Annotated in this window: 128 protein-coding genes, 1 tRNA gene, 1 other RNA gene, 1 pseudogene and 1 riboswitch (2 of these 132 only partly in view); of the genes and pseudogenes, 90 read left to right on the top strand and 41 right to left on the bottom strand. The window is 60.5% G+C overall.

The window, feature by feature from the left end:
* Together NIM86_RS12150 and NIM86_RS12145 are read right to left on the bottom strand one after the other, a co-directional pair.
* Positions 1–259: the 5' portion of a phage holin family protein gene (locus NIM86_RS12150; RefSeq protein WP_253382484.1), read on the bottom strand. 203 nt of this gene lie to the left of the window's left edge; 259 of the gene's 462 nt are visible here — the first part of the coding sequence; the start codon lies at positions 257–259; the stop codon falls past the left edge of the window.
* Between the two features lie 2 nt (positions 260–261).
* A complete protein-coding gene (locus NIM86_RS12145; RefSeq protein WP_253382482.1) occupies positions 262–975 on the bottom strand; it encodes a hypothetical protein in 714 nt (237 codons plus the stop codon).
* A 272-nt stretch (positions 976–1247) separates the two neighbouring features.
* Here NIM86_RS12145 and NIM86_RS12140 point away from each other — a divergent pair, with 272 nt between their 5' ends.
* The 3 genes from NIM86_RS12140 to NIM86_RS12130 all read left to right on the top strand — a co-directional run bounded on the left by NIM86_RS12140 (position 1248) and on the right by NIM86_RS12130 (position 3419).
* A complete protein-coding gene (locus tag NIM86_RS12140) occupies positions 1248–2039 on the top strand; it encodes an SDR family NAD(P)-dependent oxidoreductase (RefSeq protein WP_253382480.1) in 792 nt (263 codons plus the stop codon).
* A 242-nt stretch (positions 2040–2281) separates the two neighbouring features.
* Positions 2282–2647 (top strand): VOC family protein, encoded by a 366-nt coding sequence (locus NIM86_RS12135; protein WP_253382478.1) that lies wholly within the window; start codon positions 2282–2284, stop codon positions 2645–2647.
* Between the two features lie 40 nt (positions 2648–2687).
* Complete coding sequence (locus tag NIM86_RS12130) at positions 2688–3419, top strand: YafY family protein (RefSeq protein ID WP_253382476.1); 732 nt, start codon at positions 2688–2690, stop codon at positions 3417–3419.
* A gap of 2 nt (positions 3420–3421) precedes the next feature.
* Here NIM86_RS12130 and NIM86_RS12125 read toward each other — a convergent pair whose 3' ends face one another.
* Positions 3422–4141 (bottom strand): DUF1013 domain-containing protein, encoded by a 720-nt coding sequence (locus NIM86_RS12125; RefSeq protein WP_253382474.1) that lies wholly within the window; start codon positions 4139–4141, stop codon positions 3422–3424.
* Positions 4142–4403: 262 nt separating this feature from the next.
* Here NIM86_RS12125 and ykgO point away from each other — a divergent pair, with 262 nt between their 5' ends.
* The 3 genes from ykgO to NIM86_RS12110 all read left to right on the top strand — a co-directional run bounded on the left by ykgO (position 4404) and on the right by NIM86_RS12110 (position 6427).
* Entirely contained in the window at positions 4404–4529 is a 126-nt protein-coding gene (gene ykgO, locus NIM86_RS12120) for a type B 50S ribosomal protein L36 (RefSeq protein ID WP_012709334.1), read from the top strand.
* Between the two features lie 107 nt (positions 4530–4636).
* Positions 4637–5302, top strand: a complete 666-nt coding sequence (locus NIM86_RS12115; protein WP_253382473.1) for a tetratricopeptide repeat protein — start codon at positions 4637–4639, stop codon at positions 5300–5302.
* A gap of 18 nt (positions 5303–5320) precedes the next feature.
* Positions 5321–6427, top strand: a complete 1107-nt coding sequence (locus tag NIM86_RS12110) for an alpha/beta fold hydrolase (RefSeq protein ID WP_253382471.1) — start codon at positions 5321–5323, stop codon at positions 6425–6427.
* 8 nt (positions 6428–6435) lie between these two features.
* Here NIM86_RS12110 and NIM86_RS12105 read toward each other — a convergent pair whose 3' ends face one another.
* From NIM86_RS12105 to NIM86_RS12090, 4 genes and pseudogenes are all read right to left on the bottom strand, one after another.
* Positions 6436–7062: a LysE family translocator gene (locus tag NIM86_RS12105; RefSeq protein WP_253382469.1), complete on the bottom strand. Its 627-nt coding sequence runs from the start codon at positions 7060–7062 to the stop codon at positions 6436–6438.
* A 62-nt stretch (positions 7063–7124) separates the two neighbouring features.
* Entirely contained in the window at positions 7125–8576 is a 1452-nt protein-coding gene (gene pyk, locus NIM86_RS12100; RefSeq protein WP_253382467.1) for a pyruvate kinase, read from the bottom strand.
* Positions 8577–8981: 405 nt separating this feature from the next.
* A pseudogene (locus tag NIM86_RS12095) lies at positions 8982–9374 on the bottom strand (DUF1036 domain-containing protein); the annotation flags it as partial.
* A 173-nt stretch (positions 9375–9547) separates the two neighbouring features.
* Positions 9548–10363 carry a hypothetical protein gene (locus NIM86_RS12090; protein WP_253382465.1) on the bottom strand — a complete coding sequence of 272 codons (816 nt, stop codon included), beginning with the start codon at positions 10361–10363 and terminating at the stop codon, positions 9548–9550.
* 167 nt (positions 10364–10530) lie between these two features.
* On the opposite strand from NIM86_RS12090, the gene NIM86_RS12085 reads away from it, so the two are divergent.
* Both NIM86_RS12085 and NIM86_RS12080 read left to right on the top strand, forming a co-directional pair.
* Complete coding sequence (locus NIM86_RS12085; protein ID WP_253382463.1) at positions 10531–10845, top strand: DUF1244 domain-containing protein; 315 nt, start codon at positions 10531–10533, stop codon at positions 10843–10845.
* A 128-nt stretch (positions 10846–10973) separates the two neighbouring features.
* On the top strand, positions 10974–11237 hold the full coding sequence (locus NIM86_RS12080) for a DUF2312 domain-containing protein (protein WP_253382461.1): 264 nt from the start codon (positions 10974–10976) through the stop codon (positions 11235–11237).
* Between the two features lie 507 nt (positions 11238–11744).
* Here NIM86_RS12080 and NIM86_RS12075 read toward each other — a convergent pair.
* Together NIM86_RS12075 and NIM86_RS12070 are read right to left on the bottom strand one after the other, a co-directional pair.
* Positions 11745–11927 carry a hypothetical protein gene (locus NIM86_RS12075; RefSeq protein WP_253382460.1) on the bottom strand — a complete coding sequence of 61 codons (183 nt, stop codon included), beginning with the start codon at positions 11925–11927 and terminating at the stop codon, positions 11745–11747.
* A 93-nt stretch (positions 11928–12020) separates the two neighbouring features.
* Positions 12021–13217, bottom strand: coding sequence for a VWA domain-containing protein (locus tag NIM86_RS12070; RefSeq protein ID WP_253382458.1), 1197 nt, complete (start codon positions 13215–13217; stop codon positions 12021–12023).
* A gap of 127 nt (positions 13218–13344) precedes the next feature.
* Between NIM86_RS12070 and NIM86_RS12065 the strand changes: the two genes are divergently transcribed.
* Entirely contained in the window at positions 13345–14286 is a 942-nt protein-coding gene (locus NIM86_RS12065) for a sensor domain-containing diguanylate cyclase (protein WP_253382456.1), read from the top strand.
* 15 nt (positions 14287–14301) lie between these two features.
* On the opposite strand, the gene metA is transcribed toward NIM86_RS12065, so the two are convergent.
* Together metA and NIM86_RS12055 are read right to left on the bottom strand one after the other, a co-directional pair.
* Positions 14302–15246 (bottom strand): homoserine O-succinyltransferase, encoded by a 945-nt coding sequence (metA, locus tag NIM86_RS12060; RefSeq protein WP_253382454.1) that lies wholly within the window; start codon positions 15244–15246, stop codon positions 14302–14304.
* Positions 15247–15314: 68 nt separating this feature from the next.
* Positions 15315–15393: riboswitch (SAM riboswitch) on the bottom strand.
* 88 nt (positions 15394–15481) lie between these two features.
* The gene (locus NIM86_RS12055) at positions 15482–16324 is read right to left on the bottom strand and encodes a MoxR family ATPase (RefSeq protein WP_253382452.1); all 843 of its coding nucleotides are present in this window, start codon (positions 16322–16324) and stop codon (positions 15482–15484) included.
* Between the two features lie 145 nt (positions 16325–16469).
* On the opposite strand from NIM86_RS12055, the gene ssrS reads away from it, so the two are divergent.
* The 4 genes from ssrS (at position 16470) to NIM86_RS12035 (ending at position 18947) form a co-directional block, all read left to right on the top strand.
* A non-coding RNA gene (ssrS, locus tag NIM86_RS12050) (6S RNA) lies at positions 16470–16626 on the top strand.
* A gap of 57 nt (positions 16627–16683) precedes the next feature.
* Entirely contained in the window at positions 16684–17262 is a 579-nt protein-coding gene (locus tag NIM86_RS12045) for a 5-formyltetrahydrofolate cyclo-ligase (RefSeq protein ID WP_253382450.1), read from the top strand.
* A gap of 8 nt (positions 17263–17270) precedes the next feature.
* Positions 17271–18092, top strand: coding sequence for a YmdB family metallophosphoesterase (locus NIM86_RS12040; RefSeq protein ID WP_253382448.1), 822 nt, complete (start codon positions 17271–17273; stop codon positions 18090–18092).
* Positions 18093–18164: 72 nt separating this feature from the next.
* Positions 18165–18947, top strand: a complete 783-nt coding sequence (locus tag NIM86_RS12035) for a TerC family protein (protein ID WP_253382446.1) — start codon at positions 18165–18167, stop codon at positions 18945–18947.
* 29 nt (positions 18948–18976) lie between these two features.
* On the opposite strand, the gene NIM86_RS12030 is transcribed toward NIM86_RS12035, so the two are convergent.
* Positions 18977–19846, bottom strand: a complete 870-nt coding sequence (locus NIM86_RS12030; protein ID WP_371872891.1) for an MBL fold metallo-hydrolase — start codon at positions 19844–19846, stop codon at positions 18977–18979.
* A 99-nt stretch (positions 19847–19945) separates the two neighbouring features.
* Positions 19946–20458, bottom strand: a complete 513-nt coding sequence (locus NIM86_RS12025; RefSeq protein WP_253382443.1) for a GFA family protein — start codon at positions 20456–20458, stop codon at positions 19946–19948.
* 150 nt (positions 20459–20608) lie between these two features.
* On the opposite strand from NIM86_RS12025, the gene NIM86_RS12020 reads away from it, so the two are divergent.
* Together NIM86_RS12020 and NIM86_RS12015 are read left to right on the top strand one after the other, a co-directional pair.
* Complete coding sequence (locus tag NIM86_RS12020) at positions 20609–21355, top strand: YebC/PmpR family DNA-binding transcriptional regulator (protein ID WP_253382441.1); 747 nt, start codon at positions 20609–20611, stop codon at positions 21353–21355.
* A gap of 58 nt (positions 21356–21413) precedes the next feature.
* A complete protein-coding gene (locus NIM86_RS12015) occupies positions 21414–21758 on the top strand; it encodes a SelT/SelW/SelH family protein (RefSeq protein ID WP_253382439.1) in 345 nt (114 codons plus the stop codon).
* A gap of 13 nt (positions 21759–21771) precedes the next feature.
* On the opposite strand, the gene NIM86_RS12010 is transcribed toward NIM86_RS12015, so the two are convergent.
* Positions 21772–22203, bottom strand: a complete 432-nt coding sequence (locus NIM86_RS12010) for a cupin domain-containing protein (RefSeq protein ID WP_253382437.1) — start codon at positions 22201–22203, stop codon at positions 21772–21774.
* 156 nt (positions 22204–22359) lie between these two features.
* Between NIM86_RS12010 and NIM86_RS12005 the strand changes: the two genes are divergently transcribed.
* Positions 22360–23088 carry a hypothetical protein gene (locus tag NIM86_RS12005; RefSeq protein WP_253382436.1) on the top strand — a complete coding sequence of 243 codons (729 nt, stop codon included), beginning with the start codon at positions 22360–22362 and terminating at the stop codon, positions 23086–23088.
* A gap of 107 nt (positions 23089–23195) precedes the next feature.
* Here NIM86_RS12005 and rpmE read toward each other — a convergent pair whose 3' ends face one another.
* Positions 23196–23417, bottom strand: coding sequence for a 50S ribosomal protein L31 (gene rpmE / locus NIM86_RS12000; protein ID WP_253382640.1), 222 nt, complete (start codon positions 23415–23417; stop codon positions 23196–23198).
* Between the two features lie 200 nt (positions 23418–23617).
* Between rpmE and NIM86_RS11995 the strand changes: the two genes are divergently transcribed.
* The gene (locus tag NIM86_RS11995) at positions 23618–25420 is read left to right on the top strand and encodes an ABC transporter transmembrane domain-containing protein (RefSeq protein ID WP_253382434.1); all 1803 of its coding nucleotides are present in this window, start codon (positions 23618–23620) and stop codon (positions 25418–25420) included.
* 7 nt (positions 25421–25427) lie between these two features.
* Here NIM86_RS11995 and NIM86_RS11990 read toward each other — a convergent pair whose 3' ends face one another.
* The 6 genes from NIM86_RS11990 to NIM86_RS11965 all read right to left on the bottom strand — a co-directional run bounded on the left by NIM86_RS11990 (position 25428) and on the right by NIM86_RS11965 (position 30824).
* Entirely contained in the window at positions 25428–26453 is a 1026-nt protein-coding gene (locus tag NIM86_RS11990; protein WP_253382432.1) for a peptidoglycan -binding protein, read from the bottom strand.
* A gap of 4 nt (positions 26454–26457) precedes the next feature.
* Positions 26458–27471, bottom strand: a complete 1014-nt coding sequence (locus NIM86_RS11985) for a MotA/TolQ/ExbB proton channel family protein (RefSeq protein WP_253382430.1) — start codon at positions 27469–27471, stop codon at positions 26458–26460.
* 110 nt (positions 27472–27581) lie between these two features.
* Entirely contained in the window at positions 27582–28373 is a 792-nt protein-coding gene (locus NIM86_RS11980; RefSeq protein ID WP_253382427.1) for an inositol monophosphatase family protein, read from the bottom strand.
* An 87-nt stretch (positions 28374–28460) separates the two neighbouring features.
* The gene (gene efp / locus NIM86_RS11975; RefSeq protein WP_253382425.1) at positions 28461–29024 is read right to left on the bottom strand and encodes an elongation factor P; all 564 of its coding nucleotides are present in this window, start codon (positions 29022–29024) and stop codon (positions 28461–28463) included.
* 94 nt (positions 29025–29118) lie between these two features.
* Positions 29119–30159 carry a tetratricopeptide repeat protein gene (locus NIM86_RS11970; RefSeq protein WP_253382423.1) on the bottom strand — a complete coding sequence of 347 codons (1041 nt, stop codon included), beginning with the start codon at positions 30157–30159 and terminating at the stop codon, positions 29119–29121.
* On the bottom strand, positions 30156–30824 hold the full coding sequence (locus NIM86_RS11965) for a thiamine phosphate synthase (protein ID WP_253382421.1): 669 nt from the start codon (positions 30822–30824) through the stop codon (positions 30156–30158). Before NIM86_RS11965 ends, NIM86_RS11970 begins: the two co-directional genes overlap by 4 nt.
* A 206-nt stretch (positions 30825–31030) precedes the next feature.
* Here NIM86_RS11965 and NIM86_RS11960 point away from each other — a divergent pair, with 206 nt between their 5' ends.
* The 9 genes from NIM86_RS11960 (at position 31031) to NIM86_RS11920 (ending at position 38093) form a co-directional block, all read left to right on the top strand.
* Positions 31031–32662 (top strand): acyl-CoA synthetase, encoded by a 1632-nt coding sequence (locus NIM86_RS11960; protein ID WP_253382419.1) that lies wholly within the window; start codon positions 31031–31033, stop codon positions 32660–32662.
* Between the two features lie 375 nt (positions 32663–33037).
* Positions 33038–33559: a DUF1465 family protein gene (locus NIM86_RS11955; RefSeq protein WP_253382638.1), complete on the top strand. Its 522-nt coding sequence runs from the start codon at positions 33038–33040 to the stop codon at positions 33557–33559.
* A 151-nt stretch (positions 33560–33710) separates the two neighbouring features.
* Positions 33711–34247, top strand: a complete 537-nt coding sequence (ruvC, locus tag NIM86_RS11950) for a crossover junction endodeoxyribonuclease RuvC (protein ID WP_253382417.1) — start codon at positions 33711–33713, stop codon at positions 34245–34247.
* Positions 34248–34317: 70 nt separating this feature from the next.
* Entirely contained in the window at positions 34318–34566 is a 249-nt protein-coding gene (locus NIM86_RS11945) for an AbrB/MazE/SpoVT family DNA-binding domain-containing protein (RefSeq protein WP_253382415.1), read from the top strand.
* On the top strand, positions 34550–34984 hold the full coding sequence (locus tag NIM86_RS11940; RefSeq protein ID WP_253382413.1) for a type II toxin-antitoxin system VapC family toxin: 435 nt from the start codon (positions 34550–34552) through the stop codon (positions 34982–34984). Before NIM86_RS11945 ends, NIM86_RS11940 begins: the two co-directional genes overlap by 17 nt.
* Positions 34981–35595 carry a Holliday junction branch migration protein RuvA gene (gene ruvA / locus NIM86_RS11935; protein ID WP_253382411.1) on the top strand — a complete coding sequence of 205 codons (615 nt, stop codon included), beginning with the start codon at positions 34981–34983 and terminating at the stop codon, positions 35593–35595. Before NIM86_RS11940 ends, ruvA begins: the two co-directional genes overlap by 4 nt.
* Complete coding sequence (locus tag NIM86_RS11930) at positions 35592–36041, top strand: hypothetical protein (RefSeq protein WP_253382409.1); 450 nt, start codon at positions 35592–35594, stop codon at positions 36039–36041. The genes ruvA and NIM86_RS11930 overlap by 4 nt, the downstream gene beginning before the upstream one ends.
* 90 nt (positions 36042–36131) lie before the next feature.
* The gene (ruvB, locus tag NIM86_RS11925; protein ID WP_253382407.1) at positions 36132–37169 is read left to right on the top strand and encodes a Holliday junction branch migration DNA helicase RuvB; all 1038 of its coding nucleotides are present in this window, start codon (positions 36132–36134) and stop codon (positions 37167–37169) included.
* Positions 37170–38093, top strand: coding sequence for a metallophosphoesterase (locus tag NIM86_RS11920; RefSeq protein WP_253382405.1), 924 nt, complete (start codon positions 37170–37172; stop codon positions 38091–38093). It abuts the gene before it with no gap.
* Between the two features lie 4 nt (positions 38094–38097).
* Here NIM86_RS11920 and NIM86_RS11915 read toward each other — a convergent pair whose 3' ends face one another.
* The gene (locus NIM86_RS11915) at positions 38098–39360 is read right to left on the bottom strand and encodes a glycoside hydrolase family 5 protein (protein WP_253382403.1); all 1263 of its coding nucleotides are present in this window, start codon (positions 39358–39360) and stop codon (positions 38098–38100) included.
* A 64-nt stretch (positions 39361–39424) separates the two neighbouring features.
* Between NIM86_RS11915 and ybgC the strand changes: the two genes are divergently transcribed.
* The 15 genes from ybgC to serA all read left to right on the top strand — a co-directional run bounded on the left by ybgC (position 39425) and on the right by serA (position 56170).
* Complete coding sequence (gene ybgC, locus NIM86_RS11910; protein WP_253382401.1) at positions 39425–39952, top strand: tol-pal system-associated acyl-CoA thioesterase; 528 nt, start codon at positions 39425–39427, stop codon at positions 39950–39952.
* Positions 39953–40121: 169 nt separating this feature from the next.
* Positions 40122–40853, top strand: coding sequence for a protein TolQ (gene tolQ, locus NIM86_RS11905; protein ID WP_253382399.1), 732 nt, complete (start codon positions 40122–40124; stop codon positions 40851–40853).
* Between the two features lie 13 nt (positions 40854–40866).
* Entirely contained in the window at positions 40867–41319 is a 453-nt protein-coding gene (gene tolR, locus NIM86_RS11900) for a protein TolR (RefSeq protein ID WP_371872887.1), read from the top strand.
* A gap of 9 nt (positions 41320–41328) precedes the next feature.
* Entirely contained in the window at positions 41329–42384 is a 1056-nt protein-coding gene (tolA, locus tag NIM86_RS11895; protein WP_253382395.1) for a cell envelope integrity protein TolA, read from the top strand.
* Positions 42385–42409: 25 nt separating this feature from the next.
* Positions 42410–43720, top strand: a complete 1311-nt coding sequence (gene tolB / locus NIM86_RS11890) for a Tol-Pal system beta propeller repeat protein TolB (RefSeq protein WP_253382393.1) — start codon at positions 42410–42412, stop codon at positions 43718–43720.
* Between the two features lie 186 nt (positions 43721–43906).
* Positions 43907–44404 (top strand): peptidoglycan-associated lipoprotein Pal, encoded by a 498-nt coding sequence (pal, locus tag NIM86_RS11885; RefSeq protein ID WP_253382391.1) that lies wholly within the window; start codon positions 43907–43909, stop codon positions 44402–44404.
* Between the two features lie 172 nt (positions 44405–44576).
* Positions 44577–45572, top strand: a complete 996-nt coding sequence (ybgF, locus tag NIM86_RS11880; protein ID WP_253382389.1) for a tol-pal system protein YbgF — start codon at positions 44577–44579, stop codon at positions 45570–45572.
* Complete coding sequence (gene tilS / locus NIM86_RS11875; protein WP_253382387.1) at positions 45566–46750, top strand: tRNA lysidine(34) synthetase TilS; 1185 nt, start codon at positions 45566–45568, stop codon at positions 46748–46750. Before ybgF ends, tilS begins: the two co-directional genes overlap by 7 nt.
* Before the next feature lie 96 nt (positions 46751–46846).
* On the top strand, positions 46847–48769 hold the full coding sequence (ftsH, locus tag NIM86_RS11870) for an ATP-dependent zinc metalloprotease FtsH (RefSeq protein ID WP_253382385.1): 1923 nt from the start codon (positions 46847–46849) through the stop codon (positions 48767–48769).
* A gap of 155 nt (positions 48770–48924) precedes the next feature.
* Entirely contained in the window at positions 48925–49548 is a 624-nt protein-coding gene (locus NIM86_RS11865; protein ID WP_253382383.1) for a LysE family translocator, read from the top strand.
* Positions 49549–49767: 219 nt separating this feature from the next.
* Positions 49768–51111 (top strand): phosphoglucosamine mutase, encoded by a 1344-nt coding sequence (gene glmM / locus NIM86_RS11860; RefSeq protein ID WP_253382380.1) that lies wholly within the window; start codon positions 49768–49770, stop codon positions 51109–51111.
* A 141-nt stretch (positions 51112–51252) separates the two neighbouring features.
* A complete protein-coding gene (locus NIM86_RS11855) occupies positions 51253–52191 on the top strand; it encodes an outer membrane protein (protein ID WP_253382378.1) in 939 nt (312 codons plus the stop codon).
* Between the two features lie 172 nt (positions 52192–52363).
* Positions 52364–53164, top strand: coding sequence for an outer membrane protein (locus NIM86_RS11850; protein ID WP_253382376.1), 801 nt, complete (start codon positions 52364–52366; stop codon positions 53162–53164).
* 146 nt (positions 53165–53310) lie between these two features.
* Positions 53311–54477, top strand: a complete 1167-nt coding sequence (locus tag NIM86_RS11845; protein WP_253382374.1) for a phosphoserine transaminase — start codon at positions 53311–53313, stop codon at positions 54475–54477.
* A gap of 94 nt (positions 54478–54571) precedes the next feature.
* Complete coding sequence (gene serA, locus NIM86_RS11840; RefSeq protein WP_253382372.1) at positions 54572–56170, top strand: phosphoglycerate dehydrogenase; 1599 nt, start codon at positions 54572–54574, stop codon at positions 56168–56170.
* A gap of 55 nt (positions 56171–56225) precedes the next feature.
* Here serA and NIM86_RS11835 read toward each other — a convergent pair whose 3' ends face one another.
* A complete protein-coding gene (locus NIM86_RS11835; RefSeq protein ID WP_253382370.1) occupies positions 56226–57149 on the bottom strand; it encodes a DMT family transporter in 924 nt (307 codons plus the stop codon).
* A gap of 212 nt (positions 57150–57361) precedes the next feature.
* Here NIM86_RS11835 and NIM86_RS11830 point away from each other — a divergent pair, with 212 nt between their 5' ends.
* The gene (locus NIM86_RS11830; protein WP_253382368.1) at positions 57362–58654 is read left to right on the top strand and encodes an adenylosuccinate synthase; all 1293 of its coding nucleotides are present in this window, start codon (positions 57362–57364) and stop codon (positions 58652–58654) included.
* Positions 58655–58781: 127 nt separating this feature from the next.
* A complete protein-coding gene (locus NIM86_RS11825; RefSeq protein ID WP_253382365.1) occupies positions 58782–60500 on the top strand; it encodes a hypothetical protein in 1719 nt (572 codons plus the stop codon).
* Positions 60501–60597: 97 nt separating this feature from the next.
* Here the strand turns inward: NIM86_RS11825 and rpoH are convergent, their stop codons facing one another.
* Positions 60598–61506: an RNA polymerase sigma factor RpoH gene (gene rpoH, locus NIM86_RS11820; protein WP_253382363.1), complete on the bottom strand. Its 909-nt coding sequence runs from the start codon at positions 61504–61506 to the stop codon at positions 60598–60600.
* Positions 61507–61672: 166 nt separating this feature from the next.
* Positions 61673–62692, bottom strand: a complete 1020-nt coding sequence (locus NIM86_RS11815; protein WP_253382361.1) for an RluA family pseudouridine synthase — start codon at positions 62690–62692, stop codon at positions 61673–61675.
* A 57-nt stretch (positions 62693–62749) separates the two neighbouring features.
* Between NIM86_RS11815 and NIM86_RS11810 the strand changes: the two genes are divergently transcribed.
* Together NIM86_RS11810 and NIM86_RS11805 are read left to right on the top strand one after the other, a co-directional pair.
* On the top strand, positions 62750–63151 hold the full coding sequence (locus tag NIM86_RS11810; RefSeq protein ID WP_253382359.1) for a hypothetical protein: 402 nt from the start codon (positions 62750–62752) through the stop codon (positions 63149–63151).
* Between the two features lie 55 nt (positions 63152–63206).
* Positions 63207–63281: transfer RNA gene (locus NIM86_RS11805), tRNA-Glu, on the top strand.
* A gap of 43 nt (positions 63282–63324) precedes the next feature.
* Here the strand turns inward: NIM86_RS11805 and xerC are convergent.
* Genes xerC through NIM86_RS11745 form a run of 12 tightly spaced genes read right to left on the bottom strand, consistent with a single transcriptional unit; the run spans position 63325 to position 69893 of the window.
* Positions 63325–64419 carry a tyrosine recombinase XerC gene (xerC, locus tag NIM86_RS11800; protein WP_253382357.1) on the bottom strand — a complete coding sequence of 365 codons (1095 nt, stop codon included), beginning with the start codon at positions 64417–64419 and terminating at the stop codon, positions 63325–63327.
* 7 nt (positions 64420–64426) lie between these two features.
* Positions 64427–64675, bottom strand: a complete 249-nt coding sequence (locus tag NIM86_RS11795) for an AlpA family transcriptional regulator (RefSeq protein WP_253382355.1) — start codon at positions 64673–64675, stop codon at positions 64427–64429.
* On the bottom strand, positions 64672–65235 hold the full coding sequence (locus tag NIM86_RS11790; protein ID WP_253382354.1) for a hypothetical protein: 564 nt from the start codon (positions 65233–65235) through the stop codon (positions 64672–64674). Before NIM86_RS11790 ends, NIM86_RS11795 begins: the two co-directional genes overlap by 4 nt.
* Positions 65232–65435, bottom strand: a complete 204-nt coding sequence (locus NIM86_RS11785) for a hypothetical protein (protein ID WP_253382352.1) — start codon at positions 65433–65435, stop codon at positions 65232–65234. Before NIM86_RS11785 ends, NIM86_RS11790 begins: the two co-directional genes overlap by 4 nt.
* 1 nt (position 65436) lies before the next feature.
* Positions 65437–66033, bottom strand: a complete 597-nt coding sequence (locus tag NIM86_RS11780; RefSeq protein ID WP_253382350.1) for a hypothetical protein — start codon at positions 66031–66033, stop codon at positions 65437–65439.
* 31 nt (positions 66034–66064) lie between these two features.
* Positions 66065–66235 carry a hypothetical protein gene (locus NIM86_RS11775; protein ID WP_253382348.1) on the bottom strand — a complete coding sequence of 57 codons (171 nt, stop codon included), beginning with the start codon at positions 66233–66235 and terminating at the stop codon, positions 66065–66067.
* Positions 66236–66237: 2 nt separating this feature from the next.
* Entirely contained in the window at positions 66238–67377 is a 1140-nt protein-coding gene (dnaN, locus tag NIM86_RS11770) for a DNA polymerase III subunit beta (protein ID WP_253382346.1), read from the bottom strand.
* Between the two features lie 3 nt (positions 67378–67380).
* Positions 67381–68442 (bottom strand): DUF2303 family protein, encoded by a 1062-nt coding sequence (locus NIM86_RS11765; protein WP_253382344.1) that lies wholly within the window; start codon positions 68440–68442, stop codon positions 67381–67383.
* A gap of 24 nt (positions 68443–68466) precedes the next feature.
* On the bottom strand, positions 68467–68805 hold the full coding sequence (locus NIM86_RS11760) for a hypothetical protein (RefSeq protein WP_253382342.1): 339 nt from the start codon (positions 68803–68805) through the stop codon (positions 68467–68469).
* Positions 68806–68827: 22 nt separating this feature from the next.
* Positions 68828–69487 (bottom strand): hypothetical protein, encoded by a 660-nt coding sequence (locus NIM86_RS11755; RefSeq protein WP_253382340.1) that lies wholly within the window; start codon positions 69485–69487, stop codon positions 68828–68830.
* Positions 69484–69732 carry a hypothetical protein gene (locus NIM86_RS11750; protein WP_253382338.1) on the bottom strand — a complete coding sequence of 83 codons (249 nt, stop codon included), beginning with the start codon at positions 69730–69732 and terminating at the stop codon, positions 69484–69486. Before NIM86_RS11750 ends, NIM86_RS11755 begins: the two co-directional genes overlap by 4 nt.
* On the bottom strand, positions 69729–69893 hold the full coding sequence (locus NIM86_RS11745; protein ID WP_253382336.1) for a hypothetical protein: 165 nt from the start codon (positions 69891–69893) through the stop codon (positions 69729–69731). The genes NIM86_RS11750 and NIM86_RS11745 overlap by 4 nt, the downstream gene beginning before the upstream one ends.
* A 199-nt stretch (positions 69894–70092) precedes the next feature.
* On the opposite strand from NIM86_RS11745, the gene NIM86_RS11740 reads away from it, so the two are divergent.
* Positions 70093–70836 (top strand): hypothetical protein, encoded by a 744-nt coding sequence (locus tag NIM86_RS11740; protein WP_253382334.1) that lies wholly within the window; start codon positions 70093–70095, stop codon positions 70834–70836.
* Here the strand turns inward: NIM86_RS11740 and NIM86_RS11735 are convergent.
* Positions 70833–71501 (bottom strand): S24 family peptidase, encoded by a 669-nt coding sequence (locus tag NIM86_RS11735; RefSeq protein WP_253382332.1) that lies wholly within the window; start codon positions 71499–71501, stop codon positions 70833–70835. The genes NIM86_RS11740 and NIM86_RS11735 overlap by 4 nt on opposite strands.
* A gap of 102 nt (positions 71502–71603) precedes the next feature.
* On the opposite strand from NIM86_RS11735, the gene NIM86_RS11730 reads away from it, so the two are divergent.
* The 33 genes from NIM86_RS11730 (at position 71604) to NIM86_RS11570 (ending at position 94504) form a co-directional block, all read left to right on the top strand.
* Entirely contained in the window at positions 71604–71924 is a 321-nt protein-coding gene (locus tag NIM86_RS11730; RefSeq protein WP_253382330.1) for a helix-turn-helix transcriptional regulator, read from the top strand.
* Entirely contained in the window at positions 71921–72412 is a 492-nt protein-coding gene (locus NIM86_RS11725) for a hypothetical protein (protein WP_253382328.1), read from the top strand. The genes NIM86_RS11730 and NIM86_RS11725 overlap by 4 nt, the downstream gene beginning before the upstream one ends.
* Positions 72406–72624: a hypothetical protein gene (locus NIM86_RS11720; protein WP_253382326.1), complete on the top strand. Its 219-nt coding sequence runs from the start codon at positions 72406–72408 to the stop codon at positions 72622–72624. Before NIM86_RS11725 ends, NIM86_RS11720 begins: the two co-directional genes overlap by 7 nt.
* Positions 72621–73415, top strand: a complete 795-nt coding sequence (locus tag NIM86_RS11715) for a hypothetical protein (RefSeq protein WP_253382324.1) — start codon at positions 72621–72623, stop codon at positions 73413–73415. Before NIM86_RS11720 ends, NIM86_RS11715 begins: the two co-directional genes overlap by 4 nt.
* A complete protein-coding gene (locus NIM86_RS11710; RefSeq protein ID WP_253382322.1) occupies positions 73412–73606 on the top strand; it encodes a hypothetical protein in 195 nt (64 codons plus the stop codon). The genes NIM86_RS11715 and NIM86_RS11710 overlap by 4 nt, the downstream gene beginning before the upstream one ends.
* The gene (locus NIM86_RS11705; RefSeq protein WP_253382320.1) at positions 73603–74952 is read left to right on the top strand and encodes a site-specific DNA-methyltransferase; all 1350 of its coding nucleotides are present in this window, start codon (positions 73603–73605) and stop codon (positions 74950–74952) included. Before NIM86_RS11710 ends, NIM86_RS11705 begins: the two co-directional genes overlap by 4 nt.
* A complete protein-coding gene (locus NIM86_RS11700) occupies positions 74949–76319 on the top strand; it encodes a hypothetical protein (RefSeq protein ID WP_253382318.1) in 1371 nt (456 codons plus the stop codon). Before NIM86_RS11705 ends, NIM86_RS11700 begins: the two co-directional genes overlap by 4 nt.
* The gene (gene ssb / locus NIM86_RS11695; RefSeq protein ID WP_253382316.1) at positions 76319–76822 is read left to right on the top strand and encodes a single-stranded DNA-binding protein; all 504 of its coding nucleotides are present in this window, start codon (positions 76319–76321) and stop codon (positions 76820–76822) included. Before NIM86_RS11700 ends, ssb begins: the two co-directional genes overlap by 1 nt.
* Complete coding sequence (locus tag NIM86_RS11690; RefSeq protein ID WP_253382314.1) at positions 76822–78561, top strand: DNA cytosine methyltransferase; 1740 nt, start codon at positions 76822–76824, stop codon at positions 78559–78561. Before ssb ends, NIM86_RS11690 begins: the two co-directional genes overlap by 1 nt.
* A complete protein-coding gene (locus tag NIM86_RS11685; protein WP_253382312.1) occupies positions 78558–78815 on the top strand; it encodes a hypothetical protein in 258 nt (85 codons plus the stop codon). Before NIM86_RS11690 ends, NIM86_RS11685 begins: the two co-directional genes overlap by 4 nt.
* On the top strand, positions 78812–78949 hold the full coding sequence (locus NIM86_RS11680; RefSeq protein ID WP_253382310.1) for a hypothetical protein: 138 nt from the start codon (positions 78812–78814) through the stop codon (positions 78947–78949). The genes NIM86_RS11685 and NIM86_RS11680 overlap by 4 nt, the downstream gene beginning before the upstream one ends.
* The gene (locus tag NIM86_RS11675) at positions 78946–79296 is read left to right on the top strand and encodes a hypothetical protein (protein WP_253382308.1); all 351 of its coding nucleotides are present in this window, start codon (positions 78946–78948) and stop codon (positions 79294–79296) included. The genes NIM86_RS11680 and NIM86_RS11675 overlap by 4 nt, the downstream gene beginning before the upstream one ends.
* Entirely contained in the window at positions 79293–79517 is a 225-nt protein-coding gene (locus NIM86_RS11670) for a hypothetical protein (protein WP_253382306.1), read from the top strand. The genes NIM86_RS11675 and NIM86_RS11670 overlap by 4 nt, the downstream gene beginning before the upstream one ends.
* Positions 79514–81313 carry a phage/plasmid primase, P4 family gene (locus NIM86_RS11665; RefSeq protein ID WP_253382304.1) on the top strand — a complete coding sequence of 600 codons (1800 nt, stop codon included), beginning with the start codon at positions 79514–79516 and terminating at the stop codon, positions 81311–81313. Before NIM86_RS11670 ends, NIM86_RS11665 begins: the two co-directional genes overlap by 4 nt.
* Before the next feature lie 260 nt (positions 81314–81573).
* Positions 81574–81822, top strand: a complete 249-nt coding sequence (locus tag NIM86_RS11660) for a hypothetical protein (protein ID WP_253382302.1) — start codon at positions 81574–81576, stop codon at positions 81820–81822.
* Positions 81819–82559: a BRO family protein gene (locus NIM86_RS11655; RefSeq protein WP_253382301.1), complete on the top strand. Its 741-nt coding sequence runs from the start codon at positions 81819–81821 to the stop codon at positions 82557–82559. The genes NIM86_RS11660 and NIM86_RS11655 overlap by 4 nt, the downstream gene beginning before the upstream one ends.
* A complete protein-coding gene (locus NIM86_RS11650; protein WP_253382299.1) occupies positions 82556–82801 on the top strand; it encodes a hypothetical protein in 246 nt (81 codons plus the stop codon). Before NIM86_RS11655 ends, NIM86_RS11650 begins: the two co-directional genes overlap by 4 nt.
* Before the next feature lie 412 nt (positions 82802–83213).
* Positions 83214–84077, top strand: a complete 864-nt coding sequence (locus NIM86_RS11645) for a hypothetical protein (RefSeq protein WP_253382297.1) — start codon at positions 83214–83216, stop codon at positions 84075–84077.
* 125 nt (positions 84078–84202) lie between these two features.
* Positions 84203–84523, top strand: a complete 321-nt coding sequence (locus NIM86_RS11640; protein WP_253382295.1) for an HNH endonuclease signature motif containing protein — start codon at positions 84203–84205, stop codon at positions 84521–84523.
* Between the two features lie 74 nt (positions 84524–84597).
* Positions 84598–85068, top strand: a complete 471-nt coding sequence (locus NIM86_RS11635) for a helix-turn-helix domain-containing protein (RefSeq protein ID WP_253382293.1) — start codon at positions 84598–84600, stop codon at positions 85066–85068.
* The gene (locus NIM86_RS11630) at positions 85068–86825 is read left to right on the top strand and encodes a terminase large subunit (RefSeq protein ID WP_253382292.1); all 1758 of its coding nucleotides are present in this window, start codon (positions 85068–85070) and stop codon (positions 86823–86825) included. The genes NIM86_RS11635 and NIM86_RS11630 overlap by 1 nt, the downstream gene beginning before the upstream one ends.
* Entirely contained in the window at positions 86822–88039 is a 1218-nt protein-coding gene (locus NIM86_RS11625) for a phage portal protein (RefSeq protein ID WP_253382290.1), read from the top strand. Before NIM86_RS11630 ends, NIM86_RS11625 begins: the two co-directional genes overlap by 4 nt.
* On the top strand, positions 88036–88932 hold the full coding sequence (locus NIM86_RS11620) for a head maturation protease, ClpP-related (protein WP_253382288.1): 897 nt from the start codon (positions 88036–88038) through the stop codon (positions 88930–88932). Before NIM86_RS11625 ends, NIM86_RS11620 begins: the two co-directional genes overlap by 4 nt.
* 12 nt (positions 88933–88944) lie before the next feature.
* Positions 88945–90321, top strand: a complete 1377-nt coding sequence (locus NIM86_RS11615) for a phage major capsid protein (RefSeq protein WP_253382286.1) — start codon at positions 88945–88947, stop codon at positions 90319–90321.
* Between the two features lie 76 nt (positions 90322–90397).
* Positions 90398–90658, top strand: a complete 261-nt coding sequence (locus tag NIM86_RS11610) for a hypothetical protein (RefSeq protein WP_253382284.1) — start codon at positions 90398–90400, stop codon at positions 90656–90658.
* A 3-nt stretch (positions 90659–90661) separates the two neighbouring features.
* Positions 90662–91303: a hypothetical protein gene (locus tag NIM86_RS11605; RefSeq protein WP_253382282.1), complete on the top strand. Its 642-nt coding sequence runs from the start codon at positions 90662–90664 to the stop codon at positions 91301–91303.
* On the top strand, positions 91300–91641 hold the full coding sequence (locus NIM86_RS11600) for a hypothetical protein (protein WP_253382281.1): 342 nt from the start codon (positions 91300–91302) through the stop codon (positions 91639–91641). Before NIM86_RS11605 ends, NIM86_RS11600 begins: the two co-directional genes overlap by 4 nt.
* Positions 91641–92234 carry a hypothetical protein gene (locus NIM86_RS11595; RefSeq protein ID WP_253382279.1) on the top strand — a complete coding sequence of 198 codons (594 nt, stop codon included), beginning with the start codon at positions 91641–91643 and terminating at the stop codon, positions 92232–92234. The genes NIM86_RS11600 and NIM86_RS11595 overlap by 1 nt, the downstream gene beginning before the upstream one ends.
* Positions 92234–92644, top strand: coding sequence for a phage tail terminator-like protein (locus tag NIM86_RS11590; protein WP_253382277.1), 411 nt, complete (start codon positions 92234–92236; stop codon positions 92642–92644). Before NIM86_RS11595 ends, NIM86_RS11590 begins: the two co-directional genes overlap by 1 nt.
* A gap of 27 nt (positions 92645–92671) precedes the next feature.
* Positions 92672–93601 carry a phage tail tube protein gene (locus NIM86_RS11585; protein WP_253382275.1) on the top strand — a complete coding sequence of 310 codons (930 nt, stop codon included), beginning with the start codon at positions 92672–92674 and terminating at the stop codon, positions 93599–93601.
* Entirely contained in the window at positions 93601–93771 is a 171-nt protein-coding gene (locus NIM86_RS11580) for a hypothetical protein (RefSeq protein WP_253382273.1), read from the top strand. Before NIM86_RS11585 ends, NIM86_RS11580 begins: the two co-directional genes overlap by 1 nt.
* Positions 93768–94178 carry a hypothetical protein gene (locus NIM86_RS11575; RefSeq protein WP_253382272.1) on the top strand — a complete coding sequence of 137 codons (411 nt, stop codon included), beginning with the start codon at positions 93768–93770 and terminating at the stop codon, positions 94176–94178. The genes NIM86_RS11580 and NIM86_RS11575 overlap by 4 nt, the downstream gene beginning before the upstream one ends.
* 50 nt (positions 94179–94228) lie before the next feature.
* On the top strand, positions 94229–94504 hold the full coding sequence (locus NIM86_RS11570) for a hypothetical protein (protein WP_253382270.1): 276 nt from the start codon (positions 94229–94231) through the stop codon (positions 94502–94504).
* Here NIM86_RS11570 and NIM86_RS11565 read toward each other — a convergent pair.
* Complete coding sequence (locus tag NIM86_RS11565; protein ID WP_253382268.1) at positions 94501–94782, bottom strand: hypothetical protein; 282 nt, start codon at positions 94780–94782, stop codon at positions 94501–94503. The genes NIM86_RS11570 and NIM86_RS11565 overlap by 4 nt on opposite strands.
* A 58-nt stretch (positions 94783–94840) precedes the next feature.
* Here NIM86_RS11565 and NIM86_RS11560 point away from each other — a divergent pair, with 58 nt between their 5' ends.
* The 10 genes from NIM86_RS11560 (at position 94841) to NIM86_RS11515 (ending at position 106723) form a co-directional block, all read left to right on the top strand.
* Positions 94841–98008, top strand: coding sequence for a phage tail length tape measure family protein (locus tag NIM86_RS11560; protein WP_253382266.1), 3168 nt, complete (start codon positions 94841–94843; stop codon positions 98006–98008).
* Positions 98008–98436 carry a hypothetical protein gene (locus NIM86_RS11555; RefSeq protein ID WP_253382264.1) on the top strand — a complete coding sequence of 143 codons (429 nt, stop codon included), beginning with the start codon at positions 98008–98010 and terminating at the stop codon, positions 98434–98436. The genes NIM86_RS11560 and NIM86_RS11555 overlap by 1 nt, the downstream gene beginning before the upstream one ends.
* Positions 98433–98948, top strand: a complete 516-nt coding sequence (locus NIM86_RS11550; protein ID WP_253382262.1) for a hypothetical protein — start codon at positions 98433–98435, stop codon at positions 98946–98948. The genes NIM86_RS11555 and NIM86_RS11550 overlap by 4 nt, the downstream gene beginning before the upstream one ends.
* Positions 98949–99347, top strand: a complete 399-nt coding sequence (locus NIM86_RS11545) for an NlpC/P60 family protein (RefSeq protein ID WP_253382261.1) — start codon at positions 98949–98951, stop codon at positions 99345–99347.
* Positions 99344–102223 (top strand): hypothetical protein, encoded by a 2880-nt coding sequence (locus NIM86_RS11540; RefSeq protein ID WP_253382259.1) that lies wholly within the window; start codon positions 99344–99346, stop codon positions 102221–102223. Before NIM86_RS11545 ends, NIM86_RS11540 begins: the two co-directional genes overlap by 4 nt.
* A 15-nt stretch (positions 102224–102238) precedes the next feature.
* Complete coding sequence (locus tag NIM86_RS11535; protein ID WP_253382257.1) at positions 102239–103900, top strand: hypothetical protein; 1662 nt, start codon at positions 102239–102241, stop codon at positions 103898–103900.
* A 273-nt stretch (positions 103901–104173) separates the two neighbouring features.
* Complete coding sequence (locus NIM86_RS11530; protein WP_253382255.1) at positions 104174–105475, top strand: N-acetylmuramidase domain-containing protein; 1302 nt, start codon at positions 104174–104176, stop codon at positions 105473–105475.
* On the top strand, positions 105475–105756 hold the full coding sequence (locus tag NIM86_RS11525) for a hypothetical protein (RefSeq protein ID WP_253382252.1): 282 nt from the start codon (positions 105475–105477) through the stop codon (positions 105754–105756). Before NIM86_RS11530 ends, NIM86_RS11525 begins: the two co-directional genes overlap by 1 nt.
* Before the next feature lie 138 nt (positions 105757–105894).
* Positions 105895–106401, top strand: coding sequence for a hypothetical protein (locus tag NIM86_RS11520; protein ID WP_253382250.1), 507 nt, complete (start codon positions 105895–105897; stop codon positions 106399–106401).
* A complete protein-coding gene (locus tag NIM86_RS11515; protein ID WP_253382248.1) occupies positions 106382–106723 on the top strand; it encodes a hypothetical protein in 342 nt (113 codons plus the stop codon). Before NIM86_RS11520 ends, NIM86_RS11515 begins: the two co-directional genes overlap by 20 nt.
* Positions 106724–106743: 20 nt before the next feature.
* Here NIM86_RS11515 and NIM86_RS11510 read toward each other — a convergent pair whose 3' ends face one another.
* Positions 106744–107109 carry a hypothetical protein gene (locus NIM86_RS11510; RefSeq protein ID WP_253382246.1) on the bottom strand — a complete coding sequence of 122 codons (366 nt, stop codon included), beginning with the start codon at positions 107107–107109 and terminating at the stop codon, positions 106744–106746.
* A 668-nt stretch (positions 107110–107777) separates the two neighbouring features.
* Positions 107778–108143: a hypothetical protein gene (locus NIM86_RS11505; protein ID WP_253382244.1), complete on the bottom strand. Its 366-nt coding sequence runs from the start codon at positions 108141–108143 to the stop codon at positions 107778–107780.
* Between the two features lie 441 nt (positions 108144–108584).
* Between NIM86_RS11505 and NIM86_RS11500 the strand changes: the two genes are divergently transcribed.
* Positions 108585–108596 carry the 5' portion of a response regulator gene (locus NIM86_RS11500; RefSeq protein ID WP_253382242.1) on the top strand. Its footprint extends 4185 nt past the window's final position, so 12 of the gene's 4197 nt are visible here — the first part of the coding sequence; it begins with the start codon at positions 108585–108587; its stop codon lies off the right edge, out of view.

The raw sequence follows: 108596 nt of genomic DNA, 5'->3' as shown, positions 1-108596 counted from the left end.
CGCTGTCGAACAACACCGCCAGCAATTTGGTGATGGCCGCGACGAGCGCCTGGCTCAGGACGAAGAGAGCAACAAGAAGACACATGGCGCCGGCTGCGATCTCGCCGCCGCCAACCTGAACCTGAGTGACTTTGTCATTGATCTCCGAACGGATCAGCCTGCCTTCTGTCTGGAAGAGCGCGCGGACCTCGTCAACGAGTGTGCGAACCAGGTCGGGTAGCGAACGGGCATCGTTTGAATGGTCTGTTGGCTGACTCATAATTATTGTCCCTTCTTTGGCTGGCCAATCGGCCCGCTCGTTCCGCCACTGATCGTGCCGCCGGCGCTTGGCGTCCGGCTACTGGTCACCGTTGCCGAAGGGCTCGGTTTCGCAGCTGTCGTGGATGGTGAGGGAGACGGTGCAACCGGCGAGGAGGGCGACACTGGATCTGGTGTCGGTGTGACAGCCGCGGAGCCCGTGTAAGGTGCAGGCGGCGGGGGCGTCTCGCCATAATCACGAGGCGTATGTGCGGTCGATGACCGGGCAAAACGACCAAGCGCCACACCAGTCAGAGCAGCGCCGACGAGGAAGGCGGTCGGCTGGCTGCGTGCAAAGCCGGATACGCTGTTGACGATCTCGCCGACGGAGCGGCCGGAAATCGCGCCGCTCACGTCTTCCAGACCGCGGGCAGCTTCGCGCACGAGGCTGGCGGACATGGACTGGTCGCGTTCGCCAAGTTTGTCGGCTGCGGCGCGAACGGATGCGGCGAAATCTCCGACGGTCGAAGCCGCAGCATCCTTGCCGCGTTCTGCCTGGTGCAGGCCTTCCTGTTTTGCCTTCTCCGCCATATTCGACGCTTCCGCCTTCATGTCGGATGCGGCTCTTGAAGCTTGATGAGAGGCTGCGTCAGCTTCGCGCTGAGCTGCCTGTTTTACGCCAGCGGCATCGGCCTTCGCCTTATCGGCGGCCGCGCTGGATTTGGGATCATGGGGCATGAAAATTCCCTCAGGTGAGTCCGAGTAAAGAAAGGATGAAGATGACGACCACGACTAAGCCGACGAGATAGATAATACTGTTCATTGGATGCCTTATGCCTCCCATTTTTCAGAAACTTACCTGAAACAAAGCGCCGATAAGGGCGAAGGTTCCCCCTGCCGCTGCAAATTGATGCAGTTTAATCCGGTAGCCGACACAGCCGATTGCGTGGAGGCAATTGACGGATGGCGGAACAGGGCCATCCTTAGCCCTAAGCAGAGGGAAATTCGCCATGAGCATAGACGGCAGGACGGCCATCGTGACCGGAGGCGCCAGTGGGATCGGTCTCGCCGTCGCCAATGAACTCGTCAGAGAAGGCGCAAAAGTCGTCATCGCCGATATGGATCAGAATATGGGGGAGGCGGCGGAAGAGCGTTTGTCGGCGCATGGCTCCGTGCAGTTTATCCGTACCGATGTGTCGAAACGGCTCGATGTTCACAATCTCATGGCGCTGGCCGTGGACCATTTCGAAACGATCGATATTCTCGTCAACAATGCCGCGATTCTGGAGCGCTGCCCACTTCTCGATCTTCACGAAGATGCCTTCCGCCACGTCCTCGACATCAACGTAACGGGCTCATTTCTAACAATTCAGGCCGCGGCGCGGCTTATGGTGTCGCAGGCCGAAGATGGCCGCTCGCCGGGCATTATCGTCAACATCTCGTCACTGAATGGCAGGGTGGCGATGAATGGCCAACTTGCATACTGCGTGTCCAAAGGGGCGATGGACCAACTGACGCGAAGCGCCGCCGTGGAGCTTGCGCCTTGGGGTATTCGGGTGAATGGCGTCGCGCCCGGCACCATCGCGACCGATATGGTCGCCAATCTGACGGACAACCCCGGTATACGCGATCAGATTTTGAGCCGAACGCCTCTCGGCAGGCTGGGCGAACCCGACGAAGTGGCCGAACTGGTAAAGTTTCTGGTGTCCGGCCGTGCAGCTTACATGACGGGCGAAACAATTCTCGTCGACGGCGGAAGACGGGCGCTGAACGTTCCGCTTCCGCCTGCCGACAAGGAATGATCAGGCAACGCGGCGGCGTTCCGGCTTACGCTCGGACGTGCCGAGCACGCGTTTCATGATCCAGCCGATAATCAGCGTTTTGACAATCCGTTTGAACATCTCAAGTCTCCGTCGGTTGATGGTTCAAGAACGCGCGATTGTCCGAAAGGTTGAGGTGGATCACAGTGTTTTATTCCTGACATGAGGCTGTCAGTAGCGGTGTGACATGTTCGGTCATTGTCAACGCAGTGAAAGAAACGAACATGACGAAAGAAAATATTTGCGTCTGGTTTGAGCTGCCGGTCAGCGACCTCAGCGCCAGCCGGGCATTTTACGAAAAGGCCACCGGGCATTCCTTCAGGGAGGAGCAGGCGGACGGCAAGGCGATGCTGGTCTTCGAAGGAAAAGATAAAGCAGTGGTTGCCGGCCATCTCTATGAAGGGAAATCGGCGGCGAATGGCGAAGGTCCGACCATCCATCTGGCGGTGGATGGTACGGCGGAAGAGGCGACGCAGAGAGCCAAGGACGCTGGCGGCACAATCGTATCGCCGGTCATTGAAATTCCGGCCGGGCGCTTCGTTTATTGCAACGATCTGGATGGTAACTCGATCGGCCTCTTTACCTCTTGAAGAAATGCGCGATGGTCGGTGCTGATATCGGAGAACGGATATGCGACGCGCCGACCGTCTTTTCATGATCGTTCAGGCCCTTCGCCGCGGCCGCGTTCTCACGGCGAAGGCTCTGGCGACAGAACTGGAAGTCTCCGAGCGCACGATTTATCGTGATATTGCCGATTTGCAGGGCGCGGGCGTGCCCATCGATGGCGAGGCTGGCGTGGGTTATGTCATGCGGCCCGGTTTCGACCTGCCGCCGCTAATGTTCACCATCGAGGAAGTGTCAGCGCTCGCTGCGGGCGTTCGCATGATCATGGCGTTTGGCGGTGACGTGATGAGCAGCGCAGCGCGCGGAGCGCTCGACAAGATCGAGACGGTCCTTCCCGAAGATCGGGCGCGGGCGGCCGATGGGCTGCGTCTCTTCGTCCCGCCGTTCCTCATCGATCCGCCGCATCGCGCGCTGATCGACCGGATCAATGGCGCAGTGGAGCGCAATGAGGTCATCGAACTCGATTACGCAGACGAAGCCAAGGCTCGCACGAAACGGTGCGTCCGGCCCCTGGCGCTGGTATTCTGGGGAAAAGCATGGACGCTGATAGGCTGGTGCGAACTGCGCAATGACTTTCGCATGTTCCGTGTCGACCGGATCGACCGGCTCAGCGAAACCGGCCGTATCGAACGGCCGATTCCGGAACAATCGCTGGCCGAATATTATCGGCTTCTGGAGCAGGAGGCTTGCGCTCCATTATCGGCCGACATGGCCCGAGAAGCGCATAAATCGCACTAGGATTAGTTGTCCTGCTCGTCCGATTTGCTGCTTTTCAGCGAGGACAACTTGGCGAAGACCTTGTCGGCGTCGAGTTCCTCTTCGTCGCCCTCGTTCTCTGCTGCTTTTTGAGAACCGAAGACGGCTGTGTTTTCGGTCAGATTTTCAGTCGCGGAAGCCGGAAGAAGCGTGGTGTCGTTCGATTCCTCGACCACCGGCTTGTCCTTGGATGCCTTGGATACTTCGAAATCGAGATCGATCTGGGAGCACATGCCGAGCGTAACAGGGTCCATCGGCACCAGATTGGCCTGATTCCAGTGTTCGCGGTTACGAATTGTTTCGATCGTGCTCTTGGTCGTGCCGACGAGCCGGCAAATCTGCCCGTCCTTCAGTTCCGGATGATTCTTCACCATCCAGAGGATGGCATTCGGCCGGTCCTGGCGACGCGAGACGGGCGTATAGCGCGGCCCCTTGCGTTTGGCTTCAGGCACCCGGACCTTCGGATCGGACAGCTTCATGCGATGGTTCTTGTCGCCCTCGGCTTTCTCGATCTCCTCACGAGAGAGCTGGCCGTTGCTGACAGGATCGAGACCCTTGATGCCCTGCGCCGACTCGCCGTCCGCGATTGCCTTGACCTCGAGTGGGTGCAGCTTGCAGAAATGAGCGATCTGATCGAAGGACAGCGCCGTGTTGTCGACCAGCCAGACAGCCGTCGCTTTCGGCATAAGAAGCTGTTGAGCCATGAGAATAATCCTTCCTTCGCCCGCGTCCCGAAGCGCGGGCGGTGGTCGATGCCACCGGTGAATGGGAATGGCTCGCATATAACGCGGCGAGGCGTGCTATGCAACGCGACTTGCAACTGCATCCACGATCCTTGACAGAGACTGCTTTTACAGCCTATGGAGCCACATCTTTTTCGGCGTGCCCGCTGGGCGCGCCGTTTCCTTTGACGAGAGAGGCGCTGGCCAAGGCCGCTGCCTCGACAGACGAACCGGGATCGAACCCATGAAGATCAAGAATTCGCTGAAGAGCCTGAAAACCCGGCATCGCGAGAATCGTCTCGTGCGTCGCAAAGGCCGTGTCTACATCATCAACAAGTCCAATCCCCGCTTCAAGGCCCGTCAGGGCTGACGTTCGGGCGCTTGGCCGCCCTCCTTTTGCGGATGAGATTGTCGAAACCGCATGAGAGCCCTAATCTGGCTCTCATGCGGTTTTTGTTTTTCCTCGGACTGGTCCTTATGCCCGCTAGCGCAGCGGCCAGTGATACGTATGCCCGGACGGTGCAGTTCTACGAAGCGGAAGAACAGCGCGATCCATTCGGCGATGCTTTCGATGAGGGATCCGACTCAATCCCTCCGGATGCGGATACGGGTGCGGAGGACGATGATCTCCTACCGCCCCTTCTTTACGGCGAAGAGCGGCGGCAGAAGGAACTGAACGATCTGTTCGAGACATTGGCCAAAGCCCCTAACGCGGTTATCGGCAAGCGCGTCGCCAATGCGATCCAGATGAAATGGAATGAATCCGGCAGCGCCACGGTCGACCGACTTATGGAAGAAGCCCGAAAGGCAATGCGCGCCAATCGCAACGACGTCGCGTTCGACCTGATCGGCGAAAGCATTGTGCTCGCTCCCGATTATCCGGAAGCATGGAATCTGCGGGCGACGGTGCACTTCCTGCAAGGCAATATGGAAAAATCCATGGTCGATATTGAGAGGGTTCTCGCGCTGGAGCCGCGCCATTTCGGTGCGCTGACCGGCATGGCGGCCATACTGCAACAGGCCGGTCGGGACAGCGCCGCACTGGCGATCTACGAAAGGGCTCTCGAAATATTCCCCACTTTGGAAGCAGCAAAGAAACAGACCGAGCGGCTGCGAAAGTCCGTCGAAAACCAGACGCTTTAAGGTAGCCGGGCAGTCTTGATGGGTTTCTTCTTGTTGATCCTGACGGGATTCGTAGTTGGTTTGCCTCTTCTGCTCGCCGCGACCTCGCTCGCCGGATCGATGATGATCGAGCGGATGCATCCGCCCGCCGGCACGGTTGAGACACTCGATGGCATCGATCTGCATTATGTTTTCTGGCCCGGCGAAGGAGACGGCGCGGACAGGGCAACAGCTCTTTTCATTCATGGCGCGACCGGCAATTTGCTCGATCAGATGAGCGCGATGGAGTCCTTTCGCGGCCATTTTCCAATGATTTTCATCGACCGGCCGGGGCATGGGTATAGCGGACGTGGACACGGGCATGACCGCCCCGATGGGCAGGCGCGCGCCATTGCCGCACTGATTGCGCGAATCTCGCCGAACGGCGTCATCGTAGTCGGCCATTCCTTCGGTGGCGCCGTGGCGCTTAACCTCGCCATGTACCATCCAGAGCGTGTTCAAGGCCTCGTGCTGCTGTCTCCGGCGACCCATCCCTGGCCGGGTGCTGCAACCAGCTGGTATTATCGTCTTGCCGCACGGCCGCTGCTCGGCCGCCTGTTCGCGTGGACACTTGCGATGCCCGGCGGGCTGCTTCGGCTCCGCGGTGGTATTGCCTGCGTTTTCGCGCCGAACAGACCGCCGAAAAATTACGCGAAAAAAGCAGCTACGGTGCTGGCGTTTCGTCCGCGCCATTTTCGCGCCAATGCCATCGATGTCGAAGGGCTTTTCGACCATGTCACGGCAACGCGGGACCGATATCCGTCGGTCGGTTGTCCGACTGTGATCCTGACGGGCGACAGCGATACAGTCGTCTATGAGCATATCCACTCGGTAGGCTGTGCACATGACCTACCCAATGCCACGCTATCGGTCATTCGCAATTGCGGCCACAAGACCGATTACGTCGCGACGCACGCGGTTGTGGCCGCAATCGCGCATGTGAGCGGCCAGTCCGTCAAAGGAGTTGGACCCCTGGGCCGAGAGGTTGCGCGAATAGAGGCTGCGATTGCTGGCGACCGGCACGGCGCGGAATGCGTCTTGGAAAAACCGGGAGATGCTGGCGATCTTCTGGCTGCCGCCGAAGCTGCTCGCCCGACCCTCACATAGCCTCCTGATTAGGGTCTACGGGTGGCTATCGCCATCGCAGCCGAGCCGGCGAGCGCCACTGCGCCGAAACGGTTCAGACCCCGCTTGAAGGCCGGGCTGCGGACCGCTTCATGCGCCCATCCCGCCAACATGCCGTAAAGCGCGGCGTTGACGATGCCAAGCAGAACGAAGGTCAGCACAAGCACCACAGCCTGTGGCAGGAACGGCAGATTTTCCGAGATGAACAGCGGAACAAACGCCACAAAGAAAAGAATGCCCTTCGGGTTGAGGAGGGTGACAAAGAACGTTTCGGTAAAGAGACGGCGGGGCGATAACGCTTTTGGATGCGCCGCCGGACCAGAATTGGACGATCCCGACCGCCATAGACGAATCGATAGCACGATCAGCCAGGCCGCGCCCGCATAGCGAACGATCTCAAACAGCGTGGCGGATGCTGCCAGTAAAACACCGACGCCGGCAAGCGAAATGGATGCCGCGAGCAGATCACCCAGCGCGACGCCGGCGACAGCCGGGGCCAGCGTCATGCGCCCGTGAGAGGCCGCGCGCGCGACGATCAAGGTTATCGTCGGCCCCGGAATGATAAGAATGAGGCAACTCGCCGCAACGAATGCGAGATAGTTGGATAGGTCGATCATGACGCGTCCGGCCCTTCCTTGCGCTGTTCAGCGCAAAGCAAAGACCGGCGCGTCGTAATCTGTCAATCGTCCGATTCCGGCAGGTCGCGGTAGCGTTCACCGCCAATCCGGGCGACACGGAGCATATTGGTGCTGCCGCGTGTGCGCAGCGGCACACCCGCGACGATGATGATGCGATCGCCCGGCTTGGCGAATTCTTCAGCCTCGGCAATCCGGCTGGCGCGCAGCACCATATCGTCCAGATCGTTCGCATCTTCGGTGACGACGCAGTGGCAGCCCCAGACGAGAGAAAGCCGCCGAGCGGTCTCGATCCTCGGCGAAAGGCTGATAATCGGCACCAGTGGCCGTTCTCGCGCCGTGCGCATGCCTGTCGCGCCGGAGTCGGTGTAGGTCACGATGGATGCGACGTCGAGCGTTTCGGCCATCTGCCGCGCGGCCAGAGATACGGCATCTGCGGTGGTCTGTTTCGGTTCGGCGCGCTGACCGGTAATGATGCCGGCATAAGTCGGCTCGCGCTCGACCGTCTCGGCAATATCGTTCATCATCGTTACTGCTTCGACCGGGTAATCGCCGGCCGCGCTTTCCGCCGACAGCATGACGGCATCGGCCCCTTCGAAAACAGCATGAGCCACATCCGACACCTCAGCGCGCGTCGGCATCGGATCGGAGATCATGCTTTCAAGCATCTGCGTTGCGACGACCACCGGTTTGCCTGCGGCGCGGCAAAGGCGGGTCAGGCGTTTCTGGATGCCGGGCACCGACTGAATGGGCATTTCGACGCCAAGATCGCCGCGCGCCACCATAATCGCGTCGGACAGTTCGATAATCTCGTCAATGCGGTTGAGCGCCTGCGGTTTTTCGATCTTCGAGAGAATGTAAGCTTTGCCTTCCGACAATTCGCGGCATTCGATGAGGTCCTCCGGCCGCTGGACGAAAGACATGGCGATCCAGTCGACCTCGGCGGCAATAGCGGCTTTCAGATCGGCCCTGTCCTTATCGGTCAACGCGCCGACCGCCAGTTCCGTGTCGGGTAGCGAGACACCTTTTTTGTCGGAGATCAAAGTGCCGGCCACGACCTTGCAGGTGATCGACCTCTTGTCGCTTTTCTCGGCGATCAACTGCAGTTTGCCATCGTTGATCAGCAGGCGATGGCCGGCCTCCACGGCTTCCAGAATTTCCGGATGCGGCAGATAGACGCGGTTGGCGTCGCCGGGGGTCGGATCGTCGTCCAGCGTAAAGATCTGGCCCTCTTCCAGTTCAACCTTGCCTTCGGCAAAAGTGCCGACGCGCAGCTTTGGGCCCTGCAGGTCGGCCAGGATGCCTATGGGACGCCCGACGCTCCTCTCAACCGAACGAATCCTCTCGACCTGCCGGCGCATCATGTCATGGCTGGCATGGCTCATATTGATGCGGAAGACATCCGCACCTGCCTCGAAGAGTTGGAGGATGGTTTCTTCCGTGTTCGAAGATGGGCCAAGCGTGGCGAGAATCTTGACCTTGCGGCTGCGTCTCATATTCGGGATTTCCAATGCCTAAATCGGTTTATGGTGCTACCCTGCGTAAGACGAAGTTTGTAACACTGCAAGCGCGACAGGACGGAAAGATGCCGGCGTGTGTTACTGCGCGGCGCTATCGGGGCTGTCGGAGCTACCGACTCCGTCTGCTTCTTCCAGGTTATCCGTACCGGTCGAATCATCGACGGCTGGATCGGATGCATCGGTTGCAGAATCCGTGCTCTCGGAGCCGGTGTCACCGGCAGTGCCAGAATTTTCCTGATCGGGAGAAGAGCGTGCGTCGTCCGATGTTTGGTCGTCAACGGGCGAAGCGTTTGTCTCAGGCGATTCGGGTGTCTGGATCGGCGCTGCCGGGGTCGTTTCAACGCCGTCTTCGACAGCGCTCCCCGATTCCGTTTGCGGCGGCGTGGCGGCGGGAGCTTCTGGTTGCGGCTCGTCGGTTAACTGCACCATCCAGTTTATCTGCTCGCCGGTGTCGTGCTCCTGAAATCCTACGCGCTGATAGCCCCTTGCATAGCAGTCATTGATTCCGACGATTTTGAACTCGCGGTCGGCGACGCACATATTGATCGGACCGTCCCAACGGCCGCCGCGCTGCGCGTCTTCAGCGTAAAGATAATAAAATCGGGAGGTTAGCGGGCCGTCAATCAGCGTTTTGCAGTTGGCCGGTTCAATGTGATACCAGCCTTCCGTGATCCAGCCAGACGAGCCGCGCAGGCCGATGGAGACGCCAACCAGGCTCTGGGTGGCGTTGCAGACCCGGAAGTCCGCTTTGGCGGAGATCGTGCCGGCAAACATGGCGGCGAGCGCAAGGAAGAGAGCGGCGGAGACCGTACCTGCGATGCGCTTCAAACCAACCCCCAAGCCGCGAGCATCGCGGCTTTACGAACCAAACCCGGCTGTTTTTCCGCAATCGCCGCGCATCTGTCAACGCGGCTTATGCGCTTAAGACCCATGGTTCGCCTGTTCCATCAAATTTCCAGATCGCGGAGGCGCTCGACGATTTCCGCTCGGTGGTCCGGCTCGTAAATATTGCGAAGAACGAACCTTTCCACACTGACATCGAGACCGAGCCCGTCGATGATTCTTTCCTGTATCCCCCGCTGGCCGATCGCCGGCATATCGCAATCGAAGGCAGGAGTGGTGTCGAGCCTGTAGGGGAATGGTCCAGACAGGCCCTGATAGCCGTAGACCGGCATGCCTTCTATCGGTGCAAATCCGCTTGCCTCGATGTGGCCGAGTTCAGTCAGCCCGTAATGCGTGCCGAGCCCTTCGGTGTGGTTGAGACGGTCGAGCATATGGGGATCGAGGATGTTGACGTAGAACAGCGATGCCGCTCCCTCATGGCGCACGATCATGGTCGGGATCGAGCCATAAGGCGCCATCTGCCGGGTGTAGCAGGCGATATGATCGGAAACCCGTACACGCAGGCAGGGGATGACGATCGAACTCAAATGATCTTCATGGATCATGTATTTACGGGTCAGTTGCAGAGGCGCGGCGTTGGAGCCGGCGGCCAGCACGGCTGTCGCGCTTGAAAAATCGAAGGCCGACAGGGCCTCGATCGCCCGGCGCATTCGGGCGGGAGCGCCTTTTGCTTTCAGCCACTCTTCAGTTCGATCCGGCAGGGGCGCGGCGCCATAGTCGCCGAGATAGATGTAGCTTCGATCCGGATGAGAGAAGGGATAGGCAAGCGCGAAAGCGAGCCGGCGCATACGAATTTCGTGAGCTTCTTCTTGTGTGGCGACGTCGGCATCGATGGCGATATCAGCGAAGGGGATAGTCATTGCAATTCATTCCGGATGGGGTGGCGTCCAATCTTATCGGATGGCATCGCCTGATTGCCAAGGTGGCGCTCACCGTTCCTTGACGGCTGCCGGGGTCGTGGCGATATGGTCTGGCATGTGGGCAGCCCGGTCTTCAATGTTCCGCCTGCCGTCGCTTGGAGGCGCATATGGATCACGAACTTAACGAAGAGCAGCAGCGAAACCTGGAGGCTGCCGCATTTCGTCGCCTCGTCTCGCATTTGCAGCAGCGTACCGATGTGCAGAACATCGATATGATGAATCTGGCGGGTTTCTGCCGCAATTGCCTGTCGAACTGGTATCGCGAAGCGGCGGAGGAACGGAATATCGATCTTTCGAAGGAAGAAAGCCGCGAGCGCATTTACGGCATCCCTTATGATGAATGGAAAGAGAAACATCAGACTGAAGCGACCGCGGAGCAGCGTGACGCTTTCAGGACAAGCCATTCGCATGGGGCTGACTGACCGACCGAAGCTGTTTATCCCCGATCCTCGCATTTCGACCTATCCTGACGGACCTTTCCTGTTGACCGGGCCGTCCGTGCTCTGGCACGAGCGACGCGGGATCATTTCGTAGCGACGGAGAAACACTCTTGGCAGAACATAGCGATTCGCCGACCAGCGAAACCGTGGCCTCAGGCCAGCTCCGGGCCTTTATCGAGCGTATCGAGCGTCTTGAGGAAGAGAAAAAGACGATCGCAGACGATATCAAGGATGTTTTCGCCGAGGCCAAGGGTAGCGGATTCGACACGAAGGCCATGCGAACCATTATTCGCCTCCGCAAGCAGGAGGAGGCGGAACGGCAGGAGGCCGAGGCGATGATAGATCTTTATAAGGAAGCTCTCGGCATGCGCTGACTGCGGCGCGCATCCTGTTAATAAACAATATTTTTTAGGACAAACTAATGTCAATCTCCTGTCACGGTCGTGGCGTAGCAGGAGCGCGTTCTTGAGCCAACGAGGAGGCCCTTGTGAACGCTATTGATTTGACGTTTGACCATATTAACCGCGCAAGCGCCTGCACCCGTTGCATGATGGCCTGCGCTTATTGTCTTGACCAATCTATTGCAAAGCCGGGTATGGAGGCCTGTATACGCGCCTGCCGCGACTGCATGCTGATATGCGCCGACTGCGCGCGGGCGTGCGCCACCGATTCGCGAAGCGGTATTGCTCTTTGCGCATCCTGCGCCGCGATCTGCGAAGCCTGCATGGAAGAGTGCCGCCGGCACGATCTCGACCACTGCCGACAATGCGTCGAAGCCTGCGCCGAATGCATGGAGGAATGCCGGCGCATGGCTGCGTGATATTTGAGGCTGGACTGGAGCTGAAGCGATCCTGCCGGCTCCAGCTCAGATCGATCGACGCCTAGTCGTCCTGGCGACCGTCAGGCTCTTTGGCGACGCCTTTGAAGGGCTCGTCGTCCGCCTTTCTGTCCATGAATTCGCCGCTCGTCCGGTCGCGCTTGTTCCAGTGGCCGCCCGCATCCTTAATCTGCGTGCGGTCTTTGACCGTGCCGATGCGATGGCCTTCGCCCGTATTGGTTGCCATGACCGATCTCCTCGTTTCACCGCCGCGCCACGCGGCGGTTCTGAACGAAGATCTGGAGTCGGCTAACCCCGCGTCAAGGCGAATACTTCCCGCCTAGTGACGGCGAGACAGTTCCTTCGTCGCATCTTCCAGCCCCTTCAGGGTCAGCGGATACATCCGCCCCTCCATCAAATCGCGGATCATCGCGGTCGACTGCGTCCACTTCCACTGCGCCGGTTCGACCGGATTGATCCAGATGGCGTTCTTCCATTTGGCGGTGACGCGCTGCATCCAGAGCGCGCCGGGCTCGGCATTCCAGTGCTCCACGGACCCGCCCGGATAGGCGATCTCATAGGGGCTCATGGCAGCATCCCCGACAAATACGACCTTATAATCCGGCCCGTATTTATGAAGAACATCGTGGGTCGGGATCGTCCGGTCGTGACGGCGACGGTTCTCCTGCCAGACGCGCTCATAGAGGCAGTTATGAAAGTAGAAATATTCGAGCTGACGAAACTCCGATTTCGCTGCCGAAAAAAGCTCTTCCACCACCCGGACGTGATCGTCCATCGAACCGCCGGCATCGAAGAACATCAGTAGCTTGACCGCATTTCGTCTTTCGGGTCGGGTCTTCACATCGAGATAGCCGTGCTCGGCGGTCGAGCGAACGGTGCCGTCCAGGTCGAATTCCTCGTCGGCGCCCTCCCGGACCCAGCGGCGCAAACGTTTCAGCGCCACTTTGATGTTGCGCGTTCCGATTTCGACATCGCCATCGAGATCGCGAAATTCCCGCTTGTCCCAGACTTTAACCGCCTTTCGGTGGCGGCTCTCGTTCTGACCGATCCTGACGCCTTCCGGATTGTATCCATAAGCGCCGAAAGGCGATGTGCCGGCGGTGCCGATCCATTTGCTGCCGCCCTGATGGCGGCCCTTCTGCTCTTCGAGCCGCTGCTTCAGAGTTTCCATCAATTTGTCGAAACCGCCGAGGCGCTCGACAAGCTGCTTTTCTTCATCCGTCAGGTGTTTTTCGGCCAGACGGCGCAGCCATTCTTCTGGCAGGTCGACAGGAGAGGCATCATCGGCAGTTTGGCCGGAGACAGCCTCGACGCCCCGGAAATAATGGCCGAATACCCGGTCGAAACGATCGATATGGCGTTCATCCTTCACCAGAACGGCCCGCGCGAGATAATAGAAACCTTCGATGTCATAGGGAACCAAGTCGGCGTCCAAGCTTTCCAGCAAGGTCAGATATTCGCGTAGCGAAACCGGAATTGCAGCTGCCTTCAATTCGAGAAAAAACGGAATGAACATCTGATAGGGCGGTTCTTCATTTTATGGACGGGGGAAATTCCCGTCGTTTCAAATGGGTAAATTCAATTACGGGTAATCGAATCGTAAGAGTCGTGACCTAAGGTCAACGCCAGAGGGCAGTGACGATATGTTTGAACTTTTTGATTGTGACGAGCAAGGCTCGGCGACGGCGGACATCACGCGTGCGTCGCTGGTCGATACGGAAGATCGCCTCGGCATCATGCTCGATGCGATGCCGCTGGGCGTGCTCATCCATTCAAAGCATGCGATACTCTACGCCAATGCCGGAGCGTGCGATCTTCTCGGAGAAGAGCGCGGCAGCCTTATAGGAAAGCACTTCCTGGATTTTCAGGCGCCGGACACCGACTCGCTGGCTTTCGACGAAGCTTTCGCAACGCTTGGCCGAACGATCGAGCAGGAGACCGTGATCGTCCGCTCAAAGAATGGATGCGAACGGCTCATGCGGGTCATCACGGGCCGGTTGCCATGGAAGGGGCTGGCGGTTGTTCAGGTTCTTCTGCAGGACATCACCGACCAGAAGCGCGCGGAAAATTCGCTTCGCAAACTCTCCATTACCGACGAACTGACCGGGGCTTATAATCGCCGCCACGCCTTCTACGAAGCGGGTCTATATATGGAGCGAACGGACAGGGAAGCTTCACCCTTTTCCATCGCGCTTATCGATATCGACCACTTCAAGGGCGTGAACGATGACTACGGTCATGCGGTGGGCGACGAGGTGTTGAAAAGCTTCACCGGGCGTGGGCACCGTTTTCTGGCGACTTCCAACATGGATTCGGCAATTTTTGCGCGGATCGGCGGGGAGGAGTTTCTTATTCTGGCGCCCGGATGCGATGTCGACGCTGCGGCCAGGATCGCCGAAAACTTCCGCAGCAAACTGGCTGCCTCACCCATCAAGACGGCGAAAGGCCCTTTGCAGATCACAGCATCAATCGGTGTTGCCGAGCGCCGGCCTGATGACGATAGTTTCGATACAATTCTCAATCGCGCCGACGACGCCCTTTACGCCGCAAAATCGTCAGGGAGAAACAAGGTCGCCATATCGTAGCGTCTTGTCGATGCGTTAGGCGGCACGGTTTCTGTCGCGCCGCCCCTCGCCAATCTCCGTCAGATCGTATGCGGTCGTCTGATACATCTGATTGATCCAGTTATTAAACAGCAGGAAAGCGTGAGACCGCCAGCGGTTGATCGGCTTTCGTTCAGGATCGTCATTCGGAAAATAATTGGCGGGGATTTGTATGGATTTGCCCGCTGCCCGGTCACGGAAATACTCAGCCGCCAGCGTGCCGTGATCATATTCGATGTGATTGAAGATGTAGAGGCGGTTGGCGAAATCCTCCGCCAATAGGCAGAGACCCGTCTCGTCGCTCTCCATCAGTATTTTCAGGCCGCTTGCCGTGTCGATATCGTCGCGCCGCACCTCGGTCCAACGGGAGACCGAAATGGAAAAATCGTCGGAAAATCCCGCGAGGTAGGGTGACGAGGGTTGAAGATTGCGATGGCGGTAAACGCCGAAAGCTTTCTCCGCCAATTCATGTTTCGGGACGCCGTGAAAGTGCTGAACCGCGGCCATCGCTCCCCAGCAGATGAAAAAGGAAGAGTGGACGTTCGTTGTCGTCCAGTCGAGAATCTGCTCAAGCTCCGGCCAGTAAGTCACGTCCTCGAAGGGAAGCGTTTCAATCGGCGCTCCGGTGATGATGAAGCCGTCGAATTTGCGGTCTTTGACTTCCTCCCATGTCGAATAGAAGGAGATGAGATGGTCTTCGGCCGTGTTGCGCGCCTGATGACTGCCGACCCGCACGAGGCTCAGCTCGATCTGTAGCGGTGTAGAGCCGATCAGCCGGGCGATTTGCGTTTCCGTCTCGATCTTGTTGGGCATGAGATTGAGAAGGCCGATCTGTAGGGGGCGAATATCCTGTCGGACCGCAACGCTCTCGTCCATGATCTGTACGCCCTCTTTGACGAGGACTTCACGGGCGGGCAGCGCATCGGGGATTCGGATCGGCATGGCGTATACTCCAAAACAGGCCGGGCCGGTTGGATCGCCAACCCGCTATCCATCGATGACCGTTTTATGGAATATCCGTAACGGCCATTTTAGCGAGTTGTTTAACGTGGCTGCAAGCCGGCCGGCCAAATCACCACGGGCGAAAGAATAGGCACCCTTACCGACAGCGTCAATACTGGGCAGCGCAGGGCTGCGGCGTTTATGCGGCAGGCGTCCTAATCGCCGGTTGGATATGTCATCGCGCCTGTTGACGCGCCAGAAAGGCCATGCGCTCCAGAAGATGCACGTCCTGTTCGTTCTTCAGAAGCGCGCCGTGAAGCCGCGGCAAAGCGTTCTTGGCGTCGCCGCGCAAATCCTCGGGCGATATGTCGTCGGCGACGAGAAGCCGGATCCAGTCCAGCGCTTCCGACGTGGAAGGCTTCTTTTTCAAGCCGGGCGTCTCGCGCAGTTCGTAAAACTGGGTGAGGGCGGAAGCGACGAGGCGCTGTTTGATGCCGGGATAATGTACGTCCACGATCTTCGTTAGCGTATCGAGATCGGGAAAGCGGATGTAGTGGAAGAAGCACCGGCGCAAGAATGCGTCAGGCAACTCCTTCTCATTGTTGGACGTGATGATGACGATCGGGCGATGCTTGGCACGGACCGTCTCGTCCAGTTCGTAGACGTAGAACTCCATCCGATCGAGTTCCTGCAACAGATCGTTCGGGAATTCGATGTCGGCCTTGTCGATCTCGTCGATCAGAAGCACCACGCGCCGATCGGCGGTAAAGGCCTGCCAGAGCTTGCCCTTTTTGATGTAATTGCGAATGTCTTCGAAACGCGGATCGCCAAGCTGACTGTCGCGCAGGCGCGAAACGGCATCGTATTCGTAAAGGCCCTGTTGGGCGCGCGTGGTGGATTTGACGTTCCATTCGATCATGGGGACATTCAGCGCCTCGGCAACCTGCCGCGCCAGCTCCGTCTTGCCGGTGCCCGGCTCGCCCTTGACGAGAAGCGGGCGCTCCAGCGCGATGGCGGCATTGACGGCGACCATCAGATCCTTATCGGCGACGTAGCTTTCGGTTCCCTCGAAACGCATTGACTTGCATATCCTTTGCTGCAGTTCGGCGGCGCGGACATTAGGGGGCGCTAGCCTTTCTCACAAGGACGGAGCGTTGGCACCTGTCATTTGGCCCTTTCGGCAGGCTTTTCGTCGGATCGGTAGAGGCCTATATAGGGGGATGAGTGGACTGCGCTTCTCGGCAGGCCAACACATTTCCGGGGCCTTATTGATCTCATAGGGAGCTGTCCCTGACCAGGCCCGTGGGCTTGGATATACGGCGCCCACCTACATTGTAGGTTCCCGGGATCGATCGTGCCACCGGTCGCCGTGGTCCGCTCACTTTTTCTGAAACATGCTGCGTGTCGCCGAGCGTGCAGGGCAACTGGATCGGGCGTTTGAAGCAATCCGATAAATCGCAGCTGCGAGCCGAAGCTCTGGAAAAGCGCGACGGTCTCGATCCGGTATTCCGGATCGAATGCGCCAGCGCGATCGCCGCCCATGCCGGCGGGATCGACTTAAATCACGGCGAAATCGTTGCCGGTTACATGCCGATCCGTTCCGAGATCGACCCTCGACCGCTGATGCATGCACTCATGGCGCGCGGCGCGCGGCTTTGCCTGCCGGCGGTAATCGACCGGACGACCATCGTCTTTCGTGAAATGATCAAGGGAGAACCGCTCATCGAGACCGGTTTCGGAACGGTGGGGCCGGGGCCGGATGCTTCTGAACTGAAGCCGGATACCATACTTATGCCGTTGGCGGGTTTCGATGCCGCCGGCAATCGTCTGGGTTATGGCGCCGGCCATTACGATCGTGCGATCGCCCGTCTTCGCAAAGCGGGTCTGAGCCCGCGGCTGATCGGTCTGGCGTTCGCTGGGCAGGAGTGCGGCGCCATAGAGGCCGAAGGACACGACGTGCCGCTTGATCTGGTTGTAACGGAAAACGGCTTGCGCGGCTTCGATTCGCACGCTTAGAAGGGTTTATGCGTTTTCTCTTTCTTGGCGACATGGTGGGCCGAACGGGCCGGACGGCGGTCTTCGAACGGTTGCCGGGACTGATCTCCGACTATGCGCTCGATTTCGTCGTCGTGAATGGCGAGAACGCTGCGGGAGGATTCGGCGTCACCGAAGCAATCCTTCACGACACGCTGGCCGCCGGCGCCGATGTAATGACCACGGGCAATCATGTTTTCGATCAGCGTGAGGCGCTGAGTTTTGCGCCGCGCGAAGACCGGTTTCTGCGCCCTGCCAACTATCCCAAGGGAACAGCCGGGCGCGGCAGTGGCCTCTATGAAGCCAAGAATGGCGCGCGCGTTCTGGTTGCCAATCTGATGGGCCGGGTGTTCATGCACCCCGAACTGGACGATCCGTTTCATGCGACCGAGTCCATTCTCGCCGATGCTCCGCTTGGCGATGTCTGCGACGCCGCGATCTTCGATTTTCACGCCGAAGCGACGAGTGAGAAGGTCTGTTTCGGCCATTTTCTGGATGGCAAGGCTTCCGTCGTGGTCGGTACGCACACGCATTGCCCGACAGCCGATCATATGATCCTGCCGGGCGGCACGGCCTACCAAACCGATGCCGGGATGTGCGGCGATTACGATTCCTCGCTAGGCATGGACAAGGAAGAGCCGCTTAACCGCTTTCTTTCCAAAGTGCCAAAGAGACGGATGGAGGCTGCCAGCGGTCCGGCCACGGTCTGCGGGCTCTGTGTCGAAATTTCCGACCGGACGGGGCTTGCCGAGAAGGTCGCGCCGTTGCGACTTGGCCCGCTACTGGGTGAGGCGGTTCCGGATTTCTGGTGAGAAACGCTTGAGCCGGCAAGATGTTGGCTTAGATAGCGCATTTGCCGATCGCTCACGACCAATGGAAGCATTATGGACGCCATCATCGAATCCTTCGCCTATATCGGTACGCCGGAAGGGATTGCCGCGCTCGTTACGCTGGTCGTGCTGGAGATCGTTCTCGGCATTGACAATCTGATCTTCATCTCGATCCTGACCAACAAGCTGCCCGCCGATAAGCAGACCAATGCAAGGCGCATCGGCATCGGCGCAGCGCTCATTCTTCGGTTGGCCCTATTGGCGACGATCTCGTTCATCGTGCAATTGACCGAACCGCTTTTCACACTTTTCGGTCACGGCTTCTCATGGCGCGACCTCATTCTTATTGCGGGTGGTCTGTTCCTGGTCTGGAAAGCGACGAAGGAAATTCATCACACCGTCGATCCAGACGATCCGAAAGAGAATATGGGCAAGGTCGGAACGCTGACGGTCGGCAGCGCGATCGCCCAGATTCTGGTGCTCGACCTCGTTTTCTCCATCGACTCCATCATTACCGCCGTCGGCATGACGGATGTTCTGGCCATCATGTTCATTGCCGTGATCGTTGCGGTGGCTGTGATGCTGATCGCAGCCGATCCGCTGTCGCGCTTCATCGCGGCCAACCCGACGGTCGTCATGCTGGCTCTCGGCTTCCTGCTGATGATCGGCATGACGCTGATTGCCGACGGTTTCGGCTTTCATGTGCCGAAAGGCTACATTTACGCGGCGATGGGCTTCTCGGCGCTGGTCGAAGGCCTCAACATGCTGGCGCGGCGCAAGCGGATGAAGGACAAAGCGGCGAGCGAAGCGAATAGTCCGGGTGCTTCGATCCACTAAAGGCGACAGCTTCCGAAGGGCTTGTCTCGTCAGACGCCTTTGAGAACGATAATTGTCGGGGTTTTCGGCAGCGTTCTGATGGACACGTCGATGCTGTCTTCAGTTTCGAAACGCACGTCGAAATTGCCGCGCACGCGCGTCAAAAAGTCCTCGATGGGCGAGAAGCGGCGATGCATCGGCAAAACGATCCGCGCCTGCAGTCGTTCAACCAGTTCAGCCATGGCGCCTGTGGAAAGCGTCAAGCCACCGTCGACCGGCACCATCACGATGTCGAGGCGTCCGATTGCGGCGTGATGTGCATCGGTCAGCGGATGATGAAGATGGCCCAGGTGTCCGATGCACAGATCGGCCACCTCGAAAATGAAGATGGAATTGCCGGCGACTTCCATGCCGTCGCCCCGGCGAATGTCCGTCGGCACATTGCGGATGAGCGCATCGCCGGTTGCAAGCCAATGCCGGGCCGGCTCGCCGCTCCCATCCGACCAGCCGCGAAGAACGTGAGCGATTTCCGGATCCGGAACGGGCGTCCAATGTGTTATGTGCGCATGGTTCATCGTGACAATGTCAGGGAGAGGACGTGAGCCGAACGATCCGGAAAAATCGGTCGCGATCCGCAGCCCCTGCGGTGTTTCGATGACGAAGGTGGAATGGCCGGCATAGCGAATGCGCACTGTTGGCGGCTCATAGGTGATCCAATGGCGCTCGGCATCTACAATGTTGGTTATCGCACGCGCCAGCCGGACCGGAAGCGCCTCTTTCTGCAAATCCTGTGCGATGAGCATACAGCGGCTCGCCGCCTGGTTCTGCGCCGCGGGGTCCATCGGTTGGAGCGGTGAGGCCGCGCGGGCCGACCCTGACGTGAGACAAATGCTTGCGAACAGGACGAGAGCGGGTGGTATAAGGACTTTCAGCATCGTGCGTCCTTCCATGTGCCGATGGGCAAGACCACCATACCGCCGGGTAAGGCGCAACGCTCGGCGTTCAACCTTTCCGAATTGTCATCTTCGCTGTCCGTTCCCGGCGCTTTCGAGGTCCAGCATTCGAGCCCATCGCGCCTTCAGCTTTTCGTAGTCCGGCGGCTGACCCTCATAGACAAGATCGTCTTCCGGAAAACGCAGGCCGCGGATGGCGCTCGACATCCAGATATGGCCGGCGGGACGTAGCCATGACGTGTCGTCCAGTGTTCCGGCCTTAATCGTGATGCGTCCGTCCGGTTCGCTGTCGAGGCTGCCGTGAAACAGCCGGACACCACAGGATGGACAGAAAGCGCCGGATTTTTCGGCTCCGCTATCGGCGCGCCACCTCGCGATTGCGGGCTCGCCCTTGACAGTCAGGGCTGCGCGCCGGATCAAAAGAGATGCGCCGGCGATCGAAGAGGATTGGTGCTGGCAGTTGGTGCAATGGCACAGATAGAAGGTGAGGGGCGTTTCGCTGATAGCGTAGCGAATTTGCCCGCACTGGCAGCTCCCGTGGAGCGGGAGGGGCGGCAACGTCACGTGGTCATCGGTCATTTCGGTATCAATTCCATGGTTTCGTCTCCGAAGCAAATGCACTATAAGCGCGCCCGATCCAGAGATTTTCGCGGGACGACCACCGGCAGCCAGACGCGCCGAATGAATGTGGTGCTGAAACGTCCCCAGAGCAGAGACGGGAGACACGCGATGGCAGGTCATTCGCAATTCAAGAACATCATGCATCGCAAGGGCCGGCAGGATGCTGCGCGTTCCAAGATGTTTTCCAAGCTGGCGCGTGAAATTACCGTCGCCGCCAAGATGGGCACACCCGACCCCGATATGAATCCACGCCTTCGCCTGGCCGTGAACAACGCCAAGGCGCAGTCGATGCCGAAAGACAATATCCAGCGCGCGATCAACAAGGCGTCGGGTGGCGATAGCGAGAATTATGAAGAAGTGCGCTATGAGGGCTACGGCCCTGGCGGCGTCGCCTTCATCGTCGAAGCGCTGACCGACAATCGTAACCGGACGGCTTCTAATGTGCGCACCGCTTTCACCAAGAGCGGTGGCGCGATGGGCGAGACCGGATCGGTCGCTTTCATGTTCGAGCGTGTGGGCGAGATCGTATACAAGCCGGAAGCAGGCGATGCCGAGGCGGTGATGGAAGCCGCTATCGAAGCCGGCGCCGAAGATGTTCAGTCCGACGAGAATGGCCACACGATCTACTGCGCTTTCGAGGATATCGGCGATGTGTCCGGAGCGCTCGAGGGCAATCTCGGCGAGGCTGAGAGCGTCAAGGCTATCTGGAAGCCGCAAACGACCACGCCGGTGGACGAGGAAAAGGCCGAAAGCGTTCTCAAAATGGTCGATCGCCTCGATGAGGACGACGATGTGCAGAATGTCTACGCCAATTTCGAAGTGGACGACGAGACGCTGGCAAAGCTTTCCGCCTGATCGCTTACGGGCAGTTTATCGTGCCCGTAAATCCCTATCCGAACGAGGACACGGCATCATGATCGCGACACCCGACGCCCCTGTAGGACAGGACCTTGACGCATCGGCCGATAGGCAGGCCGGTCGCGGGCCGCGGATCGCAATCACCTATTGCACGCGATGTAACTGGCTGCTGCGCGCCGGTTGGCTCGGCAGCGAATTGTTGTCGACCTTCGCGACGGAAATCGGCGAAATCGCGCTGATCCCGGATGCGACCGGCGGCGTCTTTACCGTCGATGTCGATAATCGGCGCGTATGGGACCGTGCTGCCGAAGAGCGGTTCCCGGAAGCCAAGGAATTGAAGCAGCGTGTGCGGGATATCATCGATCCCGACCGCGATCTCGGTCACGCTGATCGCGACTGACGCCGTTTGGAGCTTACGCGACCGGTTCCCAACCGGGTTCGGCCAGTTCGAAGCCGGAAAAGTCGAAGCCTGGCGAAACCGTGCAACTTACGAGGACCCATCCGCCTAGTGGTCGGGCAGCCTGCCAGGCATTGGCGGGGACCAGGGCATGGGGCAGGTCGCCATCGAGCAATTCAGGGCCTAGCCGAAACGCTGCCGGCGTATCTTCGCCTTCGGCAAGGACACGCAGTTCCAGCGGCCCGCCCGCATGCCAGAGCCAAAGTTCAGCGGCATCCACTCTGTGCCAGTGGCTCTTCTGGTCCGATTCGAGCAGAAAGAGGATGGCGGTACCTACGGACCGTCCCTCCGCGCCATCTGGTCCGCGCCAGGTCTCGCGGTACCACCCACCTTCGGGATGAGGCAGCAATTGGAAGCGTTCGATAATGCGTTGGGCCTGTTCGCTCATGACGCTCGGTTGGCTATGAATAGAGTGATTTCCGACAGTTAGCACCAATTTGCCGCCGCTTCTAGCGAAGCTTTCCTGTGGCTGTCATAATTTCGGCTTGAAACTCTGCAATAGTCTTCAAAATCATCCTGATAATTCAACCCGAGTTCTTCAACAATGCTCACCTTAACCCGCCTGACTGTCTGCGCGGCATTGCTTTCCGCGCCACTTGCGACGCCCGCATTTGCGCTGGACGGGCTCGAGGAAAAGATGATCGACCGTCCGCCGGATAATTACATTGCGGTGCAGGAAGCGCAGCAGGACGAGCGCGAGCGGCTGGCTGCCGCCGGGTCGGAGCGCGGTAAGGAACTGATGCTGTCGTCCTTTACGGGAAAGACAACGTCGTCCAATGCCGTAGCGAAACATCTCAAAGCCGCCCAATCTGCTGACGAGCCGCAGGGGAGTGGCCCGACCGATCTTTTCTCGCGTCTGGAAGGCAAGTGGTCAGGTAAGGGCGATACCTATCTCGATCGTCTCGGCAAGGAACTTTCGGTCTCTTGCGATTTCTCGATCGATCGGAAGCAGACGGACGTCTCGCTTGAAGGTGAGTGCGGGGCGCTCTTTCTCAAACGCGCCATCGGCATTCAGCTCAATCCGAAAGACGGCGGTAAGATCGATGGTACTTATCTGGCCTTGAAGGAAGGGCCTACCCGTCTCGAAGGTCAATTGACTGCACCGGACACCATGTCGCTGACGATGCACTGGCCGAAAGTCGTGATGGGCGACCGCATTGCCACTATGAAACTCATCCGCACCGGTCCTGACAGCTTCCGCCAGATCGTTTCCGACAAGCAGAACGGCAAGGAACGTGTGACGAGCGATATCACGTTCGAGCGAAAAATCTGAACCAGCCAGCTATGCTGATGACAGGATAAACGAAACCCCCGCCGCGAACGTCGCGGCGGGGGTTTTTGCATTCCGATCCTGCCCAGTGGCAGAGAAGCAATCGGCAATCAGATGCCCAGATTGCCGAATCTGTTCTTGAAGCGTGATACGCGGCCGCCACGGTCGACGAGGTTCTGCTGACCGCCCGTCCAGGCCGGATGCGTGCGAGGATCGATGTCGAGATTCAACGTGTCACCTTCACTACCCCAGGTCGAACGGGTCTGATAGCTCGATCCGTCGGTGAGGTTCACGGTAATGGTGTGGTAATCGGGATGGATATCGGCCTTCATTGTCGCGCTCTTCATTCCTACGTTTCGACAGGATCGGAGCCGCCTCGACGATACTCCGGAACGGCCCTGCCATAAATTGTTCCGCTAAAGGCGGGCTGGCTATTGGTCGCCCTTGGCCCGCGCGTTTCGCGTGCCTATACAGGAGCCGGGATTTTGGGGCAAGGCCGTAGCGGCAGCTTGCGGCTCGAAAGGGAACGATCATGGCGCAGGCAACTTTAACGGAAGAAAAGCGCCGCCGTAATCTGGCGCCGCTGAAGGCGCTGCTGCCTTTTGTCAAGCGCTATCCCGGAAAGGTCGTCGGCGCGCTGATCTTTCTGTCGCTGGCTGCACTGACGACGCTCGCCATTCCCGTCGCTGTTCGACGCATGATCGATCACGGGTTCGACGACGCCAATAGTGGCCTGATCGGCGCCTATTTCGGCATGCTGATCGTGATGGCCGGGCTTTTGGCGGTCGCGTCGGCGGGCCGATACTATTTCGTTATCACTTTGGGCGAGCGGGTGGTTGCCGATCTGCGCGAGGCTGTTTTTTCCCACGTCACGCGGTTGTCTCCGGGATTTTTCGACCTCAATCAGAGCGGCGAGATCGTTTCGCGGCTGACAGCCGATACGACGCAGATCAAGAGCGCGGTCGGGGCAACCACATCCGTCGCCTTGCGGAACAGCCTTCTGGTGATCGGCGCGATCGCCATGATGGTGGTCACCAGCCCCAAACTCTCTGCGATGGTTCTGGCGGTCATACCGATCATCGTGCTTACCCTCGTCGGTTTCGGCCGCAGTGTGCGTAGGCGCAGCCGTGCGGCACAGGATACGCTCGCGGAGGCCACTGCCTTTGCGGCCGAGCAGATTGGCGCCATCCGGACGCTGCAGGCCTATAATGGGGAACCTGCCGTGCGCCGCTATTTCGCCGGCGCAGTGGAAACCGCATTCCAGGCAGCGCGCGCATCGATCAAGGCGAGAGCGCTTCTGACATTCGTAGCGATTTTCGTGATTTTCACGTCTATCGTTGCGGTGCTCTGGTTCGGTGCGCGCGATGTGATGAACGGGCAGATGAGTCCCGGCACGCTCAGCCAGTTTCTGCTCTACTCCGTGTTCGCTGCGGGCGCGCTCGGCTCTCTTTCAGAGGTGTGGGGAGAATTGTCGCAGGCCGCCGGGGCGGCGGAGCGGCTGGTCGAACTTCTGGACGAGACGCCCGGCATCGTCGCGCCGGAAAAGCCATCGAAGCTTCCCGCGACGATCGATGGCCGCATCGTTTTCGAAGACGTGTCCTTTTCTTATCCGGCGCGGCCCGACCTACCGGCGCTGCATAGTATGAACTTCACGGTTGAGCCGGGTGAAACCGTTGCCATTGTGGGTCCGAGCGGAGCCGGTAAAAGCACGATCTTCGGCCTGCTTCTGCGCTATTACGATCCGCAGTCGGGTCACGTGAAACTGGATGGCGTGCCAATCGAAACCGTTGAACCTTCCGATCTGCGCGGCGCTCTGGCCGTGGTGCCCCAAGACCCGACCATCTTCGCAGCCTCTGTCGCCGACAATATCCGCTTTGGACGGCCAGATGCGGACGATGCCGCTATCGCCGCCGCGGCGGAGGCCGCCAATGCGACGGACTTTATCGCTGCAATGCCGGAAGGTCTCGATACGCCGGTAGGCGAGCGCGGTGTGACCCTGTCCGGCGGTCAAAAGCAAAGGATCGCGATCGCGCGTGCGATTCTGCGTGATGCGCCGGTTCTCCTGCTGGACGAGGCGACCAGCGCTCTGGACGCGGAAAGCGAAAACGCTGTGCAGGCGGCCTTGGAAACCCTGATGGAAGGGCGGACCACCATCGTGATCGCCCATCGCCTCGCGACAATCCTGAAAGCAGACCGTATTCTGGTGATGGAAGACGGACGCGTGGTGGAAGAGGGCACCCACGGCACGCTTACCAAGCGCGACGGTCTCTATTCGCGACTGGCGGCCCTTCAGTTCGATACCGCGCAGACCCCGACTCGTGTCGTTGGAGTTTGATCCGCCGTCAGCGGGTGGTGAGCTTCAGTTCGATACGGCGGTTTCGACGCCGCGACTCGTCATCGTCGCCATCCGCCAGAGGCTGATTGTCGGCAAAGCCGGTTGCGGCAAGGCGATCGGCTGGGACACCCTGATCGACCAGGTATTTGACGACTGCAATGGCGCGCTGTGCAGAAAGCTCCCAATTGTCCCGGATGCGGCCGGTGCCGGAAAGAGGAACATTGTCGGTGTGCCCGTCGACACGAAGAATCCAGTCCAGCTCGTCCGGGATTTCCTGACGTAGTTCGTTCACCGCCTGCGCCAGCTTGTTCATCTCGTCCTGCCCGGCCGGGTTCAGGTCTTCGGAGCCGGATGAAAACAGCACTTCGGACTGAAAGACGAAACGGTCTCCAACAACGGAAATGCCCTCCCGGTTTTCCAGAATTTCGCGCAGTCGTCCGAAGAAGTCGGACCGGTAACGGTTCAGTTCCTGAACGCGGCGGGCGAGCGCCACGTTCAGCCGCTGGCCAAGATCGGCAATCCGCGTACTGGACTCGCGCTCCTTGGCTTCCGAAGCTTCCAGCGCATCCTCTAGCGCTGCGATCTGTCGGCGCAGAGCGAAAATCTGCTGGTTGAGGATTTCGACCTGGCTGAGCGCCCGCTCCGAGATGGCCTGTTGTTCGTTTAGATCGCTCGAGAGGTCATCGATTCTCACGGCCGCTTTCTCATCGTTGCCGGCGCCTTCGTTCAACAAGGCCTGCAAGCGGCTTCTATCGGACTCCGCACTCGCCAGGCTTGCGCGAAGAGCCGCCAGTTCCTGGTCACTGTCGGAACTCGATGCCCGTTCCAGCGCCAGAAGGCGGGTCAATTCGCTGATCTGGCTGTTGAGCCGAACCAGCACATCGTCCTGACCCCGGATCTGCTGTGTGAGGATGAATTGCGCCACGGCGTAGATCGACAGAAGAAACGTAAAGACAAGCAGGAGCGTGGCCATGGCGTCGACGAAACCGGGCCAGTAGTCGACACTGGAGCGCGCGCGCCGCCGTAGAGCCATGGGCTCAGCCGTCCTGCCGCTCGCGCTCTTCCAGCGCGGCGGTCAGCCGGTCGAGGGTCTGGCGCATTTTCTGTTGCTCCTGCGCCTGAGCGTTCATCCACTCACGCAGCATCTGCTGCTCGCCGCGCATGTTGCGCACGAGGCCGGAAATACCTTCGGCAAGCGAGCCCATCGCATTGGTCATGCGGGGACTGGCCCCGCCCTCCTGCAGGCCCTTCAGGCTTTCCGCCATGGCCCGCATCTCGTCGGAACTGGTGCTTTCCGGCACGAGGTCGGAATCGAGCGCGGTGACAGAGGAAAGCCAGTTCTCCAGTTCCGTGTAGAAACGCGTCTGGGCGCGACCCGCCTGCAATTCCATAAAGCCGAGAACGAGCGAACCGGCGAGACCGAAGAGTGAGGAAGAAAACGCGGTGCCCATGCCCGACAGGGGTTCCGATAGACCCGTCTTCAGCGAATCGAGAATATCCGGTCCAGCCGTCGCCGCCGGGTTGAGCGACTGGATCGTATCGCCGATGGAACCGATGGTGCGCAGCAGACCCCAGAAGGTGCCGAGTAGGCCGAGAAAGACGAGAAGGCCGACAAGATAGCGAATCACGTCGCGGCTTTCATCGAGCCGCGTGGCAATGGAATCGAGGATGGAGCGCATGGCCGCGGGGGTGAGCGCCGTGGCTGTCGAGCGCATCAATAGCGAGCGCATCGGCGCAAGAAGAACGGGGTCGCGCTTCGATTCCAGGCCTTCGCGGAAAGAGTTGACCCATCCGACCTCGCGGAAGAGTCGGACCACCTGTCCGAAAGCCAGAAGAATGCCGACGATCAGGACGCCGAGAATCAGGCCGTTCAGTCCCGGATTGGTCATGAAGGCGGAAATGATCTGTCTGGACAGGATGGCGACAAGGAAGCCGAACAGGATGAGGAAGATTACCATCGACAGCAGGAAGACCCGTGGCGATGAAAGCCGGCCGGGATCGTATGAGCGAGGCGGCCGTTCCGCCGTCAGATCATCTTCTGTCACCGCCATCGCGGTTTCCTCCTTCCGCCCGTGTGGCGTTCGCCTCGTCGAAGGCGAATCTTACACGCTTATATGGGCTTGCATAGCGGAAACAAAAATTCGGCCCGCCCGCGTCGGTCCTACAGGCCCTTGTTGACCGTCCGCTCAAGCTCACCAATCAGCCGTTCGTTTGCGGCCAGTATCGTGCCGGTGCCGAACATGTCGTCCCGCCCGTGAATATCGGAAACGAAGCCGCCCGCCTCGCGCACCAGCATCATGCCGGCGGCGATGTCCCATGGTTTGATATTCTGCTGAACGATTGCGTCGAAACGTCCGGACGCAACCCATGCAAGATCGAGCGCGGCTGAACCAAGCGAGCGGATGCCGCCGGAATTGGCCATGAGATTGCGCAATTGCCGGCCAGCATTGGCATGGTCGGGGCGGCCGAGATGGGGAATCGATAGCGAGACGAGGCCATCGGTCATCTGACGCCGGTTGGCGACCCGCAACCGACGGTCGTTGAAGAATGCCCCTTTGCCCTTTTCGGCAGTATAGAGCTCGTCCATAATCGGGTTATAGATAACGGCGGCAACGATCTGACCTTCACGCTCCAGCGCAATGGAAATGGCGAAGATCGGAATGGCGTGCAGGAAATTGGTCGTTCCGTCGACCGGATCGACGATCCAGCGGTGGGATGAATCCTTGCCTTCTACTTCACCGCGCTCTTCCATCAGAAAGCCGAAATCGGGACGCGCATGAGACAGTTCGTCGAAGATCGTCTTTTCGGCTTCGAGATCGGCTTTGGTGACGAAATCACCGGGTCCCTTGACCGAAACCTGGAGATTCTCGACCTCTCCAAAGTCCCTGGCGAGACGGCGGCCGGCCTTGGCGGCAGCGCCGACCATCACATTCATCAATGCTGAGCGGGCCATGATGTCCTTTCGAGGGTCTTCTTTAGCGGAAGTCGCGCCCTTCAGCGCGGCCTTTCACTGCCAGGGCAAACGCAATCGGCGAGGCGATCAGTTCGCCCGGCTCACATAAGTGATGTCGTTGGTGTCGACGATAATCTTTTCACCGGCCTCGATGAAAGGCGGGACCAGAATGCGAATACCGTTTTCGAGAACGGCAGGCTTGTAAGAGGAAGACTGCGTCTGGCCCTTAACCACCGGATCGGCCTCGGCAATCTCCAGAGTGACCTGATCGGGTAAGGAGATGCCAATGGGCTTTTCCTCGTAAAGCTCGACCGTTACCGTCATGCCGTCTTTCAGGAACGCCGCGCGGTCGCCGACGAATTCCTGCGATAGCTCGAGCTGGTCGTAGGTTTCGCTGTCCATAAAGACCAGCATGTCTTCCTGGGCATAAAGATAGGTGAAGTCCTTCTGCTCAAGGCGGACGCGCTCGACCGTTTCGGACGCGCGGAAACGCTCGTTCAGCTTGGTGCCGTCAATGGCGTTCTTCAGTTCGACCTGATTGAACGCACCGCCTTTGCCGGGCTTGACGTGATTGGTCTTCACCGCGACCCAGAGCCCGCCATTGTGCTCGATCACATTACCGGGGCGGATTTCGTTGCCATTGATCTTCATCGGGTAGCCATTTGTTGGAGAATTTCACGCTGTCGGGGCCGTCCAATGGCCCAAAACGTCCGCCGAAACAAGACCGGGCCGCTGGCGGGCCATGTCAGCGTCGATTGGCGCGCTCGAGAGCTTGCTGCTTCTGTTTGCCTGAAAGCCCGTCCATCAGATCGTCCAGCTCCGGATCGCGCAATCCGGCGCGCCGAGCGACGATGTACCAACTTGCCGCCTCGATCGTATCGGGGTCGGTGCCATAGCCGTAGATATACGCCTTGGCCAATTGACTTTGCGCGGCGACATTGCCGCTGCGCGCTGTCTGCCGCAGCAGACGGAAGCCCTGATCGAAATCGCGTTCGCCGCCCTTGCCGGAAAACAGCCATGTTGCGAGTTCCACCCGCGCGGCCGCCATGCCTCCCTTTGACGCCTTGGCGAGCCATTCGCGCGCTTCGGCCATATCACGGGTGACGCCGTCGATTTCACCGGATAGCCAGTTGGCATAGGCATATTGCGCGTCGGGGACGCCTTTCCTTGCAGCGGCCTGATACCACCGGGCCGCTTCGCTCACGTTCTTGGCATTATTGGTCCCGAGCAGGCGTTGCGCATAGTTGAACTGCGCATTGGCATTGCCGCCCTCGGCGGCCTGTTTCAAAAGCCTTTCGGCAAAGGCTTCGTTCTTTTCGACATATTCGCCATCGAGCAGCATCAGCGCATACTGGAACTGCGCGGCCGGAACGCCGGCCTCTGCTGCCCGGGCGTACCACTCGGCTGCTTTGTCGTGATCCGTCGGCACACCAAGTCCGCCAGCATAGATCTCGCCAAGCAGTGTCTGCGCGGCAGGATTGCCGCTTTCGGCCAGAGGCGTTGCGAGACGTATGGCGGTCAGAAACCGCCCGAGTTGAAAAGCGGTGAAAGCGACATCTTCCGGCTTTTCACCGAAACGACGCTCGTCGATCTCGTTTTTCAGATCGCCTTTCTGCTGTCCCGTGGGAAGCTTCGCGCCATCGGATTGGCTCTCGGTTGGCGGCAGCAGACGGCTGCCGGTTTCGCTGTCGGCATTGTCGAGCACTTCACCAGGCTGGTTCGTCTCGGCATGAGCGATTGACTGGGCGGCGACGATCAAAAGCAGTCCGACGAGTAGCCGTCTCATCCATTGTCCTCGTCGCTGAAGCGGGGCGCTCCGGCATCCAGCATCTCGTTAATTGCGGCGACTCGCTCTGCCGGGCTTTCCGGGCCGGAAAACACAGCCGATGACAAGGCGACGAAGTCGGATCTGGTTTCGGCTACGGCGAGAGCGCTTTCGGGAATCGAGCCGCCCATCGTGACACAGGGGATTGCAACCATCTGCGCCCACCATTCGGCCATCGCAAGATTGCGAGGATGCGGGTCCGGCTTGTTGTCATAGCCGATCCGCCCGAAGAACAGATAGTCCGGCTGCGCTTCTCCGAGTTCCAGTGCGTCATGTCGCGTTTTCGCACCGCCAGCGCCGAACATGAGCTTGCCGTCGAACCGCTCCATCGTTTCGGCCATTGTGGCGCGCGCATCTTCCAGATGCACGCCATCGGCGTTGCAGCGCCCGGCAATGCGGGTATCGTCGACAACCATCACGGCGATGTTCTGCTCGTGGGCGATGCCGATGACCTCTTCGGCGAGCGCCTGAAAGGCCTGCTCCTGCCGCTCGCCGGCAGAAAGAATGATCGACGCCACATCGCCGCCCGAAAGGGCCGAGCGTATCGCGGTCATCAATTGGCGGTCGTCCGTCATAGGGGGCGTCATCAGGACAAGGCGGCAGCGGTCGGATGGCGTATCGGTCATGATCTCCTCGGGCCGATCGGTTTGGCCTCTCTTGGACCGGGCTTCATGGCCTTATCAAGGCGATATCCCTTCGACGAAGAGAGAAGACGAGCTCTGGTCTCTCCTGTCGGCCCGCCAATTCTTGCCATTGCTCATGGACTTATACGATTGCGGTTGTCGTCTGCCGGCCTATTCTCATGACCGGTGAGGACCGGAGGAGGCAAACTATGACGGACATTTACAAAAACGGTCTCGATAAATGCGCGGCCAACTACCAGCCGATGAGTCCGCTCTCCTTTTTGAAGCGCGCGGCGGAGGTCTGGCCGGACCGCACCGCCATCATTCACGGTTCGCTACGGCGCGATTACAAAACGTTCTACGAACGATCCCGCAAGCTCGCCAGCGCCTTACAACAGCGCGGCATCGGCAAGGGCGACACGGTGACGGTGATGCTGTCCAACACGCCGCCCATGCTGGAGTGCCATATGGCCGTGCCGATGGCTGGGGCTGTGCTGCACAGCCTGAACACCCGGCTCGATGCGGCGATCATTGCGTTTCAGCTCGATCATGCCGAATCGAAGGTCGTGATTGTCGACCGCGAATTTTCGAACGTCATGAAAGATGCGCTGGGCCAGGCCAAGGTCACGCCGCTGGTCGTCGACTATGACGATCCCGACTACGGCGATGACGCGCCTTACCCCAAGGGCGAGCGGATCGGCACGTTGGACCACGAGGCGCTCGTAGACGAGGGCGATGCGGCCTTCAACTGGTCGTTGCCGAACGATGAATGGGACGCCATAGCTCTGAATTACACGTCCGGTACGACCGGCAACCCGAAAGGCGTGGTTTATCACCATCGCGGCGCAAGCCTGATGGCGTACAACAATACCGTCCATGCTGCGGTCGGTAACGGCTCGGTCTATCTTTGGACCTTGCCGATGTTTCACTGCAATGGCTGGTGTTTTCCGTGGACGCTGGCGCTGACAGGCTCGACCCATGTCTGCCTGCGCTGGGTCCGGGCCAAACCGATATACGACGCCATCGCCGATCATGGGGTGACGCATCTATGTGGCGCGCCGGTGGTGATGAGCCTTCTGATCGACGCGCCCGAAGCCGAACGGCGTGATTTTCCGCAGGACGTCACATTCAATACGGCCGCTGCGCCGCCGCCGGGCGCGGTGCTGGCCGCGATGGCCGATGCCGGTTTCAATGTGGTGCACCTTTACGGACTGACCGAGGTTTACGGACCTGCCGTCGTCAATGAGTGGAAGGCCGAGTGGGATGCGCTGGATCGCGAGAAGAGTGCGGCCAAGAAGGCGCGGCAAGGCGTTCGCTACGCCGGACTTGAAGATATGACTGTGCTCGACCCGGAAACCATGAAGCCTGTTTCAGCGGACGGGCAATCGATGGGGGAGGTCATGTTCCGCGGCAATATCGTCATGAAGGGATATTTGAAAAATCCCGAGGCGACGGCGGAAGCGTTTGCCGGCGGGTGGTTTCATTCCGGCGATCTCGGCGTGCTCCACGAAGACGGCTATGTTGAACTGAAAGATCGTTCCAAGGACATCATCATTTCCGGCGGGGAGAATATCTCCTCCATCGAAGTGGAGGACGTGCTCTATACGCATGCCGCGGTCTCGACCTGCGCGGTCGTGGCCCGGCCCGACGATAAATGGGGTGAAACGCCCATCGCCTATGTCGAATTGAAGCCGGGGCATGAGGTGGATTCGGACACATTGAGGACGCACTGCATGGAGCGGCTGGCACGTTTCAAGGTGCCAAAAGACTTCATCTTCGAGGAAATTCCAAAGACGTCGACGGGCAAGATCCAGAAATTCATGCTGCGGCGACGAGACTAAGAAGCGGTCTTCTCGAAAGGCGGGCGTCGCAATCCTTTCCAAGGCGAGAATCGAGAAGGTTGATAAATCGACTCTCGTTAGGTCTTTGTTAACCTTTTTGCGGCATGTTCTTCATATCCGGTTCACGCCGGTTTCATCCGGATGGTTCTTTCCTTCCGTTTGACGCTCCCTGTAAGATTTCTATGGCCGTTCCTTGCGAGCGGCCTTTTTTTTGGCTGTCCATAGCCCTGTCAGGGAACTCCCCGTTTTCCCTGGGCGTTAACTGTTCTTTAAGGCTATGCTTGCCGACGCCATCCTCATCGGTCAATTTTGCTCGACCGCATTGCGAAGGGACGGCATGGCGGGCTGATTGAGCGGCGGGACAAGGCGACATCGATGAACGACAGCAAACGACAGAGCGGCGAGACCGTACGGTTGGCCGAGAGGCGTATTTTCTCCGATTCTTTTCGTGAGCTCTATGCCACCGGCATGACGCTCGTTGAGGACGCCGCCGGCTATCTGGACGGCGAAGGCCGCGCTGCCGCCAAGCAACTGAGCCGCGTCTCCGCGACACTCTATGCGGCGGAATCCATGCGCCTGACGACTCGACTCATGCAGATTGCCTCGTGGCTACTGTTGCAGCGTGCCGCCAATGCCGGTGAAATGACGCGCGAGCAGGTGGCGGCCGAGAAAACGAAGGTCAATCTCGATGCCGCCACGTCCGACCGCAATGCGCCGGGCTGGGAAGGACTAAGCGAAGAGTTTCTCGACCTTGTCGACCGCTCGCTTTCGCTTCAGCGGCTTGTCCAGCGTGTCGATGCCGAGATTTATGGCGATGGCGCTGACGCGTCCGATCTCGACGCCGAAAACCCGGTCGGCGCGCAGATGGATTTGCTACGCACCGCGTTCGGTCGGTAGGAACGGTCAATTTCTGCGAGCGTAGTTTGCGAAACAACGTCAGAAAGCGCGGATAAACCAGGCTGTCGATCCGGCACTTGTGTCGGGGTTTGAACGATTTTCGTGAATTCTGTTTCTTTTTTGTTCACATTCTCTGGTGATGCTTCCCGCCATGAAGCACAGTCCCGCAATGGCGCAATCACCGATTCGCATTATCGGCATCGACCCCGGACTCCGGCGGATGGGCTGGGGTATTGTGGAAAGCCTTGGCTCGTCGCTGCGCTTCGTCGCGGCCGGCACGATCACATCCGATGGGAAAGCCGATCTGGCGAGCCGGCTCTGCCAGTTGCACGATGGGCTGGCTGATATCGTCCACAAATGGCAGCCGCACGAGGCGAGCGTCGAAATCACATTTGTGAACAAGGATGCGGGCGCCACGCTGAAGCTCGGTCAGGCGCGCGGGATCGCGATGTTGGTGCCGGCGCGTTCCGGGCTGCCGGTCGCCGAATATGCGCCCAACGCCGTGAAAAAAGCGGTGATTGGCGTCGGTCATGGCGACAAAAAGCAGATCCAGATGATGCTGCGGGTTCTCATGCCCAAGGCGCGCTATGACAGCGACGATGCCGCCGACGCATTGGCCATCGCGATCTGCCATGCCAACAATCGCGTGGGCGACGTGGCACGCCGGGCGCTGATGAGGGCGATATAGCGTTTGTTCTTGACTTGTTCGTATAGGTAAGATATTTTCAGAATAATTCTTACTCCGTCGGAGCGGTGCAGTGCGCGTGTCGGAAAAAGGTCAGATTACGTTACCAAAGGCATTGCGGGACGCCGCTGGAATTGCGCCCAATTCGGAGGTCCGGATCAGCTTTGAAGGTGGCCGTCTGATCGTCGAGCCGACCGATCAGGCAAACCGCGAAGCCATTGCACAGAGAATTCGTCGCTTTAACAAGGCGCTCGACGCCCTGACGGGAACGGGCGATCCCTCCATCTCTACAGATGACGTGATGGATGCGACTCGTGGATGAGCGGGCCGTTCTCGTCGATAGCAACATACTGATCGATATCTCGTCCGGCGACCCCATTTGGTATGATTGGTCGCGGGAAAATCTCAGTAAACTCGCCGGAGGGCGTCTCATACTCAACCCGATCGTTCTCAGTGAATTTTCGGTGCGGTTCGAGACCATGGAAGCAGTGGATGATGTGCTGGAGGCTCTTGAAATGAGTCGCGAAAACCTTCCCTGGGAAGCGGGCTTCATCGCGGGCAGGGCGTTTCATGTCTATCGCCGGGCAGGCGGAGCGAGAGAACGAACCCTCCCTGATCTTCTGATCGGTGCGCATGCCTATGTGATGGGGCACCGCCTGCTGACACGCGATGGGATGCGCTATCGGACCTATTTTCCCGATCTCGACTTGATCGCACCCGCTGAGCAACAATCCTCATGATCGGACGGCTGAAAGGCACGGTCGACGAGGTTGCCGACGATCACGTGATTTTGGATGTGCATGGCGTCGGCTATGTCGCCCATTGCGCGGCGCGCACGCTCTCTTCGCTCCATGAGGGCGAGGCGGCGGTACTGCAGATCGAAACCATCGTTCGTGAGGATATGATCCGGCTCTATGGCTTCTCCTCCGGGCTGGAACGCGAATGGTTCCGCCTTCTCATGACGGTTCAGGGTGTCGGCGCGAAAGTGGCGCTGGCGATCCTGTCCACGCTGGCCGCCGGCGACCTCGCCAATGCGGTCGCGCTGCAGGACAAGGCGATGGTGGCGCGCGCGCCGGGGGTCGGGCCGAAAGTGGCGCAGCGGATCGTCAGCGAATTGAAGAACCGTGCACCGGCGCTGGCCGGCGACATGGCGTCCACCATTGGCCTGTCGCAGGAACTGGGCGAGGGGGTCGCGCCGGCGCCGGTGGCCGACGCCGTTTCGGCGCTGACCAATCTCGGTTATGGCCGCGATCAGGCCGCTGCTGCGGTCGCCGCAGCATTGAAGGATGCTGGCGATGGCGCCGACAGCGCCAAGCTCATTCGCCTTGGCCTGAAGGAGCTGGCGGGGTGAGTATATCTCAGCGGCGGTCAATCATTGTTTTTCTATTCCTCTATTGTTTCTTAGCGCCGCTTTGTGCTGGTATAGCGTACGTGATTTTTACCTTGTTAAGTAGCTTAGGTTTGGTTGGAAATTTTTTTCATAAAGATGCATTCGGCTTCTTTATTGAGACGATATTCCTGTCCTATAAGATAGGATTTTTGCCGATTTTTTGTTCTGCACTGGTCAACTTTTTTTATTCTTTTTATAATTTTTCTCGGCTGACATTTTCTATTATTCATTTTGTATGTGTCAGTGCGGGCATAATTGCCTTTTATATTTTTATTTTGGACCCACAATACGGATTTTTAATCGCTATTTCTTCTTGGATACCGTTGGTATTTTCGGGAATTATTTTTATGATCCCATATCCTAAGTATTTATCGCCGTTTGACCGAGAGTGGCTTGCGGTCGGTTGACTACTGTAGACCCTATCATGCCAAGCGTATTTGCTTAGGACCGAGAAGATATGCGCCTCAAAATCGGATTACACGGCATAAGGACAGCTTATGAGCCAGCCTGACCGCCTAATCGATGCAGAGAAGCGAGGCGAGGACGCCGATGCGGCCCTGCGCCCGCAGGTGCTCGACGATTTCGTCGGCCAGGCGGCGGCGCGCGCCAATCTCAAGGTTTTCATCGAAGCGGCGAAGAGCCGCGGTGAGGCGCTGGACCATGTGCTGTTCGTCGGCCCACCCGGCCTCGGCAAAACGACCCTGGCGCAGATCATGGCGCGCGAACTCGGCGTCAATTTCCGCTCAACCTCCGGGCCGGTTATCGCAAAGGCCGGCGATCTGGCGGCACTGCTGACCAATCTGGAAGATCGCGACGTCCTCTTCATCGACGAAATCCATCGGCTCAGCCCAGCGGTAGAGGAGATTCTTTATCCGGCGATGGAGGATTTTCAGCTCGACCTCATCATCGGCGAAGGGCCGGCGGCGCGGAGTGTGAAAATCGATCTAGCGCGGTTCACGCTCGTCGCTGCGACGACACGGCTCGGTCTTCTGACGACGCCGCTGCGCGACCGGTTCGGCATTCCTGTTCGGCTCGATTTCTACACGGCAGACGAATTGGAGCAGATCGTCCGCCGTGGGGCACGGCTCATGAGTCTGCCGATGACGGACGATGGCGCAAAAGAGATCGCGACGCGCGCGCGAGGCACACCGCGCATTGCCGGACGGCTTTTGCGCCGGGTGCGCGATTTTGCCGAAGTGGCTAAAGCCGAAGCGGTCGATGCAGCCATCGCTGACGAAGCGCTTGGGCGCCTGGAGGTCGACAAACGCGGTCTCGACGCGCTCGACCGGCGCTATCTTTTTCTCATTGCGCGACACTTCGGTGGCGGGCCGGTTGGGATCGAGACGATCGCCGCGGCGCTTTCGGAACCGCGCGACGCCATTGAGGACATAATTGAGCCTTATCTGATCCAGCAGGGGTTCATTCAGCGAACCCCGCGCGGCCGGATCATGACGGCGGGCGCATGGAACCATGTTGGCCTGCCCGCTCCGAAAGACATAGCCGCCGCACAGCCGGGTCTGTTCGAGGACGAATGAATGCCAAGCCGTCGAGCGGCAATGAAAATCTTGGGCGGCGCAGCTCTGGCCGGTCTTGCAGCGACTTCCGCCGTTGCCGCCGAGACCTTCGTGCGCCTTCGGATAGCGCGTTACGCTTTGACGCCCGCTGGCTGGCCGAGCGATCTTCGCCTGCGCGCCGTTATCATGAGCGATCTCCACGCCAGTTTGCCATGGATGGGGCCGGCGCGTATCCGGCGGATCGTCAATGCGATGAACGCGCTTCAACCGGATATCCACCTGCTCCTTGGCGATTATCTCTCCGGTATGGAACTATCGTTCGGTCAGGTCGCGCCCGAAGATTGGGGCGCAGAACTGGCGCGGCTGAACGCGCCGCTGGGCGTTCATGCGGTGCTTGGCAACCATGACTGGGCTGACGATCCGATTGCCGAGCAAACGGAGGATGGTCCGTCGACGGCGCGCCAAGCGCTGCAGGATGCCGGGATTGCGGTCTACGAAAATGATGCGCGCCGGATCGAGACCGATAAAAGCGCATTCTGGCTGGCCGGTCTCGGCGATCAGATGGGACGATACCGCACGGTCGTAAACGGGAAAGCCCGATCTGTCTCCCGCGACGATCTTCCGGGTACGGTTGCGCAGATCGACGATGACGGCGCGCCCGCGCTGCTAATGGCGCATGAGCCGGATATTTTTCCCGATGTGCCGGATCGTATCGGCGTAACGCTTTCCGGCCATACTCATGGCGGGCAGATCGTGCCGTTTGGCTGGGCGCCTGTCGTGCCGCGTATCCGTAGGGATACCCATTACCGCTACGGACATTACCGTGAAGGCGAGCGTGATCTTATCGTCACGGGCGGCGTTGGCTGCTCGATCCTTCCGATCCGCATCGGCATGGCGCCGGAAATCGTCTTGCTGGAACTTGGCGGCGCTTCCGCAACGAGCTGATCGATCAGTCAGCTTCGCTTGACGGAAGGTTGCGGATCGCATCAAGGACGTTGGGTTCGGCCGGTTCGTCGCCAAAGGCGGTGACGATGCCGAACGCGCCGCCCCAGCCCCACATGGCCCAGCCGAAACCGTAGCGCTCGGCCAGTTCGATGGATCGGCGATAATAGGCGGTACGGTCAGCGGGGTCCGTCATGTCTGGCTTGTCGTATTCCTGACGGATCATGCCGAATTCGCCAAGAAAGATGCGCTCTGCCGAAATTCCGTTACGCGTGGCCCATTTTGAAACCGTCTCGAACGGCGTCGCCATTTCGATGGTGAGTTCGTCGCGCGTATCGATCTTGGCGAACTCCTCCTCGATATAGGACGCAATACCGTTGCGCCTGAGCAACGGAGCGTCGGTCCGAACGCGGCGAAGTGTTTCTTCGAGGCCGTGTTTCGCACGTTCCTCGTTCTGGCCGTAGGTCGGGAAGGGCAGGCCGGTGACATGCGGCGCGACGTCTCCCGCCCAGCCGGCTCCCTGATGGGTGAGCAGGAACGGCGCGTAGGAGTGAAAGGTGAAGAGCGTGTTATCGTCGAAGGGCGACGGATCGAGCGCGGCCAGGCCATCGGCATGACCCATGCAACCGCCCGTTGCGACGACAGTCAGATCGGAGGCTTCGGCGCGGATTGCTCGGTAAAGCGCTTCCATGCGGCTCTGCCAGTCCGGTGCGGCATCAATGGAGCATATGGTTGGCGGTTCATTGATCGGCTCGAAGGCGATCTCGCTACTATCGAAGCGTGACAGGCGGGCAGCGAAATCGCCGACAAGGTCGAGATAGCCGGCCCATCGGTCATTCTCTGTGAAGAGGCCATGAGGTGTCTCGCCATCCGGAATAAGGTGCAGATCGAAAATGACCTTGAAGCCTTGTCCAGTAAGCTTCTCCGCGCTCTCGATCACGGAAGCGCGAAGCTTTTCCTGCAATTGCGCCGTGCGTGGCGAGAGAAGCGGCCGCGGATCGACCGGCATCCGGATCGTATCGATGCCGGCGTCACGAACCGTCCGGAGCTGGTCGTCGGTCACATGCTGGCGCCATTCGGGGAAAGGGAGAATGACCGACGGATCGCTCCACTGCTCCTCGCCCGGCCAAAGAACCCAGATATCCATATTGAGGCCGCGACCAGGGCGGAAATCGGCTGAAAAAACCGATGCGGTCGTCATTATGAGCAGAATGGCCGCGACCGGTCCGATTTGTGTTGCGGTCTTGAGCCGTGGAAAATGACATGCCATTTGGGCGGTTCCGGTGGATAGGGCGACCAGACTTTGCCGCAGCCTGCGGATAAGGAAAAGCACGATGGCGCATCATGATGAATCGGCCGGTAAATTGTCGGATGCCGAGAAGGGTGTCCTTGTCGGATCGATAGAGAATGGCGTCCACCGCCTGCAGGCGCGGGTCTATTATGCCGATACCGACTTTTCCGGCGTCGTCTATCACGCCCGTTATCTGGAATTTCTGGAACGCGGCCGCTCCGATTTCTTACGGCTCCATGGCATTCACCACACCGAACTGCTGGATCGACCTGACGATGAAGCGCTGGTGTGGATCGTGCGGCGCATGGAGATCGACTTTCGCGCACCGGCCAAGATCGACGACATTCTGACGGTTCAGACTTCAGTCTTCGGGGTGTCGGGTGCGCGTGTCACCATGGAGCAGCGGATCGTTCGTGGAAGAGACGTTCTGATCGAAGCCAAAGTTCATGCGGCGATCATCGACAGGTCAGGCCGGCCCCGCAGGCTTCCGGCAGACTGGCGGGCTTCTTTTGAGGAGACGGCCGGTCAGACGAGTTCGGATGCCTGCCATATTTCCGACACGAAATCCTAACGCGGTATTAACTACGACCCGTTAACCCTGTTTTTGATACGCGAAGAGAAGCAATACGCCTTCCATTCGCCAAAATTACACGGGAAAAGCCAAAAAACGGGCATCTGGCGTTTCTCAATCGAGCTTTGACCGCCATCGTGCTGTCCAAACCTTCAGGGGAACGTTAATTATGGAACAGGTGGCATTGGCCGCACCAGGTGGCGATATTTCGCTAATCGACCTCTTCATGCAGGCCGGCTGGGTGGTCAAGCTTGTGATGATCGGTCTGATCCTGGCTTCTGTCTGGGCTTGGGCGATCATCGTGGAAAAGAGCCTGGCCTTCCGTCGCATGCGCGGCGCGCTCGACCGGTTCGAAGACAATTTCTGGTCGGGCCAGTCGCTAGAAGAGCTTTATCGCACGCTTTCGGATCGCCGTAATACCGGCATGGCGACCATTTTCGTTGCGGCAATGCGGGAGTGGAAGAAGAGCTTTGAGCGTGGCGCGCGCAGCCCGGCGCCGCTCCAAAGCCGCATCGAAAAATCCATGGATTTGGCATTGGCCCGTGAAATGGAACGTCTGGAGAGCCGGCTCGGCTTTCTGGCGACCATTGGCTCTGCCGCACCGTTCATCGGACTGTTCGGTACGGTGGTCGGCATCATGACATCGTTCCAGGCCATTGCGGCGTCCAAACAGACCTCGCTAGCCGTCGTCGCGCCCGGTATCGCCGAGGCGCTTCTGGCGACTGCCATCGGCCTCGTCGCAGCCATTCCCGCTGTCATGGCCTATAACAAACTTTCCGGCGACGCGAACAAGCTTGGGGGTCGGATGGAAGGGTTCGCCGACGAATTTTCCGCCATTCTTTCGCGCCAGATCGACGAACGCTCGGCAGCCAATCGCACCGCGCCGCAGGCAGCGGCGTAAAGGGGGGCGGATCATGGCCATGGGCGCCCCTTCAGCAACGGGAAGCGTAGGCCGTCGCGGTCGCAGACGGCGTTCGCGTACCGGCACCATTTCCGAAATCAACGTGACGCCGCTGGTCGACGTCATGCTCGTGCTTCTGATCATCTTCATGGTGGCCGCACCGTTGATGACGGTCGGCGTGCCGGTCGATCTGCCCAACACAGACGCCGCGCCGATGAACAGCGACACCGAACCGCTGGTCGTCTCGGTCGATGGCGAGGGCCGCATCTTCCTGCAGGAAACCGAGCTTCAGCTCGATGAAGTCGTTCCCAAGCTGCAAGCTATCAAAGACGCCAAGGGTGACGCCCGCATTTTCGTGCGCGGTGACAAGGCTATCGATTATGGCAGTGTGATGCGTGTGATGGCTCGGATACAGGCCGGCGGCTTCAGCAATGTGGGTCTGGTCACTGTGCAGGAGGACGGCTGACGCCATCTCATGAAGACGGGTCTTGCCAGTTCTGTGCTTCTTCATCTCGGCGTGCTGGGCTTTGCGGTCATTTCCCTCTCCGCGCCCAAGCCGTTCGAGATCGACGAGGCTATTGCGGTGACGGCCATTTCCGAAACCGAGTTGAACCAGCTCGTAAAGGGTGAGAAACGCGCGGACACCGAACAGCCGCCCGCTCCGGAAAAAACAGAGACTGAGGAGCTTCGCACCGATGCCGTGAATGTCGGATCGAACGTTGCCGATCTTGACAATGCGCCGACACCGCTTCCCTCCGAACGCAAGGTGGAAAGTTCCGCCCCGGCCGCACCGCCGCTGCCCATGAAACGGCCTGAACACAAGCCAGTTGAGAAGCCGGTCGAAGTCGCCAAGGCCGAACCTGAGCCGGAACCGGAAAAGGAACAGAAAGCCGAGCAGAAACCGGAGGCTGAGGTGGACCCGGTTGCCGAACTGCTGAAGAAATCCGAAGAGGATCGCCAGCAGCAGGAAAAGCAGCGCCAGGCCGAAGAAGCCGAGAAGAAGGCCGAAGAGGAGAAGCGCAAGGCTGCCGAGGAAGAAGAGCGCAAAAAGCGTGAACTGGCCGAGGCCGAGGCTAAACGCAAGGCGGAAGCGGAAGCCAAGAAACTGGCCGAGGCCAAGGCTCTTGACGATCAGATCAAGGCTCTCATCAATAAGCAGGAAGAGAAAGGCGGGGGTGCGCGGTCCAGCACACAGACCGCTGGCGCCGGCGCAAGCCGAACCAATGCGCCGAAGCTCTCGGCTTCGGAAATGGCTGCTTTACGCGACCAGCTCGGGGGCTGCTGGAGCATCGACGCAGGTATTGTCGATGCGGACAGCCTCTTGGTTTCCGTCACATTCTCGTTGAACCAGAATGGAAAACTGGAGGGGCAGCCGCGCGTCACCAAATCGTCCGGCAATCCGCAATTCGATCGCAGCGCCGTTCGCGCTATCCAGAAATGCGACGTTCAAGGCCTTCGCGTACCTGAGGGCAAATACGAAACCTGGCGCGAGGTGATCGTGAACTTCGATCCCCGCGACATGTTCTTCTGAGCCGTTAAAGGACCTCATACTCTTTATGATCAACCGTTTTTCCCGTCACTTTTCACGCCTCGGCCTCGTGGCCGCCGCCCTTTTGTGGCTCGCGCTGCCGGCACGGGCCGTGGTCGAGATCGATGTCAATCGCGGCACGGTGGAGCCGTTGCCCATCGCGATCACCGACTTCCTGAGCCAGGACGGTCTCGGCCAGCAGGTTACCGAAGTTATCGCGGCCGACCTCGCCCGTTCCGGCCTGTTCCGACCAATCGACAGCGCGGCCTTCGTCCAGCAGATCGACAATCCCGACCAGTCGCCACGCTTTCAAGACTGGACCGCTATCGATGCGCAGGCGCTCGTGACCGGCCGTATCGTGCCGGATGGCGGACGGCTGCGCGCCGAATTTCGGCTATGGGACACCTACGGCCAGTCACAGATTATCGGTGAGCAGTTCTTCACCACGCCGGAGAACTGGCGACGGGTGGCTCACATTATCGCCGACACGATCTACAAAGCGCTGACGGGCGAAGAAGGCTATTTCGACACGCGCGTCGTCTTCGTCGACGAGAGCGGGCCGAAGGACAAGCGCGTCAAGCGCCTCGCCATTATGGATCAGGACGGCGCCAATCTTCGCTATCTGACCAAGGGCGGCCAGATCGTTTTGACGCCGCGCTTCTCGCCGAACCGCCAGGAAGTGACCTACATGTCCTATGCCGACGGTCAGCCGCGCGTCTATCTGCTGCAACTGGAAACGGGGCAGCGCGAACTGATCGGCAATATTCCCGGCATGAGTTTCGCGCCGCGCTTTTCGCCCGATGGCGGCAAGGTCGTCATGAGTATCGGCCGGCAGGATGGCAATTCGGATATCTTCACGATGGATCTTTCCAGCCGCACGATGCAGCGGCTGACCGATACCAATGCGATCGATACCTCACCTTCCTATTCGCCAGAAGCTGGCCAAATCGTCTTCACATCTGATCGCGGCGGTCCGTCGCAAATCTACAAGATGAATGCCGATGGCTCAGGCCAGACTCGCATCAGCTTCGGCAATGGCAGCTATTCGACGCCGGTCTGGAGCCCGCGGGGCGATCTGATCGCCTTCACCAAACAGACCGGCAGCGAATTCGCCATCGGTGTGATGAAGCCGGACGGTTCGGGCGAGCGCATCCTCACATCCGGCTATCTGGTCGAGGGACCGACCTGGGCGCCGAACGGGCGTGTCATCATGTTTTTCCGGGAAGACCCCGGTAGCGGACCGAAACTGCGCTCGATCGATTTGACGGGTCGTAACGAACAGGCCATTCCGACGCCGAATTTCGCGTCGGACCCGGCCTGGTCGCCAAGGCTCGACTGAGGAGGGACAGGGTGGCCGAACGATCATCGTATCGTTTGGTCTGCCCGCAACGCGCCGCCGGCTTTGCCGGTTGGCCAATTAGAACGTGGATTGCCGGTTGGCGTGGCGATAATCGTGAGGCCGCCGGACGATCCGAACTGGAACCAGAGGGGCTGCGGCCACCGTATATATCAAGGGGTAGCGACCATGCGTCGTTTCATCGAAATTTCCCGCAATCCGGCTATGATCGCGCTTGTCGGCGCTCTCGCACTGGCCGGTTGCGCATCCAAGAAAAACGTACCGAACTCAGCCGCCGACCTTGGCCTGAATGCTGCAGGCAGCGCTCAGCCGGGAACGGCGCAGGACTTTACCGTCAATGTCGGCGACCGGGTTTTCTTCGATACGGACAGTTCGGTCATCCGGGCCGATGCGCAGCAAACGCTCTCCAAGCAGGCGCAATGGCTGAGCCAGTATTCGAACTACGCCATCACTGTGGAAGGCCATGCCGACGAGCGCGGCACGCGTGAATACAATATCGCGCTTGGCGCAAGGCGCGCTGCGGCTGCTCGCGACTTCCTGGTAAGCCGGGGCGTGCCGGCTAATCGGATCGGCACGGTGTCCTACGGCAAAGAGCGGCCTGTTGCGGTTTGCGACGATATTTCCTGCTGGTCGCAGAACCGCCGCGCGGTCACGGTTCTGAAGTAAAGCCTAGCGGGCCTTCTGCCCGCCGCCCTGTGATGAAATTGCAACGGCGGCGGGTAATTCATTTGTTCTCCGCATTTTCGGCCAAGTGTCTGCTTAACCGGTGTTGTCTACACGGGGCGCTCGACGCCTTGTTGATCGATTTCACAGGTATGACAATCAAGGAACGATGATCATGGCTTTGGCCAAAACCGCTCTTCTGCGCGCTATGCTTATGACGGTTGCCGTATGTCTTCCGCTCGGTGCGGCGGGAGCCGGTCCGCTCTCCATTTTCAAACGAGACGAGGTCAAGGAGCAGGCGCCGGTTCAGATGGTTCAGGCCGCCGATCCGCGTGTTGCGCAGCTTGAAGAACAGGTGCGCCGTCTCAACGGCACGATCGAAGACCTGAACTTCCAGATTCTTCAGTTGCAGGAACAGGTTCGCAAGCAGCTTGAGGATATGCAGTTCCGGATCGACCAACTCGAAGGCAACCCGTCGACACAGGGCGACGGTCAGTCTGGCGCTATCGATAATAGCGCCACGGAAAAAGCCGAGGTTGAACCAGCTTCTCCGCCCGCGACTCTGACGCCGGCGGAAGAAGCAAAGGCGCATCTCAGCGAGGAAATTCCGATGGATGCGATGGAGCATTCGCCTCATGACAATGCGGCTGACGGTTCTTCGGCCGAACTGGGCGCGCCGCCCCGCGACCTCGGAAATCTGACACTCGACAATCTCGGAAATGTCGAGGCTACGATGAACGATACTGTCCAGACCGACGGCACGACGGTTGCTTCGCTTCCAGCAGAGGCTACGCCTTCTGCAGTCTATAGCGAAGCCTATCAGCGCGTGCTGGCGGGCGATTATGCCGGAGCGGAATCAGGCTTTCGCCGGTTCGGCGAACAATATCCCGATGATCCGCAGGCTGCGGACGCCCAGTTCTGGCTGGGCGAGAGCCTTCGCGGACAGGAACGCTATGCCGATGCGGTGGAGGTGTTCCTCGACGGCACGAAGACTTATTCCGACAGCGACAAAGCGCCGGACATGATGTTGAAGCTCGGCGTAACGCTGGCCGCCATGGGCCAGAAGGATGTCGCTTGCGAAACGCTTAGCGCCATTCCGGCCCGCTATCCCCAGACCTCCGATGCCTTCCGCCTGCGTCTTGAGCAGGAGGAGGCCAGCGCGTCTTGCTGACGTCGCCACCAGCCTCCGCCGATCGCAATCGCGACGCCCTGGCTCCCGCTAAGGCGTCGTTTTCTTTTGCGCTGCCGGGCGAGGGACCGCTTCTGTTGGCGGTTTCCGGCGGCGGTGACAGTATGGCAATGCTCCACCTCGTCCATCGGGCGCTGAAAGCAAAAGGACAGACGCGCCGGCTTCATGTCGCAACGGTCGACCACGGATTGCGCGCTGAAAGCGCTGACGAGGCTGGCTTCGTGAATGACATTTGCCGTCAGCTTGACCTTCCGCATCGCACGCTTCTGTGGGATGGCGAAAAGCCACAATCGGGCATTCAGGCAGCGGCCAGAGCGGCGCGCTACGGTCTGTTGAGTGATCTGGCTACCGAACTTTCCGCAACTATTCTCGTTGCTCACACGGCAGACGATCAGGCCGAAACCATCGCAATGCGTGTGCAGAGAGCCGAAGCCGATTCGTGGTTCGGACGTTCTGGTATAGCCGACGCGATCTACTGGCGGAGCGGCAAGGGCGGCGCCTGGGTGCGGCGGCCGTTCCTCGCTGCAAGCGGGCAATCGCTTCGCAGTTGGCTCGTTGCGCAAGGGCTGCACTATTGCGACGATCCGTCAAACTATGATCGCCGGTTTGAACGCGTCCGAATTCGCAAGAGCGCGATCGGGACAGACGCCGCGTTTCTGACTGCTGCTCCCAAAAAAGAAACGCGTGAAATGCTGGACCGCGAAGTAGCCGCCTTCATGACCGCTAAGGTCGGCTGGGAAGGCGCAGATATGCAGGCGCTTCGGTTCGGTTCCGATGCGCTGGTGCCGGATGAAGCGACAATTGAAGCGCTACGCGTGTCGCTGGCTTTCATTGGGCAGATGGAGCATCGGCCGTCCGGCAAGGCGACGCGCGCCATGCTTCAGCGTCTTTCTGTCAATCGCAGCGTTCGGGCAACCTTGGCGCGGTGTGTGGTCGAGCGCCGGGAAAATGGATTATCGATCCGGCGGGAGCGCCGCCGCGCCGAGCTCTCCACATCGAGGATGACCGCCAATTCGGGTCGAGTTCGGCGAGTGCCCCATCCGTTCTGTTCGGCAGTACCTATCCACGATCTGGCGACGGCGCGTTGCATCGAAAGCTTTTGCCAGACGCCGCTTACACCCGATCCGTCGCAAATAATCCTTCACGACGTTGGTATTTGAGGCGCACCATCGCTTGGCACGGGCGTCTCGGCTCCCTATCTTGGCCTTGATTGGCATGCAAAATCGCGTGTCAGGCCTCTCAAAACTGGATCGATCATGAATCCAAACTACCGGAATTTCGTTCTTTGGGCGATCATCGCCGTGCTGCTCGTGGCGCTCTTCAATCTTTTTCAGACGCCGCAACAGCGGACGTCCGGCTCCGAGATCGCCTATTCGGAATTCATCCAGGCCGTCGATAGCGGCCGTATCGAATCCGTGACGATCAGCGGCGAGCGAATAACCGGCAGTTACAGTGACAGTTCCGCCGGCTTCCAGACCTATTCGCCTGGAGATGAAGGGCTGGTCGAGCGGCTCGAACGACAGAATGTGGAGATTCAGGCGCGTCCGGAGAGCGACGGTTCGAACTCCATTCTCGGCTATTTCCTGTCCTGGCTGCCGATGATCCTCATTCTCGGTGTTTGGATTTTCTTCATGCGCCAGATGCAGTCGGGTTCGGGCCGGGCCATGGGCTTCGGCAAATCCAAGGCGAAGCTTTTGACCGAGGCGCATGGCCGAGTGACCTTTCAGGACGTCGCCGGTGTCGAGGAAGCGAAGGAGGATCTCGAAGAGATTGTCGAGTTCCTGCGCGATCCGCAGAAATTCCAGCGTCTCGGCGGTAAAATTCCAAAGGGTGTGCTGCTGGTCGGACCTCCCGGCACCGGTAAGACCCTTTTGGCCCGCGCCGTTGCGGGCGAGGCGGGCGTGCCCTTCTTCACCATTTCCGGTTCGGACTTCGTTGAAATGTTCGTCGGTGTCGGTGCGAGCCGCGTCCGCGACATGTTCGAGCAGGCCAAGAAAAACAGTCCCTGCATTATCTTCATCGACGAGATCGACGCGGTCGGACGTCATCGCGGCGCGGGCCTCGGTGGTGGCAATGACGAACGTGAGCAGACGCTCAACCAGCTTCTTGTTGAGATGGACGGTTTCGAGGCGACCGAATCGATCATTCTGATCGCCGCGACCAACCGGCCGGACGTGCTCGATCCGGCCCTGCTGCGTCCGGGCCGTTTCGACCGCCAGGTCGTCGTGCCGAATCCGGATATTGCCGGGCGCGAACGCATTTTGAAGGTTCACGTCCGCAACGTGCCGCTGGCGCCGAACGTCGATTTGAAGGTGCTGGCCCGTGGTACGCCAGGCTTTTCCGGCGCGGATCTGGCCAATCTCGTGAACGAGGCGGCGCTGATGGCGGCGCGGCGTAACAAGCGGCTCGTCACCATGGCCGAGTTCGAGGACGCCAAGGACAAGGTGATGATGGGCGCAGAACGCCGCTCCTCCGCCATGACGCAGGCCGAAAAGGAGCTGACCGCCTATCATGAGGCCGGTCACGCCATCGTCGCGCTTCATGTTCCGTCGTCCGATCCGGTGCACAAGGCGACGATCATTCCCCGTGGCCGCGCATTGGGCATGGTGATGCAGTTGCCGGAAGGCGATCGCTATTCGATGAGTTACAAATACATGGTCAGCCGTCTGGCGATCATGATGGGCGGGCGCGTGGCCGAGGAAATCAAGTTCGGCAAGGAGAACATCACCTCCGGCGCGGCCTCCGACATCGAGCAGGCGACGAAGCTTTCACGCGCGATGATCACGCAATGGGGCTTTTCCGACAAGCTCGGCCAGGTGGCCTATGGCGAGAATGAGCAGGAGGTTTTCCTCGGTCATTCCGTGACGCAAAGCAAAAACATCTCGGAAGAGACCGCGCGGATAATCGACGCGGAAGTGCGCAAGCTCATCGATGACGCCTACACCGAGGCGCGGCGTATTCTGACCGAAGAACACGATGGCTGGATCGCATTGGCCGAAGGTCTTCTGGAATACGAAACGCTCACCGGCGACGAGATCAAGCAGATCATTGCGGGACACAAACCATCCCGGGACGCCGGTGACGATACGCCGCCATCGCGCGGTTCATCAGTGCCGACGGCCGGCAGGCCACGACCGGATGAATCGGATGGCGGTCTGGAGCCGCAGCCGCAAGGCTGATGTCGTGTAATTCGACCTGATAAGGCTCGCCGTTATCGAAGCGGCGGGCCTTTTTCTTTTTCTCAAGTGGAGCGATAAGGTTTGTGGCTTGGGGCCGTTCGCTTCGCTCCTGCGCCGCGCATCGACCGGTTGTCCAGAGGTGTCGAGGGCAAATCATGAGTATGGAACTTTGGATCGTCTATCTGATTGCGTCGCTCGGCCTGTCGCTGACGCCGGGGCCGAACGGGCTTCTTGCGCTGACGTCCGGGGCACGGTTCGGTTTTCGGCCATCCGTTTTCACGGTGCTCGGCGGCGCTCTCGGGTTCTTTTGTCTGATCGCCGTATCTCTGGCAGGAATAGGCGCTCTTCTCCTGGCATCGACGACCGCATTCACCGTCGCCAAATGGGCAGGCGCGGCCTATCTGGCCTATCTAGGCATTCGGCTGTGGCGCGCGCCCGCTATCAATATCGATCCAAACGAAAACGACTTCCCCCGTTCAGGAGTAAAGACATCGAAGCTTTTCATGGAGGGCTTCATGGTGTCCGTCTCCAATCCAAAGGCGATCATCTTTTTCGCGGCGTTTCTGCCGCAATTCATGGTGCCCGGCGTTTCCTATTCCGTTCAGCTTCTGGTTCTGGGTGGCACGTTCGTCGTTGTCGAGGTCGCCTATGAACTCATTCTGGCGGGTTTGGCAGGCAGGATCGCGCCGTTCCTCACCCGGTACGGTCGCGCTTTCAACCGGATCACTGGCGGAATGTTCGTCGGAATCGGCGCTGTCATGGCCGCCGCGCATAAGTAAGTCACGCTGCAACTAGTGACGATAATGCAACGCATGGAAGTAAATTCTTCCGTGGCGGAAAGCATCTTCTGCGTTTGCCATCTGTTTGCCCAAACTCCGTTTCTTCTCCTTGTTAACCACGGCGAAGGGACGCGCCGGATCGGTAACGCGATGACAATTATCTTGATGCTACAGACCAGCGAAAATGCTGCATAAGGTCGCATCGACGGGGAGAACCGGATGAACAGACGATATTTCGGTACTGACGGTATTCGTGGACGCGCCAATCGCGGCAAGATGACCGCCGAAGTGGCCATGAAGGTCGGTATGGCGGCAGGCGTCGCATTCAAGAATGGTGGCCATAGGCACCGCGTCGTCATCGGCAAGGACACCCGTCTTTCGGGCTACATGCTTGAGAATGCGCTGGTCGCCGGATTTTGTGCGGCTGGAGTCGATGTTTTTCTTCTCGGTCCTATTCCAACACCAGCCGTCGCCATGCTGGTGCGTTCCATGCGGGCCGATATCGGCGTCATGCTGAGCGCCTCCCACAATCCTTATTTCGACAATGGCATCAAGCTGTTCGGGCCGGACGGCTACAAGCTGTCCGACGAGATCGAGATGAAGATCGAAGGGCTGATGGACGAGGATCTGTCGCGCCGCCTTGCCGGTAGCGACGCCATCGGCAAAGCCAAGCGCGTCGATGGTGTGCAGGATCGTTATATCGAACATGCCAAGCGCTCGCTGCCACGCTCGCTCGACCTCAACGGCATGCGGGTCGTCGTCGATTGCGCCAATGGCGCGGCGTATCGGGTCGCGCCAGCGGTACTTTGGGAGTTGGGCGCCGATGTCGTTTCGCTCGGCGTCAGCCCTGACGGTCGCAACATCAATGACGAATGCGGTTCGACCAGCCCCGGCGCATTGGCGCGAAAGGTGCATGAGGTGCGGGCCGATATCGGGATCGCGCTGGATGGCGATGCAGACCGGATCGTGATCGTCGATGAAAAGGGCCGTGAGATCGACGGCGACCAGATCATGGCGCTGATCGCGGAAAGCTGGCTGAATGCCGGACGCCTGACGGGCGGCGGCGTGGTTGCGACCGTCATGAGCAATCTTGGCTTCGAGCGGCATCTCGGCAAGCTCGGCTTATCGCTTGCGAGAACCAAGGTCGGCGACCGTTATGTTGTGGAGCATATGCGCGCCAATGGCTTCAACGTAGGCGGAGAGCAGTCCGGCCATGTCGTCCTGACCGATTACGGTACGACGGGCGATGGTTTGATTACCGCATTGCAGGTTCTCGCCTGCGTACAGAAAGCGCAGAAGCCTGCCAGTGAAGTGCTCAATCGCTTCGAGCCGGTTCCGCAATTGCTTCGCAACGTGCGCTATACGTCCGGCGCGCCGCTGGAAGAGGACGAGGTCAAGAACGCCATCGAATCGGCGCGTGGCCGCCTTGGCGATAGCGGTCGGCTCGTCATCCGCCCATCGGGCACCGAGCCGCTGATCCGCGTTATGGCGGAAGGCGACGATACCCATCTCGTCACCATGGTTGTCGACGAACTCGTTGAAATCATAGACCGCGCCGCCTGATTTCTTTCCATCGCAACTGTCTTGAATATCAGGCCCGCCGATCATCTCGGCGGGTCTTTTCCATGCTCGCCCGAAGCGCTTCTTTACCTTAATCGTTAGGCTTAAGCGGCAATTAATAATTCACCTCCATAGTGTTCCCGAATGGAAAAGGCCGCGACGATTGGCGGCATCATGCGAGGTACGATCATGAAACGCTCTTCGATGGCCATGGCAGGTGCGGTGCTGCTGTCATCGGCTGCCTATGGCAGCGCGGCCCTGGCGGCCGACATCTATGTTCCCGAACCAGAAGTGGTCGTCGAGCCGGCGCCGGTTTCATATGCGCCGGCGCCTGTCGAGCATGGTTTCGGTAGCTGGTACATCCGCGGCGATGTCAGCTATGCGTTGAAAAACGAAGTCAACGATATCGAGTACATCACTTATGGTCCGGGCGGCGGGATCACCGCGCCAGGGACCGGCAGCTTCGACAGCACCGATCTGGACAAGACTTTCGATGTCGGTGTCGGCATCGGCGCCAATATCGGCAAGTATTTCCGCGCGGAACTGGGTGTCGACTATCTCTTCAAGTCGGATTTTCGTGGTTCGACGACTGGTGTGTGCGGCGGCGGCGGTGTCTGTAATTCCGATGACAGTTCGGAAGTGAGCATCATCACTGCCATGGCGAACGCCTATGTCGATCTTGGCACCTATCACGGTTTCACGCCGTATGTCGGCGGCGGTATCGGTGGCGCATACGTCAAATGGGACAATCTGGTGAACGATGACGGCACCGTCGTCGTGGAGCATGAGGGCAACTCCGAATGGCGGTTCGCCTGGCAGCTCATGGCCGGTGCGTCGTACTGCCTGACCGAAAGCCTAGAAGCGGATATCGGCTACCGTTATCTCGACATCGAAGGCGGTCGCATGTTCCAATATGCGGCTTCGGGCGGAACGGGAACCGGTCCCGGCTTCGATGACGGCTTCCAGATACACGAAGTCAAAGCCGGCCTTCGCTACAATTTCGGCGGCGCCAATCCACGCTGCGAAACGGCGTATGTGCCGCCGGCACCACTGCCGCCCGCACCGCCGCCCATCTACAAATAATCCGCCAATGCGATTATTCGAGAGGCCGCCCTTCATGGGCGGCCTTTTCGTTTCGCAGCGTCATTCTCTTGCTTGCGGCTATGCTTAACTGCGCTTTAACCGCCATGGTTAACAATGGCTGACAATCGAGGAGCGGCGATTCTACGCGCCGTCTTATCCGGAGTCAGTCCAAATGCGTCAGTTGCCTTTCTTCCTTACCGCCGCCGCCTCGCTGCTCTGCGGCGAAGCGCAAGCCGCCGATTACGACTACAATCCGCCGCTGGTCGAGGAGGCAGCCTTTCCGGAGATGGAAGAGTATGTGCCTGTCGAAACCAAGACACAGTGGTATATTCGGGGTGATCTGGGCGTCGATATCACGAATATCCCGGAAACCTTCAACAATGGCGGGGCCTATAACTCCATAGGTTCGTTGAGCGGGTCGGTCGCGGCCGGCTATCAGTTCAACGATCTTTTCCGGATGGAAGGCGAGCTAGGCTATACCGGGCTCGGAGATTTCGATTCGGACCCGACTGCCGCCTTCTGTCCAGGTACGGATACCGCAGTTCCGGCAGCCACAACGGTGCCCTGTTTTGTCGAAAGGGACGGCGGCTCACATGCATGGACGTTCTTGGTCAACGGCTTTTTCGATTTCGGCACCTTCGCGCGCATAACGCCTTATGTCGGCGCGGGCGCCGGCATCGCATATACCGATTACGGCGTTTATACCGAAACGGAGTGTACCGACTCCGGAACCTATAGCTGTACGTTCCCCGGCACGCTTTATAGCGATGTTCGCGAGCGCGAATTCCACTTCGCCTATCAGCTCAGCGCGGGTGCGTCCTACGATTTGACCGACAAGCTGAAGCTCGATCTCGGTTACCGGCTGTTCGGTATTCCGGGGGCCAAACAAGTGGTTCGCGACGGCGATGGCGTGAAATTCGAAGACAGCACGTTGCAGCATCAGATTCGTGTCGGCCTGCGTCTGGGTCTGTAAGCCGACCCCTGTTTTTTCCTATCCAGCCGCCCGGTTCGAAAGGACCGGGCGGTTTTCCTTGACGAAGGCTCCTGCACCTTCTAAGGCGACTGCGGGCCATCCCTCCCCAACGAGGGACGCCCTATCTGTGAGGATAGGAGACATCGATGACAGATACGACCAAGCCGGCCACGCGCCCGGCTCGCCCCTACTTTTCGTCCGGCCCCTGCGCCAAGCGCCCCGGATGGACCGTCGAAGCCCTGACCGACGCCCTTCTGGGCCGGTCTCATCGCTCGAAACCCGGCAAAACCCGTCTGCAGCACGCGATCGACCTGACGCGCGAAGTTCTGCAGGTGCCCGACACGCATCGCATCGGCATCGTGCCCGGCTCCGACACAGGTGCGGTCGAGATGGCCATGTGGACCATGCTCGGCGAACGCGCCGTCGACGTTCTGGCTTGGGAAAGCTTTGGCTCCGGCTGGGTTACCGATGTTCTGAAACAGCTCAAGCTCAACGATGCCCGCAAGATCGAGGCCGGCTACGGCGAGTTGCCCGATCTCGGCCAGGTCGATTTCGACCGTGACGTCATCTTCACGTGGAACGGCACGACGTCGGGCGTTCGCGTGCCGAATGGCGATTTCATCCCGAACGATCGCGACGGTCTGACTATCTGCGATGCGACCTCGGCAGCATTCGCGCAGGACCTGCCTTTCGACAAGCTCGATGTGGTGACCTTCTCCTGGCAGAAGGTGCTGGGCGGTGAGGCCGCGCACGGCGTCATCATTCTCGGCCCTCGCGCCGTCGAGCGGCTGGAGAGCTACACGCCGGACCGCGCGCTGCCGAAAATCTTCCGTCTGACCAAGGGCGGCAAGCTGATTGAGGGTATCTTCAAGGGCGAAACGATCAACACCCCCTCCATGCTCTGCGCGGAAGATTACATCGACGCGCTGGAATGGGCCAAATCGGTCGGTGGCCTGAAAGGGCTTATCGAGCGGGCGGACGCCAATGCTCAGGTGCTCTGGGACTTCGTCGATGAAAATGACTGGATCGGCAATCTGGCCAAGGACCCGGCGACACGCTCCAACACCTCGGTGTGCCTTACGATTACCGATCCGGACGTGCTGGCGCTCGATGCGGACGCACAGGCGGCCTTCGCGAAGGCTTTGGTCGGTCAGCTCGACAAGGAAGGCGTTGCCTATGATATCGGCGCCTACCGCGATGCACCGGCGGGCCTCCGTATCTGGGCAGGCGCGACCGTCGAAACGGCCGATCTAAAGGCTCTCTTGCCTTGGCTGACCTATGCGTTCGAAACGCAGAAGAAGGCGCTCGGCTGAGCACTTCCTGATTTGCGGCGAGCGGCCGTGGCCGCTCGCGTTCATCCCCATCTTAATTTCGGGCGGGAGCCCGTAACAGCAGGAGGCCAAACCTATGGCACCGCGCGTACTCATTTCCGACAAGCTTTCCAACGCCGCCGTCCAGATCTTCAAGGACAAGGGCATCGATGTCGACTTCCAGCCCGATGTCGGCAAAGACAAGGAAAAGCTGGCCGAAATCATCGGCGACTATGATGGGCTGGCGATCCGCTCGGCGACGAAAGCCACCGAAAAGCTGATCGAAAAGGCGACCAATCTGAAGGTCATCGGCCGCGCAGGTATCGGCGTCGACAATGTCGATATTCCCGCCGCCTCGCGCAAGGGTATCATTGTGATGAATACGCCGTTCGGCAACTCCATCACAACCGCCGAACACGCTATCGCGATGATGTTCGCGGTCGCCCGCCAGATCCCGCAGGCCAATGAGAGCACCCATGCCGGCAAGTGGGAAAAGAGCAAGTTCATGGGCGTCGAGATCACCGGCAAGACACTCGGCATTATCGGCGCCGGCAATATCGGATCGATCGTCGCGTCGCGCGCCATCGGCCTGAAGATGAACGTGGTCGCCTTCGACCCATTCCTGACGCAGGAGCGCGCCACACAGATCGGCGTCAAGAAGGTGGAACTGGACGAGCTTTTCGCCCGAGCCGACTTCATCACGCTGCATACGCCACTGACCGACAAGACCCGCGCCATTATCGATGCCGAGGCCTTTGCCAAGATGAAGGACGGCGTTCGCATCATCAATTGCGCGCGGGGCGGATTGATCGTCGAAAGCGACCTCGTCGAGGCGTTGAAGAGCGGCAAGGTCGCCGGCGCGGCGCTCGATGTTTTCGAGGAAGAGCCGGCCAAGGAAAACCCGCTTTTCGGCATGGACAATGTGGTCTGCACGCCGCATCTCGGCGCATCCACCAGCGAAGCGCAGGAGAATGTGGCGCTTCAGGTGGCCGAGCAGATGAGCGACTATCTGAACACCGGCGCAGTGACCAATGCCATCAACATGCCGTCCATCTCGGCGGAAGAAGCGCCTGTCCTGAAGCCTTTCGTCAAACTGGCGGAAATGCTCGGCTCATTCGTTGGCCAGGTCACGGATTCGCCGATCCGCGAAGTCGAAATCATTTTCGACGGCTCGACCGCCGCAATGAATACGCGTGCGCTCGTGTCTGCTGCCGTTTCAGGTTTGATGCGGCCGCAAATGCCAGAGGCCAACATGGTTTCCGCGCCGCTTCTGGCGAAGGAACGTGGTGTGATCGTTTCGGAGGTGCGGCGCGATAAGAGCGGCGTTTTCGATGGATACATCATGCTGCGCGTGAAAGCGGACGATACGACTCGCACTGTGGCCGGCACGGTCTTCTCCGACGGCAAGCCCCGCTTCATCCAAATCAAGGGCATCAATATCGATGCTGAGATCGGGCGTCATATGGTTTACACGACCAATATCGACAAACCCGGTTTTATCGGTGCTCTCGGTACGACACTCGGCGAAAGCGGCGTCAACATCGCCAACTTTCAACTCGGCCGAAAGGAAGCGGGCGGCGATGCAATCGCGCTGCTTTATGTCGATGGTCCGGTTTCTGACGATGTTATCGAAAAACTGACTGCTCATCCGCAGATCCTGCGGGCAAGAGCGCTTTCCTTCGACGTCGAAGGGTAGGACGGAAAATCCCATTTCAAACGACTAAAATGGCGGGCCTTTGGGTCCGCCGTTTTTATGTCTTCGGTTTAAACCGCTCAGCCAAAGCGATGCCGCTGAAGATCAGACCAAGGGACACGGCCTGCCAGAGATGAAATGTCTCGCCGAGCACGACAACGGCGAGCAATGTGCCCCAGACCGGGATCAGATTGGTAAAGAGACCGGCCCGGTTGCCGCCGATCAACTCATTGCCCTTGATGAAGAGGCTCTGGCTGCCGATGGAGGGAAAGATTGCGGCGAAGATAACCACCGCCCATGCCGTCGCATCGGGCATCATCAGATTTCCGCTTTCCGCTTCCCAAAGCGCATAGGGCAATGCGGCGATTGTCGCGCCTGCGGCCATGCCCGTCATCGTCGATTGCCAGTGAAGCGCTGCTGGTTTTGCCCGCAAGGCCACGGTGTATGATGAATAGACGACGACAGCGCAGAGCAGAAGCGCGTCGCCTCGATTGATCTGCAGGGCCGCCAGATTTGCCAGATCGCCTTGGGCGGCGACCATGGCGACGCCGCAAAGACCGAGAACCAACCCGACGATCTGCATCAAACTCGGTCTAAGCCTATAGACCACGAAATTCAGCAGGAAGATTGCGACCGGCATACCGCCCTGCGCGATGGCGGCATTAATGGCCGTCGTGTAGTTCAGGCCTGTATAAAGAAATATGTTGAACAGGGCGAAGCCGAGGCCGCCGAGAAGCATCAGGTGAGGCAGAGCGCGCTTGAGGTTCGGCCAGTCGGCTCGAAGGCGCGGTCTGCTGATGATAAGCAGCACTATCAAAGCGACGAGCCAGCGTAGAAGCGTCAGCATGCCGGGGGAGATATGGCCAGCAGCAATGCGGCCCGCCACCGCATTGGCGCCCCAGAAGAGGGTGGTCAGCGTAAGAATGGCGTAAGCGCCGACTAGCGGGCTAATGGTCGGTGTGGAGGTGCGGGGCGAATGCATAAATGCTGGCCTACTTCGCCGTGAATGGTCAGGCAAGCGGGCATGGATAGCCGGATGCGATCGATCCTGGCGGCTTTGGTGGAAATTTGTTCAATGGGTGGTCGGCAAGACGGCAATCAACCGCTATAAGGCGCGCGTTTGCCGACAATCCGATCGCCTTTTCGCTGGGCGGACCGAATGTCTCAATTCAAAACCGTGAGCCGGAGCAGAAAATGGCCAATGTGGTGGTGGTAGGGTCGCAATGGGGCGACGAGGGCAAAGGCAAAATCGTCGACTGGCTCTCCGACCGCGCCAATGTGGTCGTTCGATTTCAGGGCGGCCACAATGCGGGTCATACACTCGTTATCGACGGCACCTCGTACAAGCTCTCGCTTCTGCCGTCGGGCGTGGTGCGAGGCAAGCTCTCGGTAATCGGGAACGGTGTGGTGTTCGATCCGCGTGCCTTCATCGCAGAGATTGGCCGGCTGGAGGCGCAGGGCGTTTCCATTACGCCGGATGTTCTAAAGATCGCCGAAAACGTGCCGCTGATCCTTTCCCTTCATGGCGAACTGGACCGCTTGCGCGAAGAACGAGCCGCCAAGGGTGCGCGGATCGGCACGACCGGTCGAGGCATCGGTCCCGCCTATGAAGACAAGGTCGGACGCCGTTCGATCAAGGCGCTCGACCTGCTCAATCCAGACGTTCTGCCCTCAAAGATTGAACGCGTTCTGGCCCACCACAATCCGCTCCGGCGCGGGTTGGGTGTCGAGGAGATCGATCCGCAGACCTTGCTGGACGAACTGGCCGAAGTCACGCCGACCATCGCGCCATTTATCGACCGGGTGTGGAGCGTACTCAATGAAAAGCGGCGGGCGGGCGAGCGCATTCTCTTTGAAGGCGCGCAGGGCAGCCTGCTCGATGTCGACCACGGCACCTATCCGTTCGTCACTTCCTCGAACGTGGTTTCAGGACAGGCGGCGGCCGGGTCCGGCCTCGGTCCGAATGCCATCGATTATGTGCTCGGGATCACCAAAGCCTACACGACACGCGTAGGAGAGGGGCCTTTTCCGACAGAGCAGCTGAACGAGATAGGCCAGACGCTCGGCGAACGCGGCCACGAATTCGGAACGGTCACTGGCCGGCAGCGCCGTTGCGGATGGTTCGACGCCGCTTTGGTGCGCAAGAGCGTCGCCATTAACGGCATATCCGGCATCGCGCTGACCAAGCTCGATGTGCTCGACGGGTTGGATGAGATCGCGATTTGCACCGGCTATAGATTGGACGGCGAAGAGATCGATTATCTGCCGGCCAGCGCCGATCTGCAGAACAAGGTCGAGCCGGTCTATGAGACTTTTGAGGGATGGAGCGAAACCACGGTCGGCGCTCGGCGGTGGGCCGATCTGCCTGCACAGGCGATCAAATATGTGCGGCGGATCGAGGAATTGATCGGCGCGCCGGTCGCCATGCTATCCACATCGCCGGAGCGGGACGACACCATTTTGGTCACAGATCCGTTTCAGGATTGATGCGCAGTTGACGGCGGCTCCGCGGCGGGATTTGAAAGATTAGCGAAAATCGTTACGTTCCGGCTGTTCCGCACTATCAGGGATGGTGCAGAGGAAAGCGCAGGGCGGGGGCAAGGATAGCAGACTGATGGCGGATATTGCGGCGGTTCTCAAAAAGACGATTGACGGTCTACCCCGTCACGATACCGGCATTCGCGCCAAGGTTTACGATAAGGCTCGTGCGCAGATCCAGGCCAAACTTCTGGCCGCCAAACCAGATGCCGATCAGTCGGTGATTGATCGTAATATGGCGGTGGTCGAGCGGGCCATTCGCGCTGTCGAAGACGACTACCGGTTTCAGGATGAGCTAGGCGATGTGCTGGGCTCTGAGGAAGCGGACAATCCGGCCCGTTTTGCAGCGGACAGGGACGAGGGGACCAACGACGAACCGGTGCTTCCACCGGACGAACCTCCGGTCGACGAGCCAGCTCAGGATCATGCGTCGCAAACAGCCGACGAAAGTGTTCCGCCGATTGAAAACGATGCCGTTTTCAATGAGATGATCCCCGCCGATTACGAAACGCCGCCCGCCGCGCCCGAACTTGCAGATGCCGCGCCGGAGCTTCGGCCGGAACCGTTCGAGCCGGAAACGCCACGCGCCGACGAGCCGACCAGCCCGATCGACGAGGTCACTGCCGATACTTCCGATACCGTTCTGGTGGCCCCAGTCCACGATGGCCCGGAATACGACTCTGGCCTTACCGACCCTGCCGACACTAGTCTGGATGAAGAATCGGATCGGCCGGAAGATTTCTTCCGAGAGGAGCCGCGTCCTGCCGTCACCCGGGTGCAGCGTAAGCCGCGCCGTTGGGGCGCTATCGCCGCCCTTGTGATCCTTCTTCTTCTTGCGGGCGGGTTAGGCGCTGTCGCTTACTTCATGCCGGATTTCGTCGATGACCAGATCGCTGTCATCGAAGATACTTTCGATGGCATTCTCGGCGAGAACGATGACTCAGGCAACCAGACATCGACCGATGGTGACGGCGATACGGTTACGCCGAATGCCGATCAGGCCTCTACCGATGCTGCGCAGACACGTCCGGAAAAGTTCACGCAGCGTTTGTCGCCGGACGGATCTGAAAGCGATGCCGGATCGACAGGCGAGCCGGTCGACGAGTTCGGCGAGGGCACGTCCGTCGCGCCGCTGACCGTGGCGCAGGCCGACAGCGAGCCGAATAGCCAGGCCAACGGCGAGGCTCAGACAGAAGAGAATCAAGCGGAAAGCGATACAGCGCAGCCGGCGGTCCAGGTCGGCCAACGCGCCATCTATTCTGAGGAGCGGACTGCCAATGAGCAGCTTCGCCGGCTCCAGGGCAGCGTGGTATGGAGCAGGGTCGAGGAGCAGCCCGGTCCCAATATGGAGGATGAGCCTGCCCTTCGCGCCGATCTGTATATTCCTGACACCGGTACGTCATTGCGGTTGACGCTGCGCCGCAATGGCGACCGCTCGCTGCCTGCGAGCCATGTGATCGAGGTTATCTTCGAGCCGACCACGAAGGAGCCCGGCCGCGGCATTCGCAGTATTCTGCGGATGATGCTGAAGGATAGCGAGGCGGCGCCCGGCAATCAGCTCAGCGCTTTTCCAGCCGAGATCGGGAGCAATTTCTTCCTGATGATGCTGGATGAGGGGCAGCAGGCGCGTCAGGCCAATCTCGAACTGATCCGCAACCGGGACTGGATCGATTTGCTGGTCGTTCTGGAAGCGGGCCGGCGTGCGCTCTTTACGATGGAGAAGGGGCTACCCGGCGCAAAGGTCGTCGACGAGGTGCTGGACTACTGGCAAAGCAATCCATTACCGGAAAGCTGAGTTGGGCCATCGTTCAAAGTATCTGGCCTGAAAACAAAGAACCCGCCACGGCAATCCGGGCGGGTTCATTTTTGTCTGCAGTGCTTTCGGTCTGCTCTCAACCAGCGCTGAGAGCTTCAACCGCAGGCGTTTGTTCCAGCTTCTTCGCTGCGTCCTGCATCTGTTCCTGAACCTTCTCGAAGGCACGGACCTCGATCTGCCTCACGCGCTCGCGGCTGACGCCGAACTCACCGGAAAGCTCTTCCAGCGTAATCGGGTCTTCCGACAGGCGACGAGCCTGAAAAATTCGCTTCTCGCGATCGTTCAGGATGTCCATCGCGTCGGCAAGCATGGCTCGCCTGGTTTCAAGCTGATCCTGTTCCAGCAGAAGGTCTTCCTGACTTTCGCTTTCATCGACCAGCCAGTCCTGCCATTGCCCGCTTTCACCTTCGCTGGCGCGAATCGGCGCGTTCAGCGATGCATCGCCGCCCAACCGCCGGTTCATCGAGATCACGTCCTCCTCCGTCACCTTGAGGCGGGTTGCGATCTCCTTGACCTGATCGGGATGAAGGTCGCCGTCATCCAGCGCCTGAATCTTGCTCTTGGTCTTGCGGAGATTGAAAAACAGACGCTTCTGATTTGCGGTCGTACCCATTTTCACGAGCGACCAAGAGCGAAGAATGTACTCCTGGATAGCCGCGCGAATCCACCACATGGCGTAGGTGGCCAGGCGGAAGCCGCGCTCCGGCTCGAATTTCTTCACCGCCTGCATCAGGCCGACATTGCCTTCGGAAACCACTTCACCGATCGGCAGGCCATAACCGCGATAACCCATCGCTATCTTGGCCACGAGGCGGAGATGGCTCGTAACGAGCTTATGCGCGGCTTCGGTGTCTTCATGCTCGGCGTAGCGTTTGGCCAGCATGTATTCTTCGTCCGGCTGGAGCATGGGAAATCGCCGGATTTCTTCCAAATAACGCGTCAGGCCACCTTCGCCGGTGGCGACGCTCGGTAGTGTCTGGGCCATAAAGCACCCTCCTTCATTCTATCGGCTTCCTGCTGGAGGCAAGCCGAGCCGGTCGTCATCATTGTCCCGTGAACGAGCGGCAAGCTGACTTATCTAGGTAATATAACGGGCCGATGCCAGATATGTTTCAGGAAATTGCGGTTAAATATATAAAATCGCTGTAATATTAGCTATTTTTTTGAGTGAAATCGAGGGTTTCGAAAGCATCCACCACGTCGGACATGTCTGTAGGCAAATCCGTTGTGAAGCTGAGATATTCGCCTGTTTCAGGGTGGTGAAAGGCGAGAAGACGCGCGTGCAGCGCCTGCCGTGACAAGCTTCTAATAGCGTCTTTCGCCTCATCCTGCAGCTTGTTGGCTTTTGTCGCGAAGGCGGTGCCATAGGTCGCATCGCCTATCAAGGGATGACCGATATGAGCCATGTGGACTCGTATCTGATGGGTCCGGCCCGTTTCCAGACGGCACTCCACCATCGCGGCGCTGGCCGTGCCGTCTGGCAATTCGCCGAACCGCCTCTCGACCGTAAAATGTGTCACGGCCCTGCGCGCGTCCGGACGTGTTTCCGGCACCACAGCCCGGCGTGTCCGGTCCGAGGATGCGCGGCCGAGAGCGGCGTCGATTACCCCCTTCGGTCGATCTGGAGCGCCCCAACAAATCGCGACATATGCCCTGGCGAGCGCGCCATCCCGGCCATGAGCGGCGAAAGCTTGCGACAAAGCGCGATGAGCATGGTCGGTCTTTGCGACGACCATGACGCCGGACGTATCGCGGTCGAGCCGGTGAACGATGCCCGGACGTTTGACGCCGCCGATACCCGAAAGGCTGTTGCCGCAATGGTGGATTAGGGCATTGACCAGCGTGCCGTCCGGCACCCCGGCACCGGGGTGAACGACAAGACCCGGCGGTTTATTAATGACAACGATCTGGTCGTCTTCGAAGAGAATGTCCAGGTCGATGGCTTGCGGCTGGGGCAGCGGGTCTTCCGGCTCGGGAAGAATAATCCGAACAAGGCCTGTGGCTGGCAGTTTCGATTTCGGTTCAGTCACGACCCTGTCGTCGATGGTGACGGCGCCCACTCGAAGAAGCGATTGAATGCGCCCGCGTGAAAGATCGGGCGCGAGTCGCGCCGCCAAAGCCACATCGATCCTTTTGCCGGCATCGATCCCGTCCAGCATGATCTCTTTCATCGCAGCGCTCACTCGTCTATCAGGGCTCGGCAATAAGCATAGGGCGGAAAGGCGATCATGACCGGCAGCCAGACGGGAACAGAAGAAAAACCGGAGGAGGCTCTCGATCCCGCTACCGAGCGGCTTCGTGGCAAGCTGGTCCGCTTCATGATCATCAACCTGCTGGTCATTTTCGGCCTTCTTATCGTCGTCGTCGGCATTCTTGTCTATCAAAAGGCGGGGCAGGAGCCCGAAACGGCCACCCGAATTGCGCCCCCGCAGGCAGGCGAATCGGTCTCGCTCGGTTCGTCGCCAGGCCGCACGCTTCGGCTCCAGCCGGGTGAGACAATCGCCGACCTTCTCGCGGAAGGTCGGCGCATCACTCTTCATATCAAGGGCAGAGCGACCGAACGGATTGTGCAGATCGATATACGCGACGGTTCGGTGCTCGGCGAGATCGCGGTTGAGGCTGAGCGCTGATCTCAACCATTGCCAAGCTGGCGCCGGCGGACTATATGCCGCGCACCAGCCGGATGCTCCCATCGTCTAGCGGTCAGGACGCCGCCCTCTCACGGCGGAAACAGGGGTTCGATTCCCCTTGGGAGTACCAATTTTCTATAAAATCAATAGGTTAGATAGCGGTTAGCCAAAGGTTAGCCATTTGGGTTAGCCAGGTCGCGCCATCGGCGTTCCGCCGCAGCCATCGCTTCCTCGGCGAGGATGATCTGATCGGCCTCGCGGGAATAGAGTTCGGCGTGCTCGATCGCGTCATGGCCGAGAAGATCCATGCTCTGACGGGTGGTCGCTCCACCTTCCGCCGCCAGACGGCCGAGCGTCTTGCGGAGGCCGTGAAGCGTGTAGCCTCTGGGCAGGCCTGCGGCCTTCGTCCAGTCGGCCATGCGGCCGGTCAGGCTCTTTTCCGAAAAGGGCTTGCCATATTGCGTCAGCAGCACATGCGGCCCTTGCCGCCCGGTCGCCTCCAGCGCGGCTGACAGCATTGCCGTTTCCGGCACCCATATCGCCTTTTCCCCCTTCTGCTGGACGATGGCCCAGCCGCGGCGGATGGCGCCGCCGCGCGCTTCGATCTTTCTCTGCGACCATTTCAGAGTGACGATATCGGCACGGCGGTTTCCGAGCCATAGCGCCAGGCAGAACGTCAGATGGGGCGTCGTGCCCACCGGCCAGCGGCGCAGATAGGCGGCCATCATTTCGGGTGGCCATGCTTTCCAGCCCGCCGTTCGCGGTTTCTTCATGACGCCGATCGTGATGTCGGCGGATATCCATTCCTCGTCGATCGCGGCGCGAATCATTTTCCGCAGCACGATCAGCAGCCGCCATGCCGCATGCGGCGGCCGCCCGACCAGAATGCGGCGGATATCGCTGCGACGAAGATGGTGCAATTCAACGTCCCGCCAGACGAGATCGCCGTGCTGTCCGACCTTTTCGGCGAGGAATCGCCCGGCGATTCGCTCTTCATTGGTCCGGCTGATCGACCGCATCGCCCGCCATGCCGCGCCCTCGGTGACAATGGCCCATGCTTGCTCCATGGTCCGGGCGCGTGGACGTGCCCGGCGTGTGTCGTGCCCGTTCAGTGCGGCATAGAACGCCTGGTCGAAAGCGTCTTCGCCCGGCGCACCGGGTAGGGCGATCGTCTTTCCCTTGCGGCGAAAGCGCCAGCGCTCGCGGCCATGCCGATCGCGGAAGGAACTGCAATAGGGATAATCGGGGTGCGTGGCCATGGCGCCCATGATGGCGTCAGCCTTGGCCTCTGGCAATATCGATCGGATTGGCCGCCGGCTTGTCCTGCAGATCGGAAAACGCCGCGTCGAGCGCATATCGGTCCCAGACGACACGGCCGCCCAGTTTTTTCGGTCGCGGCATCTCGCCGTCGCTCACCATTTCGTCGAACTTGGTGGCGCTGACGCCAACCCAACGCGCAGCCTCCAGCCGGGACAGCCCGCGCGGCGGATAGCTGATCGGGTCGGCACGCAACAGGGCGGTCATGCCGCCGCTCTCCCATCGGCTTCCGTCGCGATCACATTGAAAAAGCCGCGATGATCCATGCGCAGGCGCAGCGTGATGTCGACACCCTGGCGCACCTCGACTGGCTGGTTGAGGTGAAGCGTCTTTGTCGTCGATGCGCTGGCCAGCACGCCGCGGCCCTTGAACAGCGTGTTGACACCGCCATTCTCACTCAGCCATGCCGCCAGATCGCCTGAGCGAATCTGCCGCCGCGCGGCCTCGCGCAGGGTCACGCTGTAGCGCCACGAACCTTCGCGGTTCATTTCCGGTTCGAACACCGACCGCCCGACAACGAGGTAAAGGTCCGAGTTCTTTTCCGCATAGGTGCGGTTGCGGCCGTTCCTGTCCTTCGCGGCGATCTCTGCGCGCACCGCCTCCAGCAGATCGTTGGCGGCGACATATTCGCAGATTGCCAAGGTCTCGGCGAGCAGCTGGTAGAGTTTGCCGTCTCGTCGCCGCCGCGCCATGAAGAATTTCGCGTTCTTCTTGGCCGCATCGATCCGCTGGCGGACCGCATCGAGATGTGGCGGCAGGGCTGTCATGCTTCCCGTTCCCGTTCACGTATGGCGATCCAGTCGCGGCAAGCGCGCCGGAAATCATCGGCCGCCTTGGCGCTGGCGAATCCGGGCGCGTCCTTGACCCTCGCATCCCAATAGGCCTCTTCGTCACGCAGCTGGTCGAGCGTCTGTTCATCGAGCGGGATGTTGGGCACTACGGCCAGGCTGGGTGGAAGCGAGGTCATTTTATTTGACCGCCACCGGCAATGCCGATCCTGTCGGCTTTGCGGCCTGCTTGGCACGGATCTCTTCGACCTTCGTCCAGATACGCGCCAGCTCGTCTTCGCCCGCATGGTGCATGTCGAGACCATGGGCCATGCAATAGGCAGCAAGTGTCACCATGACGCCGCCGACCTCCTGATGTGGCTCGCCCTTGTCGCGCTCGAAAACGTAGTCCGTCAGGGCGGCGACCCGGTCGACGGGGTAATCGCCCGATTGCAGTAGTTCGAGTACTTCCTCGAGCAGACGGTCGCCGCGCTCCAGCCGGTCGGATGATATTTCCGGACCGAAACAGGCCTCCATCCACGGAGCGACGCGGTTTTGGAATGATTTCCGATATCTGACGTTACTGGTTTTGAACTCAGCGAGAGCGCTCTCGAGCGCGAACATTTCATCAGATGGTACGATCCAGCACTTTTCGCCGTTATCGTCTTTAATGCCTACATTGCGGCCGTTTCGAGCGCGGAAGGTAGAGGATCGACCATCGATAACGTCATCGACGGCCGCAACCATCGTCTCCAATTGATCTCCCAGAGCCGCGTTTCTCTCATTCAAATCAATCATGTCTTCTAATTCTTGATCGATTTTGTCGAAGTCAGTTAGATTTGCGTTCTTGATCACTTTCATTCTCCAACGTTTCCCTGACGGCCTCTGCGACAATGTCGGCGATCTCGGCGCGCGCGCCCTGGCCATCCTCGCGGTAGCGTTCGGCAAGGCGCTTCGCGCCGCGCTGCATCAGTCGAAGAATGAGGCGGTCGTCAGTCATGGTCACACCCGCATCGGCATGAGAATGGCAATGCGGGTCGGGTCGTCCGGATCCTCGACGCGGACGGGCGCGCTCGAATCGGCGATGTCGAGCTGGACGACTTCACTGTCGATGCTGTTGAGGCAATCCAGCATGTATTTGCCATTGAAGCCGATTTCGACAACGGGCAGGGCTGCATTGTCGGGCGTTCTGTCGACGGGCAGGGTCTCGTTTCCATGCGCGTCCCGCTCACGGTCCGCTGCGATCATTGTCAGATCGTTCTCATCGTCGAACTGGAACTTGATCGCTGCGCCCCGATCCCCCTGGACGACGCGAATGCGGTCGATGGCGTCGGCCAGTGATTGGCGGTCGATCATCGCGGCATGCCCGCTCGGCTGAGGAATCACGCGGCCATAGTCCGGATAGGTGCCGTCGATCAGGCGGCTTTGCAGCACCATGCCCGGCGTCTCGAACCGTATGCGGGTGGTTGTCACCGTCATCCTCGGTGTTTCGTCCAGTCCGGCCACCATGGCGAACAGCGCCACTGTCGCCGACGGAATGATCACGCCCGGCATGTCGGCGGGCTTGTCCGGCACGGCGAGAACAATTCTCGACAGCCGATGGCCGTCTGTCGCGACAGCCGTGATTTCACCATCGCGATCGCCGGCATGCCAATAGACGCCGTTCAGATAATAGCGGGTTTCCTCGGTGCTGATCGCATAGGTGACGGCGTCGGCGATCCGCGTCAGCGCCTCTGCCGGCACGGCGAACCCTTCGCCCTCGATGTCTTCCATGGTCGGAAAGTCGCCGGCGGGCAGGATCGGCAAAGAGAACTTGCTGCGCCCGGCGACGATCGCGCAGCTGCGCTCGTCTGCCTCGAAGCAAATCTCTGCGCCATTCGGCAGTTTCCGGACGATATTCGCCAGATCGGCGGCAGGCACCGCTATGGCGCCCGGCGCTGTGACGGTGACGCCATCCTGGATCGTGATGGCGATGTCGCGGTCGAGATCGGTGGCGCGGACCGTTATACCATCCGCGCCGCCGGTCAGATGGAAGTGACCGAGAATCGGTATCGTGTTGCGCTTCTCGACGATCTTCTGTGCCCGGTCGAGCACCGGCCGCAGAATGGCCGGGCTCTCGATGGTGACGGAAAACGAAGCCATGCGTCAGTCCGCTCGTCCGCCGCTCGGCATTTCCGGCATGCCTTCATAGACCGGCAGGCCGGTCCAGTCCTCTACCATCGCCATGGCGCGGCGCACCTCTTCGGTGATGATCTTGTCCGGGCGCCAGAGCTGGAAGAACCAGACGATGGAGCCAGCCCGTACGCGGTAGCGAAGGCGCACCGGCACGGTCGTTTCCTCACCCATGAAGAAGGGCGCGATGCGCAGGAGAAACATGGACGGGATCTTCAGCGCTTCGCCATCCCTGCCGGTGTGTTCCTCCTCGAAGACGATCGAGCCTTCGCCGGACTGCAGCTTCTGCTCGTTCTTGACCTTGGAATTGACGTTGACCTGCAGGCCGCGCGACAGTTCCATCAGTTTCGAAGGGGTCGCGAGCGTTCCCTGGAAGTCGCGTTCCACCCAGGCCATGGACGCCTCGTCTGGCGATGCCAGCTCCTGAATATGATCCTCGAGGAAGAGTGCGAAATCTTCCTGCGTCATGGCCTCGCCATTCGCCGCTACCCATGCCTTCCATTCTTCGGAGAGCGGGAACGCGTAATGGATGCGATGGTCGCCGAAGCCATGCTGGTCCGGTGAGACGCCATGATAGTTGAGGACAGCCGTCAAGGACGGGGCAGTCCATGTGCTGTCGGCGAAGACGACGGCACTTTTGGACGCCGCCGCTTCGGATGTTCCTTCCGGCCAGTCGTGAGCGATGTGGCGGTTGATCAGGTCGCAGAAGCTGGAGAGCGTGCCGGCGCTGGCCTGCCCCTTCCGCCGCGCCGGACGGGTTCGCCATTTCTCGACTTCGTCCTTCAGGCCGACGAACATGGGCGAACTGCCGCGACGAACGCCGATCGGAAGTTTTGTCGGAAGGCCGAGATCCTCGTCGCCGTCCACATAAGACAGATCGAGTTCTTCGATCGTCAGGCTGTTGGCCGCCTGACCGAGTTCGGCGATCCGCTCGATCGCATCGCCGTCGAATGTGTAGCGGATCGGCTCCGCAAAGGCCTGCAGGGTCGCGGTCGCTTCGCCGGTCACGCCGCTTTCGGTTTCATTGTCGCTCATGCTCGGTCTCCTTGGTTGCGCGGCTTAGCCGGCGTCTGCGGTGGACACTTCTCGCGGACCGTCGAACATGTCGGTCTGGCGCGGATGCTGGGTGGAAAGAGCGCCGTCCTCGGTGACCCAATAAATGGAGGCCCGTCGTTCTTCCTTCGGTCGCTTGCTGGCGAGATCGGCGCTGATCGTCACCATGCCGGCCTCGACCTTCAGGTTCAGCTTGAGCGAGACATGGCCCGTCGCCTTGCCTTTCGGCCCGGCGGCATCGCTCAGCGCCGTCAGCGTCTCGGCCAGTTCGCGCTTCATGCTTTCGGCCAGTTCGCCCTCTTCGAGCATGCCAATCAGCACTTGCGGTTCGCGGATGATCTTCATCGTTCTTCTCCGGTTGAAAGGGTCAGGCCGCGCGGCCGATGGATCGGGCGGCGGCGGGAAGATATCGGTCGAGCGCTGCGCAATAGCGCTCTTCGGCAAGGGCGACCGGCCAGGGGCGTATCGCGCCGCCCTGGCGCAACGGCAGTCGCAGCGGCGGCTGCGGCTCGCCCATCAAGTCGGCCATCTCGGTTTCGAGGGCGCGTCCGTCCAGCACATGGAGAGCGATCCATTGTTCGTCGGTGACCGGACCGAGATGGGCGGCGTCCAGAATGTGACCGTCGAGCGCGTGCTTCATGCCCCGCCAGGCGCGGTCGACCATCTGCTCGGCCGCGCGCCGCGCCGCGGCCGATGCACCGGGCGGCAGGCCGTCGGCCACCGTTGCCTGCAGGGCGCGCAGGGCCGGGGTGATGACGTCGCCGAGGAAGGCCTCATGCGCATCGTGCAGCAGCGCCAGAGCGGCGAGGGCGGGGTCGGCGCTCTCGTCCTCCGCCGCTTCCGCCATCAGCACGCAATGCTGGGCGACGGAATAGCCGAGCGGCAATTGCGTCTGGCCGCAAAAGCGGGGGATTTTCGAAAGGGCTGGCGCGATTTCGGTCCACAGATGTTCGGTCTGGAGCGAAAAGGCCAGAAGATCGACCAGACGCCCCGACCGCGTCTTGATGGCAGCCTCTCCGGAGATCACCGATTGCCCTCCGTCCGGCGGATGCTGTCGATCTGCGCCATGCGGCGCGCTTCCGCGCCATGGGTTTCGATCTGGGCCTGCGTCCAGCCGCGCAGCACCAGATCCTCCGTCTCGACGGAACCCTTGACGCTGGCGACCTCGCGCATGTCGTTCGCCATGATCTTGGCGAAGCCATTGGCGGGCATGGCCGTCACATCATTCGTGCGCTGCGCGCCACCTTCGGTTTGCGGTTCGGCGCGGATCATGGCGTCACCTGCGCGGCAAGGCAGGCGAGCGCGGCAATCAGCGCCGCGCCGCCCACCAGAAAGAGCAGCGCCGTCCGCGTCGCCGCTTCCACCGCATAGGGGCGGGGCAGGGCGAGCGGGTCGAAAAGGTTGGCCGCACCGGCGGAGGACAGGCGGGACACCGGCGCGGCCGTGTCCGCCTGTCGGGGGGCGGCGGACCTGGAAAAGGGTTCTGGCATGACTGACTCCCAAGATGCTGCGTATTCGCGCAACAAAAATTCGATGTGTTGCGCAACAACATGATGCGAGTGTTGCGAGTTGTCAAGCATATCTGTTGCGGCGTGTGCGCGGAGCAGCTGCTAGCTTACGTCAGGAGGCGCGATGCTTGCGGATTTCGAGGTGCTGGACAGTTGGTTGATGGCGCGGTGCGGCGGCGCCGTCCCGTCGCATCCGGATTTCGCGCCAGGGGGTGCGCCGCGCGACGACTCGTGGATGATCGCGCCGGTGGTTCCGCATGACGCCTTCGACCTGAAGGGCATACACATCGCACTGCGCTACCATGACATGAACGCGGACGAGACCACCCGCACGGTGCAATTGTCCGCAGGCTGGTTCGACGATATCGACGGACATCTGACCGGCTTCTGTCTGCTACGGAGCCAGCCTCGGCGGTTTCGCATGAGCCGTATCGGCGATGCGATCGATTGCGCGACCGGCGAAATCATCGAGGACAAACCGCTTTATTTCCGCAGCCTCGGTGTCGGCGATACCGACCCGGAACGGAAAAGCGCATGGCGCGATATTCAGCAGGGCGTGCGAATCATGATGGCGTTGGCCCATTCCGACGGCCGGATCGTCGAAGACGAAATTCAGGCGGTGCTCGCCTATGCCGACAAGCGGGCGCAGGATTGGGGTTTCATGCTGTCGGTGGACGATGCCGAACGGGTCGCGCGTGTGGCGCGTCGCCAATGGCCGACGCTGGATGTGGCGCGCGAGGATCTGGCGGCGGTTCGCCATGATGCCGGCCATTTCCGGCTTTTAATGCAGTCGATGCGGGCGTTGGCCCATGCCGATGATTCGTTCAGCATTGAAGAGCGGGAGTTTTTCGACCGTCTCGGCGTCTAGAGCCCGAACAATTCGTTGCTGCGCAGCACGCGATGGCAGGCGAGGATCCGGTCGCGCCTGAATTTGACTTCGCTCTGCGGATTGAACTGCTGGGTCAGCAGCCATTCATCGTCGAGTTTCAGAAAGCGCTTGATGGAGACGACGATGCCGGCGTCCGTCATTTCCTGAATGGCGATATAGTCGCCCGGTCGCGGCGTCCGGTAGGGATGCAGGAAAATATAATCGCCCGGTTCATAGGCCGGCGACATGGAACTGCCGGTGACAATCAACGCATAGGCATCCTTGACCGTATCCAGCGCCATGGGGCTGCTGACATATTCGACCGGGTCGTCGCTCATCACATGCTGGCCGATGGTCGATCCGGCGGCAAGGCCGTAAACCGGCAGGTGGCGGTCGCCCATGACGCGTCGCTCGTCTGTGGTCTGTGAGGCTCGCCGATAATTCTGGCGCGCGCCTGCGCCATCGCGCGGCGTCTCCATGATGCCCGATTGTTCCAGGCGCTCCATCGCGGCGAGCGTTTCCTCGGAAGGCGCCTGATCCTCGTTGAGGATGCGGCCCACCGTCGCGCGATGCACGCCGAGCGCATCGGCCGCCTTCGACTGATTATTGCTGAAATGCCGGACAATCGCCCGCATCCGGTCGGTGGTTTCGCGCTCTGTCGCCATACCCCGCTTGTACTCCCTTGTTGCGCAACAGTCCGCATCAATCTGCTTGACAAAGCGCGCAACATTTGTCACTTGTTGCGCAACAACAGGGAGCCGTGACGCATGGAGCTTGAAACCGTCCGCTTGGAACTTTTGAAGATGAGCCGGGCAGAACTGGCGCGCGCGGTAGGTGTCCACCGTTCCACGATCGGCCGGATCGAAGATCGTCGACAATCCGCTTCTCCCGAAACCATTGAGAGCATTGTCGCCCTTTGCCGTGAGAAGGGTGTCGATAGCGATGTCATCTCGGCACTGGTCGGTCACTGCGTTGATCATGTTGTGTCTCCCTCTGCTTCCGACCATGCCTCGATCGATCCGGACAATCACGTAAATTCAAAGAGTTGCGATTTACCGCTTCCGGCAACCGAAAAGGTGGCGCCATGAGCCGCGCCTCGTCCACCCGCCAGCGCAATGCGCTGAAGCTGGCCACCCGCTCTGCCGTGGAGGCCTGCGGCGGCGGCGCGGCGGTCGAGGAAAGCGGGGCGACCCGCGTCGGCCGGGCGGCCCTGTCGCGCTATGCCGCAAGCCAGGAAGTCGACAATTTTCCGCCGCTCGACGTGGCGCTCGATCTGGACGCCGCGGCGGGTCAGCCCTTTCTCGCACGCGCCCTGGCCTCGGCGCAGGGGTACGACCTCAAACCGCGCGCCGGGGCGGCGCTCGCCAGCGAAGGGCCGGTGCTGGCCGATGTCGTCGCCATGATGATGGCGGGCAACCGCCTCGAGGCCGATCTGTGCGGCGCGCTGGCCGATGGGCGCATTTCCGCCGCCGAGCAGCGAACGCTGCTGCCGCTGTTCGACGGGCTCCGCACCCAGCTCAACGCGCTGCAGGCCAAGGTGTCCGGTGCGGAGCCGGGAAAGGCGACGCCATGTTGAGCGCAGAGGAGCGCAAGGCGCGCGACGAGATCGTGGTGAGCTGCGGCATCGTCGCCCTTTGGGAAACCATGCGCTTCTGCACGGCGGATATCGCCACCATCACCGGGCTGCCGGAAGCCGATATCGACCGCTTTCTCGCCAGCTGGTCCCGCGCCGGGGCGGAAACGCCCGATGCGCGCTTCATCGTGATCGAAGGCGGGGGTGGCGAATGAACGCGGCGCGCCGGCCCAGGCACAAGCTTCTGCAACTGGTCGTGCCCTACGCCGTCTATGAGGCGGTACTGGCGCGGATGAGCGAAGGCGAAACGGACGAAGCCTGCGCCGAACGGCTGATGGGCGAGTTTCTGCTGACCGAAGGAGAAGAGAATGCACCGCGCATTTCCGGCGCTGACGAGCGCAAGGACAGCCTGGGAAGCGGTCGATCCGGCCATGGCGCTGCGGGTTCACCGGTATCGCCCGGAGGAGCCGTCAAGCCGTCCGGGCCTGCGAATTCTGCGGAGCCTCTATCGCCGCCGCCGGCACGGGCTGCGCCATCGCCTGGCGCTCGTCTGGCAGGGCCGGACACGGTTTCTGCCGATGCGCATGGAAACGGCAACGCCACGAAAGGGCCGGCGCAGGCGCTGAGTTCGGCTCTGGTCCATGTGCCGATGCCGGTCGAGCCGCGCCAGAAGGCGATGGCGGCCATAGCCGATGAAGAGGCTCGCGCCGAGGCAAAAACTTGGCTGGCGAAGAAAAAGGCGGCGGGTGAGACGGTCTTCTTTTCTCTGCCGGATTTTGCTGGCGACGTCTTCGGCGATGTGGCGGTCTGCCGGCGCGTGTCACGCCTCAAGCGCGTTCATTGGAGCCTGACGCGCGAGGCGCTGCTGCTACGCCGCGAGGCTGGCGGTCGGCTGTCCGATGTCGAAGCGCATCAACTGGCCGCCTTGGTTTACAGGAAACCCGTCCCGACACCGACCACGCCGGAGCATTTTGCCTTCTTCGAGAAGGAAGGGGCGGGCGCATGACAAGCGAACTTCTCGATTTCCGGCACTGGCGGCGGCGGGTCCATCGGAGCGCCGCGCTGGCCGAACAGGTCAGGCTGCGACCCGCCGCGCGTCTCGACGAGGACGATGTCGCTGCCCTCTGCATCGAAGGCTATGTCGACTACGAGACCAGTGCCCCGAACCGCCACGCGGGAATGCGGGGTGGGGTATGAGCGTGGAGACCTTTCTCGACGGCCGGGTGACGATGCACATCGCCGATGTGTTCGACGCGCTGGATGCAATGGAACCGGACAGCGTCGATTGCGTGGTCACATCGCCACCCTATTGGGGCCTTCGCGATTATGGCGTCGAAGGACAGATCGGCCTGGAGCCAACGCTCGGCGAACATCTCGACGTCATGGTGCGCGTCTTCGCCGCAGTCCGTCGTGTCCTTAAGCCGACCGGCACGCTCTGGATCAACTATGGCGACTGCTACGCGACGGCACCGAATGGGCGGAGCGCTGCTGAGACAAAATCAGCGGGGACCGATGATCGGACCTTTCGCGACAAGCCGTTCTCGACGGTCGGAGCGATATATCATCCAAATTATGAAAAGACATCGCGGGTCGGCACATCGAACAACAAAGGCTCCGTTGCCGCCGCGCATGGCGGCCGCGTGGTCGCTGGCGGAGGCTTGAAGCCGAAAGACCTGTGTATGGTGCCGAACCGGCTCGCCATCGCTCTGCAAGAGGCCGGCTGGTGGGTCCGCGCGGAGATTGTCTGGGGCAAGTCGAACCCGATGCCGGACAGTTCCGGTACGTCCCGGCCATCGGGCGCGCACGAAAAAATCTTCATGCTGACCAAAAGCGGCGACGGAGATGTCTGGCGCGCGCGGGACACCGGCGAAATCTCTTTCGCGCCCGACCTGTCGGAGAGATGCCCACTCGTAACTGATGAAACACGCAACGGCCCGCGCTGGATGCGGATCGGCGCCTATTACGACGCCGAGGCGGTTCGGCAAAGCCTGCAACCTGCAAGTGTCGCGCGACTATCTCAGGATATCGGGCGGCAGGCCGGTTCGTCGCGCGCAAATGGAGGACGAAAGACGAACGGCCGGATGAAAGCCGTGGGCAAGGTCGACAAGCAACACGGCCATTCACGCCGTCATGCCGGCTTTAACGACCGTTGGGATGCGATGACTAAGCAGCAGCAGCAGGCAAACGGGCGTCTGCTGCGCAACTACGAACCGGCACCGCTCACCGTGTGGCCGATTGCGACGATGCCCTTCTCCGAAGCGCATTTCGCGACCTTTCCGCCGGATCTGGCCGAGCGCTGCATCCTCGCCGGTTGCCCGAAAGGCGGTCTGGTCCTCGATCCATTCGGTGGGGCCGGAACCACTGCATTGGTCGCTCTGCGTTTCGGGCGGTTAGCCTCGCTGGTCGAACTCAATCCCGACTATGCCGCCCTGGCGCGCCGGCGTGTCGAGGCGGACTGGAAGGCCGCGCGGCCCTTCACCAGAAAACAGGCCGCTGCCGTTGCAACCGACCAGATATCCATCTTCGACGAGGTGGCGTCATGAGCGACCGCGAGACCATCGAGGCGGAGATCAAGGCCTTCATCGAGGCAGCGCAGGATGTGTCCGTCGAGCAGGCGGCGGAGCGGATGGGCGCGCGGGGTGGACTGCGCCGCGCTGGCGGGTCCGAACTGGTCGGCCCGTGCCTCTTCTGCGGCGGCGAGGACGCTTTTTCGATCAATACCGCCAAGAATGCATGGAACTGCCGGAAGGTGGGTTATGGCGGCCGCGACGGCATTTCGCTCGCCGCCCACATTGAGGGACTGCCGCAAAATCTGGATCGGCGTGAGGATTTTCTGGCCGCTTGCGGCGCGGCGCTGGGCGAAGCCGTGCCGGACGGGGCCGAAGAGAGCGAAGAGGACCGCGCTGCGCGGCAGAAAAAGAGGGCCGCAGCGCAGCAGAAAGCGCAGCGGGATGCCAAAAAGCGCGAGGCGGACAGCAACCGCTATCGCGAGGCGAGCCGCAACCGCGCCCGCGAAAGGCTGGAGGCCCGCCGCAAGGTCTTCGACGGGTTCGGCTTCTTGCAGTATTTGGCGCTGCGGCTCGGCTGCGCGCCGGACGATCTTATCGCGATGGATGTCCTGCCGCCCTTCGCCGGGACGATCCCGGACGAACCCTATTTCCACACGCGGAAGAATCGGAAGGTCGCGGAAAAGCTGGGCGCATGGGCGGCGATGGCGCTGCCGGTGATCGACGCCGGCGGTGCGACAATCGGCGCGCACATCACCTGGATGGACGAGACTGGCCAGAAAGGCCGCCCGTCCATTCCGAACCCTGATAAGCCTCACGAAACATTGCCGACCAAGAAGATGATGGGCAGTCACAAGGGCGCTCTGATCCCGCTGCTGGGGTTCGTGTCCGGCCCGGACGGGACCATCGCGCCGCGCGCGGGCTGCGATCGGCTGGTGACGGGCGAGGGGATCGAGAACACGCTGGCCCTGGCGCTGGCGGAGGCGGGGACCGCCCTTTTCGCCCGGACCTTGTATGCCGCCGCCGCAACACTCGGGAACCTGACAGGCAAGGCCGACCCGAAAAGCGGTTTTTCCCATCCGACGCTGAAAACACCGAAGGGGCGGCCCCAAAGGATCGCCGGGCCGGTGCCGCATCCGGACTTTTTGCATGAGGCGATGCCGCTGCCGGCGGGTGTGACCGATGTGGTGCAGGCGGGCGATGGCGATAGCGAAGCGGCGATGACCCTTTCGGCGATGATGCGCGGCGAAACCCGCTGGCGTCTGCTCGGCGCGCAGAGCGCCTGCACGCTCTGGCCGCAAATGCCGGACGGGCAGGGCGGTTTTCCCGGCTGCGGCTTCGACTGGTGCGATGTGATCGGCGGAGCGGTGGCGCCTGCAACAGAAGAAAAGGAGACCGTCTGATGGCAGGGTCTGTAAACAAGGTCATTCTGGTCGGCCATCTGGGGCAGGACCCGGAGGTCAGGCAGATGAACAATGGCGCGCCGGTGGTCAATCTCTCCGTCGCCACCTCGGAGCGCTGGACCGACAAGCGCAGCGGCGAGCGGCGCGAAAAGACCGAATGGCACCGCATCGTCATCTTCAACGAGAACCTCTGCAAGGTGGCCGAGACCTACCTGAAGAAGGGCAGCAAGGTCTATCTGGAAGGCCAGCTGCAGACCCGCAAATGGCAGGCGGATGACGGCGGCGATCGCTACGCCACCGAAGTGGTTCTGAAAGCCTTCAACGGGGTGCTGGTGCTGCTCGACCGGCGCGATGGCGGCGACCAGGCCAGCGGATCGTCGACTTCGGCGGGGAATAGTTACGGCGCGCAAAAGGGCGGCAGCCCGTCAGCGCAACGCTCTTCTTCTGCCGCGTCCTCATCCGGCGGCGGCCATGCCGACATGGATGACGAGATTCCGTTCTGATGGCTGGCGCTCCGCTCATCATAGACAGTTTTGCCGGCGGTGGCGGGGCCTCGACCGGCATCGAAATGGCGCTGGGCCGCTCGCCGGACATCGCCATCAATCACGATGCCGATGCGCTGGCCATGCACATGGTGAACCATCCGTCCACGCTGCACCTGTCGAAGAACATCTGGCATGTCGACCCGATCGACCACCTTGCCGGCAGGCATGTCGGCCTGGCGTGGTTCTCGCCGGATTGCAAGCACTTCTCCAAGGCCAAGGGCGGCAAGCCCGTCGAGCGCAATGTGCGCGATCTCGCCTGGATCATTCCTGGCTGGATCGAGCGCATCCAGAAGAGCGGCGGCAAGGTCGATGTCGTCATCCTGGAGAATGTCGAAGAATTCAAGGATTGGGGGCCGCTACGCGAAACCCCGCGTGGCCTGATGCCGTGCCCGGACCGGCGGGGCCGGACCTTTGAAAAATGGCGCAGGACAATGCGGCGCCTGGGCGGACGGATCGAGCTTCGTGAATTACGAGCCTGCGACTACGGCGCGCCGACCATTCGCAAGCGGCTGTTCGTCATCATCCGCTTCGACGGCCAGCCAATCGTCTGGCCGGAACCGACGCATGGACCGCCCGACGATCCGGATGTGGTTTCTGGCAGGAAGAAGCCATGGCGAACGGCGGCGGAGATCATCGACTGGTCGCTGCCCTGTCCATCCATCTTCGACACATCCGAAGAAATCAAGGAGAAATACGGCGTCCGCGCCATAAGACCGCTGGCCGCCGCCACGATGAAGCGGATCGCGCGCGGTATCGTCCGCTATGTGCTTGAGGCGAAGAAGCCGTTCGTCGTCACCTATGGCCAACTGGGCGGCGGCAACCGCGCGCCCGACGCGCCGCTGCATACGGTGACGGCCAGTCCGAAAGATCAGAACGCTATCTTCGTTCCTCACCTTACGAAGTTCCAGACAGGCTCAACCGGCTCCGGGATCGACGAACCCGCACCGACCGTCACGGCCAACAGCTATATCAAGAAACCGGGCGGAGCCGCCCCGATTGGGATAGTAGCGGCGCATCTGTCCCGTTTCACGCAGAACGGCGTCGGCCACGGCGCGGACGAACCGCTCGATACGGTCATGGCCGGCGCCCCAAAATTCGGCCTCGTCGCCGCTTTTCTTGCCCAGCACAACAATGATGGCCGCCGCGCCGGCGGCGTCCACCCGGGACGCCCTGCCGGCGAACCGATGGCGACGGTCACGGCGACCGGATCGCAGCAGGCCGTGGTGGCGGCGCATATTCAGAACATTCGTGGCAGCGACAGGCGTGACGCTCCTGCCAATGCTCCATTGCAAACCTTGTCAGCTCAAGGCACCCATGCGGCGCTGGTCGCCGGATTCTTGACCAAATATTACGGCGAGGGCTTTCCGAACCAGGCGATGGACGAGCCGGTCCACACGCTCACCACGCTGCCCCGACACGGCCTCGTCACCGTGGAGATCGCCCAAAACGACGGAAGCATGGCGACCTACGCCATCGCCGATATCGGCATGCGGATGCTGACGCCGCGCGAGCGGTTCCGTGCGCAGGGTTTTCCTGACGACTACATCATCGACCGCCGCCCGGACGGCACCGCCATCACCGCGACGGTGCAGGGGCGCTGCTGCGGCAATTCGGTCTGCCCGCCGCTGGCGGCGGCGCTGGTCGCGGCCAATTGCGGCTACCTGGCCGCGCAACCGGCCATGGAGGCGGCGGAATGAGGGCGGCAGACCATCCCTGCCTTTCCTGCTCTTTGCCCGATTGCGATGAGGCGGATCGCCGCTGCGCGCTCAAACAGGCAGCGCGGGCCTATGAAGCGGCGAAAAGAAGGAAGGATGACACGGCAGCGCTACTGCCGGGCAAGCGCGCCTGGCTGAACGAATTTCATCGCGATTCAAAATATGAACGCATGGGCCGCGCGCCCTTCGATGCGGTGCGCGATGCCGAGCGGATCGAAAGAAGGGCGGGCCGATGACGCAAATCGAACGCGCCATGGTGCGCTGCCTTCTGGAGCACGGTTTCGAGGTGCTGGCCATTGCCCGTTTCGCGGGCCTGCCGCCCTGCACGCTGCGGGCCATGCTGGCCGAGATGCGGAGGAACGGCCGATGACCGACGCCCTCGCCGAGATGCGCGAACGGATCGACCTCCTCGAGGAGGAGAACCGGCAATTGCGTGGTCTGCTGGCACCGCCGGACGGACCTGAGCCACCCTGTCATCTGCCGCGCCGGCAATTGGCGCTTTTCCGCATGCTCGCGACAGGCCGACGCATCACCCACAATGCGGCGATGATCGGCGTCTATGGCGCCGATTCGGAGGAATGGCCGGACGATCAGAATATCTACATTCTCATCGCGCATCTGCGAAAGGCGCTGAACCCTTTCGGATACCGCATCTCGACCCACCGCTATGAGGGCTGGAAGCTGGAATGGCCGGACCCGGCCGGGGGTGCGTCATGAGAGCCCTGACCGACCGCCGCGACGCCGCCGCCGAGCGGCTGGACCGCGCCCGCCGACGGCTTTGCCGCGAACCGGACAATCCCGAAGCCCAGGCCGCAGAGATGGAGGCGCTGATCGCCTTTCAGAAGGCCGAACTGGCCGTCTCCCGCGCAGAGGCGGGTGCGCTGACGGTCGAGCTTGCCGAACTGCGCCGCGCGCAACGCAATGAGGCGCGCCCATGAACCAGGACGCGCTCGCCCATATCCGCCAGCTGATCGCGCAAAAGCAGGCCGAGGCCGGTCTGACGCCTGCGACTTCGGCTAGGCCTGCCGCAGGCCCGACCGGCGAGGACGAACCGACACTCTCCGCCGAGGAACTGACGGACGAATGCATCAAGGAGCCGATGACCGATATCGGCAATGCCCGCCGCCTCCTCACCCGACATGGCGGGCGCATTCTGCATGTCGCCCGTGTCGGCTGGCACGGCTATGACGGCCGACGATGGAAGGAAGACGAGGATGGTTCGGTGGTCCGCCCACTCGCGCAACAGGCCGCAGAGGCGATTCTCGAAGAGGCCTATGCGCTGGAAGCCAATGAGGACGAGCGTGCGATTCTCGACGAAGGCGCAGCGGCGGAACGGGCGATCAAGGAACTGGGGGCCCATCGCGCGGCTCGCAAGAAAAAGGCGGGCAAGGGCGCAACTGACTGGACGGCGGAGGAAAGCGAACAATTCGCCAAGCTGGAGCCGACGGCGAAACGCGCCATGGCGCTGGCGGGCAAGATTGAGGACCGGCAGACCTCGCGTTTTCGTCATGCCAAGAGCAGCGCAGGCACATCCAAATTGAACGCCATGCTGACCGAGGCCGCACCGCACTGCGCGCGGATGGTCAACGATCTCAATTGCGAGCGCCTGGCGCTGAATCTCACCAATGGCACGATGCGCTTTATCGAAGTGTTCGACGATTTTCCGGGCGGGCGCGGCCTCGCCTGGTCGACGCGGATCGATCCGCACCGGCCCGGCGACTATATCAGCAAGCTCGCCCCGCACCCCTTTTCAGGGCAAAAGGACAGATGGGAGGCCAGAGCCCCAGTCTTTGACGGTTTTCTCAAGACGATTCTGCCCGATGTCGACATTCGCCGCTTCCTGCAGCGCTTCTTCGGCTATTGTTTGACGGGGCGGACGGACGAGCAGTGCCTGCTCTTCCTCTACGGTATCGGCCGCAACGGCAAATCGACGCTGATGGACCTGATCGTCGATATTCTCGGCGACTATGCCGTGACGCTGTCGATCGACAGTTTCGCCGGCGACACCCGCCGCGGCGGCGCGGAGGCGACGCCGGATCTGGCCCGGCTGCCGGGCGCTCGCCTCGTGGCGGCGTCCGAGCCGGAAATGGGCGTCAAGCTGAAGGATGCGCTGATCAAGAGTCTGACCGGGGGCGAAAAAATTCCGGTGCGCCGGCTGCATCAGGACTTCATCGAAGTTGAGCCGCATTTCAAGATCGTGTTGTCCGGCAACCACAAGCCGCGCATCGACGACACCTCCGACGGCATCTGGCGGCGCGTGCATCTGGTGCCGTTCGACGTGCAGATCCCGAAAGAGGAGATCGACCGCGAATTGCCGGCCAAATTGCGCGCCGAGGCCGAGGGCATTCTGCAATGGATGATCGAGGGCGCGCTGGCCTGGCTCGAATATGGCCTCCGTCCGCCCGAAAGCGTGCTGGCGGCGACGCAAGAATATCGCGAGGAGAGCGACCCGATCGGCGCCTTCATTCGCGGCGGGTGCGTGGTGACCGGCAGGGAAGAGGATATCGCCCGGCCGGACGATCTCTTCATCGGCTATTCCAATTTCGCCAGCCGCGAGGGGTTGCTGGAGTTCAAGCAGAACACCTTCTCGCGGCGCTTTCCGGAATATACGCGCCGCAGCTGGCCCGCCTTGGACGGACAGATGAAGCAGTTCGCCAAGGGCAAGAGCGGCTCGACGGTCTATCGCGGCATCACGGTGAAAAGCGAATTCCTGACGCCGAAAGGGGAGGGATGATGCGCGCCTGCTTGACGGAACGGGCGAAGCGCCCCATGCTTTGCCTGCTGCGGCCAAATCCGCAGCCGGGATTGGAAGCCCGTCCGTTTAGCGTGCGCCCCAACGCGCGAGGTCTCACGGCCAGCGCGTTTCCTATGGTCGGGTGCTGTGGGAGGCCGAAAGGCCTGCCGCGTCGCGCGCTTCGCGGTCTTCCAACCCGCTGTCGCCCGGCCACCAGATTGGAAGCTGGTCGCCGGGTTCAACCCGAAGGAAGCGCGACCATGACCCTATCCCCTTATATCCCCTCCGCGCCGGTGCCGGTGCTGCCGAAAGCCGATCCGCTGGAGGTGGCGCTGATGCGCCGCGTGCTGATCGAACTCAACGACCGCGCGGCGATCATCGCCGAAAGCGACGGTACGGTGACCCTTCATCTGCCCGCATGCGGGCTGAACGAACGATTGATCGCCTGCGCGCAGCTGGCACGGGCGGCGGTCTATGATTCCTGGAGCGAAGAAAGGAACGCGGCATGAGCAGCCAAGCGATACGCATTTTCGATTTCGAAGAGCAGGCGGTGCGCGTCACCGTCGATGAGAACGGCGTGGAATGGTTCAACGGGCGCGATGTGGCCCGGTGTCTAGAAATCGAGAATCATCGAAATCTGTTTTCGCGCATTCCGCCCGACGAAAAGGGGGTCCGCTCGACGGACACCCTTGGTGGCCCGCAGGAGATGGTCTGGCTCCGCGAAGCCGGTGTGTGGCGCGCCGTCATGGCGAGCGATAAACCCGCCGCCGAACGTTTCAAGGTCTGGCTGTTCAACGAGGTGCTGCCGTCCATCCGGCGGACCGGGGCCTATGCGCCTGGCCTCGAAGGCGAGGACTGGGAGTCGATCCATGATCGCCTGGCGCTGGTCAAGCAATGCCGCCTCACCCATGGCCGCAAAGCCGCGCAGGCGATGTGGCGCGATCTCGGCCTTCCGCTGACGGAAGGCATGGACGATGGCCCCGTCGCCACGACCGAACACCCGATGCTGCCGCGCGTGCTCGACTTCATCGACGAGTGCTGCGAGCGCGAACCGTCCGGGCAGGTGACGGGTGGCGAACTCTACAAGGCTTATTGCCGCTGGGCTTCCGCCAAACGCGAGCCGCTGATGACGGGCAGCCTGTTTGGCCGCGTCATGCGCTTCACTCCGTTCCCGAAGGGCAAGAGCGGGACGACGATCTATCGAGGCCTGCGCATCCGGGCCGACGCCATGAGTCGGCTGTCATGATTGCGGAAGACGATGAAGAGGAACCGGAGATGATCCTGGCCGAGCGTGCGCGGATCGACGCCATGGTGGTGTTCTGCCCGGTCTGCGACGAGGAAATGGCCTTCGAAAACACGGATTTCGAGTTCGATCCCTTCGACAATGTGCGGATCAGAGAGGACGAGCGCTACCGCCGCTGCGAGGGATGCGACAACCTAATCGACTTTGGATGGCCGGGTTTCGACCTGACCGTGCGCGACGCATGAGCACCCCGCACCCCTTTCGGCGTCAAAGCGCCATGATGGGCCGCAAGGGCCCCTGCAAGTAAGCGTAGCGCGGCAGCGAAATGGGGGTCTGGGGACGCAGGGCATGTAGCAAAAGCTGTTTCCGACCCACGGAAAAAGGGTGCGGGAACAGCAGGTTAGGACGCTAGGGACGCTAGGGACGCAAAGCTGTCAGGTTTCACATGCGCACGCGCGCGAATGATAGGGAATGAAGTCTTGTTGGCGTTCTATATGTAGGCGCGGCTTTGCTTCCCTAGCGTCCCTAGCGTCCCTTGTGTTTTTGGAGTGTTGTTTCTTTTCAATGGTTTGATGAATTTATCAGCGAAAGCTGATGGGTCGATAGAGAGAGAATTTGGGACGCAAGAGCCTGAATTTGGGTCGCAAGGAGAATACGATGACCAGAAAGAGGATGCCGATCGACAGGCTGGCGGCCTGGGCGTTCCGCGAGGAACTGCCGAAAGCGATGGTGGGCGGAAGCAGCGACGCCTTTGGCGGGCGGGCCATGGAAACGCTGGCCGAACTTGGCACGCTGGTCGACCTCTCCAATTCGTTCGGCTGTGTGCCGGACTTTTCCGCCGATCCCGGCGAGCCGCATGGCGACGCGGTGATCTTTGCCGATGCGGTGCGGGCGCTGCGGGACGGCGAAGCCTATCTGCCGGCGATCGACGCCTGCGACTGGCTGGCCGATCTCGACGGGCTGACCGGGGATGAGCGCAGCCGTGCAGCGGCGTTCGGCCATGCACAGGCGCTGCACGGCATCGAGGGGATCGGCCTTGCGACCCTGATCGTCCGCCAGGCCATGCTGGGCCGTGCGCCCGACTGGCGCGGCGTATGGATGGACTTCGATGGAACGGTGGACGAAAAGGCCACGCCGGTGCGGGCATGGAAGACAAGACCGGGCGGGCGCGGCCCGGTCTGGCGGCGGCACGTGGTGGATGGAGCCGGGCAGACCGTGGAGGTGGAGGGCTATGACTACCGGACCATGCGGCCGCGCGCCGGCGCGTGGCGGGCGTCCGAACTGTCGGTCGATCTGGAATGGCTGGTCTCGTCACGCATGGAGCACGATGCATGGGGCGAAGCGCTGGCCGGTATGGTCAATCATCTCGGCGCGCTGATGAATGACCACAACCCGGTCCGGCCCGTAGAGCCGAAACAGCCATGGAACGGGGCTTCGAGAGCGACCGTGCGTGGGATTTCAATAGGGTCTCAGCGGGACAGGGATGGCCGTGGAGGCACTTCGTTGCAAAAATCCGCTTGACATGGCGAGTTGGCTTGACATAGACACGGGACAGATGATCAGGCCCAACGCCTCGCGGTCGACCTTACCGGTCCTGCGGGTCGTTTTCGTTTGGGCGGACGTCTCTTCCGACATTGCGAGGCATCATGGCGAAACTGCACCAGCCACCGGCGCGGATCGGTGCGGTGCCGGCGCGGCTAACTGCGCCGCCCAAGGTAGCCGAGCCGTTCTATCTGTCGCCCGAATGGCGCCGACTGATCGCTGAGATCAAGCGAGAGCGTGGCAATCGTTGCGAAGACTGTGGGGCACGAGGCAGCAAGAACATACGGATCATCGGCGACCACGTCGACGAGATTAGCGACGGAGGCGCGCGTCTCGATCGCCGCAACATCCGCCTGCTATGCACGCCGTGTCACGGCCGGAAGACGGCGCGAGCCAAGCGCGAACGGTCGCGCGGCCAGCGGTAGGGGGGGGTGAAAAGTTCATCGCCTTTCGTACCCCCTGTACCGCTTCCCCTCACATTCGGAGATTTTTTTTCGCCATGACTGAAAAATCCGATGTCGATCCGTCTGTCGAAGGTGAGACGGACCTTTTCGGCGCGCCCATCAACCAGGTGCGCGAGCGTTGGGGCCGTCCGTCCTACAAAAAAGACAAAGAAAACCAACAGTTCGTCGCCTTGCTCGCGGCGAATGGCTGGCCTCAGGAACGCATTGCTCGCCGGATCGGCTGCTCGGTGCCGACGCTCCGCAAGAATTTTTTTCGAGAGTTGGAGGCCGGGCGTGACATGATTGAGGGCGATCTTCTGACGCTGCTCTTCGCCAAGGCCCGCGCCGGCAATGTCGGCGCCATCAAGCAGTTGCGCGAACAGCTGGCTTTGGTGCCGCCGAGCGAGCCCCGCGTCACCGAACTCAAGGAAGAGAAACTCGGCAAGAAGGAGCAGATGGAACGCGACGCCGGGGCTCCGCCGGAATCCTGGGCCGAAGCGCTCTCGCCGAACGGCGTCGCCAACTGATGAGCCTTCACGTCGGCACGATCGATGCGGATGCAGCGCTGCAGCCGGTCGATCTGTCATGTCCGGACTGGCTCGACCGGCTCCGCGCCGGCAAACTGCCGGTTCGCGACGATCTGCCGCTGAACGATGGCGAAGCGCGGCGCGCCGCGGCGGTGTTCAACCGGCTGCGGTTGCCCGACGTGCCCGACCAGCCGACCATGGCCGATGCGGCGGGACCGTGGGCGCGCGAACTGATCCGGATCATCTTCGGTTCGGTCACGCTGTCGGCCGAAGGAACGGTGAAGGGCAGGCTGATCCGCAAATTCTTCTGGCTGGTGCCGAAGAAGAATGCGAAGACGACCAATGGCGCGGCGATCATGCTGACGGCGCTGCTGCTCAACCGGCGCCCGCTGGCGGAGTTCCTGCTGGTCGGCCCGACGCAGGAAATTTCCGATCTCGCCTTCGCCCAGGCCGCAGGCATGATCGCGGCCGACCCGGAGGGCTATCTGCAGAAGCGGTTTCACGTCCAGGAGCACCGCAAGACGATCATCGACCGGACCAACAAGGCCCGGCTGAAGATCAAGACGTTCGATACGAAGGTGATGACCGGCTCCAAGCCCGTCGGGGTGCTGATCGACGAGGTGCATGAGCTGGGCAAACTGCACTATGCCAGCAAGGTGCTGGCGCAGATCCGCGGCGGCATCATCGCCAACCCCGAAGGGTTCATCATCTACATCACGACGCAGAGCGACGAACCGCCCGCAGGCGTCTTCCGGACCGAACTGGATTATGCCCGAGCCATCCGCGACGGCGAGGTCAAGGGCGATCTTCTGCCGATCCTCTATGAGATGCCGGTCTCGATGCAGGCCAACAAGGAAAAGCCGTGGCGCGACCCGGAGAACTGGCCGATGGTGCTGCCCAATCTCGGCCGTTCGATCACGTTGCCGACGCTACGCGCCGAATTCGCCGAAGCGGACAAGAAGGGGATCGAGGAACTTTCGATCTGGGCGAGCCAGCATCTGAACATCCAGATCGGCATCGCCCTTTCGAAAGACCGGTGGGCCGGCGTCCAGTACTGGCCCGGCGCGGTCGATCCGGAACCGATCACCGTCGAAAGCCTGATCGAGCGGTGCGAGGTGATCGTCGCCGGCGGCGATGGCGGCGGCCTCGACGATCTGTTCGGGCTCTGCCTCTGCGGACGGGACGCAATCACGAAGGACTGGCTGTTCTGGTTTCACGCCTGGGCGCACAAGGTGGTGTTCGAGCGCCGCAAGGATATCGCGGACGCCCTGATGGGTTTCGCCAATGATGGCGACCTGACCATCTGCGAAAGCGGCGATCAGGATTTCGACGAGGTCGCGGCGATCCTGGCGCAGATCTATGAGGCAGGGCTGTTTCCGGAAGAGCACGGCATCGGCCTCGACCAGGTCGGCGTCTCGGGCATCATCGATGCGGCGGAAGAGGCCGGCGTTCCCTCGAAACTGATGAGTTCAGTGGCGCAGGGGTTCCGTCTTTCCGGCACGATCAAGGGTTTCGAGCGCAAACTAATGGATGGCAGCGCATGGCATGACGGATCGCCGCTCATGACGTGGTGCGTCGGCAACGCCAAAACCGAATTGCGGGGGAACGCCTTGCTGGTGACCAAGCAGATTTCCGGTTCGGCGAAGATCGACCCGCTGATCGCCGGGTTCAACGCCTTCCATCTGATGTCACGGCATCCCGTGGCGTCAGGGAATGCGCCCTCGGTCTATGAAGAACGCGGGATTTCGGTGCTGTGAGACTGGTTCCAGCCTTCATGCGGTCGAAAAGCGAACGCCCGGCAGCGGATGCGGGCTATGCGCTGACCGACCCATATCTCGCGGAACTGTTGCGCGGCGAATCCGCCACAGCGTCGGGTGTGACGGTGACCATCGATCAGGCGCTGAAGAACACGACCGTGATGCGGTGCGTTTCGCTGACGAGTTTCGCGATCGGGCGCCTGCCGCTGCATCTCATCGATGCGGAGACGAAGGAGAAGGCGAAAGACCATCCATTGTTCCGTCTGCTGCACCGGCAGCCGAATCCCTGGCAGACGGCATTTGAATTCCGCAGCCTCCTGCAGCAGCGGGCCCTGCAGCATGGGGACGCCTATGCGCGGATCGTCCGCAATCCCGGCAAGTCCGTCATCGCGCTGGTGCCGCTGCCGACCCGCGAAGTCACGCCTCGGCAGAAAAGCGACTGGTCGCTGGAATATGTCTGGCAGCCGCCGAAGGGCGAAAAGAAGGTCTTTTCAGCGCGTGAGGTCTTTCATCTGCGCTACGGGATCAGCGAAGACGGCATTCGCGGCATTTCGGTGGTCAGGCAGGCGGCCGAGGCGATCGGGCTCGCCCTGCAGGCTGAGCGTGCGGCGGCCCGGATCTTTGCCGAAGGCATGCTTGCCGGCGGAAAGCTCAAGCATCCGAACGCTCTGTCGCCGGAAGCGCGGGAGCGGCTCCGGGCGTCGATGGAAGCCTATGCTGGCGCCGGCGCTGCCGGAAAATGGCTCGTCATGGAAGAGGGCATGGATGCCGAGCCGTTCGGCTCCGACGCCCAGGGCAACCAGCATCTGGAAACGCGTCAGCACCAGATCGAGGAAATCGCCCGTCCGTTCGGCGTGCCGCGTCCGCTTCTCGGCGTCGACGATACGAGCTGGGGGTCGGGCATTGACGTGCTCGGCCAGTTCTTCGTCCGGTATGGGCTCGATCCGTGGTTCGAGGCATGGCAGCAGGCGATCGCCCGCGATCTGTTCACCGATCGGGAGCAAGACGAACTGGAAGCCAAGTTCAATGCCGGCGCTCTTCTGCGCGGATCGATGAAGGATCAGGCGGACTTCTTCGCCAAGGGTCTCGGGGCCGGGGGGCATCAGCCCTTCCTGCACCAGAACGAGGTTCGCGACTGGCTCGACATGCCGGCGCGAGAAGACCTGCCGGAACGGGCGACCGCCGCCAAAATGACAGAGGAAAAGCAGTCATGATGCATCATCGTCCGCCGCGGGCCATCACCGGACCGGTTTTCGCGCGTTCACGGCCGTCGGCCTTGCCGATGCCTGCCAATCGCGAGGTGCTCGCCTTCACCAAGGAAGAGGTGATGAACCGCTGGAGTGCCGATCTCTCTGGCGTTCGCGCGCTTTCCCAGGGCGACAATGTGATTACCATGTTCGACGTGATCGGCGAGGACTGGTGGACCGGCGGCGGGGTGACGGCGAAGAAGGTCGCCAGCCAGCTTCGCGCGATCGGCGATCGGCCGGTCGAGGTCCAGATCAATTCGCCCGGCGGCGACATGTTCGAGGGGATCGCGATCTACAACGTCCTGCGCGAGCATTCGCAGGAAGTGACGGTCAAGATCATGGGTATGGCCGCATCGGCCGCTTCCGTTATCGCGATGGCCGGCGACCGAATCGAAATCGGCGCGGCCTCCTTCGTCATGATCCATAATTGCTGGGTTCTGGCGATCGGCAACCGGCACGACATGGCGGAAGTGGCCGAATGGCTGGAGCCGTTCGATCAGGCCATGGCCGACCTCTACGCCCAGCGTACCGAACAGGATGTCGCGCAGATCGGCAAATGGATGGATGCCGAGACCTATATGAGCGGGACGCTCGCCGTCGATCGCGGTTTCGCCGACGAACTGCTATCCGCCGACAGGATGGTCGAGGACGAAGAGGCCAAGGCCCGCGCTTTCGCGAACAACGATGTCCGCTCGACGGAACTTTCCCTGGTGCGCGCCGGACTTTCCCGATCGGAAGCCCGCGCCCGCATCAACCGAATCAAGGGCACGCCCGGCGCTGCCCCTGAAGCCACGCCTGGCGCTGGCGATACCGACTGGTCGGCCCTGAGTGCCGGCCTTCTGCAAACCATCAGAACCTAAGGAGATCGACCGATGAGAAAATCGGGCCTTCTGTGCGCCATGCTGTGCCTTTTCGCCGTGGCGCTCTTTATCGTCGGAGCATCCGACACCGTCGCCCATGCCATGAGTGCGGCTGCACCCCTCTCGATGGCGATGAGTCTTCCGTTGCCGCGGGCCATCACCGGAACCGTGATCCGCGCCAAGGCTGAAGACGATCCAAAGATCGTCATCGCACAACTCAACGCGGCGTTCGAGGAATTCAAGGAAGCGCACGACAAGCGCCTCGATGCCAAGGCGGACGACGTCGTTCTCGCCGAAAAGGAAGAGCGCATCAACGCCGCGATCAGCGATCTGCAGTCTTCGGTCGACAAGCTTTCCATCGACCTTGCAGCAGCCCAGATGGGTGCCGGCGATGGCAAGCAGATCGACGATCCGGCCTTCACGGAAGTGTTCACCAAATATTTCCGTACCGGCAAGGGCGAGGACGAGGTCGAGGCGCAGCATAAAACAGGGCCTCGCGCCGCAATGACGCGGGGCACCGATGCTGATGGTGGTTATCTGGCGCCCGTCGAATGGGACCGGACGATCACGCACCAGTTGCGCGAGGAATCGCCCATTCGCCAAAATGCCAAAACTGTCACCATTTCCGGCGCCGGATATCGATCGCTCTACGCCACCGGCGGGACCGGCTCGGGCTGGGTCGGAGAAACGGCGGCGCGTCCGGCGACGACCACGCCGCAGCTGGCCCCGCTCGACTTCGGCGTCGGCGAAATCTACGCCATGCCGGTGGCGTCGCAGGTGCTTCTCGAGGACAGTGAGGTCGATATCGAGCAGTGGCTGGCCGACGAGGTGGAATACGAGTTCTCCAAGCAGGAGAATATCGCCTTCCTGTCCGGTGACGGCACCAACAAGCCGACTGGCGTGCTGACCTATGTGAACGGTGCGGCCAATGCGGCCAAACACCCTTATGGCGCCATTCCGGTGGTGGCATCCGGCGCATCCGGCGCACTCAGCGCCGACGGGATCATCGATATCATCTACGATATCCCGACGACCGGGCGCCGCAATGCGAAGTTCTTCGCATCGCGCGATTTTGCCAAGGCGGCCCGGAAACTGAAGGATGGTGATGGCAACTACCTCTGGCAGCCGTCCTTTCAGGCCGGTCAGCCTTCGCTGCTGAGCGGTGAGAGCGTGGTCGAGGTGCCGGACATGCCGGTGGTCGCCGCCGGCAATATCGCCGCCCTCTATGGCGATATGGCGCAGACCTATACGGTCATCGACCGTCTCGGCATCCAGATCCTCCGCGATCCCTACACGAACAAGCCGTTCGTGCAGTTCTACACGCGCAAGCGTGTCGGCGGCGGCGTCCACAATGTCGAATATATGCGCGCCCTGAAAATCGACGCGTAACGAAAGCCACGGCTGATCACAACGGGCGGCTCATGGCCGCCCGTTTCATGAGCCGTGCCAGCAAAGGAGACATCCCATGGCAAAGACGACGAAAAAGACGACCACGACGCCGGCCTCGCCGAAGCCGGCGACCGAATTCACGCCCGCCGGCGCGCCTGTGCAGACCGTGACCGACGTCGATGCGAGCCATCCGGCGGTCGACAATGACCCGCGCGCCGATACGAGCGCCGAGCAGAACGCGATCGACTTCAACGATCCGAACAAGAGCGGCGAGGATGCGGTGGCCGAAAACCTCGGCATGAAGACCCGCAAGGAAGCCACGCAGGACGACAGGTAAGCCATGCACGGCTATCCGCCCGTTCTGAAGACGGCGCCGGCGACAACGCCGGTGTCCGTCGCCGATCTTCGCGGCTATAGCGGCATCGGCGACGATGTCGACGACGCCGTGATCACGGCGATGATCGAGGCGGCGACCGCGACCATTGACGGCTGGAGCGGCATTCTGGGACGGGCGATCGTGTCGCAGACATGGACGCAGGATTTCGACCGGTTCTCGCGCGAGATAATCCTTGCGCTGCCGGCGCTTTCGGTGAGTTCGGTCGAGTGGAAGGCCGCCGACGGAACGACGGTGACTAATGTATCGTCCGACGATTATGATCTGGAGCATCTGGCGGGCGGATCGGCAGTCGTCTTTCCGACAGCATTTACGCTGCCATCCGGGCTCTATGGCCGCCGGGCCGTGACCGTCGAATTCGTCGCCGGCTATGGTGTCAATGCGGCCGATGTGCCCGCGCCGATCCGCCAGGCGATCAAGATGATGGTCGCCGACATGCACCGGCTCGGCAGTGCCGACGGCGTGATGCGGAACGAATCGGTGGAAGGGGTCGGTTCGACGTCCTGGTCGAGCCCGGACCTGGTGGCCGAAAGCACGCGAAAGCTGATCGACCGGATGCTGTCGCCCTACAGGATATTCTCGATATGACGCCCGCCCGTGCGATCGCGATGCTCGACCGGCAGATCGCCCGCCATGGCGAAACCGTGACGCTGAAACGCGTGGCGCCGAACGCTCCGGCGGTGACGCACGACGTCAAGGCGTTCATGCGCGGCTATTCGGCCGAAGAACTGATCGGCGGGATCGCCGCCGGCGACAGCGAAATAGCCCTGTCGCCGACCTCGCTGGCGGGTAGCGCGTTCGAAGCCGCGCTGCCGGAGCGCGGCGACCAGGTCACTGCGGCGGGTCGGCTTCGGCGGATCGAGTTCGCCGTGCCGGTGCGTCTCGACGGAACGCTGGTGCGGATGAATTTGACGGTGCGCGGCTGATGATCACGGCGAAGATCGAACCGTTCGACATCAACACGGTGCTGCCGACGCGCGGCAGCGATGAAGAGCGCAGCCGCATGCTGGCGTCGTTCGCCCGCGAGCAGTTGGGCGAGGCGCTGGCGCGGAACACGGCATCGGCAGGATCTGCGCCACGATACGAGAAGACAGTGGATCACCGACGCGGCGCGCCGGAGGAGAGCGTCAAGCCCGACGGCGTGATCGTCTATGAATTCGAACTGGTCTCCGGCATCCTGGAATGGATCGGCGACATGCTGGTCAAAAACAGCCCGGTGCTGACCGGACGCTATGCCAGGAGCCATATCGTTCTCGCCGATGGCATCGAAACCGACCCGGCGATGCCCGAGGCTGAAGCGCGTGAATATGTGTTCCTCAATACGGTGCCGTATGCGCGGAAGATCGAGCGCGGCCTGTCGGCGCAGGCGGCGGACGGTGTCTATCAGGGCGTTGCGGTGATGGCCTCGAAACGCGCGGGCAATATCGCGCGCATCCGGTTTTCCTATCGGACGCTTGCCGGCGGTTCGCAGAAAGACAAGGCTGCGCGGCAGCCGGCAATCGTGGTGGTTCCCTACTGATGGCCCGTGTCGCCGCCGCGGAAGCCTTCGAGACGCGTCTTGCGGGCGGATGGTCGCACGGGGCGATCATTCCGGAAAACGCCGACAGCATGACGCCCAGCGACGGCGCGGCGTTCCTCTATGTCCATTTTCCGGTGGCGCGGAGCGAGCAACTGACCTTCGGCACGCCGGGGCAGAACGTCTTCCGCGAGGAAGGGGCGTGCCGGATGGTGATCCATGTGGCGCAGAACAGCGGCCTCGACGCGGCGCGGCAATGGGCGAGCGAACTGATCGACCTGTTCGCCGGGGCTGCCTTCGACGGGGTGGTCTGCCGGGCCATCGACGGACCGGCCACCGACAACAGCAATGAGAACGGCGTCTATTACCAGCTCGCCGTCGCCGTCGCCTACGAATTCGACTTCACCGCCTGAACGGCGCATCCAGCCAAGGAGAACGACATGCCTTTCGCACCGACATCCGGGGCGCGGTTCGGCTATGTGGCCGAAGCCACGTTCGGAACGACGCCCGCCACGCCGACCTTCCTGCCGATCCGGGCGACGGGGGCGGGCCTGCGCACCAACAAGTCGACCGTCGTGTCGGAGGAAATCCGCTACGACCGGAACATTTCCGACGAGCCGCAGACCGGCCAGGACGTCTCCGGGGCGTATAATTTTGAACTGTCCTATGGCAGTTTCGACGATCTGATCGCCGCGGCGCTGTTCGGCTCCTGGACCAATGATGTGGTCAAGAACGGCATCACCGACACCTCCTTCACCATCGAGGAGACGTTGCGGGTCGACGGCGCGCTCGACACGTTCTCGCGGTTTACCGGCGCGATGATCAACCAGATGAGCCTTTCGGTCACCGCCCGCGAGCGCGTGACCGGCTCCTTCGACATGATGGCGCAGAAGGAGGAACTGGCGAGCGCGATCATCACCGGCGCGACCTATACGGACCCGTCGACCGAGCCGATCCTGACGGCCTCGTCGCATGTGGCCGATCTGACGGTCGCCGGGGACGCGGCCATCAAGGTGCGCTCGCTGAGCCTGCAGATCGCCAATAATCTGCGGACGCGCCCTGTGGTCGGCTCGCTCTATTCGGAGCAGTTCGGCTGGTCGGACTGCGACGTGACAGGCACGATCGAGGCCTATTTCCAGAGCAATGCGCTGCATCAGCAGGTGCTGAATCATGGCGGCGGGGCGCTGTCGTTCACAATCGGCTCGGAGGCGAACAAGAAATACGCCTTCTCGCTGCCGAAGATCATCTTCCTGAACGGCGAACGCCGGCTCGGCGGCAAGAATGACGACGTGATGATGAGCATCCCCTTCCGCGCCGTGTATGACGACACGCTGGCCGCTTCGGTCGGTATCACACGGGCGGTGGCGTGATGAAAAAGGTCGTTATCCGCGAAGGGTTCACCGGCTATCCGACCGACAAGGGCGGAGCCACGCATTTCAAGGCCGGCGAAACGGTGTCCGTTTCGGACGAATTCGCCGAGCTGATCATCGGCAAGGGCCACGCCAAGGCCGCTGAAACCAAGAAGGACAAGGACGCATGAAGCTTTCCGATTTGAAGCGCGACAGCAGGGCGATCCAGGAAGGGGGGTGGATCGACAATCTGCCCGGCATGCCTGGTTTGCGGCTCAAAGTGCGCGGCTATCGCTCTCCTGCTTATCGCCGCGTGCGGGCGCGCCTGCTGCGCGACCTGCCGCGCGAAAAGCAGATCCCGATGATCGATCCTGTTGATGAGGACCGGATCGAAGGTGAGGCGCTGGCCGACGGTATTTTGGTCGACTGGGACGGAATCGATGGCGAAGACGGAAAGTCGTTGCCATACAGCGCAGAGACGGCGCGAACGCTGCTGACCGATCCAGACTATGAGGCCCTGCGCGCCGCCGTCCAGCTCGCCGCCGCGCAAATGGGCGAACGTCTCGCTTCGACTGAGGAGGCGGACGCAAAAAACTGACAGCGGCCCTGCGCTGGCACCTGGAATGGGGCGAGCGAAGGGCCTTCCTCATGGAACTGGCGTGGGGTGGGGAGGTGGTTCCGGCGCTGATCAACGAGCCCTCCCTCTTGCCGGGGCTCGATTTCGTGTTCGAGGCTTTCTTCCGGCTCAGTTCCGACCGGCCCGTTTCGCAAGGTGATCATGGTCCGATCCCCTATCGATCGGTGATGCATGAAGCCGAAGGGATGGGGATGGGCGTGGAAGAGGCCAACTGGTTCCATGCGCTAATCCGCGCGATGGATAACGAATATCTGGACTGGCTGCAAGAGCAGCGGCCGGGGTACTAGTTGACGGTTATTCTCTTCCATCCCTGAAGGATCATGCACTGTTCTATGAATTGGTCTTCACGGACTGAATTATTTATCGCATTGCCAAGATGAGAACCGATCACAAAACCCGGCGTACCAACTGCAGTAACTCCACGATTGGTCATCGGCGCAAGTATCTTACACTGAGCTTGTGCGTATTCCAGAGAAGGCCCCATACCAATTCGGGTATAAGTGAAGCTTTGAGCCTGGCAGCCGCACAGAACCAACGTTGCGGCGATGTACACCTTGCGTTTCAAACGCAGACCCTCCTCTTTATTTTGATAGCACCTACTTTTGGCTGGGGAGTCAACCGAGTTGTCGACAAGTCTTGAGCAAATCCGGACGCTGACCGTTCGCGGCCAGGCGTTTGGCCTGGAGGAGGTGCGCCACGAACTGGAGCGGGTGACCGGCGCGCAGGAAAAGGTGGCGACCACATCGGAGCGGTCGTCGCGGCGCCAGCTCTCGGCGGCGAACGCGCTAAAGAGGGTCGAGGCGCAGGCGGACGGCGTGACGCGGGCTCTGCAGAAATATGAACGGTCGATGGCGACGCTGGACCGGGCGCAGGAACAGGGGATCGTCTCGGCCAAGCGCTATGCGGACATCCAGAAGGGGCTCCAGACCGATCTGGTGGTTAACGCGTCGCGAGCGCAGCAGCGAATGGAAATGCGTGCGCTGGCGATGCAGCGGGCGCTGGCGCCAAAGGGGATCGCCGCGGCGAATGAGCAGTTGCGGTTGACCAATGGCCAGATGCTCAATCTGGGCCGGCAGGTGCAGGATATCGGGACGATGCTGGCGCTCGGCGCTTCGCCTTTCCAGATCCTCGCGACACAGGGCGCGCAGGTCTATGATGCGCTGGCTTCCGGGCCGAAGGGCGTTCGAGGCTCTCTGCAGGCAATCGGCACATCAATGATGGCGCTTCTGACGCCGACCAATCTGGTGATCGCCGGGCTGACGGCCGCAGCTGGCGCCGGGCTCTATTTCACCACGCGCACGGAAGACGAGATCAAGCCGCTCAATGACGCCATGGACGAACATGCCGCGACGCTGAGGCGCGTAGCGGATGCCTATGGCATTGCCGCCAAGGAGGTCGAAGGGTATTCCTCCCGCGCGACCTCTCTTCTCGCTATCCGATCGTCTCGCGCCGAACTCGAATTGTCCGCGCGCAACGAGTTGAATGAACAGTTCAAGCCAGGCTATTTCAATTTCGGCGTTCTCACGCCCGCTATTGGTACTGAAGGTCAGTATGGGCAGGTCGGCGTCGCGGACCGTTTCAAGGCTTTCGAGGGGCCGTTGTTGCGGCTCAACGCCGAGATGGAGCGGGGAAAAGGCAATGCCCGCGCCTTCGTCGAGGAAGTCGCAAGGATCGCCAATCTTGATCCATCCAACAAGGAATTGCAGCGCCTGGCCGCCGAACTTATCGAGATGGCAAAAGCCGCCGCTGACGCCCAAGCTCGCGTGGCCTCCCTGCCAGAGGCTGTTGATGACGCGATGCAGGCCCTCGCGCGGGCGCAATCCATGCGCAAAGCGTTTCAGGATGCCGTGGGAGACCTCCGCGGGCTTACGCCGGATAACCGCACTGAGCTGCAACGGGTCGACGCGGCCTATCAGGCTGCGCTCGCTTCGTCTGCCAATCCGACCGATAATCGACGCGCGGCGCTGGCAAAAGACGCGGCGCTGGCCGCCATCGCGCAGCGGGATGCGATCGAGAAGGCCAAGCGTATCGCCGAAGAGCAGGTGCGGCTCGACGAAGAGCGGGCGCGCCAACAGCAATCGATCCTGACCGGATTGCAGGAGCGCGCCGTCGCCTATCAGCATGAAGCGGTCGCGCTCGGCATGACGGAAGAGGCCGCCGCGCGATACCGCGAAGTCGTGGAACTGACCAATCGCGCCAAGGCGGACGGGCTCGGCATCTCGATGGAGGAACGCGCGCTGATCGACCAGGCGCTCGCCGCCTATGATGCCAGAGCAGCGGCTGACCGATTGCGACTGGAAACGGAAAAACGTATCAAGGCCGAACTGGACGCTCAGAAGAAGGCGCTGGAAGAGCAGCGCAAGGCAATGGAGGACGTCCGCGGCATCGGCGAGTCCTTTATCGACAAGATCATTGGCGGCGATCTGAAGGGTGGCTTGCAGGGTCTGCTAGGTGACATCACCAAGCAGATGCAAGAATACACCGCCAACGGCGTAAAAAATACGCTCTACGGCACGGATTATCCCACGCTCGATACAGTCGGTGGCTTGGGTGGGTTCCTCGGTATTCTGACGGGTCAACAGCGTATCCAGACCGCCGCTGCGATGCAGGTCAATGCCGGCGTGGTGAATATCGGCGGATCGGGCATCGGTGCATTCAATCAGCTTCTCTCCGGCGGCGACCCTTGGGGCGGGTTGCGTGGCTCAGGTGGTGGCGGCCTAGCGGCGATCAACGACAATTTCGGGGTCAGCCGATCCGGTGATCCTGTATCGGCTATCAGTGGGATGCTGGGGTTCTCCGAGAATGGCTCCGGACGATCTCAAATCAACGGCTTCATGCGCGCCAATGGCGTTGACATTGACGCGGCCTACACCGCGTGGTGCGCCGGGTTCGTCAATAGCGCCCTGAAGTCGGTTGGCGTTGATGGAACGGGGTCGCTTGTCGCGAACTCTTTCCTCAATTGGGGTCAAGGCATTGACGCCTCGTCAGCACTTCGTGGCGACGTTCTGGTCAAGTCGCGTGGCCTCGGCTCGAATCAGACTGGAGGGCATGTCGGATTTGCCACTGGTCAGTCGCGAATGTCCGGTGCCGGGCTGCAATTGCAAATGATCTCCGGGAACCAAGGCGATGCCGTTTCGAAAACATGGGAGAATGCGGCCGACCTTACGGTGCGCCGTGCTGTAGGTGGCCTCGACAAAACCCTGAACGGCCAACTTGTGCCCGGCATGTCGAACGTCGCCGGCAAGTTCGGGCAGGGCTTCACGTCCGCGCTTGATCAGGTCGTCCAAGGCGTCGGTGGTCAAGGCGGCGGAGGCGGGGGCTTCGGCGGACTGCTCGGCGGTCTATTCGGTGGCGGCATATCGTCGCGTGGCATGAGCATCGTCGCGAGTTCGGGACCGGGGCTTTACGATAAGGGCGGCTATACCGGCCCCGGCGGACGACATGAACCGGCGGGCATCGTCCATCGCGGGGAGGTGGTTTGGTCGCAGAACGATGTCGCCGCCGCGGGCGGGGTCGGCATGGTAGAAGCGATGCGGCTTGCGCGCCGCGGCTACGCGGCGGGCGGCCCGGTCAGCGGCGCCGGCAATCGCTCGATCGCGGGGGTCAACGTCAATGTCATCAACAGCGCCCCGGGCGTCGAGGTCGATGCGGTTACAGGCACGGACGGTCAGCCCGCCCTCAATGTGAAGATGGCGGACGGCGTGGTCGCAAGAGCTATCAGCAAGCCCGGATCTCGATCCAATCGACAGCTGCGACGCATGGGCGCTTCAGCGCCTCTGGGGCGTTACTGATGGCGCTCGCAATCTGGCCCGAAGAGGAACTGCCACGTCCCGCGCGAAACGGTTTTCGCGAAGAGAATGGCGAGGGACGACGTCTGTTCATGCCGGATGACGGGCCACCTCTGTCGCGAAAACGCCGTTCCCGCGTTGTCGATACGATCGCCCTAATCCTTGATGTGACGAACAATCAACGCGCGCGGATCGAGCGATTTGTCAATGATGAACTGGACGAGGGCAATGATTTCTTCATTATGCCGGACTGGTCGCGCCATGAGATTCCGATGCTCACAAATAACGGCCAGGTCATCACAGACGGTGATGGGAATACCATTCTGTTGTCGGCTTACATGATCGCGATGTTCGACGAAGGCGGGTTGCCATCCTACGCTCCAAGGGGCGTCGATTGGCAGGTCTCCATGCGTATTCTGAGAATGCCATGAGAACGGTATCGCTCAACTATCGGCAGATGCTTGACGCACCGATCACGACCGAATTGCCTGTCTTTCTCATTTATATCGACCATGACGACCTTGATGCGCCGATCCGCCTGTCATCCGATCCGACAACACGGATAACCGACGACCCGCCTCGCTATGCGACCTATTCGACATGGAAGACGGATGACGGATCGCCATTCCTTTTTGCTGGGCTGGGCGTCAAGCTACCTGAAGACAAGGACGACGCCCCACCGCAATCGGCGATCACGTTCACGGGGGCGGACGCCGCATCGAAAGCTGCGCTCCGCGCCGTTGAGGGTCGTGCTTCAGTATCTCTTGCCGTCGTTCTGGCCGGTTCGCCGGACGTGTTGGAAGCTGAGTTTCTCGGCATGGAACTGGTTTCTGCGACTTTCGAACCTGACGTGACGCTCACCATCGAAAGCGATGCGCTTCACGAGTTGCCGTGGCCGTACCCACGCATGACCAAAGACCGCTTCCCGGCGCTCTTTAGATAGATGAAGTGGCACGAACGTTACCTATCCCTGCCCTTCAAGGCGGGGGGCCGAAGCATGGATGGGGCGGACTGCTACGGCCTTGTCTATCTCGTCTTGTCGCATCGCGGGTGTGCCGTTCCGGTGCATGGCGGCGAATATTCGCTGGACGTAGCGGAAACGTCCTCACTTCTGGCCGATGGCATCAAGGCGGATTGCTGGCGGCGCGTCGAAATAGAGAAGCCATTTGATGTGGCTGTGTTCAAGCGCGGCGCGTTCCCGGCCGATCATGTCGGGATCGTCGTGAGACCTAGAACGATGCTCCACACGCAAAGCGGCGATGTGGCGCACCTTGAAAACTACCGCACCCGCAAATGGGAGCGCCGGCTTGTCGGCTTCTATCGTCACGAGGCTCTGTCATGATGACCGAACCGATGGTGAAAGTTACCGTTGCGCATCCGTTCGGGCCGGAGGGCGCGCGCTCGGTCATGGTGCCAGCGGGCCAAACCATAGAAGGCATGATCCGACAGGCAATTCCGGGCCATTTCGATGATACAAAGGACCGGCTGTCCATATCGCTGGCCTCGCAGGGCGGATCGACCGTTCTTTCGCGAGATGTGTGGCGAAAGACCAAAACAAGGCCCGGCGTCGAAGTTCGCATCACCGTCACGCCCGGCGAGCCAGCCTCTCTTATTGGCGCTGCCGTGTCGGTCGCCTCGGCAGTCGCTGGCGGCTCTCTCGGCGCAACAGCCCTCGGCACGGTAGGCGCATCACTTCTTGCGACGGGTATTTCGGTCCTCGGCTCGTTGCTGGTCAGTCTCCTATTCGCGCCGAAGCAGGAAAAGCAGAAAGAACGCAAGGAAATCTATCGGATCGAAGGGCTGCAAAATCAGACCCGCCGGAACGAACCGATCCGCTCCATTCTCGGCAAGATCAGGGTTTTCCCGGATTATGTCGTAGAGCCCTACACTGAAATCGCTGGCAACATTCAGTACATCCGCGCCGCCTTCATCGTAGGCCTTGGTTCGCACGTCCTGACGGAAATGAAGATCGGCGATACCGATTTAGACGATTTCAACGATGTTGAATACGAAGTCATTCAGCCCGGCGATAGCAATCTGACGCTGATAACGGACAGCACCATTGAAAATCGCTACGGCGTTGAGTTGCTATACCGGAACCCGAATGGTGCTGGCAATATCGAGGACAATGCCGTTCCGACGCCGGTCAAGCGCACCACGGCGGGCAATATCACGTCCTTTACCGTCATTGTCGCGTTTCCGAGTGGGCTGCGCAATGTCGATGACGAAGGAGACAGCAGCCACAAGACGGTTAGCTGGAAGGTCGAATATCGGATTGAAGGCGAGACGGCTTGGACGTTGGGTCGGAGCGTCTCAACGCGCGAGAAGTCCATCGATCCATTCTATCGATCCGTCACTATCGATGTGCCGGTACGGGGGCGCTACGAAGTCCAGGTCACACGCACGAACAGGGAAGACGGCAACCCTGAAGACCCGGACACGATCACCTTCGTGTCGCTTCAGTCGCATCGTCCCGAATATCCCATCAACACCGATTTGCCACTGACGCTTATCGCTATTCGCATCAAGGGGACGCATCAGCTTCAAGGGACACTGGACGCCTTCAACCTCGTCGCTTCCCGTCTTTTGCCGGATTGGGATGGCGCGGCATGGACGGAAGGTGAGACGAGCAACCCCGCCAGCCATTATCGCCATGTTCTCACGGGCGGCGAAGGTGTCTATCCGGTATCGGAGGGCTTCGTAGATGACGCTGCTCTAGTCGATTTTCACGATTTTTGCGCAACCAAAGGCCTGAAGCACGACACGACATTCGAGGATGAGGCATCCCAGCTAGAGCGCATGGCATCGGTGTGTTCCGCTGGCCGCGCCGCACCGCAATATGACGGCGACAGATGGTCCGTGATTATCGACCGTCCGTCCAATCTCGTGGCCGATCACTTTTCACCGCTGAACGTTCGTAATTTTCAGGCGGAGAAGATTTGGCCGCGCTACCCGGATGGATACCGGGTCGAGTTTCTGGACGCAGCAAACAATTATCAATTGTCCACCCGTGTCATACCGTGGCCGGGGAAGGAGAATGCCAGTCTCGATCTGATTGAAGACCGCCCGTTGTCAGGAAAGACAGACCCGGATGAAGTCTGGATCGAAGCGCGCCGGGCCATGTACGAGGTCATTTTCCGAGATGAGTTCTATCGCTTCGAAACAGATGTTGCACTCCGCCAATCTCAGCGCGGGGACATTGTTAGAATATCCCATGAAACGCTGAACATCACGCATTACTACAGCCGGGCAGCGGGCATCAGCGGCAACACGCTTTATCTCACCGACCCGGTTCTGATCGAAGATGGTGAGAGCTATCAAATCCGGTTTTTTCTAGAGGATGGAACCTCGGTCACTACCGATGTCACGGGCAGTATCGGCGAAGTCGCTATTCTGAGCATGGCAGGTGACGACATGCCGATTGCGGGCGAAACCATTCTGTTCGGCAAGGTCGGCGAAGAAACAGTAGAAGGCTATGTGGTCGAAGTCGAGCCGGGCGAAGACGACACGGCGACCTATGCCGTTGTGCCGTTCGCGCCTGAAATCGACATTCAGACGGATCTAGAAACGCCGCCGCCATGGTCTGGAATCGTCGGCGATGAGGTCAGCGCGCCGCTCGGCGCACCGGGCGTACCCGAAATTATCGATGTCAGCACATCGGCGGATGGCGAACTGACCTTCGTCATTCGAGACGACCCAACATCTCTTTATCGCGCCTCAACATTCGAACTCGATTGGCGTTTGGCCGGCACGACGCCATGGAACACCGAAACGACCTTCGTGGCGTCCGGCTCGGTGGTTGTAGATGGATTCAGTGTGGCTGACGATGTTGAGCATCGCGCGCGTGGAATAACGTCGGCGGGAACGGCAGGAGCATATACCGCCATCAATACAGCCACGGTCGCCGACCTGACTGTCACGCCGCTTGCCGAGCCCATCGGCATCAGCCTTTCCGATGAAGGCTCCGGTGATGTCGCCGTTACTGTCACGGCAGGTAATGATACGAGGATTACCGGGATTCGCATCTATCGTGCGGCGGACGGCGATACATTCAATGATGCTGTGCAAGTCGGTTCCGACATCGCGGCAAACGGCAACTCTATCCGGACCTATACCGACAGCCCCGGTACGGGAGACTGGCAGTATTGGGCCGTTGACATCTCAAACACGACCGACCCGTCCGATGCAGCGGGTCCGGTAACAATCACCATCGTCTAAGATCGAGGGGTAGCCATGGCTATCAATTCTGGTGTCGCAACCGGGAATGTCCCGGCCGCGCTCGGCAATGCTGTTGTCTCAAGCGTCTTGGTTAATCTCTCCGTGGGAGGAAGGGATGCCACCGCAAGAGTTTCGCTCGAAAATTTGAAGGCCGTTCTTGACGGGGCTGATCTTCCGGAAATCTCCTTGACGGCGGGCAATTTCGGCATCATCCCAAACGTAACTGGCACCCTGGCCGATCGCTCAAACTATGATGACCAAGCCGAAGGCTTCGTCTATCTGGCAACCGATCAATCACCGTTTCTCTTTAGCATTAGAGACGACAGCCAGCCGGGGGGCTGGATTGAGCAGCCTGATGTTGTCGCGCTGGGCAATGCGGCGAAAGACGCCGCCGAAGAATGGGCCAATAACGACGAAGACGATCCGGTGAGTGTAGCCGCTGGCGGGGATGGTGTTAGTGACTTTTCCGCCAAGCACCATTCTCTAAAGTCGGAAGGATATGCAGCTACGGCTCTCGCCGTTACTGGTCTGTTGCGTCTGGCTAATGTCTCGACCTTTCTGTCGGATAATAATTCATTATTTAGTTATTCTGGTGGGGGTGGAGCAACGGAAGTCTCTGCCGGAGCGCCGTTCGTTTTCTTGGATGGCGGATTTATGTTCGAGGTCGTCGCACCCGCAGCGACCGAATTTGACATTCAAAGTGCTGGAGGCGTCAAAGTCAAATATGTCAGCGGCGGATTTGTAGGCGACGCGGAGGGGAAGGTCCGGTTCGTTGCCGGTATTTTTCGGCAAGACTCGCAAAATTCTGGCTGGTACGTCCTCGATAATGCGAACCACACGCCGATTGGTCTCGATCCAGATACGCCAGTGGAGGAAGTAGACGGAGATATTAAACTTAATTACGCCTTCACCGCCGAGAAAGTTCTGTCTCTCGTTTTCACGCCGGACGAAGGCTATGGCAACACCGAATTAACATTCGGCGCTTCCGTTGGTAAAAGCAGCGCATTGCTGTCTCTCTATCATCCCTTCTGGATCAGAACGTCCGGCACGGGGGCTGTCTCCCACAGTTATTTCGGGACCAAGGGCGGCGATTGGGATGCTGTCAACGATGCGGCGGCAGGCACATGGACAGTCACCCATCCGACCGAGACGCATAATGATGCGTCAGGATCGGTTGTTGCGATTGAAAAATACGGCGAAGACACGGGTATAGACGACTGGAAAACGATAAGCCGCACGAAAGGCGGTTTTGTCATTGGCGCCCGACAGCCTATCGCAGGCAAGACCAACGGCGCGTCCGTCCTCTCGGATAATGTCGGGCCTCAAACGGTTTCCTGGGACGGCGTGAGTACAATGACGATCACGCATCCAACGTGCGCTTCATCCTACGGCGCTTCTGTCACATCGACCAACCCACGTTATCATGCGGCTGTGACCAACTCGGGAAAGACGAGCATAACCGTCCAGTTTTACGACGTTTCGACCGGAGCGCTTTACTCCGGCGCCAGTGCGCCGGCCAATGTGCAGTATAGCCGCAACTCGATGGCGGCGACGTCACTGACCGGCGGCGGAAAATTCAAAGCCGAGCGCCTCGGTCGTTGTAAGGTTGACGCCGCAAATGTCGCCGACGCTTCAAGTAATATCTGGTTCTTCGGGGCTTTCCTGATCGCTCCCTGACGCATGGGTCGATGCCACCAGCGCAACGGTTTGATTTTCATACTGTATCACTGAAATCGTAGGAGGCCATCATGGTCAATCAACGTGCCTATTCGGCGCGCCAGCGGAGCAATGCCCCATACAACTGACCGCCGAACATCTGAACAAGATCGCGAGTATGGCGGCGAGGCTGCAGCATGAGAGGTCTGACAGGGAAGATACAATACCCACATGGCGATCAGCCTAGTATCTAGAACTTTCCACTCTTTCTAAAACAAGCACTGGGGACCGATCATGGTCATTCAATCTCTTGGAGATTTCCGAGGGCCGGCGAAGCGTCTCGATGACGTTGATTTGCCCAAAATCGCGCATCGCATCGGTGTCGGTGAAGATGAGTTGCACGCCGTCATGGATGTCGAGACATCCGGTACTGGTTTTCGGAAGGACGGCTCTCTCCAGCGGCTGTTTGAACCGCACATCTTCTACCGGGAACTCGGTCCGGGGCAAAAACGCGATCTCGCAGTTAAGAGGGGTGTCGCGTACCCCAAGTGGAACCCTAGAGGATACGCGAAGAACGACGAAAAGTTTGCAATCGCTTATTCCATCGATCCAGATGCAGCCATCCGCGCCACGTCGTGGGGATTTGGTCAGATCATGGGCTTCAACGCTCGCCTGGCTGGATATGAGACAGCCGAACAAATGGTTCGTCACTTCCTGGAGGATGAAGAGCATCACATCAACGCGATGGTGACATTCATCATCAATGCTGGACTCGCTCCGGCATTACGCCGCCATGATTTCCGAGCCTTCGCCCGAGGATATAACGGCGCAGCCTACGAGGCGAATGGCTATCATCTTAAACTGGCTTCTCGTTTCGCCTATTGGCAGAAAAAACGAGATACGCCGTGGTCTCCAGACGTGAAGGTACCGCCGCGGACGAAGCAGATCGAGTCCAGCATTATCCTTCAAAGGGGCGACCGAAGCGATGCGGTAAAGGCGCTACAGAAGGCTCTCAACGTTTTGGGCTACGACGCTGGGCGCACCGACGGTATCTTCGGCGCATTGACTGAGGCGGCCGTCAAACGGTTCCAGGCCGATCACGACCTTCTCGTTGATGGATGGGTTGGTGACAAGACCAAGATTGCCATCGGCGCCGCGCTGAAGAGAAACAAGTCAGAGCCGGCAAAAACTCCGCTTCCACCTACAAAGATACCAGAAATCACAAAGCGTCCGACCGAGGTTATCGAGGACGAATTGCGAAAGCGCGGCAGCCGGACCATCAACGGGTCAGATGAGGTGAAGGAAAAAGCCGATTCGTTGAAGGAATTAGCGCGCAAACATTTCCGCGACACGATTGGCAAACTGATCGCTGGCGGTACACCGCTCGCCATTATCGGAGCGCTGTTTGATTTTCTGAAGGAGAACCCTTGGATTATCGCCGTTTTGATCGCAGTCGCGGTTCTCGGCTTTCTCTATTTCGAATGGAAGCAAAGCCGGGTGGCCTCTCAGACCGCTAAAATCGCCGATGAACAGAAAGTCGTGGCCGAGAAGATCGCTATTGCCCGTGTCGACGACGCCATTATGGGGGTTCGATAATGCTCGTTTTCCTCAGAGCACTTCCTGGCACCGTCGCTGGCTTCGTGGGATTTGCAGCAGGAGCGTTCATTACGCTCGGACTCGCTGGCATTTATGACGCAACCTTCGACGATCCAGCGGTCAGGCGAGCGGAGCGCGCCGAAACAATTGCCGCAGAGGCTGAGCGCGCCCACGATCTTATCCAGAAGATGGAGCAGGACAATGCGGAAATATCCAACCTTAGCAGCCGCGATCTTTGCCTTGAACTTTCTCGTGGGCTGCCGGAGCACGCCTGCGACTGAAGGTGCAGGGTTTCAAATGATGACGCCGAAAGCTGAGACGGCGGCGGTGATTGCCAGGACCGACCCACTATTCGGGGGGCAAGTCGCTTCCAACAATCGCGCGTGCGGTCGATCACCGGCATGCCGAAAGTGACTGCCATGCCAGATCTTAACAATATTGCAATGCGGGACGCGGAGCCGGTCAAGGTTCGACATCAGACAATCGGCTCTTCGATCTATGCCCTTTGGGAGCAGTATCTTTACGGTGACGGATGGCGCCTGGTCGAAATCGTCATGGGAACATGGGTCTTGCTGCGCGGTCTGTCGATCTTATTCATGGGGGGGATGGATGCGAACTATTACAGGGCCTTTCCGCTCAGCTCTGAAATTGCACTATGGGGTCTTCTGGCCGTTGCGATAGGTGCCGGTCGAATTTGTGGCACTATCATCAATGGTAAGTGGAGCAGATCTCCACGATTGCGCTGGTTCGCCGGTGTAGCCGCAATGGCCTATCAGGGGATGCACTTCGTCATCTTTGCGCAACTAGGCCTGACTCTGATCGCTATCGGCTATTTGTTCTGGACGGTCCTTGAGGCGGCCGGTGTGATCCGATCCACCATCGATATACGCAGAAAGCAATCTGATTATGCCGCAGTGGGCCATTGATCTTCTGGGTAATCCGGCGGTCATAACCGCTATTGGTACGGGTTTCGTCACGCCAATTCTCACATTTCTGGCGTATGTCTTCATGCGCCGGTCGCCGCCGAAAACACCTGTCGCGTATGATGCGCGGGATCTTCCCGACCACCCGCTGCTGGTTTCAGCAAAGGTACACCTGGTTGATGAGCATGTGAAAGAGATTGCCGCGATCAGAAAAACCGCTATGGCGACCCTTGATACGGCTGAGAAGATACATAGTGCCGGCGCCCACCGAGACGACCAACTTCAACTCATCCAGGATCGGTTGGATCTGCTCATGAGGAAATAACCAAACGATCCAGCCAGTGTTTATTCCGCCGTCTCCTGATTGGAGTCGGCGGTTTTTTTATGTCCTTGAATCAGTTTCTGCGGCTGAGTTCTCGAACCCAATAAAGGCAGCCCGGACGCGTCAAGCGTATCGAGCATATCCTGTTCCCACTGGCGTTCCCGCTCTTGCCGCTTCTTCTCCATTTCCTCGGCAGCCGCGTCGTATTCCATCTGATCGCGCGATTTCTGAAGGATGAAGGTATGGCGATCATACAGCAGAGCGATCAGAATGATGATCACGAGAATGCAGAAGGTCGCGGCCATCGGCTCCGGCACGATCATCAACAGCCTGTCCAGGATGTCGCCCTGCTTGTCTGCGACCTGCAGTTCGGTAATGCGTTCTTCCACGGCCAACTCCCCGTTCGTTGAGTGGCCACCGGAGGGATTGACCTCTGGTGACCGGGGAGTTGATAAGCCGCGTAGAGGCGACCGTCGCGACCTTTAGGCTTGCGCCCTGAACATACGCCGCGACCTCCCCGGCCATAGCGGACGAGGAGGTTTTTATACGGTCTGTCGACCGCTCTACGAGGGGTTATCATGCCCCAGGCCGTTTTTCGCGACGACCCAAGGGCAGGGATAGGAAATTATGGCAAGAATGGGAAGGGGTTCCTGCGATAAAACGCGAGGGCCGATCTAAACAGTTTGTCGCTGTATGCACATTGCGCTATGTGTGCCAGGCTTGGATACTGCCTTCATCGTTCAGCCGTCTGGAGTTTGTGGCATCTGCTACATGAGGGCTGGTTTCATTTCGGTCGGTACCCTTCCGTCCCCGGCGATTGATCGAGGCCGATAGTCGCGTGGACATCCTTCGACCCGCATTCCCCGCAGACGAGTCGCCGTGCGATGATATGGATTTTCTGGTCGCCGTGCTCTTCGATTATCTTCGGCAAGTCCAGCTTATCTGAGCCGCCGCAACACTTGCGCCATACATTCACGCTGTGACCCATCTCGATAAGCTGGGAGAGGGTGTTGCTGTTGATCGGGCGGCGGGTCATGGCGCATTGTGGGCTGCCCGCCTATGCGTCGTCACGCTTTTTCGTGGAGAGGTCCGGATAATGGACGGCGAGGCCGATCTCTTCGCGGCCCATCGGCTCGGACGATGCCACGATCATCACGGCATGGCGGAGCGCGTCCATCCGCTGGCCCGTCACGGCGCAGAGTGGACCCAGTCGATCCTGGGCTACGTGGATACGCCAGTCCGGGTGCAATTCCTGAAGAGCATCTCTGACCTCATTCATCGCGTCGGCGATGCGCCGGCTTGGATCCATCTTCGGCCGCGCGGGCGCCGAGAGCGGCGTCATCAACGCCATTGTCGCAACGCCACCGGCCATAATCCGAAGCGCCGCTCGTCGCGCCGGGGCGGGTTTGTCTCTCTGCCTCATGCAGATCCTCCCGTCTATCGTCCCTGCATTCAACACTAAAGTCGTATGCGGTGATTTCTATATATGACCTAGCGGCAATTTGACTAAAGTCGCAGATACATTCGCGGTACCTTGATTGGACCGGTCGGTTTTGGGAATTTTGTCGTGCAACGTTGGCTTACCGGCCATAAATAGGGAGCCATTGGGACACGCGCATTTAGGTTAGCCATCCGTGCACCTTGCAAATTGGCGCTTGTTTCACTCCCCTTGGGAGTACCACTTTAATATCGCGTTCGACGCGCTGTATTTTTTCAGCCCCGACTGATCGTCGTACTTTTTTGTCGTTTTGGCGGCGCTCAAAGCCAGTGCAGCGGCTACGGCTGTTAACGTTAACGTTCATTCAACATGTAAAGCCTAGTCTTTGGCCCAAATTCGCGATTTCGAGGGCCAGGACAGGGCGGGATGGCGCCAGAT

The sequence above is a fragment of the Notoacmeibacter sp. MSK16QG-6 genome (genome assembly GCF_024158145.1).
Classification (GTDB): Bacteria; Pseudomonadota; Alphaproteobacteria; order Rhizobiales; family Rhizobiaceae; genus Notoacmeibacter.
Note: the sequence above shows the minus strand (reverse complement) of the source record. Positions and strands in the feature narration are given on the sequence as shown.

What these genes read in the sequence shown, in the direction of transcription:
- NIM86_RS11645 (WP_253382297.1), top strand. Translation starts at nt 83,214, where the DNA reads ATGACCAGAAAGAGGATGCCGATCGACAGGCTGGCGGCCTGGGCGTTC.
- NIM86_RS11790 (WP_253382354.1), bottom strand. Translation starts at nt 65,235, where the DNA reads ATGACAGCCCTGCCGCCACATCTCGATGCGGTCCGCCAGCGGATCGAT.
- NIM86_RS11505 (WP_253382244.1), bottom strand. Translation starts at nt 108,143, where the DNA reads ATGAGGCAGAGAGACAAACCCGCCCCGGCGCGACGAGCGGCGCTTCGG.
- NIM86_RS12135 (WP_253382478.1), top strand. Translation starts at nt 2,282, where the DNA reads ATGACGAAAGAAAATATTTGCGTCTGGTTTGAGCTGCCGGTCAGCGAC.
- NIM86_RS11740 (WP_253382334.1), top strand. Translation starts at nt 70,093, where the DNA reads ATGCTTGCGGATTTCGAGGTGCTGGACAGTTGGTTGATGGCGCGGTGC.
- NIM86_RS11980 (WP_253382427.1), bottom strand. Translation starts at nt 28,373, where the DNA reads ATGGCCCGCTCAGCATTGATGAATGTGATGGTCGGCGCTGCCGCCAAG.
- NIM86_RS11825 (WP_253382365.1), top strand. Translation starts at nt 58,782, where the DNA reads ATGGCGGATATTGCGGCGGTTCTCAAAAAGACGATTGACGGTCTACCC.
- NIM86_RS11595 (WP_253382279.1), top strand. Translation starts at nt 91,641, where the DNA reads ATGATCACGGCGAAGATCGAACCGTTCGACATCAACACGGTGCTGCCG.
- NIM86_RS11570 (WP_253382270.1), top strand. Translation starts at nt 94,229, where the DNA reads ATGGAACTGGCGTGGGGTGGGGAGGTGGTTCCGGCGCTGATCAACGAG.
- NIM86_RS11650 (WP_253382299.1), top strand. Translation starts at nt 82,556, where the DNA reads ATGATTGCGGAAGACGATGAAGAGGAACCGGAGATGATCCTGGCCGAG.
- NIM86_RS11615 (WP_253382286.1), top strand. Translation starts at nt 88,945, where the DNA reads ATGAGAAAATCGGGCCTTCTGTGCGCCATGCTGTGCCTTTTCGCCGTG.
- NIM86_RS11955 (WP_253382638.1), top strand. Translation starts at nt 33,038, where the DNA reads ATGAACGACAGCAAACGACAGAGCGGCGAGACCGTACGGTTGGCCGAG.
- NIM86_RS12020 (WP_253382441.1), top strand. Translation starts at nt 20,609, where the DNA reads ATGGCAGGTCATTCGCAATTCAAGAACATCATGCATCGCAAGGGCCGG.
- NIM86_RS11715 (WP_253382324.1), top strand. Translation starts at nt 72,621, where the DNA reads ATGAACGCGGCGCGCCGGCCCAGGCACAAGCTTCTGCAACTGGTCGTG.
- NIM86_RS11660 (WP_253382302.1), top strand. Translation starts at nt 81,574, where the DNA reads ATGACCCTATCCCCTTATATCCCCTCCGCGCCGGTGCCGGTGCTGCCG.
- ykgO (WP_012709334.1), top strand. Translation starts at nt 4,404, where the DNA reads ATGAAGATCAAGAATTCGCTGAAGAGCCTGAAAACCCGGCATCGCGAG.
- NIM86_RS12125 (WP_253382474.1), bottom strand. Translation starts at nt 4,141, where the DNA reads ATGGCTCAACAGCTTCTTATGCCGAAAGCGACGGCTGTCTGGCTGGTC.
- NIM86_RS12085 (WP_253382463.1), top strand. Translation starts at nt 10,531, where the DNA reads ATGGATCACGAACTTAACGAAGAGCAGCAGCGAAACCTGGAGGCTGCC.
- NIM86_RS11585 (WP_253382275.1), top strand. Translation starts at nt 92,672, where the DNA reads ATGCCTTTCGCACCGACATCCGGGGCGCGGTTCGGCTATGTGGCCGAA.
- NIM86_RS11600 (WP_253382281.1), top strand. Translation starts at nt 91,300, where the DNA reads ATGACGCCCGCCCGTGCGATCGCGATGCTCGACCGGCAGATCGCCCGC.
- NIM86_RS11670 (WP_253382306.1), top strand. Translation starts at nt 79,293, where the DNA reads ATGAGAGCCCTGACCGACCGCCGCGACGCCGCCGCCGAGCGGCTGGAC.
- NIM86_RS11710 (WP_253382322.1), top strand. Translation starts at nt 73,412, where the DNA reads ATGACAAGCGAACTTCTCGATTTCCGGCACTGGCGGCGGCGGGTCCAT.
- NIM86_RS11795 (WP_253382355.1), bottom strand. Translation starts at nt 64,675, where the DNA reads ATGACCGCCCTGTTGCGTGCCGACCCGATCAGCTATCCGCCGCGCGGG.
- NIM86_RS11940 (WP_253382413.1), top strand. Translation starts at nt 34,550, where the DNA reads ATGCGACTCGTGGATGAGCGGGCCGTTCTCGTCGATAGCAACATACTG.
- NIM86_RS11775 (WP_253382348.1), bottom strand. Translation starts at nt 66,235, where the DNA reads ATGACTGACGACCGCCTCATTCTTCGACTGATGCAGCGCGGCGCGAAG.
- NIM86_RS12130 (WP_253382476.1), top strand. Translation starts at nt 2,688, where the DNA reads ATGCGACGCGCCGACCGTCTTTTCATGATCGTTCAGGCCCTTCGCCGC.
- rpmE (WP_253382640.1), bottom strand. Translation starts at nt 23,417, where the DNA reads ATGAAGGCCGATATCCATCCCGATTACCACACCATTACCGTGAACCTC.
- NIM86_RS11815 (WP_253382361.1), bottom strand. Translation starts at nt 62,692, where the DNA reads ATGAAAGAGATCATGCTGGACGGGATCGATGCCGGCAAAAGGATCGAT.
- NIM86_RS12035 (WP_253382446.1), top strand. Translation starts at nt 18,165, where the DNA reads ATGGACGCCATCATCGAATCCTTCGCCTATATCGGTACGCCGGAAGGG.
- NIM86_RS11635 (WP_253382293.1), top strand. Translation starts at nt 84,598, where the DNA reads ATGACTGAAAAATCCGATGTCGATCCGTCTGTCGAAGGTGAGACGGAC.
- NIM86_RS11725 (WP_253382328.1), top strand. Translation starts at nt 71,921, where the DNA reads ATGAGCCGCGCCTCGTCCACCCGCCAGCGCAATGCGCTGAAGCTGGCC.
- metA (WP_253382454.1), bottom strand. Translation starts at nt 15,246, where the DNA reads ATGCCGATCCGAATCCCCGATGCGCTGCCCGCCCGTGAAGTCCTCGTC.
- NIM86_RS11720 (WP_253382326.1), top strand. Translation starts at nt 72,406, where the DNA reads ATGTTGAGCGCAGAGGAGCGCAAGGCGCGCGACGAGATCGTGGTGAGC.
- NIM86_RS11590 (WP_253382277.1), top strand. Translation starts at nt 92,234, where the DNA reads ATGGCCCGTGTCGCCGCCGCGGAAGCCTTCGAGACGCGTCTTGCGGGC.
- NIM86_RS11970 (WP_253382423.1), bottom strand. Translation starts at nt 30,159, where the DNA reads ATGAGACGGCTACTCGTCGGACTGCTTTTGATCGTCGCCGCCCAGTCA.
- NIM86_RS11685 (WP_253382312.1), top strand. Translation starts at nt 78,558, where the DNA reads ATGAGGGCGGCAGACCATCCCTGCCTTTCCTGCTCTTTGCCCGATTGC.
- NIM86_RS11675 (WP_253382308.1), top strand. Translation starts at nt 78,946, where the DNA reads ATGACCGACGCCCTCGCCGAGATGCGCGAACGGATCGACCTCCTCGAG.
- NIM86_RS11535 (WP_253382257.1), top strand. Translation starts at nt 102,239, where the DNA reads ATGGCTATCAATTCTGGTGTCGCAACCGGGAATGTCCCGGCCGCGCTC.
- NIM86_RS12005 (WP_253382436.1), top strand. Translation starts at nt 22,360, where the DNA reads ATGCTCACCTTAACCCGCCTGACTGTCTGCGCGGCATTGCTTTCCGCG.
- pyk (WP_253382467.1), bottom strand. Translation starts at nt 8,576, where the DNA reads ATGAGACGCAGCCGCAAGGTCAAGATTCTCGCCACGCTTGGCCCATCT.
- NIM86_RS11845 (WP_253382374.1), top strand. Translation starts at nt 53,311, where the DNA reads ATGACAGATACGACCAAGCCGGCCACGCGCCCGGCTCGCCCCTACTTT.
- NIM86_RS11965 (WP_253382421.1), bottom strand. Translation starts at nt 30,824, where the DNA reads ATGACCGATACGCCATCCGACCGCTGCCGCCTTGTCCTGATGACGCCC.
- NIM86_RS11835 (WP_253382370.1), bottom strand. Translation starts at nt 57,149, where the DNA reads ATGCATTCGCCCCGCACCTCCACACCGACCATTAGCCCGCTAGTCGGC.
- rpoH (WP_253382363.1), bottom strand. Translation starts at nt 61,506, where the DNA reads ATGGCCCAGACACTACCGAGCGTCGCCACCGGCGAAGGTGGCCTGACG.
- ybgC (WP_253382401.1), top strand. Translation starts at nt 39,425, where the DNA reads ATGGCGCATCATGATGAATCGGCCGGTAAATTGTCGGATGCCGAGAAG.
- NIM86_RS11985 (WP_253382430.1), bottom strand. Translation starts at nt 27,471, where the DNA reads ATGGCGGTGACAGAAGATGATCTGACGGCGGAACGGCCGCCTCGCTCA.
- NIM86_RS11990 (WP_253382432.1), bottom strand. Translation starts at nt 26,453, where the DNA reads ATGGCTCTACGGCGGCGCGCGCGCTCCAGTGTCGACTACTGGCCCGGT.
- NIM86_RS11830 (WP_253382368.1), top strand. Translation starts at nt 57,362, where the DNA reads ATGGCCAATGTGGTGGTGGTAGGGTCGCAATGGGGCGACGAGGGCAAA.
- NIM86_RS12110 (WP_253382471.1), top strand. Translation starts at nt 5,321, where the DNA reads ATGGGTTTCTTCTTGTTGATCCTGACGGGATTCGTAGTTGGTTTGCCT.
- NIM86_RS11920 (WP_253382405.1), top strand. Translation starts at nt 37,170, where the DNA reads ATGCCAAGCCGTCGAGCGGCAATGAAAATCTTGGGCGGCGCAGCTCTG.
- NIM86_RS12065 (WP_253382456.1), top strand. Translation starts at nt 13,345, where the DNA reads ATGTTTGAACTTTTTGATTGTGACGAGCAAGGCTCGGCGACGGCGGAC.
- NIM86_RS12010 (WP_253382437.1), bottom strand. Translation starts at nt 22,203, where the DNA reads ATGAGCGAACAGGCCCAACGCATTATCGAACGCTTCCAATTGCTGCCT.
- NIM86_RS11640 (WP_253382295.1), top strand. Translation starts at nt 84,203, where the DNA reads ATGGCGAAACTGCACCAGCCACCGGCGCGGATCGGTGCGGTGCCGGCG.
- NIM86_RS11665 (WP_253382304.1), top strand. Translation starts at nt 79,514, where the DNA reads ATGAACCAGGACGCGCTCGCCCATATCCGCCAGCTGATCGCGCAAAAG.
- NIM86_RS12055 (WP_253382452.1), bottom strand. Translation starts at nt 16,324, where the DNA reads ATGCGTTTCGAGGGAACCGAAAGCTACGTCGCCGATAAGGATCTGATG.
- NIM86_RS11530 (WP_253382255.1), top strand. Translation starts at nt 104,174, where the DNA reads ATGGTCATTCAATCTCTTGGAGATTTCCGAGGGCCGGCGAAGCGTCTC.
- NIM86_RS11855 (WP_253382378.1), top strand. Translation starts at nt 51,253, where the DNA reads ATGGAAAAGGCCGCGACGATTGGCGGCATCATGCGAGGTACGATCATG.
- NIM86_RS12025 (WP_253382443.1), bottom strand. Translation starts at nt 20,458, where the DNA reads ATGACCGATGACCACGTGACGTTGCCGCCCCTCCCGCTCCACGGGAGC.
- NIM86_RS11750 (WP_253382338.1), bottom strand. Translation starts at nt 69,732, where the DNA reads ATGATCCGCGCCGAACCGCAAACCGAAGGTGGCGCGCAGCGCACGAAT.
- NIM86_RS11865 (WP_253382383.1), top strand. Translation starts at nt 48,925, where the DNA reads ATGAGTATGGAACTTTGGATCGTCTATCTGATTGCGTCGCTCGGCCTG.
- NIM86_RS11580 (WP_253382273.1), top strand. Translation starts at nt 93,601, where the DNA reads ATGAAAAAGGTCGTTATCCGCGAAGGGTTCACCGGCTATCCGACCGAC.
- NIM86_RS11520 (WP_253382250.1), top strand. Translation starts at nt 105,895, where the DNA reads ATGCCAGATCTTAACAATATTGCAATGCGGGACGCGGAGCCGGTCAAG.
- ruvC (WP_253382417.1), top strand. Translation starts at nt 33,711, where the DNA reads ATGAAGCACAGTCCCGCAATGGCGCAATCACCGATTCGCATTATCGGC.
- NIM86_RS11525 (WP_253382252.1), top strand. Translation starts at nt 105,475, where the DNA reads ATGCTCGTTTTCCTCAGAGCACTTCCTGGCACCGTCGCTGGCTTCGTG.
- ybgF (WP_253382389.1), top strand. Translation starts at nt 44,577, where the DNA reads ATGGCTTTGGCCAAAACCGCTCTTCTGCGCGCTATGCTTATGACGGTT.
- NIM86_RS12145 (WP_253382482.1), bottom strand. Translation starts at nt 975, where the DNA reads ATGCCCCATGATCCCAAATCCAGCGCGGCCGCCGATAAGGCGAAGGCC.
- NIM86_RS12105 (WP_253382469.1), bottom strand. Translation starts at nt 7,062, where the DNA reads ATGATCGACCTATCCAACTATCTCGCATTCGTTGCGGCGAGTTGCCTC.
- xerC (WP_253382357.1), bottom strand. Translation starts at nt 64,419, where the DNA reads ATGGGCGCCATGGCCACGCACCCCGATTATCCCTATTGCAGTTCCTTC.
- NIM86_RS11960 (WP_253382419.1), top strand. Translation starts at nt 31,031, where the DNA reads ATGACGGACATTTACAAAAACGGTCTCGATAAATGCGCGGCCAACTAC.
- NIM86_RS11630 (WP_253382292.1), top strand. Translation starts at nt 85,068, where the DNA reads ATGAGCCTTCACGTCGGCACGATCGATGCGGATGCAGCGCTGCAGCCG.
- NIM86_RS11515 (WP_253382248.1), top strand. Translation starts at nt 106,382, where the DNA reads ATGCCGCAGTGGGCCATTGATCTTCTGGGTAATCCGGCGGTCATAACC.
- NIM86_RS11680 (WP_253382310.1), top strand. Translation starts at nt 78,812, where the DNA reads ATGACGCAAATCGAACGCGCCATGGTGCGCTGCCTTCTGGAGCACGGT.
- NIM86_RS11550 (WP_253382262.1), top strand. Translation starts at nt 98,433, where the DNA reads ATGAGAACGGTATCGCTCAACTATCGGCAGATGCTTGACGCACCGATC.
- NIM86_RS11850 (WP_253382376.1), top strand. Translation starts at nt 52,364, where the DNA reads ATGCGTCAGTTGCCTTTCTTCCTTACCGCCGCCGCCTCGCTGCTCTGC.
- pal (WP_253382391.1), top strand. Translation starts at nt 43,907, where the DNA reads ATGCGTCGTTTCATCGAAATTTCCCGCAATCCGGCTATGATCGCGCTT.
- NIM86_RS11540 (WP_253382259.1), top strand. Translation starts at nt 99,344, where the DNA reads ATGATGACCGAACCGATGGTGAAAGTTACCGTTGCGCATCCGTTCGGG.
- NIM86_RS12015 (WP_253382439.1), top strand. Translation starts at nt 21,414, where the DNA reads ATGATCGCGACACCCGACGCCCCTGTAGGACAGGACCTTGACGCATCG.
- serA (WP_253382372.1), top strand. Translation starts at nt 54,572, where the DNA reads ATGGCACCGCGCGTACTCATTTCCGACAAGCTTTCCAACGCCGCCGTC.
- NIM86_RS11765 (WP_253382344.1), bottom strand. Translation starts at nt 68,442, where the DNA reads ATGAGCGACAATGAAACCGAAAGCGGCGTGACCGGCGAAGCGACCGCG.
- NIM86_RS11555 (WP_253382264.1), top strand. Translation starts at nt 98,008, where the DNA reads ATGGCGCTCGCAATCTGGCCCGAAGAGGAACTGCCACGTCCCGCGCGA.
- NIM86_RS11810 (WP_253382359.1), top strand. Translation starts at nt 62,750, where the DNA reads ATGACCGGCAGCCAGACGGGAACAGAAGAAAAACCGGAGGAGGCTCTC.
- NIM86_RS11785 (WP_253382352.1), bottom strand. Translation starts at nt 65,435, where the DNA reads ATGACCTCGCTTCCACCCAGCCTGGCCGTAGTGCCCAACATCCCGCTC.
- NIM86_RS11780 (WP_253382350.1), bottom strand. Translation starts at nt 66,033, where the DNA reads ATGATTGATTTGAATGAGAGAAACGCGGCTCTGGGAGATCAATTGGAG.
- NIM86_RS11705 (WP_253382320.1), top strand. Translation starts at nt 73,603, where the DNA reads ATGAGCGTGGAGACCTTTCTCGACGGCCGGGTGACGATGCACATCGCC.
- NIM86_RS12090 (WP_253382465.1), bottom strand. Translation starts at nt 10,363, where the DNA reads ATGACTATCCCCTTCGCTGATATCGCCATCGATGCCGACGTCGCCACA.
- NIM86_RS11760 (WP_253382342.1), bottom strand. Translation starts at nt 68,805, where the DNA reads ATGAAGATCATCCGCGAACCGCAAGTGCTGATTGGCATGCTCGAAGAG.
- tolA (WP_253382395.1), top strand. Translation starts at nt 41,329, where the DNA reads ATGAAGACGGGTCTTGCCAGTTCTGTGCTTCTTCATCTCGGCGTGCTG.
- tolR (WP_371872887.1), top strand. Translation starts at nt 40,867, where the DNA reads ATGGCCATGGGCGCCCCTTCAGCAACGGGAAGCGTAGGCCGTCGCGGT.
- NIM86_RS12040 (WP_253382448.1), top strand. Translation starts at nt 17,271, where the DNA reads ATGCGTTTTCTCTTTCTTGGCGACATGGTGGGCCGAACGGGCCGGACG.
- NIM86_RS11605 (WP_253382282.1), top strand. Translation starts at nt 90,662, where the DNA reads ATGCACGGCTATCCGCCCGTTCTGAAGACGGCGCCGGCGACAACGCCG.
- NIM86_RS11545 (WP_253382261.1), top strand. Translation starts at nt 98,949, where the DNA reads ATGAAGTGGCACGAACGTTACCTATCCCTGCCCTTCAAGGCGGGGGGC.
- tolB (WP_253382393.1), top strand. Translation starts at nt 42,410, where the DNA reads ATGATCAACCGTTTTTCCCGTCACTTTTCACGCCTCGGCCTCGTGGCC.
- ruvB (WP_253382407.1), top strand. Translation starts at nt 36,132, where the DNA reads ATGAGCCAGCCTGACCGCCTAATCGATGCAGAGAAGCGAGGCGAGGAC.
- NIM86_RS11700 (WP_253382318.1), top strand. Translation starts at nt 74,949, where the DNA reads ATGAGCGACCGCGAGACCATCGAGGCGGAGATCAAGGCCTTCATCGAG.
- ruvA (WP_253382411.1), top strand. Translation starts at nt 34,981, where the DNA reads ATGATCGGACGGCTGAAAGGCACGGTCGACGAGGTTGCCGACGATCAC.
- NIM86_RS11690 (WP_253382314.1), top strand. Translation starts at nt 76,822, where the DNA reads ATGGCTGGCGCTCCGCTCATCATAGACAGTTTTGCCGGCGGTGGCGGG.
- ftsH (WP_253382385.1), top strand. Translation starts at nt 46,847, where the DNA reads ATGAATCCAAACTACCGGAATTTCGTTCTTTGGGCGATCATCGCCGTG.
- efp (WP_253382425.1), bottom strand. Translation starts at nt 29,024, where the DNA reads ATGAAGATCAATGGCAACGAAATCCGCCCCGGTAATGTGATCGAGCAC.
- NIM86_RS11575 (WP_253382272.1), top strand. Translation starts at nt 93,768, where the DNA reads ATGAAGCTTTCCGATTTGAAGCGCGACAGCAGGGCGATCCAGGAAGGG.
- NIM86_RS12140 (WP_253382480.1), top strand. Translation starts at nt 1,248, where the DNA reads ATGAGCATAGACGGCAGGACGGCCATCGTGACCGGAGGCGCCAGTGGG.
- NIM86_RS11995 (WP_253382434.1), top strand. Translation starts at nt 23,618, where the DNA reads ATGGCGCAGGCAACTTTAACGGAAGAAAAGCGCCGCCGTAATCTGGCG.
- NIM86_RS11915 (WP_253382403.1), bottom strand. Translation starts at nt 39,360, where the DNA reads ATGGCATGTCATTTTCCACGGCTCAAGACCGCAACACAAATCGGACCG.
- NIM86_RS12070 (WP_253382458.1), bottom strand. Translation starts at nt 13,217, where the DNA reads ATGTTCATTCCGTTTTTTCTCGAATTGAAGGCAGCTGCAATTCCGGTT.
- ssb (WP_253382316.1), top strand. Translation starts at nt 76,319, where the DNA reads ATGGCAGGGTCTGTAAACAAGGTCATTCTGGTCGGCCATCTGGGGCAG.
- NIM86_RS11735 (WP_253382332.1), bottom strand. Translation starts at nt 71,501, where the DNA reads ATGGCGACAGAGCGCGAAACCACCGACCGGATGCGGGCGATTGTCCGG.
- NIM86_RS12115 (WP_253382473.1), top strand. Translation starts at nt 4,637, where the DNA reads ATGCCCGCTAGCGCAGCGGCCAGTGATACGTATGCCCGGACGGTGCAG.
- NIM86_RS11655 (WP_253382301.1), top strand. Translation starts at nt 81,819, where the DNA reads ATGAGCAGCCAAGCGATACGCATTTTCGATTTCGAAGAGCAGGCGGTG.
- NIM86_RS12075 (WP_253382460.1), bottom strand. Translation starts at nt 11,927, where the DNA reads ATGGCAACCAATACGGGCGAAGGCCATCGCATCGGCACGGTCAAAGAC.
- NIM86_RS11620 (WP_253382288.1), top strand. Translation starts at nt 88,036, where the DNA reads ATGATGCATCATCGTCCGCCGCGGGCCATCACCGGACCGGTTTTCGCG.
- NIM86_RS11730 (WP_253382330.1), top strand. Translation starts at nt 71,604, where the DNA reads ATGGAGCTTGAAACCGTCCGCTTGGAACTTTTGAAGATGAGCCGGGCA.
- NIM86_RS11610 (WP_253382284.1), top strand. Translation starts at nt 90,398, where the DNA reads ATGGCAAAGACGACGAAAAAGACGACCACGACGCCGGCCTCGCCGAAG.
- glmM (WP_253382380.1), top strand. Translation starts at nt 49,768, where the DNA reads ATGAACAGACGATATTTCGGTACTGACGGTATTCGTGGACGCGCCAAT.
- tolQ (WP_253382399.1), top strand. Translation starts at nt 40,122, where the DNA reads ATGGAACAGGTGGCATTGGCCGCACCAGGTGGCGATATTTCGCTAATC.
- dnaN (WP_253382346.1), bottom strand. Translation starts at nt 67,377, where the DNA reads ATGGCTTCGTTTTCCGTCACCATCGAGAGCCCGGCCATTCTGCGGCCG.